The following is a 114,396-nucleotide window of genomic DNA, read 5'->3' on the forward strand; positions in this document are numbered from 1 at the left end:
TTTGTTACGAAGCATCAGTTTTACCCGGAACGGATGACGATCGCGGTCATGATTTTTCTGATCGGCTTCGTGACCAAGGAAGGGATCATCCGCAACGCGCTGGTCAGTCTGGTCGGAGCCGGCCTCATTTATTGGGGCTGGAATACTCAAATGAGATGGCTGATCGGACTCGGCGCTTTTGTCGTCTGGGCTCCCTGGTTGAAGCATCGCGGGATGACGCACACGGTATGGGCGTTGGCACTGTGGGGCGCTATCGGCATGGAGCTGGAGAAACAGCTCCAGTTGGAAGGCATTATGATGGTCGCCGTCGCGGGCTACTTCTCCCATCTGTTCGCCGATACCTTGACGCCAAGCGGCGTGAAATGGCTGTATCCGCTGTACAAAAAGTCTTTCAAAATCCCGTTTCTGTAGGTTTTGATGTTTTGAAGGGAACCGCCCTCCACCGTCGTCTTATTAGTCAGATCACATAAGGACGGTGGAAGACATTGAATAAATCACCAGATTTGACAGCGTCGTTTTTTTATTTGCTTGCTCTGCTTCCCATGGGACTGTTCGGCTTTGTGTATGCAGTCGTAGGAATAGCATTGTCAATCGGGCTTATGCCCATCTTTATCGGATTCCCGCTTCTTCTGTTTGTATTGCGGACTAATCGGAACTTGACCGAACTGGACGCCCGGCTCGCCTCCCGGCTGCTTGGCCTGGAACCGCAGACCGAAGCGGCAGCGTCCGGCGGCACTCTTCGCGGAGAACGGAAGTCCTTCTGGGCCATGCTCGGCGCGGAGCTGGTCGACGCAAGATCGTTCAGCGCGCTGCTTTGGCAGTTCATCCGCCTGCCCCTTGGCATTCTGGCATTTGCGTTCACGGTCTCGATTGCTTCTGTCATCCTGGCTTTGCTGGTTTCTCCCGTTGTGTACTGGATTCTTCTTCAGACTCTCCACATCGATATTTTTCACGATCAGTTGAACTTCTTCCTGATGAACGAACGGATCGATTCCATGCAGCTTTCCCTGATCTATACGGGACTCGGGATCCTGGCCGCTCCTGTCGGCATGATCGCTATCCGCAAACTGGCCCAGTTTATGGGCTCTATCGCCGTAGAGATGACCCGCATCGGGGCGCCGGCGTATCAGCCCGCTCCGCAGTACCGATAGGATAAAGAGCTGTCTCCCTCAGGGGAAGACAGCTCTTTATTTAATACATCTTTTTGCGCTCCGGCTCCTTTGGGATTCTATCCCAAACGACAATGAGCAGAGTAGCCAGCGGCCCGATCAGCAGCGAAATGAAAAACCAGTTTAATCCGCTCCTGTTTTTCCCTTGGGCCAGACCCGCATTGATGAGCGCTAGTGTCAGCCAGCCGATCCCGTTCTCCCCGTTTACCTCCAAAGTCGCGTCTTTCCATTCTCCGCATGCTTGACCCTCAGGAAATAATCGAAGAAATAAGCGTTTCATTTCCCGGGCAACCGCATAAAACGCTAAGATAAGCGCTCAGATGACAGCCTTCTCCAAACCCTGTCCTTCCGCCGCAAAAATAAAAGCTTCATGCCGAAAAATCAGTAGTCCTCCGTAAGAGGAAAATAGTCCGACACCCGGGATTCCAGGAGTTCGATGAGTTCCTCGTCCATAAATTCGTAATCGTCCGGAATCTCCAGGCAAATCACCCGCTTCTGCCTTACGACGGAGCCGAATTTGTCCTCAATTCTTCTTTTATGCTTCTTCTCCATGACGAAAATAACGTCCGCCCAGCCGATGTGGCCTTCGGTCACCTTAATTCGCGCGTTCTGTTCCGTTCCGGCGGAACGGACCTGCCAACTTTTTACTTCGTTAAACACTTTCTCTGCCGTTAAGCTCCGCCATCTGTTTCTGCTGCAAAGAAATAATAGTTTAATTGTCCGTCTCTCTCCCCTGTACCGCGAAATTCAGCAGGAGCCGATCTTCGCAGATGCTGCCTACCAGATTCAATGCCGAAATGCGGACAAACGCCAGTCCTCCGTATTCAAACAACTCGGCCCCTTTGTATAACGATAGCGTACGATGAAAGCTGACGGGCTCCCGTCCCGGAAAACGGAACGTATACTCGTTCTCCACCCGGGTCATCACGTTTTTAAAAACCTGTACGGACAAATATAATTCGCCTTCCAGATGAATGAGCGCATATTCCTTATGACTTTCCGGATAAACGTTAAAATCCGCAGACTCCACCGCATATTCCGGCGAATATTTCATAATCAGTTGGAACTGGTCGCCCGTTATCGGCACTCCAAGCGCTTTCAGATACGCCCCCTGTTGAAGATCCACAAGCTTAGACAAGGACATAAGAATAAAACCGCCAACCAGACTTATAAACGCTGCCGGCAGATTGCCTGTCGAAAAAGAGATAAACGTTCCGAACACGATCAGAAACAAGCCCACAATACTTTGAATGGTCGTCACGGCGACTTCCTTTCTAGAATCGAATTTGTTTGAGCTGGGTCAGCAGGCGGTCGGCCTTCTTCCGGATTGCGCTCCTGTTGTCGGGGAGAAGCTGAATGCCGGCAATGGCGGCGATCCCCTCGCTTACTTCGCCGATAGTCAGAAAATCCGTATCCACGTGATGTTGGAAAACCTCCTGCGAGAGTCCCCCCCTGCAGCGGTCAATCTGTCGGGCCGCCCACGAATTCGGACCTTCCCCTCTCGATCTTAATCGTTTGAGCAGCGTTTCCTTGGACGCGCAGAGGGCGAAATGGTGAACCGTCCTGTTATCCCGGCGCAGCCTCCCCACGATCTCGTCGAAGTAAACCGGGTTGACGATAGTCATGGGAACGAGGATAACGCCGTCAAATTTGCCGCTTATGTAGTTCAGCATGCCGTAATTGCTTTCCCGCCACATCGGATAATCCTGAAAATCATCCAGCGCCGTGGAAGGAGGCACATTTTTGCGTATAAAATATCCCGCGTTTTCGGGATCGTATAAAAACGAGCCGGGTATCCGCCGGTGCAGCTCGTGCGTCGTTTGGGACTTGCCGGAGCCAAAAGCGCCGTTCACCCATATAATCACGGAAATCACCCGCTTTCTTAAAATGTGCGGAGGCCGATCTAGCTTTCCAGCGTCAACACGGCCACCGAGTATTTATGCGGAATAAGCAAAACCGCGTTAAAATCGGACAGATTCCGCAGCAGTTCGCCGCTCACTTTCATGCGCTGTAAAAATCATCCTTTTAATCAGCGGAATAACAAAAAGTTTTCTCCCTGCTCGTACTCGGCCATCCCTGCGAATACAAGACGATTCGCTCCGGGCGCTGCGCTTTTACCCGTTTCTTTAAGGGGCAGCCGAAATTGTTAAGAAGCATACGCAAATTATGATGAGTCTCAATACATCCTCTTCTCATAGCTTTCCTTCAACCCTTCGGAAACCACATCCGCCGTAATATCCGGACGGCCCGCGTGAGCGGCGATCATTTCCGGGACGGAGGGCAGCGCCCCGGGCCATGTTTTCGTATCCCACAGTTCGGACCGTTTAAACGCTTTCGCACAGTGGAGAAAAACTTCTTCCACCTCGACTCCGATCGCCAGCTTCGGAATTTTGCCGTGCGCCTCAAGCGGAGCGAGCAGACCGGGATTTTTCGTCAGGCAGGCTTTTCCGTTGATCCGCAAAGTTTCTTCCAAGCCCGGTATAATGAAAATAAGTCCGATATGCGGATTCTCCAGGATATTCCGGTATGTGTTCATGCGCCGGTTGCCTGGCCTTTCGGGGATAATCAGATGATGATCGTCCAGCACCTTTACGAAACCGGGCGCGTCGCCTCTCGGCGAAACGTCGCAATTTCCCAGGAGATCGGCCGTGGACGCAAACAGGATAGGCGACAGACCGATAAACTCCCGGCAGTGCCGCTCCATATACGTGATTTTCATCGCTTCCACGATTTTGTTGGGGTACCCCAGCATCTCCCGCAGCTCCGCTTCGGCTTCGATCCGGTCCTCAAAATAGTTCACAAGCCCACCCCTTACTGGAACATTTTTACTATGTTTTTTATTATAGCGGAATTTCTCGTCAGCTTGCATCTTTTCGGAGTGAACGAAAAAAGCCGGTAATCTGCCCGAGCAGATTCCGGCCGTGCATTTTGGGAGGGCAGCGCTACTGCGAGCCCGGTTTACCGCGCATATAAGACGGCGCATGGACCGTATCAATAAGCAGCAGCCCGTCAAATTGGTCGCGTGGAATGAAGCTTTCCTGCATCAATCCCCAATCGAGTGAAAGACGGGGCTCGAACATCCAGGAAGTTCCCGGTTTGTCTTTGCGGTATTTGATGTCTACAAACGTATACGGGTGCCCGTGCTGCTTCAAAATGTCTTCGAGAGAGCCCCGTTCCGGCTTAACGATAGGATAGCTCTGCCCCATATTGTTGGCGGCTTCGCCTTGATACGTATACAGGCCGATCACATAGCTCTGTCTCTTTAAACGGGCCGGCATGCTCTCGCCCATAAGGCTCAGACCCGTGTAGCCCGAATTTAAAACCGCCGAGTTTTTCTTCCGGATATGTACGTTGTGTCCCCAGACAATGATTTTCTTGTCCGGATAAATTTGTTCGGCAAGCCAGGTAAGATTGTTCGCCATCATCTCGTCACGCATTCTGACGGTTTCCCGGAAGGGAGAGATATCGTTCTTTTTGAGCGCAATGTTGCTGCGGATATTCGCTTCGGTATACGTACGAATCACCTCAATGCGGTCATCCAGAACGCGCTGCGTCATCTCGATCAAGTGCGGGTTGCGGGGATAGTCCGCTTTCAGCTTGTCGGCGTTCTCTTTCACAAACGTTTTCATGCTCTCATACGTTTCCAGCAGGCGCGGTTTCACCTTGGCGTATCCCGCTTCGTCTTCACTGAAGCTCCAATCGCCCAGCTCCTGCTCCGCATCCGCGAACGTTCCGGCCAGTTTGGCGTCTCTGGACCCGATCCAGTCACGGACGAACTCCGAGTACGGAGACTGAATCTGCATATCGAATCCGCTCAGGATTAAGGGCTTGTCCGTTGCGAGAGTCTGCTTGATATAGTCGAATAGAGGCAGCGTCTCCTTGGACCACCACACTCCGAAAATGGCTTCTTTCATCATTTGTTCCGGGGTCGAATCGGCGCTTTTGGCAAGGGCAGCTGACGCATTTCCTAGTCCCGATTCGAAAGCGATAACATCGTAACCGAGCTCCTGGTGCAGATATTGAATGAGACGGACTTTCGAAGAACTGTATTCCGCCGCCCCATGCGTGTTTTCACCGAGGTAGACCAATTTTTTGTCGATCAGCAGCGGTTTCAGAAATTCCAGATCTTTAAACCGGTCTTTCTCTATGACGCCTTTCACGCTTGTTTCAGGCTGAATGCGGTCCAGGGCGTAAGCATGGCTTTGAATCCAGTTCGCCCAGTTGCGGCCGTATTGCTCCGTTGTGCTGACTGCAGGCGGCTTGCTGTCCCCAGCGGTATCGGCGGCTGCCATACCCGCAGCGGGAAAAGCGCAGACGGCGGCGATCGTCAAGGCGATGGTCGTTTTGACGGTTTTTAGCTTGAGATGATGTGAATACAAAAAAATTCCCCCTAGTAAGCCGGTAAGTAAAAACGTCATCACGAGGATGACCACTTTTATGCTAAACCTTGCCATTTAAAAGGAGGAAGGATTTTATTTAAATTTGGTTTAAATTTCGGAAAGAATCAGACGGATTTTTCCCGCGGGGCGCTGCCGCTTACGAGCGCTTCTCCCCCGCCGCGCTTTACCGCAGCGAATACGACGATACACTCAGCCAGCGTTCCGACTGACTGGGCGAACGCGCCGATAGCCCCGTTCCAGCCCGGCGTGATCACAATCAGCAGAACAAGCGAGACGAGCATCACGGTAACGTTGGCCGATTGCGAATACACCATCGTCCTCGTTTCCCGGCGCAGCATAAGAATCCCGTTGCCGTAATCGAGCCAGGGAAACACAAGCGTGAGAATCATAAACACGCGCAGCGTTCGGATCACTTCCTCCATCAACCGGTCGCCGACACCGATGACTTCGTTCAGAAACCAGGGCCCGGCATCCGTATAAGCGAGCAGCCCGATCAGAACGGACGGGATAAAGCTGATGACCAGCACGAAACGCTTGACGCGTCCCGGATGAATCCGGTAGAAATTCAGGACAATCTGATGAATATACGAAAAAAAGCTTTGAACGAGCTGCGTCAAATTGGAAGCGATAGCGAACGCCGCGATAGCGATAACCGCATCCCCTGCCTTGCCGAGTAAAGCGTTTAGCGAAGGACCGATCACGACTGCAATAAACGACGAGAAGAGGAGCGGCTTGTAAAAACGGAAAACATCACCCGTTTTTTCAACGGTATGCTCCGGATTCTTCTCCGGTATTTTATGCTTAAGCAGCGCACTGCCCTCCCACACCGCAACGGCGCTCTCGATCACCATGCCGACGAGGAAAATGATCGCGCCCACGCTGCTTCCGGTAACTCCGTGTACCCGTATGTAATACTGTGCGACGAGATACATGCCGACAAGACGGACGACCATCCCGATCGTGAGCCAGAACGTTCTTTTGTTATAAATAATCAAGCCGTGATACAGGCATCTCAGCCCGGAAAACAGGCTGACGAACATGAGAATCCGGTACACGTTCAGAACATTTTCGAGCTGTGCGCCCCCGATTCCGAAAACGGCGCCCATCAGCCATTTTCCGGGCGGCAAATAAGACAAGATCAGTCCGGCCGCCATAATGGACGCGAATACGTAAAAAGCGACCCGCCGCATGGCGCGAAACGAGACCCGGTCGCGGACAAGCGCGGAACACGTCTGCCTGAGCAGCACGGCCGGCTTCTCCGTTATTCCCAGAAGGCTCATCGCAATGGCATATCCCGCGATAACATGTTCGGGATCGGGCGCCCGTGCAAGCGTACTGTTAATGATCGAATGGGACATCGTGACCAGACTGGCCGCTATGCCGAGCGGTACGAAGAAGACAAGCAGCTTCCAGAAGGTAACCGCTTCATGAGCCGGAGGCGCTTGTTCCTCTCCAGGGTCTGAGCCGGCGGAAATTCCGTCCGGTTCGGCCTTCTTAAGACTTCCGGTTTCCTGTAAATCATCGGGTTCATCATCTGACATAGCGTTGCTCCTCACTCACGAAGTTTGGACTAGAGATCAAGCGTAAGGCACAAAGTTATTTCGATTGTAGCACAAATATACGCCCATCCCCCCGATATAGTTATAACTTCGTAAAAAGTGACAAGTAATTCTTATTGAAAAACAACCTCAATCCCTTATAAACACACAAAAAAACCGCAGAAACTGCGGTTTCCGTAATTTTTAGTTGTAAGGCGACCACCAGTTCCACCGGCCCAGAAGTTTCATCAAGGCAGGCACCAGAATCATGCGGATCAGGGTCGCATCCAGAAAAATGGCCCCCGCAATACCGGTTCCCAGCTGCTTGACCCCCGCTACGTCCGCTCCCGCAAACGGAAGCGTGACGGCGATCATGATAGCCGCCGCCGACGTAATGATCCGGCCTGTGGAGGCCAGTCCGGCCGCAACCGCGTAATCGTTGTCCTGCGTCTGCCGGTAAACCTCGGCAATTCGGGCAACCAGGAACACCCCGTAGTCCATGCTGATGCCGAATACAAGGCCGAAGATGAATACGGGAATCATGATCGCGATAGAGCCGCCGCCGTCGACTGCCCCTTCCTGAAAAATCCAGGTCAATAAACCGAATGAAGCGGTAATGCTGAGAACATTCATCACCAGCGTTTTGAGAGGAATAAATACGGACCCGAACGCCTTGTACAGCAGAAAAAAATTCGTAACGAGGACAAACAGCAGTACCTTATACAGGTTCGTAAAAATGGCGTCGTACACTTCCTGACGATACTTGCTCTCTCCGCCCAGCCGAAAAGGAATCCGCTCTTGATTTCCCGCCGCCTCCCATTTGCGCAGCCACTGTCTCGTTTCTTCCGAATCGGGATCGGTGCGAAGGTAAACGTCCATGACCAGTTGATTTTGATGAAAATAAAAAGATGCCGCGCCGGCGTTATTCCCGGCACCCGGCTTTTCGCCGTAAAGAATACGGAGCTGCTCGCCATTCATGCCCAGTCTGGAGAAAATCGAATCCACCCGGACCACTTGCGGGTCCCGCTGAAGCTGCTGAAACAACCGGTAAGCATGCTGCCAGTCAAAAGGTTGTCCGCTGTGCGGACCGGCATCTTTCGCACCCAGAAGAAGGGTGACTTCCGGTGAAGAAAAACGGGCGGCCAGCCGTTCGGCAGCCTCACGCGATTCCGTGCCTGCGGGAAGCGAAGCCGCATCCGGAACCGCAATCTTCATCCGGCCCACCGGCAGGACGCAGATGAAAACGATCAGGATGGCGAGCAGCGCCATCCGCAGGGGTCTTTTCATAACGCCCACAGACAAGCGATGCCAGAACCGTCCGCCGTTTCCGTGAAACCGGGCAGCGTTCTCCGCTTCGATCCTTGTCCGCAGCAAAGACAACACCGCAGGCAGCAGCGTAAAGGACAAGAAAACGGAGACAATCAGGACGGTAAAGGCAGCCCAGGCGACCGAGGCGAACATCGGAAGAGGGATGAACAGGATACCGAGCAGGCCAAGCGCTACACAACCGGCCGAATACAATACCGCTCTTCCCGAAGTCCGCATAGTCAACCGAAGCGCCGGTTCGGCCCTGCCGCAGATCAATTCTTCCCGGAACCGGCTCACGAGCATCAGGGAAAAATCAATACTCAGTGCCAGCCCAACCATCGGAATGACGTTGAGAACGAAATTGGATAAATCCGTCACCATCCCGATCCAGTAAACGATCCCCATCGAGACGACGGCGGAAACCAATCCGAGCACGACCGGGATCAAAGCGGTCGCGGCTCCGCCGAAGGCTATCCACAGGATCAGAAACGCAGCCGGAAGCCCGATCAGCTCCGCTTTTCTCATGTCTTTTTCGCTCGCCGTATTCACATCCGCCTGAACGACCGGCTTCCCGGTTAGCTTCCACGCGAAGCCGGGATGAACGGGCAGGCGTCCGCGCAGCTCGCTCAGCACCGCCTGTTCATCCCGACCGGTAAAGCGGATATCCAGCAGCGCATAGGCCATGCCGGAACGCAGCATTTCCCCCTGATCCAGGGGTGAAACGATCCTCTCCAGTCCAGGCAAGCCCTCTGCACTGCGCAGGACGGAGCGGATATAAGCTTTAAATTCCTCCTTCGGACCGGGTGCGTTCTGTTCAAACCAAAGAACGACCGGCTCGGCAGGCCGGTTAAAGCCCGCGTCCAGCCGCTGACGGACCGCGCCGAACGAGCCTTCGGGGTCGAGACCGTGCCCCTTGAGCACGGAAGATAGACTGTGGGCGTAGCCTCCGAAGAAAACGAGGCAGGCCGCCCAACAGACGAGAATAATCTTCGGATAGCGGAAAGAGAGGACAGCCAGTCTTTGCAAGCCCATGCCCTCCTCTCTTTCCGAATAGGTCCCGAAGATTAGGATTCTCTTTCGGGCTTCAGCCGGGTGGCCTCCAATAATCCGGAGGCCATGCCCGGCGAAAGCTGCGCAAGACGCAGCAGCAAGCGCACTGCGGCCGGACTGTTGAGGGAGGACTGCAGCAGCCGTCCCCACCTCAGCGGCCTCCCGAACGTCCGCTTAACGGCTCGGACGTACTGCTCTTCCCACTCGGCAATGCTGAGCTTCCCCCGCAGATAGTCGTTTGCCAAGGGAGCGCACAGCCGCGCCGAGCGGAGGGCCATGGACATGCCGTCTCCGCACAGCGGGGGAATCATCGCCGATGAATCCCCCAGACGCGGCATCATGTCCCAGGGGTTCAAGCGCCGGTCCAGCTTCACCGGCGCGACCGCTGCCTGTGCATCCGGCACAGGCAGCCCCCGCTTCAGCTTCGAATGAAGCGGGGGACACCGCCGCGCGGCGGCTTCCAGCAGCGCGAGCACGCTCTTGCCCGCGCCGCGGAACGATTCCCGCGACAGCAGCGCGGAGACGTTGACGAGGCCGTCTTCTATGGGGCACAGCCCCAGGTAGCCGCCGGGAAAGAGATACAGCTCGACGATCGGCTCCATCTCGATTCCCGTGTAATGAGATTTGACGCCCATATAGTCGGGGGCGCTGCGTTTCCACGGGTTCAGAGTCCGGCGGGTACGCCCCGCTTTGGCGATGCGGGCCTGCCCGTTCGCTCCCCAGGCGGCAATAACCGTACGGGCCCGGATGACTTCCATACCGGCCTCTCTCCTCACTCTTACCTCGCAGCTCTCATCGGCGAGCCTCGTAACCGAGAGAACCGCCGCTGAGGTCAGGACCCGGGCTCCCGCCGCTGCGGCCGCTTCATGCAGGGCTTCGTCGAGCCGGAAGCGGCTCAGTCCCATAGCGGTCCCCGGCAGCGGGATGTCGACATAGCCGCCGTCCGCGGAAATCAGCCGCGCCCGCTCTACCCGGGCGGGGCGAAGGGCCGTCACGCGGTCCAGCAGACCGGCGGCATCCAGCGTCTGCCGGACCTCCGGCGACAAAAACTCCCCGCACACCTTATGGCGGGGAAAACGGTGCCTGTCCACCAGCAGCGTCCGCCATCCTTTCTCCGCCAGGCTTTTGGCCATGAGGGCGCCGGCTAAGCCCGCACCCAGAACGGCAACGTCCGTCTCGGTTACGTTCATGGTTTACGCTCCGATCCCGCATCCGGCTGGGGTTGCCGGGGAATCACGACCGCATAGCGGAACAGCGGTCTCCAGGAGACGCGATATCCGGGCGTCTCCAGCGCTTTCCCGAGAATGGACCAATCTTCCGGCGAAAAGCCTTTGGCGACGGATAGCGGTCCGTCATGGCGGATATAGCGGTTTCCCGATAAGACGCGGGAAGCCAGCCAGACGGCGGACCAAGCCAGCCAGTGACGGTGAATATCGTTAACGGCGATGCCGAGGCGGGATGCCCGGAGCATCGCGCGAACGGCACCGGGGAGTTCGTCCGAGGAGAAGTGATGGAGAAACTGGGTGCCAGTCACAATATCGGCGCTGCCTTCGGGAAGTTCGAACAAACCGGTCCGCCGGACCTTCACTCTCGGTTCGTCATGGAACAAACGCCGTGCCTCTTCGCAGGCTTCCTCCGTAATATCGCATAAGGTGACGGTCATGCGTATCTGGCGGTCGTCCGCCCACCGGAGCACGCGACGGTTCACGTCGCCGGAGCCGGAACCGACATCAAGCACGGTCAGTTCTGCCGGCTTTCCGGCTGCCGTCCACAATTTTTCGATCCCGTACAAGGTTGGACCGGACGCCGCAAACAGGCGGTTGAGCCTGCGGAGATGCCGTAAAGCCTCCGTGAGCTCGGCTCCTCCGCAGGTGAGATCATCCATGTACTCCGCTTCCGGCGAACGGCTTCTCAAGCGGTCAAACGGCGGCATGCGCTGTTTTCTCCTGCGCAGCGCCTACCGGTATGTAGGTGAACCGGATAAGCTCCGCCGTAAGTCCGGGGCCGAAGGCCAGAGCGATTCCGTCGGCGGCGTCCGCTCCCGCCGTTCGGAGCTGCATCCTCATCTGCTGCAGGACGAAAAGAATCGTTGCGGAAGAGAGGTTCCCGAAGTCCCGCAGCACTTGTCTGCTGGGCGCAGTCTGCTCTTCCGTGAGGCCGTATACCTGCTCGATCGCATCCACGATCCCTTTGCCCCCGGGATGAATCGCCCACAGCCCGGGAAGGCGTTCCCCGTCCAGCAGTTTACCGATCTCCTGCGGTATCCGGTTCGTAATAAGCTTGGGGATAGCCGGTGACAAATATAAATCGAAACCGAAATTGCCGACTTCCCAGGTCATCTCCTCCGCCGCTTCCGGAATGAGCACGGACCGGTGATTCCCCAGCCCGAATATCCCCTGCCGCGATTTTCCCGTGCGCCCGATTACGCAGGCGGACGCACCGTCCCCGAAAAATGACGCTCCGAAAAGAGCTTCTTTATCCCCCGACGGCTGTATATGCAGCGTGCACAATTCGACGCTTACGATCAGCACGTTCGCCTGCGGCGCGGAATCCGCTATTTCGCGGGCCAGGCATACGGCACGCAGTCCCGCCGCGCATCCGATGAATTGAAGCGAAATCCTGGAGATTTCCCTGGACAAGCCCAGTTCTTTTACAAGCGAGGCGTCCAGTCCCGGCAGGAACTGCCCTGTGCAGCTGACGGTGATCAGATGGGTGATGTCCGAGACGGAAAGACCGCTGTCCGCCAGTGCCTGTCCGGCCGCTTGACGCGCCAGCGGCACCGATTCTCTTTTATAAAGCGCCATCCGTTCGGCTGTCGTCGGGATAAGGCCCGGCTCCGTATCGGGCAGATAGCGGCATGAAGAGACCGGTCCCAAAAGACCGGGTTCGCAGGTGTACCGGGTTTCAACGCCGCACTGTTTGAACAGCCGTTTGGCCCAGCGGGCGGAATCGGGATAACGTTCCAAAGCCTGTGTCAACCGGAGGACTACTTCCGATTGTTTTAGCGGGTAGGCCGGAACTGCCGTGCCTATGCCCAGAATTGCGGTTGCAGGAGTCGTCTGGTTCATCTACCGGTTCATCTCCTCGTCTATAAATAGGCCGGATCGGCCGGAAACAGCGAAAACGGCAGGCCGGTTCTCATGTTCAATCCGCCCTTCTATTCATCTGTATTCATAGCGGGCGAAGCTTAGTACAGGCTCTCCATTTCGCGCGGAATTAGTGCCGTGCCGCTCCATAGGCAAGGAACATCCGGTTGACCGCCTTTATGTGACGCCGAGCATCGAGCGCCGGGTGCCTTGCGCTGCGCGAATCCGGATTCTTTTTTTGCGCAGCAGCATATTCGGAAGGACATCTATCCGGGACACCCGGCACATGCCGTTCCCGCCAAATAAAAAAAGCCGCAGAAAGCGCGGCTTGCGAACTTATGAATTTTTGCCGAAAAAATAGCCGGTTAACTTCAAATATTCCGTGAAAGTAACCATCAGGCTCTTGTTATTGCCCCACCATTTCCGGGGAGTAAAGTTTTTGTCGGGGGCGGCCACGTAATGGAGCTGAATGCCGGAATCTTTGAACGCCCGGTCGAAAAGAAGCTTAACCCTTCTCATATGATAATCCGAAGAAACGACGGTCACGGATTTGAACGCATGTTTTTCGATGATTGTTTTGGAAAACACGGCATTTTCGTAGGTGCTATCCGCCCGGTCCTCCAGGACGATAGCTTGCTCGGGAACGCCAAGCTCCATGGCATGTTCTTTCATGAGATCGGCCATTCTGTTATTCCGGTACACTTCTCCCCCCGAAAACATGAGATAAGGGGCAGCTCCGTTTTTGTACAGCTCGGCTCCTTTCTCCGTCCTTTCCCCCCTGTCTCCCGAGAGAACGAGGATCACATCGGATTTAACCGGTTCTTCCGTATAGACGAGGAAAGAGCCCGCGTTTTTCACCGCGATCATCAGCACAATAAACAGGCCGAAGGCAAGTATGAGTTTGATTTGTTTTTTCGTCAAAAAGCCTCACTCCATTTACCGGGTTCATTCCCCCCCTATCTTACCATAGACAAACGCCGTGTTTCTTTCGGATCTCGTAAACGCGTAAAGAGCCAAATCCTCATGCGGCTCCGCGTTCTTCTCCGACGAACCGGTTGGCGGCGGCACCCTGGCCGACTATGAAGAGCAGGACGGCGATTACGGCGAGCAGGAGAAGCGGAGTCGTCCACCCGCCAGTCGCGTCATGCAGGAACCCGAACAGAATCGGGCCTGCGGCTGCCAACAGGTAACCGAACGACTGCGCCATACCGGACAGTTCGGCGGACTGCTGGGCGCTTCGCGTACGCAGGCTGAAGAACATCATCGCCAGACTGAATGCGCAGCCCCCGCCTATGCCGGCCAGGATGATCCACAGCGGCACGAGAGCCGTGCTTCCCAGCAGCAGTCCGAGAATCCCCGCGAGGAACAGCACGCACGTGAGCGTAACGAGGAAGCGCTGATTGGCCATTCTGGCCGCCAGAATGGGCACGACGAACGTGATGGGCAGAAGCGCAAGCTGCATCAGGGAAAGCATCCATCCGGCGTATTCGGCGGAAAGTCCTCTGGTGTTCAGGACAGCCGGCAGCCAGGCGACAAACGCATAGAAGAACGTCGACTGGAGTCCCATGTACAGGGTGACTTTCCAAGCCAACGGCGATTTCCAGACGGAAACAGATTTTTCACCGGAGGAATTCGCCGAAACGGTGGATACCCGCGCCACTTGACGGGCTTTGCGGCTGCTGGTAACCAGCGGCAGCCAGAAGAACAGGGCGAGAAGGCTCAGCGCGGCCCAGGCCCCCAGAGCGCCTTTCCAGCCGAGACCCAGGCTGCTTGCCGCCGGTACGCTGACGCCCGATGCCGCCGCGCCGCTCAAGTTCATCGACACGGAGTACACGCCGGTCATCAGGCCGATCCGGGCGGGAAAATCCCGCTTGATCAGACTGGGAAGCAGCACGTTGCACAGGGCGATGGCGACTCCCAGCAGGGCGGTTCCCAGAAAGAGCGTACCTGCTCCCGATGCCGAACGGAGTAAGATGCCGACCGTCAGGATTGCAGCCGCGGCGAGCAGGACCGTCTCGATCCCGTACTTGCGCGCCCATTTGGGCGCAAACGGGGAAATAACGGCAAACATCAGCAGAGGCAGCGTCGTCAAAGTGCCTGCCAGCGTATTGGAGATGCCGAGCTCTCCCTTAATGGTGCCGATCAAAGGACCGACGGATGTGAGCGGAGCTCTCAGTACGGCTCCGATAAATAGAATGCCGACGATCAGCAGCCAGCCGGCGGTTCGCGCCGTATCTTGATCCTGCCGCACCAGCGGCAGTTCTTCGGGTGGTGTCATTTCTCTGGTGTTCATGATTGTTCCTCCAAGCGTTTCAGATCGTTTCTCGAGTGCGAGATATATTCGTGGACCGCCTCTACGGCTTCTTCCACATCCTGACGGATAATGGCGTCGATCATTTTGGCGTGACTGCGGCGATAAAGTCCGATTTCCGGGATAAGCCCCGACAGACTCCGTACGGAATGATCCAGCGCTTCAGTCATATGCGCGTAAAGCTCGCTGAACAGCTCGTTGTGCGCGGCTGTGACGACTGCCTGGTGAAGCCGGATATCCGCGCCCGAGTAGGCTTCCATGTCCCCGGATTCCTCCGCCGCCGCGCACGCATCCAGATGAAGCTTTAAGGAGTCGATGTCTTCATCCGTTCTGCGCTTCGCCGCAAGTCTTGCCGCTTCGCGTTCCAGCGCCTGCCGCACTTCCAGCGTCTCTGCCAGGGTGGATTGCCTGACCCGCTTCTGCAGAACGACGCCAAGGACACTGGACGAGCACACATACGTGCCGTCCCCCTGCTTCGTCTGGAGAAGCCCCGCATGAACCATGGCCCGCACGGCTTCGCGGATCGTATTGCGGCTGACGCCGAGCGTCTCCGACAGCTCGGGTTCCGGAGGAATACGCGTTCCGATGGGCCACTGGCCCGATTCGATTAAAGTTTGCAGCTGATCCGCAACCTGCTCGACCAGCGTTAATTTTTTCGGTTTTTCCAGCATATTTCTTAAACCTCCAAACATAGGATGATTGGTCTTTATCTAAAATAGCACAACGAGAACGAACTGTAAACCGTCTTCCTCTTAAAGTTTCCGATGCGTGCTGCATTATTCCTTCACGGCACTCGCCCGCATGACCTTTCTTCGGGACGCTCTTGGTTTTAGACAAGCCGGCCACATCTGCTGCCCTGAAACTTCTTCCGCCAATAAAAAAAGATTGTCCCTGATGAGACAATCTTTTGATTAATTCCCGCCCCGGCGCAAATGTCCGGTATCCTCCGGCCGTTCGGCGAGATATGCATTTTTTTACAAGCGCCGCACGTTTCGGTATTCGTTGCCACAATTCCGCGCCCGCCTCCGGTCAGGAAGAAAGCTCCTTGCCCTTGGTCTCGTCCCCCCAGAACAGCACGGCCAGTGCGCCGATAAGGATCATGACGAAAAAGAGGATGAAAATCGCCTGAATGCCGATTCCCCAGCCGACGAGTACACCGACCAGCAGCGGGGCGACGATGCCTCCAATCCGTCCGAACGAAGCGGCAAGTCCCGCACCCGTCGAGCGGATCGCCGTCGGATACAGCTCCGGCGTATAGGCGTACAGCCCGCCCCAGGCTCCGAGGTTGAAGAAAGACAAGCACATGCCCGCGGCAATCAGCATGCCTTCGGTGGAAGCACCGCCAAACCAGATGGCGCTGAAAGCGGTCAGTACAAGATAGGTGACCAGAACGAACTTCCGGCCGAATTTCTCGATGAAATAAGCGGCCGTAAAGTAACCCGGAAGCTGGGCGAGAGTCATGATGAGCACATATTGAAAGCTTTTGACGAGCGTAAAGCCTTTAAGCACCATCACCGTCGGAAGCCACAGGAACATGCCGTAATACGAAAACACAACCGTAAACCACAACACCCACAGCATTACGGTCGACCGGCGGTAATCGCGGGACCAGACGGATTTCACTTTCGCCCCAAACGAAGATTCGCCCGACCGTTCTTTACGGAACCGCGGAGGATCTTCAATCGCCCGCCTCAAATACAGTGCGTAGAGCGCAGGCACGGCTCCGATGACGAAGGCGGACTGCCAGCCGTACTTCGGGATGACGAAATAAGCGATGAGCGCCGCCAGAATCCAGCCTCCCGCCCAGAAGCTTTCGAGCAGCACGACGGCTCTTCCCCTGTCCTGCACGGGCATGCTCTCCGATACGAGCGTGGATGCGACGGGAAGCTCTCCGCCCAGTCCGACACCCGCGATAAACCGCAGGATGCAGAGGACGGTAAAACTCGCGGCCAGAGCGGACAAGCCGCTGGCGGCCGAAAAAATAAGCAGCGTCCAGACCAGGACGGACTTGCGTCCGTAACGGTCGGCCAAATAGCCGGCGATCGCCGCCCCGAACGCCATCCCGACCGAGTTAAGGCTGGTCAGTACGCCGACCTGCCCCGCACTGAGCTTCCAGTGGACCGTCAGTGCGGCCACGATAAATGAAATAATGCCTACGTCCATGGCATCGAACAGCCAGCTTAAACCGGCGCTGAACAGCAGTTTTCTCTGTTTAGGATTTTGAAGCATCGCGATAGCGCGCATTGGGCTTCTCCCTTGTCTTGTAGTAGATATGGTCCGCTTATTCTGCCCTGTCCGAGGGGGAACATTCCGGAGTGCTCCTATTCTTTTCCAGTTAAAAGGATAAGCGGACCGGGTAATTCACTATTTTACCCCCATTCACTTAAATTGGCTAACTTTTCTGAAAAAAATTAAAGGATGTTAAGAAACCTGGAGGAAACAGACACCATGAGTTCTAAAAGCGAAACGGAGAGAACTTCCGAAGAACGGCTGTTGAAGGAGCTCGAGAAATACCCGCGACAGAAACTGCACAAAGAGGACGTCGAGCGCGTCACCGAAATGGTCCGGGATTATCAGGGAAAAATCAAGGCGCATCTGCACGAGCAGCAGGAGAAAAAGACGAACCACTGGGACCGGATGGCCGATCACGTTGCCGTTCTGGCGGGAAGCTGGTGGTTTGTTACGTCCTCCGCCGTCATTATTACGGTATGGATGCTCGTCAACAGCGAAAGAAACTCGTTGTTTATTCTCAGCTTCTCCCTGTCCATCCTTTCCCTGTTTCAATCGACACTGATTCAGAAAAGCCAGAACCGCCAGGCCGCCAAAGATAAACAAGAGCAAATGCTCGACATCGCCATCAATTATAAAGCCGAGCAGGAGAACTTGGAAATTCAGCAAAACTTAAAGGAGCTCGAAGTAAAGCTCCAGTGGATCGAGCTCCGGCTGTCCGCACGTTCACGCGCCAAAAGCCGCCCCGGGCGGACCAAAACCCCGCGCACAAGGCGGAAATAAGCAGGTTTAAAACAAGCTCCAGTCAAAGCGCCCCGACAGCTTCTCAAGCAGATCGACGCCCGCAACGCTGTTGCCTTTGCGATTAAGCGCCGGCCCGATAACACCGATTCCGTACCGGCCGGGCACGAGAGTCAGAATGCCGCCGGAAACGCCGCTTTTGGCCGGCAGTCCGACGCTGATGGCGAACTCGCCGGAGGCGTTGTACATTCCGCAAGTGGTCATGAACGTTTTGGCGATCTGTACGAAGCGCCGCGGAATAAGCGTTTTTCCCGTGAGCGTATCTTGTCCGTCAAAGGCGAGAACCAAGGCCATCCGCGAAAGGTCGCCGCACGTGACCCGGATCGAGCAGTGGCGGAAATACACCTGGAGTACTTCTTCGACACAGCCGTCCAGAACCTCGTTCTCCTTCAGAAAATACGCCAGCGAACGGTTCATATGCCCGGTTTCATTTTCCGACCGGTATACCGCCTCGTCATAATCCAGCTTGTCGTTTGCGGCGAGCTCCCGGAAAAACGACAGCACTCTCGCCGACTTCTCCTCGGGTCCGTCGCCTTTGATTAAGGAGGACACGGCGATCGCTCCCGCATTGATCAAGGGATTAAACGGGATGCCCGGTTCGACCAGCTCCAGCTTCAGCATGGAGTTGAAATCGTCGCCCGTCGGCTCTTTGCCGACCTTGGAGAAGACGGTTGCTTCGCCGTGATCCATTAGCGCCAGTATCAGCGTAAACACTTTGGAAATACTCTGCATCGTAAAAGGCAGCCCGCACTCTCCCGCGGTCAAATGCTCCCCCTGCCCGTTCAGCAGGTGAATGCCAAGTGCGGACGCCGGTGATTTGGCAAGCTCCGGAATGTACGACGCCACATTTCCCCGGGAAGTCAGCTTGCGGCTTTCTTCGACCCACTGCGGAAGCGCCGCCCGGACGGCACTGAATTCATGACCGGCATTCATGGACTTCCCTCCACTATCTTCATTTTGTTTACTTATTTGTCGCGTTCTTTCCGTGTTCCTTCCCGATAAAACAAGTATGACCGCCAAATGAAAAAAAGATGACAGAAACGCTAAGCGCTTCAGTCATCTTTTATTTAAAATCATTCAATTCCGCGGCTTCGGCCGTTTCGGCATACTTGTTCAGCATAAGAGTGAAGATCAAATCCGTTTCCTTCTGCCTGTCGCTCTCCGTCCAGATCCGGCCTTCCATGAGTTCCACCAGCTTTTTGCTGATCGCCAGATCCAGGCTCGTTTCGTAGACGGGAACGGACGATTCGCCACCTTTGCCGTCAACCGTTTCCAGCAGGAACTCCAGCTTATCGGGTGTAATGAGCGGCGCTTTGACGGCAAAACGGATAGGATGAGCATCGGGATGGTCCGTATCCGGCAGATTGACCGCCGCGAGGGTAAGTTCGCCGGATCGGGCGTTCTTGGAGGCGTGATCAAGCAATTTGACCAGCGTATCCCGGATCTTCACCGGATCGCCGACTACGACGGAAGGAAGTCCGGGCTCCGCGTCGAGCCGGACTTTCCGTGCCCCCGTATTTCGATTTTCATACAGATTCACGACTTCTTCCAGAACCGGAAGCAGTTCGAAAGGCTCCGCCTCCACCGTCACTCCGCCGGATTCCATTTTGCTGTAGTCAAGAATGTCCGTAACCAGGTTAAGCAGCGAGGCGTTGCTCGTTTCAATGATGTTCATGTAGCTCTTCTGTTCTTCGCTGAGCTCCGTATCCTGCATCAGATCCGTCATCCCCATAATGCCGGTCATCGGAGTCTTGATCTCCTGCCCGATCATGGCAAGAAGCCGGCTCTTGATCTTGGAAGACTGCTCGGACGCGGCATGGGATTCCCGCAGAATCTGCTGGGCATCCCTAAGCTCCGCGACCGCATGTTCAAGCTCCACCACGTGGGCAAGAAAAACGGCCATCGCGCTCAGCGTTTTGAGATCGGTCTCCGAAACGGGATAAGACGGATGATCGAGAATACAGATCGTGCCGTAAAAATGGCCGTTCTTCAAAATAATCGGCAGTCCGATAAAAGAGCGGCTTCCGAGCGCCCGCGTTACTCCCATATCCGCGGTAAGCGGACTGGAAGCCGTGTCGGAAATAACGAGAGGCTCGCCCGCGCGGCGTCCCACGAGACTGCAATAGCTGATGTCGAAAGGAAGCTCATCCCCTTCCTCCACCAGCTGTTCCCGCCTGTTGAACGCCTTCAGAATCGTATTCGTCCGTCCGTCGTTCGTCGCGACAAAAATCGTATTCACTTGAAGCAGCCCGCTGACGACTTCAATGATATGAGCGGCGGCTTCTTCTATATTGTTATAAAAACCGGATGGGTCCTGGTGCCTGTTTGTCATAGCTATCACACAGCTTTCTATACTTTCAGATAACGATCTTTCTAAGTGTACTATATTTCCGGCTCTTTCAGGCCATAAAGGGTTCGAAAAAACAAAATACCTTTAGAATTCCTATCTAAATTCACGGAAATAACAACTTTTACCGGAAAATCGTAAGATTTTGAAAGAAATCATTGGATAAATAGCCTTATACAAACAATTGGACCTTCTTCTCATGAGGGGTGTCATATACCTTTCCCTTCATAAGCTGCTCCAGATACGGGCGGATCAGGTCCGCCTGCGTGGAATGAAAGCTTTCGCCGCCCCACCGTTCGATCGTTCGCTGCTGGGTTTCTACGATAGTGATGTCCTGATTCAGTGCTTTTTTTAGAAAAGGGGTCAGCACCCGCTTCTTCAGCCCGTTCGTGAACCGGCCGCGCTTCATCGTGATAACCGCGTAAATGTCCTGGTAAGCGAACGAAGTCGGTCTCATTACGGCCGTAATAAGCAGCGTCAAGCCTTTGGCGGAAGAGTATTCGATCTGGGCGACGCCGGGCATGTAAAACCGGCCGAAGCTCCGCTGCCTGTCCCGCTCGAATAAACGCGAAATCAGACCGGCCTGCCCGGATTCGCCGGTATATTCGATTTCGACGGAGGCGCCCTCCGCCCGGATGCGGGCGTTCACGGTCTGGCGGCCACCGTCCGTACGGATGAGGCCCGCGTGGACATAGTGCGTGTGCGTGGCGTCCAGCAAATTTTCCGCCGCGTTAAGCAGCGAACCCCGGACGGCCGTTTTCCAGACGAAGGAGTAATACTCCGGGTTGTTCATAAACGGCAGGGCCAGAGGCTCCGGAACGGATGCTTCCTGCGGTTCCCCCGACCGCGCCTCTCCGCCGAGCCGGACCCATAGAAAGCCGTCCCGCTCCCGCAAGGCCGCCGGCGACGCGTCGTGGTGGGGACCCGGTTTGAACGTGCACAGCCCCGGTACCCGGGTGCAGGCTCCTGTCCCGTCGAACTCCCACCCGTGGTAAGGGCAGACCAGCTTCCCCGCTGTCAGCCTGCCTCCCGAAAGCGGCACGTTCCGGTGCGGGCAGCGGTCCAGCAGCGCGTGCGCGCCCTCTTCCGTGCGGAACAGGACGAGCGGCACGTCAAGCACCGTCAGCCCGAGCGGCTTCCGCTTAAGCTCCCGCGACGGACAGAGCGGGAGCCAGTGTTTTTCCAGCTCGGCATAGAGCGCTTCCTTCCCGTCGCCCGATTGACAAACATCGTTCTTCGTCAGATTCATAACCGGTACTTCCTCATCACGGGTACCCCAACTCCATTCAAAAGATGACTCAATCCGAGCCATACGGCTCGCCGCCTCAGAGGCAGATGCCGGATGTAGACGGCACTGTATTCGATGGCCGGGCGGCCTCCCCGGATCCGCTTGAAATGCGCGGCGCCGGAGCTTAAATGCAGCAGCTTCCCTTCTTCGGCGGCCCGGGTCAGCACCAGGCTCATCAGCATCCGGTACAGCCCTTCCTTTTGCGGAAGAGCGGTGTTGTATCCGACCAGCGGCGCCGTAATGACACCCGCTTTATCGAAACAGCCGATGACGCCCTGCAGCACCCCCGAGCTGTCCCTCAAACCGCGGATCCGCAGCAGCCCGTGCAGATGGCAATTGGCGATGTAAGCCTCCGTGAAACGCGGATTCAGCCGGGAATATTTACGGATGTACAGGTCCTCGTAAAGCTCCACGATGCGCGGATAGTCGGACGGTTCAATCTCTTCGTGCTCCACAATCCGAAGCGGCGAGCGCCGGAGCAACTTTTGGTCCCATACATTGTTCGGTTTGTGCAGGTAATCCGGCTCGCGCCCCTCGAAAAAATACACCTGCCTGCTCGGAACTAGAATCCACCCCAGTCCGGTCAGGTCTTTCATCAACTGGGGATTCGTCACCTCATTCAGCGACCTGAATATGACCGCGTGCGACGGAAAACGTTCCTGCAGATCGGCGGTCAGCACACGGACATCCTCTTTAGGCAGCTCTTCATATAAATTCGTCGAGAGGAGCCAGTTATTGACGTGTACGTTCCGGTTGATCCGGGCTCTTTTCAGCAGCGGCGAAAGAATGCCGATCACTCCCCTCAGCACGCCTTTCAGCAGCTCGCTTTTGAAGAGAACCAGCTCTTCCAGCGCGTAGGACACATAGGTCGAGTAAGGCGAACAAACATAGGAGTTGTCATACTCCGTTTCGTTCACCGTCACGGGCAGCAGCTGCTCCCCGGCCCGGACCAGCTCCACCTTCGTCCGGACATTCCGGATGTAAGCATCGGCGCCTTTGCCGATCAGCGGCTTGGTGTAGGCCACCGTCATTTTGTTAGCCGGATGATTTTTACACTGGCCTGTTTCATTCGAGGGGGAACCCTCCGCTCCAGCTCCGCTTCGCGGCGTTTGTCCTGCCTGCCGTTCTATAGATTCAGCCGGCTGTGTCATTCGCTACCTCCCCGGCCGTTTACGTGTAACGGCTGTCTAATTCTTCGTCCAGTGAGCGTTTTCCCCGGCAAAGCGCTTCGAAGGAATCCGCCACCCGGACGCATTCGTCGTATCCGAGATTTCCCGAATGAGCGGCAAGGATAGGATATTCGCCTTCCACCGGCGCTTCTCTCATATCGAAAAGATAATGATTGCCGCAGCCGTCCATCGCAAAAGAAACGGATAACGGCATGTATTCGGGCAGCTCATACGCCAGGTTCATCTCACGGAAATCGGAAGTGGAGAAAAACTGGAAGTATCGTTCCCCCGTCCGAAATTCCCCTCCGTCCGAGTAACGCAGAAATTCCGCATACGCGCCCGGCAGTTCCCCCTCCGGCATACGCCATTTTGTCGGATCGATCGGGATATATTGATTGTAATAGGGCGAATTTGTTGGAAAAGGGTTTTTCTGTCTCGCGATGATTTCCTGAATTTCTTCTTCCGTCAAAGGCTGCTTCCATGTTTGATGGAAGCTCTCCAGAATTCCCTCCGCCGCCCCCGCGTCTTTAACGAACACTTCGTCGAAAAAATAGTCCTGCAACGGCAGGCACCTCCTGTTCTGTCTTTGATTTTAGCCTGAAAGATAGGCCGCCGCAGCGCGGCACGCCCTCAGTTCAAAGCTTCTCCGTCCCATTCGATGTCGGCGGTTGCCGCATCTTTAAACGGAATCCGCCTGCACAGCGAGTCGAGAGCCGTTTCGGCCAGACTGCGCGTATGCAGCAGAGGCACCCACGGGTCTTGCCTGCTGAAAAGCACATCACGCCCGTGCCGGAAATCGTTGAACCACCGCCCCATTCCCGAGAGGCTAAAGCCGTGGTAAAAAGGATTCGCCAGCATCGCGTACCCGATCATCGGGGGAGCTTCCGCAGGCACGGGGTTTCCGGGGTTTCTCGCGTTTCCCTGGGGTCCGGAGCTTCCGGGGTTTCCGGGGTCTCCAGAGCTTCTGGAGCTTCCGCGGCTAATCCGGATTGCCGCCGGATTTTCCAAGGGAGTACGGCCGCCGGCTGAAAGCTTCCCCCCGGTCACTTCGGGAAGCCGTTCCCCACCGGCGCCGAACGGCTTCATCAGCCCGGCGGTGCCTGCGAGATGCAGCCCGCTCGTCGCCCTCGGGTTGCATTCCAGCACATGCAGAGTGCCGTCCTTTTCTTCTATGTAGTCGAATGCCACATGCCCTGTAAAATCGAGCTTGCGGACCAGTTCGGCCGCAAAGCGGTCGATTTTCTCGCGATGTACCGGCTTAAAGTAATAGCCGGAAGCCTGGCCGAGCCGGTAAGAGGGCTCGTAGGAACCGTACGCCGCGATTTCGCCGTCCACGGCCAAATGATAGCTGCACAGCTCCAGGCCGCGGATGTACCGCTGCGCGATCCAGGGCCGGTCCGGGGACGGCGCAAAGCCCTCCGGCAGCCTGGAGGGAGCCAGCAGCGCCTCCGAAGCGAAGCGGCTGTACACCGGTTTGAACGCGAAGGCGGACGGATCGCCGAGTTCTTTCAATTGAGCGGCGGATGTGAGCAGCTTCGTCTCCGGAGTCCGGGCGGACATTCCTTCCGTCAGTCCGGAGAATGCCCATTTGTTGTGCAGCGAGTTCAGGACCTCGAAATCGTCGCAGAACACGCGGCAGCAACGGGACAGCTCTTCCCGCCCATGCGCGATATAAAAGATTTCCTCGCTCGTAGGCAGGAGCAGATCGATTCCGGCAGACCGGATAATGGCCGCCAGCGCCGCAATGAATTCCCGGCACCCCTCTCTCGGAGAAGGAACATGGAAAAATTCTTTTACCGCCCGCGAGCCGCGGCACACCGGAAATTTGACGCTGTCCGCGGCAAATACGTTCCATCCGGAATCCCGGAACCGCCTCGCCAGATCCAGCGCCGTGTAGGAGCGGCAGCCTGTGAGGAGCACATTCATGTGCGGCCGATCCACCCGTCTCTTGCCGTCAAGTCCGGCTCTACGGCATAGGCGCGCTCAATTCTGCGCAATTTCGTCAAGCCCGGCCGGAACGAGTAAGGCGTAAACATGATTTCCGGAGCCCGGCAGCCATGCTGAGCGAAAATCCCGGCCAGCTCCCGCCGGAGCGGTCCGATGACGTCCGGCACTCCTTCTTTCGTGCGGACCGATACTTCCAGACGTTCCCGGTCACGCTGAATGACTTTGTATTCGGCGATTCCGTCCGAAGCCATCATCACCGCCCGCCGGATAAAATCCGGAAAGACCGGAACGTCCCGTCCTCCGTCCATACTCCGGCCGAAGAACAAGTCGTCCGTGCGTCCGCTGACGGATTCGACCGCCGTGAACACCGAACCGCAGGGACAAGGTTCATCCCGGAGCGTGAGCAGGTCGTTCAGCCGGTAGCGGATGATGGGCTGGGATGCACGGGAAAAATCCGTAATCACCGGCATAAACGTCCGCCGCTCCGCATCAACGTACTCCCGCTGGATTACGGCGATATCTTCATTGAGATGCAGCGTCCCATGTTTGCAGGTTGCGCCAAGAAATCCTTCGGTGCATTGATAAATCTGGTGCACCCGGGTCCGGAAAGCAAGCTCGATCACCTGCCGGTCGACCGGTTCCAGCACTTCCGCCACGGAAATGATTTTGTCCGGCGCAATCGCCAATTCTCCCCTCTGCTTCGCTTCCGCCAGCAGCCGGAGCATGGACGGCGGGGCGATCAGAAGGGTTGGCTGCAGCCACCCGAGCTGCTCGATATGCTCCGGGACCGGGCGGATCATGTCGAAGAAGCTGAACCGGATTCTCCGGGACCGCACCGTCTGATACAGGTTGCTGTCCGCCCGGAGAAAGAAGGCGATCCGGTGCTTCCGCAGCAGGGAACCCGGCAGAGCTTTCGCCAGGGCGGCGCCCGCCCACGCCGCTCTCTCCTCGGCGCTGACGATGAACAGCCCGCGGTTGCCCGACGTACCCGAGGAAAGCCCGACGGTAACCCCGTTCAGCTCGGGGCTGAAGTCGCGCTCCCGCTCGGCTTGAAGGGCCGCTTGGAGCGCTTCGTCCTTCGTGATGCCCGCGGTGTTCAGCTCGTCGAAGGCGTCCATCATAGCCGTCTTGTCTATGGTCGGCCATTCGCGCCAGTTATCCAGCGGGAGGCCTTCAAACAGGCGGGCGTAGAAAGGCGACCTGCGCCGGGTTTCTTCCAGAAAAGCCCGGACCCGCGCGTTTTGCCAAGCCTCAAGGTCTTCCCGGCTTTTCCATCTTTGCCCGTTCCATTTGGTCAGGGCGTATTGTTTGAGCAGCAGGATGAGTTTCACAGGAGTTCAATGCCCTCCTTTCCGCAAAGTTCCCAAGCTTCCGCACAGTGGGTAAAAAGAAGGCGCATCTCCGGCTGCCTGCGGTGCAGTTCCACGAGATTGCCGAAAGTACGTTTGTAGTCCTGCCTGCCGTCGAACAAAATAAAAGCGGGCGGACTGGGCAGCCGGTTTTCCCGCACGGCCTGCGCCGACCAGCTTGCGTCCGCGCCGAGCAGTACGGGATTTCCGTCCGCTCCCCTCAGGAAGACGCCGATCTGGTGAGCGGCATGTCCGGAAAGATCCACGGCGGTCACACTCCCGTCGCCAAAGAGGTCCCAGCCCCGCTCGAACGGACGGCACGCGGCGGGCAGCGCCGCTTCCGGGCACTGCTCCACCCAGAATGCCCGGGCCTTGAAATCCGGAGGAATCAGGTCCGGGAGCACCGCTCTTTTTACCGCAGCCAGCCCTTTTAAAGAAGCGACCGAATCATAGCCCGCTTGCGAGCAGATGAACTTCGCATTCGGAAAGTCCGCCAGCCCGCAGATGTGATCCGCATGAAAATGCGAAATCACGACCGCAGTCACATCCTCCGGAGCGTATCCGGCCGCCCTTACATGCTCCGCGGCCGTTAGATGCACCCCCGTCTCCACCGGAGTCGTCCAGCGGTACAGCGCATAGGGCAGCCGGCGTGTCGCTTCCGCAAAACGCGGAGAATATCCCGTATCAAACAAAATTAACCCTTTGGACGGATGTTCAAGCATGGCAAAGAGACCCGGAAACGCGACGGTCCGCCATTTCCCCCCGCGTAGCGACAGGATCTCCAGCTGCTTGCAGGCACCCGTGCAGTGCATCGTCAGCTTCATGCGCGTCCCTCCTGTTCCCGCCACCATAGGCTGAACCGCCGGATGCCGTCCGCGACGGAAACCCGGGGCTTGTAGCCGAGCTCCCGCTCCGCTTTGGAAATATCCAGCGTCTGGCTGAAAGCCAACAGCGCCACCGTGTATCTCGTGAGCATCGGTTCTTTGCGCGCGAAAGGAAGTGCGGCGAACGCTTCCATCGCCGCTGCCGCGCCGTAGGCGGCCGGATACGGAACCTTCCGGGCGCGGAAGGGCATCTCCAGCAGCCGGAATAGCTCCGCCAGCAGCTCGTAAACGTAAACGGGCTCGCCGTTGGTGATGTTATACTTCTGCCCGTCACAGGCCTTATCGGCATGGGCGCAGTACAGAAGCGCTTCCGTCACGTTGTCCACGTAGGTGACATCCATGAAGGCTCGTCCTCCGCCGAAAACGGGCACGAACTTCTCCTCGTTGGCCCGCAGCAGACGCGGGAAAATCGCCGTGTCGCCGGGACCGAAAAGCCCTCTCGGCCGGATCGTAATCACCGGAAGACCGGCCTTGCGGGCGGCGTCCAATTCGCTTTCGGCCTGACGTTTCGTCTGCGCGTAGGCATTGACGCCTCGCTCCGGCAGCGGTTCTTCTTCGGAAATCCCGAGGCGGTCCCGGTAGTCGAAATAGATCGACGGGGTGGACACATTAACGAGCCGCCGTACGCCGTGCTTCATGCAGCCCCGGATGATCTGCCGCGTGCCGACCACATTGGACGTGTAGAAATCCCGGTAAGCCCCCCACGGAGAGGACATCGCACCGCAGTGAAAAACAAATTCGTGGCCGCGGACAACCTCTGGCATATCATCCGACGCCAGGTCCATCCGCACAAAACCGGCCCCTTCTTGCGTCAGCCTTTTTCCGGCTTCCGGGTTGCGTCCGACCGCCGTCACCTCATAACCTTCCTCCAGCAGGCGGCGGATCAGATTTCCTCCGAGAAAACCTGTCGCCCCCGTCACTAACGCTTTCATAGTAACCATTCCATTCGATGTCGTAAGTGGTAATCTCTTTAAGAGGCACGCGTTTCGCCCGCGCTTCTCTCCATAAGTCCAGCAAAATCTTGCCTTGGGCCAGAGCAGGTCCCCAGTCCTTCCGGCTGAAAATCACATCCCTGCCCCGCGCAAGGCCGGCGATCCACTGGCGCAGCCCGGCAGGCGTTCCGCACGCGGCCGCCCCGTACATCAGCATCGCGGCGGTAATCATCGCGGGACGGCCGCCGGGCGACGGGATTATCACCGTGTCCGTGCAGTCCAGCAAGGCCCGGTCTATTCCCTCTTCGGGCGCAAACAGATGAAGCCCGCTCGTTGCCCGCGGATTGCACTCCAGCGGATAAATAACGCCGGATTCATGGACGATAAAGTCAAACGCAATCTGTCCCGTAAACCGGATTTCGCGGACAAAATACTCCACCCATCCGAAGAGATCCCGCCGTCCGCAGGATTTGAAGTAAATAGTAGCGCCCCGTCCCGCCGTAAAATCCGCAGCATAATCCGCATACGCGGTCAGCCGGCCCTTGTGGGCAACGGCATAGACGCAGTATTCCCGCCCTTCGACAAAATGCTGGGCAACCCACGGATTGTCCGGCGAAACGTTGATCCGGGGCAGTGCCTCACCCGGACCGTACAGGCGCGTATGGTTAGCGAATCTGGAGAAAACCGGCTTCAGCACCCATTTCCGCGTGCCCTCCCGTTCCAGAAACGCGTGCATGTCCCTTTCCGTTTCCAGAAGGACCGTATGGGGTGCAGGCAGTTCCATCTCCTCTACCAGCCGGATAAAGGACGCTTTATCATGAAGGGCGATCAGCTTGCCGAAATCATCGGTCAGCACCGTGCAGCCCTGAAGCTTGCTCTTTATTTGAGCGACATAAAAAATCTCTTCGCACGTCGGGATCAGCAGGTCGATGCTCCGCTCCCGGACGATTGCCTGCAGCGCTTCCGCAAAAGCGGACGCATTATCCCGCGGTCCCGGAATGCGGATAAACTTCTCTATGCAGCGCGAAAAGCGCAGCAGAGGGCTCGCCAGACTATCGGCCGCATAAATCGTATGGCCGAGTGCCGATAACTGGCGGGCCAAATCCAGTGCGGCTGGCGCCCGGCCGCCCGTAATAAGGATGCGGCGGCTGCCGAGCTTCTTCCTAGTACTCAAGAAGTAGACCGCCCAGGGACAGCCCGGCCGAGATGCCGATAACGGCCGTCAAGTCTCCGCGTTTCAGCCGGCCCAGCCGGATCGCTTCGTGCAGCCCCATCGGCAGCGAGGCGGCAATCATATTGCCGTGCTGTTCGATGATGTTCATCAATTTGTCGTCCGGAATCCGCAGCTTCCGCTGAAGCAGCCTCATCGCCATGGCGCTTCCCTGATGGGGAATGACGAGGGCGACGTCTTCCAGCGTGACGCCTCCTTCTCCGAACAACTTTTTCAGAAAATCGGGCAGCAGCTTGGACGTTTTCTTAAACAGGGCTTCCCCCTGCATATCGAACAGAAAATCCGCTATACGCTCCGGTTCGTAAGCGATCGAGGGCAGCTTAGAGCCGCCCCCTCTCACCTCGGAGAGCGCCGCGCCGGAGCCGTAGGTTTCTATACGGGAAGCTACGATCCCCGAGCTTTCGCCCGCAGGGGTTCTCCCGACTACTACGGCGGCCGCTCCGTCCCCGAACAGGATCGCGCTTTCCGACTGGCTGTAATTCAGACCGACCGAGGCGATTTCCGGAGCCACCAGCAGGACACGATCATACCGGCCCGCGTCGATCAGATAGGAAATCAGATCCAGTCCGGCAAGAAACGACAGGCAGGTTGAGTTGACGTCCAGACACGGGATGCCCGAGTCGCCCAGCTTCATTTCGCTTTGGATCAGCGCCGCCGTACACGGAATGGGCTGCTCCGGTACCGCATTCGTACAAATGATGCAGTCGAGCCGCTCCGCTTCCAGACCGGCGTCCGCCAGTGCCGCGAAGGCGGCCTTCGCCCCCATCTGCGAAACACTTTCGTTTTCCGCGTAATGCCTGACCTTCACCCCGGATTTTTTGTACACCCAGCCCTCGGGTTTGCCGAGCCTTCTATCCATATCTTCCGCGGTTACCCGCTTTTCCGGCAGATAGGCCCCGGTTCCCAAGACCTTCACTTGTCTAGTTTTCATGCTGTTTCCGTCGCTTTCCGTTTATTTTACAAGCTTCCCGCAGCCTCCGGCAGCTCCGCCTCCGGCGGAAACATGAAAAGGACCCGGTGCAGGCAGCGAGTCGAATTGACCTAGGTCTTAAGAATCCCATTCGACATTTCGTCCTGGTTTTCCTGCTTTGGTTAAGGCCGTTAAGGATTCTCTTATGCGGCCTCCGCCCTCTTTTTTCTATGGAAGAAGGAAGTAGACAGGGACACAAACGGGTTTGACCGCCCTCGCATATCATATTGCATGACTTTCGATAGATTTTGATAAATGGAGATGAAGCGAGAATGAGCGAAGTTTCCGGAACAGGCAGAACCCCCATTGATGTGCTGATCCCGGCTATCGACAAAGATTTGGAAACTCTTCCTTTCGTCATTGACGGCCTTCGCCGGCATGTCCAACATCCGATCGGCAGCATTTATATCGTTTCGCCCGACAGTCCCCGGATCAAGAAACTTTGTAAGGATAAAAAATGCAAGTTTGTGCATGAAAATTCCGTTCTTCCGCTGACGAAAAAAGATATCCGTTACCGTTCTAACCGGTGGGACCGCTCGGGCTGGCTGTACCAGCAGCTGCTTAAGCTGAACGGCGATAAAATTTGCGGCAACCGCTACTTTCTCGTCACCGACGCGGATACCGTGCTTATACGCCCTCACCGGTTTCTCGAAAACGGCAAACAGGTTTTTTTCACCCGGAATTGGAGCCACCAGGAATATTTCCGCATTCATGCCAAGCTTCTGGGACAGAAAGCCGTTTCCCGCCCTTCCTATGTCAACCACTATATGCTCTACGACAAAGTCAAGCTGTCCCGCCTGAAAAAAGCGATCACGGCCCGTCACAAAATGCCGTGGTACAGAGCCATTCTCAAAAACCTGAACACGACCAAACAGTTCGGATTTTCCGAGTTCGAAACGTACGGCAACTTCGTTCGTGCCCAGTATCCCGGTACTTCCCTGTTAAAACGTTCCCTCAACAAGGAATTCAAAAAAAGCATCCGGTTCGTCCCTCACAGCGAAAGAGAGAAATGGGCCGGTAAATTCCGGTCGCTGTCTTTCCATAAACGCGGAGGCTACTATTTCAAAGCCAAAAAAGCCAAATAGCAGCCGGTCGCCCGGCGAATTTTTCTGACCGGCACTTTTCAGAGAAGGAGGAAGGGTCGTGAAAATCATTTTGCTGTCGGGGGGATCCGGCAAGAGGCTTTGGCCGCTGTCCAACGAAATCCGCTCCAAAACGTTTCTGAAGCTGTTACCGGCGCCTGACGGCGGCAGAGAGTCCATGCTTCAGCGCGTGTGCAGACAGCTCGATGCCGCCGGGCTGCTCAGCTCGACATCTATCGTTACCCACTTCAGCCAGTTTGAAATCGTCCGAAGCCAGGTCGGCGAAAAAATTCCGGTTTTGGCGGAGCCGCACAAAAGAGGGACGTTCACGGCGATCGGTCTCGCCAGCCGGTACCTGCACACCCAAGGCATAAGCCCGGACGAGATCGTCTGCTTTATGCCTGCCGATCCGTTCGTGGACGCCGCTTTCTTCGAGAAAGTCGCCTCCCTCCCCTCAGTCCTCGCACAGTCCGGCGCCCGCATGGCTCTGATCGGCACGAAGCCGTCCTTCCCGTCCACCCAGTACGGATATATCGTACCGGCGTCTGCGCAGGACCGGGAGGCAGCGCCGTATCTTTCCGTCGCGGAATTCGCGGAAAAACCGGACGAACAGGGCGCTTCGGCGCTCTTGTCTCGGGGAGCTCTTTGGAACAGCGGCGTGTTTGCTTTTGCGAATTCATTCATGCTGGAGGTTCTGGCATCGCGCGGTTTGCCGGACGATTACGGACAACTGCTCGGCTTGTACGACAAACTGCCGGAACTGAGTTTTGACGAGGAAGTCGTCGAGAAGACGAAGCCGATCGTCGTCCTCCCGTACGATGGCAGATGGGACGACTTGGGGAACTGGCAGGCGCTGGCTCCGCATTTGGAAGGCCGGGCCGTCGGTCCCGGCGAAGTATCCGACGATTCGGCGGATACGCACATCGTCAACGAGCTTTCCTCCCCCGTCCATGTCATCGGCGTGTCCGGGATTATCGTGGCGGCAAGTCCCGACGGAATTCTCGTAGCCAGCAAGGCAGGCAGCAGCCGGATCAAGCAAATCAATCCGGGTAAACGCAGAGCTCCCATGTACGAGGAGTACAGGTGGGGTACCGTCACCGTACTTGACCGTGTTCCGCCCACTGGAGACGCGAATGCGGGAACGGAGGTCGTCATCCGACGGATCACTCTGCTGCCCGGCAAATCTTTTCCCTACCGGGCCCACGGCAGCGCGAAAAAAAGCTGGACGCTGCTGTCCGGTTCCGGCCAAATGATTCTGGACGGGCGAATAACCCGCGTGAAAACCGGTGACGTCCTCCATCTGGAGCCGGCCGCAGGGTATGCGCTGCTCGCGGATACGACGGGACCGGTCGAGCTGATCGAGATCGAGTTCGGTCCTGAAAGCGCAAAGCCCGCGCCCGCAGCGCCTTCTCTATCATGGGAAGAAGCGGTGCTGCTGTGCAGGAACGACCGGGAACCCGATCCCGGGAAGGGATGAGGCCATCTTCGGATGGCCTTTTTTTAATGGCGGGTCGGAATACTGGCTTTAACCGGCCATTAAACCGTGAAAAAAGGAAGAAAGGCATGCCGTTCGCCCTTCTTCCTTTTCCCCTTTTAGTCATTCCCTCTCACATTCTCATTCCCGATCTTGCTTTCGCTCAGTCCGTCGAGAAATTTTTTTACAACGGCATAAAACCCGTCGGGATCGTCGGAATGAACTCCGTGGCCGCAATTTTCAAAAATTTCGAGGGAAGTATTCGGCCGCCGGGACTGCATCAATTTCGCCTGTTCGGCGTTCATGACAAAGCTTTTTTTGCCGTGAATCAGCAGAATAGGACATGTCGACGACAGCCAGTCTTCCCACCACTGTCCGTTGATGTTTTCCTGGGAAGACCTCATCCCCGTTAAATCGGTCCGGAATCCCCAGCCTTTCTCATCCTCAAACACGCTTTCGGAAAAATAATCGATCGCTTTAAGTCCCAGCCGTGCCAGCGAGTCTCTCAGATCTTGCAAGGTCGTGGAACGCTCGGGAAGCTTCTCGGCAAAAGAAAGGTCGGCGTGAATTTCCGCCCCGATGTCTTCCACGATCACGGCCCGGACATATTCGGGATAACGCGCCGCGAGCTGGTAGGCATTGACGCCGCCGAGCGAGTGACCCAGGATGACAACGGGCTGACCGCCCAGCTCCTGACGGACCAGGTTCAGAATATCGGTGATGTAGCTCTCTCTGGAATAATCCCCGTCGGCCGGATGCCCGCTCCAGCCGTGTCCCCGCTGGTCGAGACCGATGACCCTCCAGTCTTTTCTCAACCGGGAGGCCAGAAACGCAAACGTGCCCGCATCGTTCATATGTCCGTGCAGCAGCAGAAGTACCGGTCTATCGTCACCGCCGTAATCCACGTAAGAAAGCTCGTTGGCTCCCGATCTGAAATAGTTGCGTTTTGCGGAAGAATGTTCCTTGCCATGTTCCATCTTCTAATCTCCTCTTCCTCGTTAAATTTTGCTTTCCGGATTCCTCTTTCGGGAATCTCTCCTGGACTTTGCAATCAGTATAACGCATAATAGTGACAACTATTGTCATAATTAAAAAATGGAGTTTATCCGATGTCCAAATCAAAACGCCTGATGGAACTGATGCTGACGGTAAACCGGATGCGCAAGTTTACGGTGGGAGAGCTCGCGCGTGAATTCGGCGTTTCGCAGAGAACGATTTTGAGGGATTTGCAGGAGCTGGGCGAATTAGGGGTTCCGCTTTATTCGGAAGTCGGTCCGCACGGCGGGTATCAAGTGTTGAGGGAAAGACTGCTGCCTCCTATCGCTTTTACCGAAGAAGAAGCCGTGTCAATCTTTTTCGCCGTTCATGCCCTCCGGCATTATTCCTCCCTCCCGTTTGAAACGGGAACGGATTGATCAGATGAAAAACCGGGTGGATTTTATCACACCCGCGCGGAAGGCTGTCTCTCCTTATTTATCCATTCTGCTCGATGCGGCCGTTCAGCAGAAGGTGCTGCTCATCCGGTATCAATCCCGGGAAAAAAATTCCGACCGCGAAATCCAGCCCATCGGCATTTTTACGGGAAACGGCCTCTGGTACTGCTCCGCCTACTGTTATCGGTCGAAAGGGATGCGTGTGTTCCGGTGCGACCGCATTCATTCGGCTGTCCCTTCGGCAGCGGAACCGCTGGATCTCCGCCATATTCATCTTGAAAACAAGGCGTCTGCGGGACGCAAGGAGCTGGGCGAGATAGGTGTATTTGCGGAATTGACCCTCGAAGGGGTCGAGGCGTGCGAGGCGGAACCTTGGTCGGAATCGATGCTTACCCTGCGTGAAGATGGCACCGGCTGGCTTCAAGGAACCATTTCCAGAAAAGATCTTCCCTATTTCGCGAAATTTTTTATCGGCTTGGGCCGTGAAGCAACCGTGAAAGACTCGCCTGAGCTTCTGGCGGAAATGAAAGCCATGCTTGCCGAACTGCTCGGCAAATACAGCTGAGAAGCGGACGCACGGCTCGCGGACGCAAATAAACCGGATCGTAAACTTCACGATCCGGTTTATTTGACGTTTGTATCGCTGAGCGGGAACGGTTATCCCTTCAAGCCCGGGAAACGCTTTTCCGCCGCCGCGACTATGTCCGCATACACGTCCCTAAGCTCGCGTATCGTCAGCAGCTCGGGAGCGGCTGCGATTTCTTCCGCGGTATGGTTGGCCAGCACGCTGTTCAACCCGTCCAGATTAAATTTCAGTTCTTGATGAGACTGGCTCAATTTCTCCAGAACCACCCCGATTAGCGTCTGATAGTGCTCCATGACAATCTCCCATCTTGTTAAGCTTCCGTCGCCGCCTGCCGGAAAACCGGAGCAAGCGCCGGATACAATTCCAAATAGCGTGCATATTTGGATTCGTAATGCGCCTTTTTCTCCGCATCCGGACTAAACGTCTCGCATTTTCGTCTAATTTTAAAGAGCTCACATAACCGGTCATAGCTGCTTGCCCAGCCCAAGCCGGGAAATCCGAGCGCCGCTGCACCCAGACACGGCAGAAACTGCGATTCCGAAGGCACGGATACTTCCGTACCGAACACATCGGCCAGGACCCGGCACCACTGGCGGCTTCTCGCCCCTCCCCCGATTAAGGTCAGGGATGCAGCCCCTTCGGGCGCTCCGCGCAGCTCCATGACCTGCTTCATCGCGAAGGCGACGCCTTCCAGCACGGCGGCCGCCATATCGGCTTTCGTCGTGGAAGGACGCAGGCCGATGAAGCAGCCCGACGCCTCCTCATCCTGAACGGGGCATCGTTCCCCGTTCAGATAGGGCAGGAACAGGATCTTGTTCCTGCCCCGGTCGGACGCTTCCACGAGGCGTTCAACCGCCTCGTACATCCCGCGGCCGTCCGTTCCGGCCGCTTCCGGCGCGAACACTTCGGCGGCCCAATGATGGGCGTTGCCGGCGTTCGTCAGCGGAGCGACATTGATGTAGCGGCCGGGCTCCGCGTAAGCGAGGTTGAACAGGCCCGACGCCGGGTCCGCCACCCCGCCGGATACGCCCGCGATCCATCCGGTCGTTCCGATGTAGGCGTACACCTCGCCGGGCTCGTAGACACCGGCGCCGAGCGTAGCGGCTCCCGCGTCGCCGATGCCGCACAGAACGGGCGTGCCCTCGGCCAGGCCCGTAAGCCGGCTGCCTTCCGCGTGCACCCGTCCGGCCGTCTCCCCGGAAGGGAGAATGTCCGGCAGCTTGCCTGCGGGAAGCCCCATCCGTACGAGCCAGTCCTCTCTCCACTCCCGCCGCCTGATATCCATGCATCCTGTGGTCGCCGCGGAGGTCGGGTCCGTAACGAAAGCCCCGGTCAGGCGAGCGATGACGTAATCCTTCGAAGAAATGAGATAGCGGCTTGTACGTGCGCAGCTGTCCGCTTCATGCGTTTTCAGCCAGAGCAGCTTAGGGAACGTCAACGTTCCGTCCATCCGGTTGGCCGCGCTTCGGAAAATTTCTTCTTCCCCGATTTCATCGCGGATCATCCGGGCCTCTGCTCCCGCGCGGCTGTCTGAGTACAGGATGGCCGGACGGACAGCGCGACCCTGCTCGTCTACCGGGATACAGTCCTGCATTTGCCCGCTGAACGAGACGAGGCTGATTAGCCCGGCACCGATTCCGTCCCGGAACCACTCATTCACAATCGTGCCTACCGCTTTAAACCATTGCTCGGGCTCCTGCTCGATGAAGGGCGGCTCCTGGCGGCAGGTCAAGGAAACGTTCTGTTCGTGAAACAATTCCCCGTCCCTGTTGACGAGAATTCCTTTTACATGGGTCGTGCCGATATCAAAGGAGGCTATGTATGTCATGATTCTGGTTCCCCCGGCTCCTGAAATCTTTTCACCCATTATACCAATATCGGGACTCCGCCTACAAAGAAAAAAGAGACGTGCCGCCCCGTCCGGACGGCATCGCCTCTTTACTTCGGTTTTTGTGCCGCTTGTTTACGCTCTAGGCGGCTTGTTGTACCCTTTGTCGCCGTATGGCTGAAGACGGTCCAGCCACTTCCGCTCCATCTTTTTCAACGCGTCCTTCAAGTCGAAATAGCCGGTTTTTTTCTTCTCGACGATTTCCAGGATTTCAAAGACAAACTTCTCTTCACCCAGCTCCGTCCAATCTTTCTGAAGCTCCTTGTTCAAATGGGAGCCTATGTTGAGTTCAAAAGTCCGCCCGTTTATATTTTTGAAATTAGGGGAACTTTCCACAAAAATCTTGTCGTTCGTCGTATTGCGGATTTGATATACCCCCGCTTCCGTCTCCATCTCTTTAAACTGCCGAACCAGCTCTGCCCTTCTGTCCATCGCTCTCTCCTCTTTCATTTAACTAAACAATATTTATTTTCGTTTGTATTATATTAGATATTGTAAACTAACGTTTGATCTTAAGTCAATGAGCAATTCTTCTGATTTTGCCCATCCCTGTATCCTGTCCGTCCCCTCTAAACAAGCTGTCCGAAGATGTCGATATAAATAAGGTTGTTCCCGATTGCAATTTTTGGGTCAGGGAACCGGATTTGCATGAACAAGGAGACCGCTTGAATGTCGCTCAGTTTACGCACTACGTTTGCCCTCGTATCCGCCTTGGTTATCTGTCTTCTGACAGGGGTGCTGAGTACGGTGATCGGCAAAAAAACGACCCGTCAGGTCGAAGAATCCATCGGCATCTCGCTCTCTCAAGTCGCTTATCAAATGGCGGACAAGCTGGACCATTTCATGTGGTCGCGCGCCGGTGAAATCGACGTCCTGAGCGAACTGATTTCTAACCGGGAAGCCCCTGGCCCCGGCGACGCCAATGAGCTTCGCAGTTTGCTCGAACAATTGAAAAAAAGCTTTCCTTCCTACACCTGGGTCGCCTTTATCGATCCCGAAGGAAAAGTGACCGCATCGACGGACGGCATTTTGACGGGAACCAACATCGCCTCCCGGCCCGTTTTCACCGAAGGGAAGAAAGGGCGGTTTATCGGGGACGTCCACGAGGCTCTCCTGCTCGCCAAACTTCTGCCCAATCCGTCGGGCGAGCCGCTTCAGTTCGTTGACATCAGCACGCCGGTCTACAACAAGCAGGGTCAGCTTACCGGTGTACTCGCCGCCCATCTCAGTTGGGAGTGGTCCCGGGAAGTCGAAGCCACGCTTTTGCAGCCGCTTAAAGACAAAATGAAACAGCTCGAAGTGCTCATTGTGAGTAAAAAAGAAAATACGGTCCTTCTCGGACCGAAAGAATCGCTGTATCGTCCGCTGGACACAGCAGGCATCCGCCAGGCTCAGGCAGGAGGGAACGGCTGGCTGACGGAAACTTATCCGGACGGGCATACCTATTTGAGCGGCTACGCGTACGGGAACGGCTATCTGGACTATCCCGGGCTGGGCTGGTCCGTTCTCGTAAGGGAACCTGCCGACGTCGCGTTTACGTCCGTTCGCGAACTGAAAACGTACATAACCACAGCCGGTATTATCCTGTCCCTCGTATTTGCGGTGCTTGCCGCATTTCTCGCCGGTTGGGTCGTCCGCCCTCTGCAGAAAATTACCCGCTCCGCGGACCGGCTCCGGAAAGGCGAGTCTGCCTCATTCCCCGCTTTCACGTTTATCCGGGAGATCCGCATCTTATCGGATTCGCTGCGCAATCTCGTGGACAACTTGACGAAAACCGAGCATGCTCTGGACCAGATGTCCGATCTCGCTCTTCACGACAAGCTGACGGGGCTGCCGAACCGGATCGCCTTGGACGCTTATCTGGAGCAGGCGATGCGACAGGCGAAAGAGAACGGGACGACACTGACGTTTCTTTATCTGGATCTGGACGGGTTCAAAAAAGTAAACGATTCGCTGGGACATCTATTCGGAGACAAGCTTCTCCAGCAGACCGCCCTCAGACTCACACAAGGAATGAGTACGGACAGCATCATTACACGGGTGGGCGGAGACGAGTTTGTCATCGTCCTTCCGACGGGCGCTTCCGCTCCCGATCCCGCCGCCATTCGTCTTGCGGGCAGTATTTTGGAGAGAATGAACGAGCCGTTTCTCGTGGATCATCAAGCGTTAAGAATCGGCTGCAGTATAGGCGCAGCGGTATGGCCGCTTCATCATGAAGACCCGATCGAAACGATGCGTCTTGCCGACCAGGCTCTGTATATGTCCAAGCGCAGCGGGAAAAACCGTATGACGTTCAGCCCCGATTCCCGGGAGAACGCGTAACTGCATACCAAAAGGCGGTTTTCCGGGGTATCGTCCCCGTAAAACCGCCTTTTTCACCGTTAAGGGCCCGAACGGGCCGTCTTCGTGCCGCGCTGAAGCTCGGCGATGCTTAAACCGTAGCTGAGCTGGAGATGGGGATAGTCGGGGAAATTGGTCCAATCCCCGCCCCATTCGAAACCGAGCTCCTTGGCAATCGTGACGACCTGCATCCAGTCTTTACGGCCGTCGCCGTTCAAATCGGCATTCATATCCCAAATGATTTTACCGGATTTCGTTTTCAGGGCAAAGTCGATCGCCAGGCCGTAGTTGTGATAAGACTCGCCCGCCTTGGCGTGCGTCACGATTTTTCCTTCGCTTGTACGCCCCTGACTGTACAGCTTGTCCTGTTCTTCCATGCTGCGGAAATCGTCCGTAATGACGATCCTTATGCCGATAGCCGCCGTTTTGGCCAGCAGCTCGTCCATTTTCCGGGCGACTCCCGGGTCCAGTCCGCTCAACAACCGGGCGCTGTCCAATCCGAGCTTCTCGAGATTTTTCTCATCCGATTTGGTCATCACGAGCTGAATCAGCATGATTGCGGACAATACGGCGGCCATAACGGCGAATGCGGCTCTGAACAGCCGCTTTTTCGCGGACATTCCCCGTTTTTGTCTATATTTCAAAACTCCGTCATTTCTCACTTCACTGCGTCGATCCGCTGCCAATCGCTATCCGTAAACTGGCCCATATACCATAGGGAAACCCCTTTTAAGCCGTAATAGCGCGCCAGCCAGATTTTGCGGTCCAAACTGTCGGAATCCTCGTAAAACAATTCGTGCGCGCCTCCATCCGTGTACCGGATATGCCCGAGCAGATAAGGAACGGATAAGGTCGATTTGACTCCGGGTTTCTTGAGACGCTCTTCCACGGCCGAACTCGCCGGCGAGGCGTAGGTAGTCGTTCCGCCCTGATCGATAAACTGGTCCGTTTTCTTGCTCATGCCGAGAACCAGCTTCTCCGCCGGAACGCCCGCTTTAATCGTATCCCTCACGGCTTCGGCCACCAGCGGAAGCGGTGCGGACGGGAGCCGGTCCGGCTTGTACAGAAAATCGTACGCCATGAGAATGACCGTGTCCGCCGTCTTACCTATGGACGGAAGATCGTAGCCTTCGAAATAGTAGGTCGGAGGCACCGTTACGGTGAGTGTTTTGCCTTTCGCCGCTTCCTTGACCTCGCTCAGGAACGCGGCAAATTCGGCTTTCTTGCCCGCCCCGTACAAATCCTCAAAGTCGATGCAAACCCCGGTGAAGCCGTACTTCGGATCTGAAAGAGTTTCCGCAAGCGCTGCCGTAAACGCCTTGCGTGCTGCGGCATCCCCCAGAAACTCTTCCACGCGGTGCGATTTGTTGGCAAAAACCATCAAATCCTTGGAAACGTGACTGGAACTTGCGGAAGCCGTCACTTCTTCCCAGCCGTCCGGCCGGTTGAACTTGAACGGGTCGCCTGCCGAACCGAGCTTCGCGGAGCCGGCACCTTCGTAATTCAGGTGCCACCAGCCAAGGGCAACGCGGTCCAGAAGAGGCATTTTGCCAAGGCTGTTGTACGACTGCACGGCATAAAACCCCGTCACCTCCAGGGGCTTGTTCCCGGCTTCCTTATGCAGCAGCCGGTTGATGACCGCTGCCGCTTCCTGGCGGCTGAGCTGCTTGTCCGGCTCAAGGCCGTTCTCGCTGCCTTCCAGCATTCCGCGGTTCACCGCGTAATAGACGTAAGGCTTCAGCGCCTCGTCGACTCCCGCCGCGTCCGCGAAAGCCCGGCTGCTCTGTTCCCGCTTCCAGCCGCTCGCCAGCCAGCTTGCGCGTTCCGCTTCGCTCAGCTTGTCCAGGAGCAGGCTTCCCATCGCGTAAGCCACCTCTTCCCTGCGGATCGGTGCTGCCGGATGGAAGGCTCCTCCGCTGTCCACCATCGCTTTGATCCAGCCGCGCTGAAGAGCGGCGCCGATCATCGGATAGGACCAGCGGTCCCGGCCGACGTCCGTAAGGGTGACGGGATGACCCGCATCATACCCGGTTTTCGCCGCCGTGACGAGCAGCTTGATAAATTCCTCGCGAGACATGGCCGCAAGCGGATGAAACCCGCCGTCCTGATAGCCGTCCAGCGCCTGTACGGCCGCCAGCGTATAAATATGTTCGGCGGACCAAGCGCTCTCTGGCACGTCCCCGAACGGTTTCAATCTCGATTCATAGGCGTTCGCCGTGGCTGAACCTGTAAGCATACAGCCTAAAACGGCTGCCGCCACCCATTTTTTATTGTTCATTTTGTGCCCTCCCCATGTTTACGTTGTATTGGACGCAGAAAATGACGAAAAGTTACGGTCTCCGTTCCCGGATGCCACATGAAAAAAGCCATCCTTCCGGATGGCCGTCCCTAAAACCTTTCCTTAAAACACTTCGCTCGTAAGCCGCTGCTTCAAAATAGACGCGAGTTCTTCCGCCGTCTCCCAGACAAAAGGCCGGATTTTCTCGGAAGGAGACGCGGTCGTCTCATCCCCGGCCCGTCTGGCTGTCCAGATAACCGGGATATTGCGCCCGAGCGCGTATCCGCCCGCCAGAAACACTTCCGGCCCTTGGGCGCCCAAGTCCGCGATGAGAAGCTTGCTGTCCGCGATCATTCGGATGTTGTAGTCCGCTTCCTTTTCCCTCGGGATTTTCTCCGACGTACGCGGCGCGTAGCCGCACTGCTCAATGACCGGCAGCACTTTCTCCGTCCACTTGAGCCGGGTCTCCACGTCTTCGGGAAGCAGGACGAAGCAAGGCTTAAGCCGTTTGCCGCCCAGACTTTCTTCGGCCGTTTTCCAGCCTTGCGCCGTCAGCTTGAAACTGGACCCCATGCGTTCGAGAAGGCGCTCTTCCTTCAACTTCTCGATGATATAGATCAGCTCCTGCAGGTTGGGCGAATACGTTAAGTTGTAGCTCTTCGGAAGCTGCTGCAGCACGACCGCTTCGTCCGGGCCCCCGCTGTGCCGGTAAAAAAATTGCAGAAGCCGGATGCCTTTGTCTTCTATCGTAACCGGGACACGGGGCGAGTTCCGGATTCCTTCCAGATCGTCAATGGTAAGGCGAACCGTCTCCCCGCAGTCCGTAATCTCCCGGATGTAGGCGGATATGACGGGAAACATGAGATGTTTGGTCTGATAAGACAAAACACTGTAAGGGTCGTAGCTGTCCCGGTGAAGTCCGTAGGAGCCGTCCGGCGAGCAATAGCATCCTGTATATAAATCGTACCCGTCCTCACGGCCGATCGGCACGATTTGATCGCAGAATAAACACCGTTTTTTTTCCATCCTTCCAATCCCCCTTCTCCTTTACCTTTCGTAGCGCGTTGAAGATATGGGGGTGGCGGGCGGCAACTTCCAGCAATCTACCAGCGCCCGGCGATACCCTTTTACCGGTAAAGACCTGACTCCTTCCGGCATGTATGGTAACATAGAGCGGGTAAAGACCTATAACCAAGAACGCGCTTAAAGATCAAGGAGAGCTGCCCATGGCCCAGAACCGCCGTTTAACGACCGACCAGGATTTTAAAGAAGCAATGGACCGCCAATCGCCGGTCCGCGTGTTCAAGAACGATCATATTATAGACACCGGAGCCGTCATTACCCGTTTCGACGATTCCATGGTTGTGGTGCAGACCCGGGTTAGCGAGCTGACTTACCACGACCGTCTCGGCTGCGAGTTTTTCGAAATGAGAAAAAGATAAAGACATAAAACAAGACTGTCTCCCGGGAGACAGTCTTTATCGTTAACCGACCGCAACCAGCATGGCGGGTTCTTGGACGGCCGGTTTCCAGGACGTTTTCTCATCCAGTACACATGCGAATGCCGGACCGCAGTTTGTCGGAATGACCCATACCGTGTGATCGTGGATGACCGAGCGCGGAAGGTGATAACCGGACAAGCCTGCTCGAATTACGGACGCGTAATTTTCCGGGCTGCCTGCTCGCAGCTTCAGCCTGATCGTGCCGTACACTTTGAAACGGCCTCCTTCGCGGATATCCTCGACTCGCGTCCACTCGACCGCATCTACGGATTCCATCCTGAATTCGGCTTTCTCCCCCTGCCCGTTAACCATCTGGACGGGGCTGAGATCAATGCTCTCCCTGTTTAACAGGAAAGCGGCCGTTTCGGCAGCCTGCGATTTATTGGCTGCGGACACCACCAAAGACAGTGAAGCCTGGAACAAAATCACGGGTTCTTCTCTTCTCTCCATAAACAATTAATCTTCTCCTTCTGTGCATGTCAATTAGCGTTTGCCTGTCATAGAGGACCTACTCTTTGAAATCACTCTACAAGATACCTATGACGGAACCCGCTTGGATATGTGCGATTACGCGCATGAATGTGATTATAGATCTTGTGGGCCGAGATGTTTGTCAAACCTTCGGCGATTATTTTCCAATTTTTTGTTGAAAAATGGAAAAGATAAGCCGGAAGTTTTCCGTATCCGGAGCTGCCCGCCCCGTCCCTCTCAATCTACCGGTTCGGATCCGGAAACTCCGGATTTCTCTGCGGGCTGATCTCGGGAGGAACCGTCGGCTTGATTTCCGGTGGAGCTGCCGGCGGTGTTTCGGGTACCTTACGCGGAGCCACTTCCGGCACATCGTTCGGTTTGATTTCCGGCGGTGTCTTAGGTGTTATCTCAGGAGTCTCATTGGAAAAATCGGCCTTGCGGGCTTCTTCATTATTACTCATCATCTAATGAACACCTCCTCTCTTCTTACTTAACCAATCCCGGATAGTTTGAAAGAGAGATAGCGCAAAAAAACCTTCGACACACAGGTAAATATGTTAATATAATGAAAAAATAAGTTTTTTAAGGGGGAGTCTTAAGAAATGGAGCGCTTTTTCGGCGCAAACGAAGCGGAGGGGTTTACCGCTTTTTCGGGAGCGCACTGGGCGGCTTTAACGGTTTTTGCGGCTCTCGTTCTTGCGCTCTATGGTTCGAGGAACTGGTTCACTCGGGGGAATCGGGCTCTGCGGGGACGAATCGCCATCGCCCTCATTCTGGTGCTGTGCGAAACGGGCCTGAACGTGTGGTACGCGGCGGAGGGTATCTACGATGTCCGGTACACCCTTCCGCTTGAACTTTGCAGCATTTCCCTTTATCTCAGTGTGTTTATGCTGCTTTTCAAAAGCAGGCTCCTGTTTCAGGTCGTTTATTTCACCGGAATCGGCGGGGCGCTTATGGCGCTTGCTACGCCGGTACTCTGGTACGCGTTCCCGCATTTCCGTTTTTTTGAATTTTTTGCCGCTCATATCGCCATTATTCTCGGGGTTCTTTATCTGATCTGGGTAGAAGGCTTCCGCCCGACCTTCAAATCCGTGTTCCTGGCCATGGGTTACCTCAATGTGCTGCTGGTCGCAGTCGGGACCGCTAACTTCCTGACCGGGGGCAACTACATGTTCCTGGCGCACAAGCCCGAAACGGCTTCCCTGCTCGACTATCTCGGCCCGTATCCTTGGTACCTTCTGTCTCTGGAAGCCGCGGCTCTCGTCATTTTCCTGCTCATGTATCTTCCGTTCGCTCTCGGCTCCGCCCGGCCAAAAAATCCCCGTCTGCCACATGTCCGGTAGTTTACCTGCCGTTATCTACCCACGTCCGCTTCCGTGTCCGGACAACAAAAAAACGCAGATTCCGTTCCGGACGGAACGGGTCTGCGGGTTCGAAAAACCGGAAACCTCCGGTTTTTTTATTTGTAGGAAACCAACCATGCTTAGCGCGCCTCCACGCTTCTTCATACGCGCACCAGATAGCTTTTATTAAGCTCCGATCGGCTGGAGTTCAAGCTCCAGCTCGTCAATCGCTTCGTGATAAGCCTGCAGCGACTCCCGGACGATCTCGTCGAGCATAGGACCGCTCGTTTCCGGCAGCAGCGCGCGGGCGTAAGCCCAGGCGTTTTCTTCGATGCGCAGCGCGATTCGTCTGCGCTCCAGCTCGCTGTCCGACGTATCCATCAGGGACGCCAGGCGGTCCAGATCCCCGTCTTCGGCATGACCGATTTCGTGGGCAAGGACGATGTCGACGTACGCCTCCAGCAGGTCGTGCGATCCGTAAAGCTGCATGCACTGCGCTTTGATTTCTTCTATATATAAGGTGATGAGATGACGGCCCATATTGTACTTTCCGCCGGCCATCCGTCCTCCGGGAAAATGCGACTCCAGCGTGACTTGAACCTGACTGTTCGATTCGTGCAAAAGCCGAGCGACACGATCTTCAATCAACCGATTTTTCAATCCCTTCCTCGATAGTCTTCGTTAGTCCTACCAGCTATTATATCGAATCCCGGAAAGGAAATAAACCCTTTATTTACCCGCGGTCAGTCCGGCTGAAACAAAAAAACTCCGGTTAATTGCCGCCGAAGTTTTTTTGCCGGAGCTTCCGGCCTGCCTTGCGTTTATTCCCAAGGATATTTGGTCAAGAGGAAGTCTGCAAACGTTTTGCTCGCTTCTCTTCTTACCTTGCGGATTTCCGCCCGGTGTTCGGCGGTTTCGTAAAGCTTGTTCTCTTCTTCCGTTTCGGGGATGACTCTCGGAACCGGAACCGCCTTGTTGTTCTCGTCCAGGCCGACAAAGGTCAGAAAAGAGGTCGCCGCGATTTTTCTTTCGCCGGTCACCAGGTCTTCCGTGATGACTTTGACGAACACCTCCATGGACGTTCTGCCTGTCCAGGTGACGAAGGACTCGAGGGAAACCGAATCGGAAGGACGGATCGGATATAGAAAATCGACGGAGTCCGTGGATGCCGTAACAGCCGTTACCCGGCAGAGCTTGGATGCCGAGATGGAGGCAATATCGTCGATATAAGACATCAGCTTACCGCCGAACATCGTGTTGTGGTTGTTAACATCGGGAGGGAATACCCGGGCTACTTTCATACATCTTGTTTCTTTGACAAATTTGCTTTCCATTATGCAGACGCTTCTTTCGTAGTTAGAATTTGGTAAAGTGTTCTATTCCGCGGGGATAACCCTGAATTTTGACGGACTCCCAGTGTAACAATTTCTTTAACGGTTTGTCAAAGCACCTTTTAAGTTTTTCCACTAATCTCCCGTTTCATCCTGCAATCTCCTGCAAATCACCCGTCCCGCCAGCCGGCAGGGTCTTGCACACAAAAAAAGCTGATTTTCGCCAACCGAAAACCAGCTTCTTCTCTTAATTTTTGTACTCTTTGATATAACCGATCCATTTCATCAGCACGTCCTCGATTTCCGCGATCCGGAAAGGCTTGCTGACATAATCCTGCATCCCGCTCGCCAGGCACTTCATCCGGTCTTCTTTGCGGGCGTAGGCCGTCACGGCCACGATTACGGGACTGTTGTCACCGGGGGCCGCCTCCCGGATTCGTCTTGCCGCCTCAAGGCCGTCCATGTTGGGCATCGCGATATCCATAAAGATAAGATCGTATGCTTTACGCGCAAAAGCTTCCACCGCCTCGGCCCCGTCCTCCGCGATGTCGGGTTCGAACCCCCGCTTTCTCAGAATCGTCTGCAGGAGCTTCCGGTTCATCGGATTGTCTTCCGCAATCAGAATGGATAAGTCCTCGCCATTCCGGGAATCGCTCCGCGAAGAAGCCGAAGGCAGCAGAGACAGGGCCGGATAAACGGGTCCCGCTGAATCCGAGAAGCGGAACAACAGATAGGCACCGGTCAGGTCCAGTTCCTTCGAAACGGCTATTTTCTCCGGAAGCCTGATTTTTCGTTCCGACGTGAACGTATATCCTCGTGGTTTAGACTTTACGGACCTGGGTCCCGCGGAACTTCCGTCCGCTCCGCCGGACGACCTGCCGCCCTCTGCTTGATTATACGGCATTTGCTTTCCCATTCCATGTAAGTGTATCAAGAGTTCCGGATTCCTCCTTTGGCGATTGGATTCAATAAAAAGCAAGAGCCAAGAAACGCGCTTCCGCGCGATCTTGGCTCATGACCAGCGTATGTAGGATATCTGGGCATTCAGTCCGTATGATTTTATTTAAATGTATAGACCAGAACGCTTCTGTCTCTCTCGAAATCCCAGTCCAGATACAAACCCGTCACCGTTCTTCCAATCGCTTGTTCCATATCTACATCGTGCAGTAAGAGCTTCTTTTCAAGGGACGTTTTGGCGACCCTCAGGGCGTTCTCGTACCCCGTATTAATCAGCTCTTTTTCCAGCATGATGAGCAAGCCTTCCCTGACGATAATAAGTGTTCGCGGATTCGTCCAGAACGAATAAATATGGTCGGGAATTTTTTGTACGTGTGCCGTTACTTCGCTCACCTGCTGATGAACTTTCTCGTATCCGGCGTATTTCTCCTGTATATCCGCATCGAGGGATTTATTCGTCAGGCCGATCATGATGCCCGAGTGGTCTTCCAAATCCCAGTCATAATAGATTTCCTCGATCGCAATACCTACGGTCTGAGTAATGAATTCCTTCAAGTCCGGCAGCAGCACATCCATGACCATTTGGCGGGTTTCGCGGACGGCTTCGCCTTTCTGCTTATCCAGCAGAATCATTTCCACTGCACTTACGAAATTCCGGAAATGTAGAGTAATGCCGTGTTCATTATACGAGATAAAAATGGACTCAGGTCCTTTGCCAAAACGTTCCCTGAGCATCTTTCCCGTCTGGCTTGATAATTGGCTCAGTGCAGTCTTCTTTTCCAAAAGTAACCTTCCTTTAAACCGTTGGCGTCTATGTCCAAGGATCCTAAATTTGTCTGCCCAAAAATCAATGGCGTTCATGTCCAGTGATCCATTAGAAATTATAATACAATTTGCGCGTTTTATAAAGGAATTCTTATCCTGCCCGGTTTCGGATTTTTTATGAAAAAGGGAAATGCCCCCGGCCTGCATGGCGGTTCCGCGCCCTCTTCAAATGCTTAAAAACGTTCTTCTTTTAATACACGCGGCTCAGCGGCCATTTATTCATCTTTATAGGCTACGCGCAAGCCAAGGGCAAAAAAATAGCCCCCGAATGGGGGCTGCCGATCGTACGCATGCGGTTGGCGTGCGGCTGTTTACTGGAGCGTCAGCGAATAAACGGCGCGTTCCGTTTTCAGCACGACGCTGTCTTCGTTTAAATCCGCCACGGAGAGGCCTTTGAGCGGGATAACAAAAGTTCCTTGGGGGAGGGCTTCTTCGCTGCCGTTATTAAGGACCGTTCCTTCCCCGTAAAGAAGCAAAGCGCTGCCGTTCGTATAGTCGTCCGGAGCATCGGGCTGATACTCCCGGTATTCAACCCGGCTCAATTGAAGGTCGACCCGGTCGATATCTTCCTGTTCTTCTTTGGCGATCCGGATTGCCTTGTTTGCGTTGGAATTTAACCAGTCCGTGACGGGCTGGATCTCGTTAGCCATGGGTAACCCTCCTTCTCGTAATGAGGCTCTCTCTTCTTTTACCCCGATTCTGTATAAGTTGAACGGAATCTTTCGTTTTCATTCTCCGGATCGCCGAAGCAGGGAGCCGTCAGCCGATATACCGGGATAAAACCGATTGGTATACGGATTTGGGCCGCAGGCCGACAAGCTTCTCCACCGGCTCGCCCCGATGCAGGACAAGCACGGTAGGCATCGACATGACACCGAAAGCCGAAGCCGCTTCCGGCGAGTCGTCGCAATCGACTTTCAGGATGTTCACTTTGCCGGCATATTCGGTACTGAGTTCTTCCAGAATCGGAAGAAGCGTTTTGCATGGCGGGCACCACACGGCGGTAAAATCGATGACGGTCACGCCTCCATCGGAAATATGGTCCAGATACGTTGCATCGTTGACGGTTGTCAGGCTCATTGAAATTTCTCCTCCTTGGTTCCGTTATTTAAAATATAATGGATTCTTTCCTCCAGATTCGATTTGATGCTCTGCAGCACCCCGATCTGCTCTTCGATTTCCGAAAGCTTTTGCTTATAAACCGGAAGCACTTCGGAACAGAAGGCCTCATTGTTCATCAGCACGCAGTGAAGAAACCCGGAAATTTGCTCGGTATTGAGGCCGAGCCCGAGGTACAACTGGATTGTCCGCACCTGTTCTACGGCGAAGGAAGTATATTCCCGGTATCCGTTATCCCCGCGGACCGGCGCAAGCAGCCCTTGTTCCTCATAGTAGCGGAGGGAGCGGATACTGACTCCGGTACGGGCGGAAAGTTCTCCGATTTTCATTCCGGCAAACTCCTTTCTGCCTTTATTTGCTCCTGAGGCTATTATAAACCCTCACATAAATGTCAGTGTCAACAGCAAAAAAAGCCCGGATTATATTCCGGGCCGCGCTATTAATGAGACGAAGCGTGACAGATCGATGCCCCCGCTGCCGCTTGCGAAGGCAAGACTTTTGCAGGCTCAGCCGCAGCGTCCGCTTCCGTCCGTGTTTTCTTCCAATTCAGCGATTTTGTGGCTCATCGAAGGGACTTGGCGGAGCAGCTCCAGAGTCAGGTCCTTGTGGTCGGCCGCCAGTGAATAATAGATCCACTGTCCCTTTCTCCTCTCGCTCACCAGTCCCGCATCCTTCATCTTTCGCAGATGCTGCGAAATGCTCGGCTGGGACATGCCCGTCACGTCCACCAGGTCGCAGACGCAGAGCTCCCGTTCCCGCAGAAGGGCAAGAATCGTCAGCCGGGTTTTGTCCCCCATGAGCTTAAACGTATCGGCCAAGCTTTGCAGTTGTTCCACCTTTTAAGCTCCTTCCGTATTTGCATATGCTTACATAATAATATAATGGAATCCGCTTGAGGAGCAACTGCGCCTCTTCCCGCATGAAGCCGGAGCGATAAGCCGGTAAAAACCAAAACAGCCTGCCGGGGCAGACTGCTTGGGGGTGCTTGCTTATTTGTATTTGCGCCAATCCATCTCGCTGTTGGCCAGCAAATGTTCGAAATTGTTGTCGAGCCTTTTCTGCTCGGCCTTGCGGGCCTCCGCCGCCTTCCGCTGCTCTTCCTCGCGGCGCTTCGCTTCGTCCGCCTTCATCTGATCGGATTGGGCCTTCAACTTCTCGATGACCTGCGGGTTAAGCAGGTCCTTAAGCGTTGCGGGCTTATCCGTATCGGCGGCACGCGGCGCAGGGGCGGGTCTGTTCTTTTTCCCCATCACTCATCACCTCGGTTCCCACATTATAGCAGGTTCGCAGGCTGTATTCCAGCCTTTCCGGGCCTGCTTACGTGCCCGATAAGGCCGGGCGTCAAGCATCGGCCGCACACCGGAACCCGATATTCCCGGCGGAGCTGTCCGGCGTGCTTTTATTCCTTGCGGCTGCCCGGTACCGGTTGCAGTAGATTTGTGGCAGAGATAGGAGCCTCCGCGCATAACGCGGCTATCCCCGGAAGCCGGCCCTTACGGGTTGTCGGAGGGGCCCGATGAGAGCTTATCCTCCCGCAAAACGATCTCCCTATGCCTATTTTCCTGTCTTCCCGGTAAATGTAAGTAAAGAGAGCCGCTTCCGGTCATACTAAGGGGACCAAGCCCTCGAGGGAGGACGTGTCGGACTAATGCCTGATTTTACCATCCGCAGCTTTAATGATTTCAAAACCTATTGTTCCCAGGGGACTAATCAGATCCAAAGCAAAATCATCGGGATACCCGGAGAGTCTTACGAGCTGTTTTATCTCCACCAGATGACTAACAAAGATATTCTGCACCGCGACATTCTCCATCCGCTGCTGGAGCTCGGCGGGGGTTTCGGTCCGGATGAGCTTCTGTCGTACCTGCCCGTGGGCGCGGGCAAAAAAATCTGCGAATGGGGTGAACTCCCTTCCCTGCTTCTCGCGGGCTGGGTTTACGTTCATCCGACGGGTTTCGAAAGAGGAGTGATCCTCCAGGCCGACCAGATCCCAGCGCGGAGCTTGACATCTGCCGAGAATGAGAGCCAGATTTTCGGACCCCAGGTCAGTTTCGCGGAATCGATCGATCAGAACATGGCTCTGATCCGCAGCATCATAAACGATCCGCTGCTCAAAACCGAACTGTTCACGATCGGTACTCAGACCAAAACCCGGACGATCATGTGCTACATGGAGGGACTCAACAATAACGCATATGCCGAAATGGTCCGCAAACGCCTGTCTAATCTCAAGACGGACGGCATTCTGGACAGCGGCATGCTCGCCAAGCTGCTCGAAGACAATCCCGACAGCATTTTCCCCATGTATTTCCTGACGGAAAGGCCCGACCGGACCGTCGGTTCGCTGCTCGAAGGCAAAGTGATCGTACTCGTCGGAGGCAGCCCCCGCGTCCTGATCGGTCCTTCCACGTTCATCGACTTTTTCAAAGCCGAAGAAGACCGTTACGTACACTGGCAGATGTCCGCTTTCGTGTTCACGTTGAGGATGCTCGCCGTCTTCTTCTCTATGCTGCTGACTCCCCTTTATGTGGCCGCGCTCACCTTTCATTACGAAATGATCCCGTCGGCCCTGCTCGACCCTCTTTCCAGCTCCAGGGCGAAGGTTCCTTTCCCGCCTTTATTCGAGGCTCTGCTGCTTGAATTCATCATTGAGCTTCTGCGGGAAGCGGGAGCGAGACTGCCGACCAAAGTCGGACAGACGATGGGCATCGTAGGTGGTATCGTCATCGGGCAAGCCGCCGTTCAGGCCGGGTTCACAAGCAACCTGCTTATCATGATCGTCGCGCTCGGCGCGCTGGCCTCCTTCACTTCCCCGGGATATATGATGGGAACGGCCGTCCGGATTCTCCGCTTCCCCATGATCATGATCGCCGGATTCTGGGGCGGGGTCGGCATCGTCACCGCCGCGTCTTTTCTGCTTATCCATCTCTTGAGGCTCACGTCGCTCGGCACACCGTACCTGAAGCCGTTTTATCCGTTTGATAACTCCGAATTTACCGAGTTGTTTATCAGACGGCCTTACGGCAAATTCATGGACAAACTTGTCAAAACCTTCTCTTTCCAAGCCCGGAAAAAGAAAGGGGTCAACTCCGAAACTCCGGACAACAGGCAAAATATAGATTTGTTCGAACAATTCCAAGAAGAAAACTAGGTGACTGACATGAACAGCTATCCGGAATCTCCCCATATTTCACTGCGCGCCTATCTGCTTTTCTTTATCATTACGACTGCCCAGGTAGGTGTGGGAGGGGCCAGCTTTCAACGCAAAATTTACAAAATGGCCGGCCAGGATTCATGGGTTACCGTCCTGATCGCCGGACTATTCTGCCATCTTGTTATCGTCGCCATGTTCTCCTTTCTCAAAAAATACCCGGGCAAGGATCTCTACGGTATTCAGAAAGAAGCTTTCGGAAAATGGCTGGGCGGCGTAATGAGTTTTATTTATGCGGCTTACCTGATCCTTATCGCTTTGACGATTCTCCGGAATTATGCGGAAATTGTGCAGACGTGGATTTTTCCGGACATTTCTCCCTGGTTCCTGGCCCTTATGGTTCTTGCCCTCGCGTTGTACGGTGTGCTCGGAGGCATCAGAGTGATTACCGGGATCGGATTAGTAAGCGTTCTGATTATAACCTTAGAGATGCTGCTGTTCTACTATCCCCTGCAATACGCGAATTGGGGATATCTGCTCCCCGTCATGAATCATTCTCCGTTGGAACTTCTGAAAGGAACGGAAGAGATCTCCTTCTCGGTTGTCGGTTTTGAACTGCTGATGTTTGTTTTTCCTTTTATACGGGATACAAACAAAGCGCCGAAATACGCACATTTCGCCATTCTGTTTACTACGGGTACTTATCTCATTTACATGTTTACGGCGCTTGTCTATTTCAGCGGAGGACAGCTTATCCACACCATTTGGCCGACTTTGACTCTGCTGAAAATCGTGGAATTTCCCTTTATCGAGCGCGTCGAATATATTACGGTTTCGCTCTATCTCATCGGAATTCTGCCGAACGTGATGCTGTATATATGGTCGGCCTCCCGCGGTATTCCGAAGATGAGCCCGCTGAAGGAAAAAGCGGCCCTTTACCTCGTCGTCGGTTTTTTGTTTGTGATTTGCACGTTTTTCAGCAGCAGACTTGAAATTAAGCGGCTGAACGAAATAGCCGGTCAAATAAGCATATACATGGCTTTTGTGTATCCGCTCCTGCTGAGCATGCTCTTGTTCTTCAAAAGACGGGTCTCACAGCCCAGGAACGGAGGTGATTCCCGTTGAAAATTCGCCGGCTTTGCCTGCTGGCCCTTGTGACGGTTCTGGCTGCGACGGGATGTGTGGAGCGGCGGATTTTCGAAAGACTCGGTCTCGTGGTGGCGCTGGGTTACGACAAAGGCCAAGGCAGCATCCTCAGCGGCACATCCGTCATGTATACCCTGGATAAAGAATCCGGTCACCGGGCTACGATTCTGGCCAACCAGGCTAATACGACCAAAAAACTGCGGGAGGACCAAAACCGCAAATCATCCAAAAAGCTGATGCTGGGCCAACTGCGCGTCGTATTATACGAGGAAGCGATCGCCCGCGACGGGCTGATCGATCTCATCGATTCCCTGATCCGCGATCCTTCCATCGGCACAAAAATATATTTGGGCGTCAGCACCGAGAAAAGTGCCGATCTTCTCCAGTATCCGTACCGGGACATCCGTAATATCGGAACGTATCTTTACGATACGATCAAGCAGAATGTGCTGGAAGGACAGATTATTTCACCTACGCTTCATGAATTTCTGCGAGATTATTATTCCGCCGGCAAAGATCCCGTTCTTCCCGTTTTTGTCCGCAAGGGGGAAACGATCGCGACCGCAAAGACGGCCCTGTTCCAATCCGACAAAATGGTCGGGATGCTGTCCAGCAGCGACGCCGCTTATCTGAAGCTGATCCGCAACCGGTTCAAGGCCGGCACCTTCGAACTTAAGCTCGACAAGAAGAAGCTGGAGCCTTATTTGAACGAAAATAACGCGGACCGGCGGGAGCATATTCATGTGGTCGTCCGGATTGTCGGTAACAAGCAGAAAATCCGCCTGACGGACCGGGAAAAACCCGCTTTCGACCTGAACATGAAGCTGAAGTTTGCTCTCGAGGAGATTTCCGCCGAAATAAATTTAACCGAGCCCCAGGTGACGCGCACGATAGAGAAGCTCGTAACCGACGAATTCACGAAGAAAATGGAAAGCGTGCTCGCCAAAATGACGGATTTAAAAACAGATCCCGTCGGCTTCGGGGAGATTTACCGCCAGTCGCTTCGCGGAGGCAGTTTGACGAAAAGCGATTGGTACGACAAAATGTCCTCCATGTCCGTCGATGTCCATTTGAACATGGAGCTGCTCCGCACAGGCGTTGTGGAATAGTACAGCCGCCGGATGCGCTTACCTGTCAGATCGCGCCTTGTAATTTCGCTGCTAAAACAAAGAGAACGCCGGTTGGCGTTCTCTTTGTCGTTTAATGCGGACGGACGGTTTCCGTTAATGGCCTGCATGAGACATGCCTGACATGTCGGTCTTACCGGGACCGGAAGCGGAACCGGAGCCCGTTCCGGCTGTGCCGCCGGTGCCGGAATTTTTGCCGGCATCGCCGCCGGCCGTCCCTGACTGGTCACCGGCCGCCGGCATACCGGACATGCCGCCGTGGCCCCCGTGTCCTCCGCCTGTCTTGGAGACGATTTCGAGCATCGAGTCGATCTCGCCCTGGCCCGAAGCCGAAATCGAACGCTCGTCTCCCGTAAGCCACGCGTGGTTGAACGGGCCCTCCACGGGAGACTTGTCATACTTCGGCTGCACGGCCATCAGGTACGCCATGACGGAATCCGGCAGCTTGTCCTTCTCCGTCCAGATGAGGGGCGCGTGCTTGCCGAGATGCGAGAACGGGGCGGAAGCCAGGGCCAGATCCGGATTCTCCTTGCTGATCAGCGAGAAGTTATGGCCCGGCGTCGTGATTCCCCAGCCGAATCCCGTTGCGGGGTCCTTGTACTTGGCGAACGCGATGCTGTTCTCGACGGGGTCTTTACCCGCTATCCGTACGACTTTGCCGTATTCGCCGAGCTGTTTCTCGACGGCTGCGGAAATGACGGAGTCCGGGCCGAGCAGGTAGATGTTCGCCTTGCCGTCCCGCGTTTTTAACGCGTCAATCGTCTCTTGGGGAACCTTATCCTTGCTCACGTAGAGCAGAGGCTCGGGCATATGGGAGATCCAGTTGACGGCCGGCATCGTGTATTCCTTGCTCTCGCTGGAACCTACGATAACGGAAGGCGGATTCTCCTTCGCTACCTTCGCGTAATAGGCATCTATCGCTTTTGCCGCCGCGGCGGGATTGTCCGCCGGGATCTTGTCCGTTTTCAGGCCCAATTCCTTGGCCTGTTTTTCCACTTTAGGGTCCAGATTCCCGACGAGAATGGCCTGCACGCCCTGGTTGGATTCGACTCCGGCCGGTTGCAGACGTTTCAGTTCCCGCACGGTTACATCCGGAATACCGTCCTTGTTAACGAAAAGAACCGGTCCGTTATTCGGATGATGAATCAGATCGGCGCTCGCGAGGGCGGTCTGCCATTCCTCGGGATTGACGAGCACGACGCCTCCCGGGCGGTTGTCGTCGCTTGTGGCCATCCACAGCGTATGCGAGGTGAGTACCGCCGCCTCGTAAGGATCGCTCGAATTGATGCGCGTCGTGTTCTTGGACGCGATCCAGGGTGCCTTCGAATCTGCTTCCCCGCTGCCCGCCGCCGTTGCAGGCTGAGTCGCCGCCGCTCCACCGGCTGTATTTTTGGACGGATCGTTCAAGCAGCCCGTAAGAGCCAGCGATGCGGTCAAGGTGATCAACCCGACTCCTATCCATTTTTTCATTTGACGGATGCCTCCTTCACAAAAGTTCTCAATTGGTTCTATTGATCAGTGTACCCATCTATTATGTAGAACCTGTGTAGGTGGAGCTCCGTCAAACATTTATTTTTTTAATCCGTTACTCGTCTCCGGAATCCGTCTCCCGCAAAATCTGCGTCTTTATTGCCGCGGGCGGCGGCTGCGCTGCGGAAAGGACGATCAGGAAAACCGCGCCCCCTTCATTGGCCGCCGAAATCCGGCCTCCGTGCGCCTGCACCAGCTTGCTGACGATGGCAAGCCCGAGCCCGCTGCCCCCGGACCTGCGGTTGCGCGACTTGTCGCCGCGGTAAAAGCGCTCGAAAATATACGGCAGATCGTTTTCCCTTATACCCGGGCCGGTATCTTTGACGGTAATGAGCACCTTATCTCCCGCACGCCTGCCTTTTAGCGCCACTTCCCCGTCAGGAGACGTATAGGTCAAGGCGTTGCCGAGCAAATTGACCAGAATTTGCGTGAGTCGGTCGGGGTCGGCATCGAGGTATACGTTTCGGGGAGCGTCGACCGTGAAACGGATCCGTTTTTCCAGGAAAGCGGCAGACATGAATGCCTTGACCTTCTCCATCACGGTGTCCAGCGGCACCTTCGTCCGGGTGAGCCGGAATACCGGCGAGTCCAGCTCATTGAGCTCTTCCAGCTCGTTAATGAGATCGGCCAGACGGACGATCTCTTCGTAACATGAATGGATGCGCTCCGGTGTCGGCTCCCAGATGCCGTCCTCCAGCGCCCTCATGTGGCTTTTCAGAGTCGCCAGAGGCGTGCGGAGCTCATGGGCGATATCCTCGGTCATCGTCACGCGGATCTTCTCCAGCCTTTGCAATTGCTCCGCCAGCTCGTTTATGGACCGCCCAAGCTCCGCCAGCTCGTCGTCTCCGCCCACGGCGGTCCGGCTGTCCAGCTGGCCTCCGGTCATTTTCTCGGCCACGGCCTTCATTTCCACGAGAGGAGCCGAAACCCGCCTCGCTACGAAGTAACCCATGCAGGCGGCCAGCATGATCGAACCGAGGAACGTCCAGAGCACCGACTGCATGATGGCCTGTTCCAGGTGCGTATTAAGCCGAGGCATATCGTGCATCGCACCATCGGCCTGATTCATGTACATCGTGATATGATAATGCGTGCTTATCAGAATGGTCGCCGTCGAGATGATCAGAATTCCCGTAGCCATCGCAACGATCATGACAGCAAGCCGGACATGCAGCTTTTTCTTCATTTAAGCTCACCGGAGAAACGGTATCCCGCTCCGTAAACCGTCTGGATATAGACGGGATTTTTCGGATCCTTTTCGATTTTCTGACGGATGTTCTTCACATGCTGATCAATGGTCCGGACGTCCCCGTCGTAGGCGAAACCCATAATTTTATCGACAAGTTCGTCCCGCGTAAAGCTTCTTTTGGGATAACGCGCAAGCGCTATCAGAAGTTTGTACTCGATAGGCGTCAGACTAGCCCGTTCCCCTTGGCAAAAAACAACCTGCCTCAATGAGTCGATCTCCAGATGCCCGTTCCGAAAAGAAACGCGGTCCGCCAGCAGTTGGCTGTCGTCCGAACGCCGCAGAACGGCTCTCACACGTGCCACAAGCTCCCTCGGATCGAACGGCTTCGTCAAGTAATCGTCGGCTCCGAGCGACAGACCGTGAATCTGATTCGTCTTGGAAACTTTGGCCGTGAGCATCAGAACCGGTACCGCATCGGACCGCCGGATTTCCCTGCATACCTGTTCCCCGTCCATATCCGGCAGCATCAAATCCAGAACGAGCAGGTCGACGCCTCCCTGCCGGACCGTTCGCAGCGCTTCTTGGCCGCTGCCCGCTTCGGCGGTACGAAAGCCTTCTTTTTGCAGATAAGACACGATAACTTCCCTGATTTTGTCTTCGTCATCCACGACCAGAATATTTTTCAGGGCAGATTCCCCCCTTTACTTGGCATTGCCGGATTAGGGTCCGGTCGAACCCTATTTTACTTTACCCGAACAATATGTAGAAACGATGTAGATGGTCCATGAAAAATAGCGGATAGGCCTGCATCAAGCAGTCCCTATACGATTATAAACCCGTGTTTAAAGAGTTGCGAATCTAAGAAACGGCCGGGCGGACTCTTTGTGAAGACTTCAACAAGCAAGCCGATCGGATGAATACAAAATGACTCTTCGACAACCGGTCTATGACCCGCCGCTGAACAAGAAAAATAGGAGATAATAATTTTCTTTTTATAGTAATAAAAAGATATATTCTACCAATTACTCGATAACTATGATAGACTATATTTACCAACTTTGGAGGTGTTATTATGATAAAGAAGTTTTCTGCCATTCTTTTGACCGGAGTTTTAGCCATGTCTCTTGCAACCTCTGCTTATGCCGCCAATGAAAGTTTACAAGTTATTTCAGAGCCGGGGGAAGACAATACGGCTGGATCCATATCCGGTCAAGATAAAGAGGGTAAATTTACTTTTTTCACCACTCAAAGCGGAGGCCTAAATTACGCGAAAGCGGCCGTTTTATCCAGCTGCGGAGGCGCTCCTATCGATCTGGAAATAAAAGGCGTCGGAAGTATTACAAAAGCAATTAAACTGTCTAGCTCTTGCACCTACAAAGTGCGTTTATGGAATGAAACAGGCGGAACAGCCAAAGCATTTTTGCGAAATTGGGAGTAGTTTAGGACCATTCAGTAAAAAGCACGTTTGAACGTTTGCAAAAGTCACAACGATAGATTAATTATCCCCCATGGATCTTTATCCCATAGGGGATTTTGTCGTAAATCCCTCAAAAGACAAAAAAGCCGCAAAGTACGCGGCTCTTCATCTTGAAGTTATTTATTGACCTTCCTGCCGCTGATAAGCTTTGGCCGCTTCGTTCGAAGCAGAACGCCTCCGTCTGTCAGTGCGGTTGTATCTTTACTTAGCGGTTTTCACATCCGGAAATGCGGCGGCGATACGGGCGTCAAGTCCCTTCCAGAAAGCGTCGATGCCGGGTTTGGGGTCTCCGATGATGCTTTCGCCTTTTTTTCCGGGGCTATAAATAACATCCCGGTTCGCGTTGATAACCGTCAGATACTCTTTCACGATGCCGGCCGTCTTCGTATCCGGGTTGTTTTTGACTAGTTTCTCATAGCTCCGCTTCACGAGCGGTATGAGCTTCATGCCCGGTTCTTCGATCGCCTCGTAGCGGTAGCCGTGAATATATTCATGCAGATATTCGCTGTAGAGAGCCATGATTTCTTCCGCTTTCAGCCCCTTCGGGTAGGCGGTCAAAGCCTTCTCCGCGGCCAAGATACGCTCTCCAAGCTCGTCGCGCGAGATTTTCAGGCTGGCGTCGGAACGGAAAGGCGTCTTGTTTTCAAGCGACTGGATGGCCAGATACGCCTTCAGATCGTCCGACACATACGGTGCATACGACTTGTTCAGCGCGTCATAGTCGACTTTCCAGAAATAACTGCCCTCTTTATCGGACAGCTGGAGCTTGGCGGCCGCCTGATTTTTCAGCCACTGCTTCAGCGTATCGTCGTTCACGATCTTGTTGAAATCCGCGGGATAGCCGATTTCACGCATTTTGTCCGCCGTTCCGGGCTGGCCCATCATTTCGGTAAAGCCGGCGTTCAATCCGGGCAGATGCGTATCGTAAAACTTCTGAAGCTCGATAAACATCTGATCGGCCGTCGCTTTATCCGCTTTGGGCATGTTCTCGTCGAGGAAGGCCGTGACCTCCCTGGCTTCTTTGGCCTGAGCGATTTTCAGCTGGAGCTTGGCGAGGACATTGTCGCTGGCAGCCGCTCCCGGGCTCGGTGAAGCCGTCCGGGCGGAGTCCGGTTGTACCGGCTCTTTGACTTGAACATTCTGCTCCCGGGCTCCGCAGCCGGCGAGCAGAGATACGGCCAGCAAGGTGCAGATCGCCGCTTGTTTGACTAGGTATTCTTTCAATCTCTCTTCACTCTTTCTGTGTCTGATCACTTATTTCGTCTTATTTCAACTGATAGATGGTCGTGAACATGTTATCCGTGATGTCGCCGGACAGGACTTCACTGACCATGAAGGAAGTACCCGCAGGGCTCCAGTCAATGACGCTTTTTAAATTAGGCTTATACGAGACGGGGATCATCCGGCCCGAGTCCGCGTTCATCACGTAAAGTCCCGTCATCCCCTGATCGGGGCTGAATACGGAGAAGGCGACCCGGCTTCCGTCCGGTGACCACGACAACTGCCCCAGGAGACGTCCCCTCGCTGCCGTCTTCTCACTGCCGCCTCGCACGGCATCCGCCAATACGAGCACGCTTTGGTCGGGCTCGGTCCCGCTGACCAGGGCGATCTGCCTTCCGTCCGGAGACAGCGCGAAGTCGGACACGCCGCTCCGGGTCCAGGCCCGGGCGCCGCCTCCACCCGTTTCGGTGACGGTCAGCTCCCGTTCGCCGCTCAGGACATACAGCCGGCCGGCTTTGAACACGGCTTTAACGATACCGGACTCCACGTTCTCGTGTTCCACGGGTGTCATTTCGCCGTCGATGCCGAATCGGACAAGCCGGCTTTTCTGCTCCGCGAGAACAGCCAGATAGGACTTGTCATCCACCCACGCTCCCGAAAGCTCCCGGCTCTGGGGCCCGGTCCGGGTAATCCGGCCGCTCTCAAGATTATAAAAATCCGCGGTTCCCTCATACCGGTGATAAACCCAGGCATTCTTCCCGTCCGGCGCCATCTGCAACCCTGTCGCTCCCTTTATCCCCGTATCGCGTATTTTGTCTCCCGCAAGATTCCGGAACTCCAGAGGAGCGCCAGCCAGGGAAGCACCCGAGATGCCGATAAGTTCGCCCTCCGGGCTCCAGCCCATCCCATAGAACTGATCCAGGCGCTGAATTCCCGCCAGCACGGTGTTCACGCCGGTCCCGGCGGCCGGCGGGTCCACAACAGTTACCGACGGCGAAGGCGAACGGTCGCATCCCGGGGCGGCTGCAAACAGGAACATCATTCCCGCCCATACGGCCAGCCACTTACCGATTCTGCTGAGCTTCAGAACGATGTCCTCCTTTCAAGCTCTACCTGAACTATACCCCTCAAAGTTTTCCGCAAGATTTCAACTTGTTTCGAACTTGTAAATGTTTCAGCAAAACTTTTCATTCATCCCCTGCCGGAAAAGTCACGATAAAAGAAGCACCGCCTTTAACGGGATGCTCGACCCGGATTTGGCCATGCTGCTTGTCTACAAGCTGCCTGACAAGCGACAGCCCGAGGCCGCTGCCTCCCGATTTTCTGGCCCGGTCCTTGTTCACCGTATAAAAAGGCTCAAAAATCCGTTCTCTGCGGTCCTCCGGAATCCCGAGTCCGGTATCGGTGAACTCGACCTCGACTCCGCCCTCCTCCATGATCCGGCTGCGGATCAGAACGGTGCCGTTCTCGACGTTGTACTTAATCGCATTGTCCAGCAAATTAAGAAAAATCTGAATCAGGCTTTCCCTGTCCGCCCACAGTTCCGCGGGAACCAGTGCATGGGAAATGGTCACGCCGAACTTCTCCGCCTTACCTCTCATGCGGGAAGTAAGATCCTCCAGAAGGGAGTCGATCCGGATTTTCTCCAGCTGCTGTTCGAATTCATACTTTTCCAGCGCCGCCAGCTTCAGCACTTTCTCGACGAGTTCATACAGCCGCTCCGCTTCCTTATCAATGACGTCCCGCGCCTCCCCGACCAATCCGGGATCGTCCTCGTACATATGAAGCAGATCCGTGTAAGCCCGAATGGAAGTCAGGGGCGTTTTCAGCTCATGGCTGATGTTGTTTATAAAATGCTGCTGAGTCCGCAAACTGCCCTGTATGGCGCGGCTCATTTCATAAATACCGTCGCTGAGCGAGCCCAGCTCGTCTTGGCGCCGGAAGGGCGGGGCGTCGATAAAAGCCCCGACCCGAATATCGTCGGCCGCTTCTTTCAGCCGCCGGATCGCCTTGGCCTGACGGTTCATATACAGGAGACCGAGGACAAAACTGAACAACAGGACGCCGCTGCCCGCTATCAGAAAGGAATTTTGCAAATTCCGGTAAAACGCGTTCGAGGCTGCCAGCGACACTTGAAAATGCAGGACGCCGATCTGTCCGTCGGGACCTTGCGCCGGCGCCAAATAATCCTCCGTGTCCCCCAGGACCCTGTAGACGATCTTATTGTTCAGGGCATGGGAAAGAACGCCGCTTACGTCCGGAGACTCCGCCAACGGGAGCGAGTCTCCCGTTCTGGCGCCCGTCATATCGTAGAGCAGGAACCTCATGCCGCTCGCAGCTCCGATTTCGACGGCCAGATTTTGCCCCTGCAGCCCCATAAAGGTTTGAGGATCGAACCGCGTCCCCGTCACAACTTGCTGTCCGATCCAGTTATTTGCGATTTCGGCCTGCCGGTCCAGCGTCTTCTCCATCTCTTCTTTCTGATACCTGTGTACGCCGTTCAAAACAAGCACGCTGAGCACGCTAACGGCAAAGAGAAGCAGCGCGGCGATAAACAGCGCAAACTTCCATTTTAGGCTTATCCGCATGGCACTTCCCCGATGGCTTTATACCCGATCCCATAGACGGTCTGAAGCACATGCTGGTACGGTTCGCCGAGCTTGGTTCTCAGCCTTTGCACGTGGATATCGACGGTCCGCGTTCCGCCGGCGTATTCCATTCCCCATACGAGATCCAGCAATTCTTCACGGGAAAAAGCCCTTTTTAAATTCGAAAGCAGCAGGGCAAGCAGATCGAATTCCTTGGGAGTGAGATTCAGCGCTGTCCCTCGCAAACTGACAAGACGCTGCTCCGGATGCAGGCTCAGCTCTCCGATCGTCAGAACGGCGGATTCTTCGCCGTTTCCGGTTTTATCCAGCCGTCTGCACAAAGCTCTTACGCGGGCAATCAGCTCCCTTAAATCGAACGGCTTCGTCATATAATCGTCCGCGCCCATTTCAAGTCCGACAATTTTATCCACGATATCGTTCTTTACCGTAAGAAGCAGAATACCGAGGTTTTTGCGGTCTTCCAGCTTTCTGCACACTTCAAAACCCGTCAGCCGGGGCATCATGACGTCCATGACCAGCACATGAGGCCGGAACGATTCCGTTTTGCGCAATGCCTCTTCCCCGTCCGCCGCCGTTTCCACGACAAACCCTTCCCGTTTGAGGCCGTATGCGATTGCACGCGTAATCGTCTGCTCATCATCTGCAACAAGAATTTTATAGTCCATGCCGTTCCTCCGATTTCGCTCCGAACTTTTCTCTATTATACACGAGCAAGCTGACCCGGCACGTCAAGAAGATGTAACCTTGTGAGGCCGCCCTTGAAATCGGTGTGAAGGAGACGACCCGAGTCCCGCCGGATCAGATGCCGTCCATTGCCGAAAGACGTCTTATGGCTGTACATGCTTACCTTTGCACAAAAAAAGAAAACCATGACCGCATGCGGCCAAGGTTCTTAGTGTCAAAGCTTCTTGGACAGGAGAGGAAGCGGATTATTTCTCTTGTCCTTCAGGCGGATTTATAATTCCGCAGGACCCCGGATACCCGTCGTTTTCTCTCCATTCGTCCAAATGTTCGCGCATTTCGGGATCGCCGGGAAGATCGGCCGTCAATTTAACCGGCGGCTGCCTGAATTCCACGCGGCCTTTAGGATGCTTGTCACTCATCTTTTTATTCTCCCTTCGCGTGTAAAAGCTTTCTTTATAGTTTTCCTGGCCCCGATAAAACTATGCGGAAAAAGAATCCCGGCATGGAGTCTTCTCGGCACACCGTGCGGCACTTCCAGCTTGCGGCGCAGCATCACAACATGGCGTTGGTCGGCGGCAGAGGGGTCCCCGGCTCCCAACCGCGGCCGTCTGCCCGGCTACGTTCCCGGACACATCGGCCGACTGGACGGGAGGTCAATATAACCCCCGGTTGACATCTTCGTCGTCCCCGCCTATGCTTGAATCATTGAGAATATTTATCAATGGAAAAGGAAGGTGGCAGCCATGCCTACGGATATGAACCTGACCGAAGCTATCAGCGGCCGGAGATCCATCGGAAGAGTGAAAGACGAGCCGATTCCGCGCGAAATCATCGAGGAGCTGCTGGAAGCGGCCAACTGGGCGCCGAGCCACCGCTGCACGGAGCCGTGGCGCTTCTTCGTCATGACGGGAGCCGGACGCGGCGTCCTGGCCGAAGCCTACGCCGATGTCGCGGCCGAAGGCTCCGGCGCTTCCGGCGAAGCGCTGGAGGAGCTGCGGGCGAAGCAGGGCAGCAAGGCGTACCGCGCTCCGGTCATCATCGGCGTAGCCGTCTCCCCTTCCGAGGACCCGGCCGTGAACCGGATGGAGGAGTTCGCCGCCGCCCATTCCGCGGTGCAGAACATGCTGCTGGCGGCGCACGGGCTGGGGCTCGCCGCCATCTGGCGGTCCGGGGATCCCATGTACCATCCCCGGATGAAAGCGGCTTTCGGCTTGCGGGAGAACGACGAGATGGTCGCCCTCGTATACGTGGGATACCCGCAGATTGCGCCGCAAGCCGGCAAAAGAACCCCCGTGCAGGAGAAAACCGTCTGGATCACGGAAGGTTCCGGGCCCTCGGCCGAGTAACGGCCGTCCCCCGTGCGAGCTTGAAGCTTCGCACCTGTGAACATCCGCCTAGCGGCGGGGTTCAAAAGTCGACGCGGCGCCGGGCATCGCCCGGCTGGGCGTGGACATGCGATTTGGACCAGCGTGGCGTTATGCCCGGACGTGCTGCTTTTAACATGCTTTCTTTTCGTGCGGTAACCGATGCCGGCATCGGCGCAAATAAATAGCCTCCAGTTCCCTCTATCAGGGGGACGGAGGCTATTTATTTGCCGTTAGCGGAACATACGGACATCAAGCAGCGCTTTACCGGTGCTCTGTCTACTTATATGCCGACGACCGGGCAAGCTGCAACTGGTGATATCATACATGGTAACCTCTAAGGAGATATAAAAACAATACAAAGCGGTGGATTCCCATCATGGATATCTCACTGCTTTTTGTATGTTGTATATTATGTCACGTCGTGATATAGTCGAGGCACGACATATATACCTGTGACATAGTCAAGCGGGTACAGAGACAAGGAGATGGATATTCTGGACACTGAAAAAGTGCTGAAAAAGTATGTACCCATGACAGAAACGGCGTTTTATATTCTCCTATCTTTAGCTGAACCGCGTCACGGATATGGAATCGTTAAACATGTAGAAGAAATTTCCAATTCACGAATTCGATTAGGTTCGGGCACCGTATACGGAACTTTAACAAAAATGCAAAAAGACGGGATTATAACCGTATTTTCCGACGAGGAAAGAAAAACGGTATACGAAGTGACTGAGATTGGACATAAATTAATCACTGCTGAGATCGATAGACTTAAAGAGCTGTACCAGAATGCATTGAAATACGGGGAGGGTTTTTATGATAACAAAAGTATTTAGGCCATTCTGGAGCTACGATGTGCAGAAAACCGAAAAGTGGCTCTCCTCTATGGCAGAAAAGGGGCATGAATTAGTAAAAATAAATCGAGGAACACGGCATTTTTTCTTTCAGCAAGGCGAGCCGAGAAAAAGAACGTATAGGATCGGGTTCAATAAAATTCAAACCAATTCGCTGTCTAGAGTTTTATTAGATGATGGATGGGTGAAGGTTTTGCAGAGTGGAAACTGGTATGTAACGGCGAATGAACAGCCTCTGGAACAAATTAAGACCTTCCCAGTACGCGAAGATATAGTCAAACATAATAAGACAATACTGTACATTTTCGCGAGTGTTTTAATCTATTTAACGGTCATTTCTATATTTAATTTGATCCTCGGTTCGGTAATTTTTTTCCAAAGTGTACCTGGTCATTTTGTCGAAAGTCCTCTTTGGATTTTAACATATTTTTTAATAGGCATTGGAATTGCCCTATGGGTACTTACACTTTATTCTGTTATTAAAATTAATAAGACAAATAAGAAATTGATTGGAGAAAACATACAACGAAAGGAACTGCAGGGAAGGGAGCAAGATGAAAGAAGGCTGAGCAAGGATGAAGAGAAGCGGTTAAGACGTTCAGGTCAACTAATTGTTAAGAGAAGATTTGGATGGTTCTATGCTCCGGATAAGCTTGAAAAGTGGCTCGAAGCAATGGAAGAACAAGGGTTTAATCTTTATCGCGTTGGTAAAACAGGAACCGTTTTTTATTTCACAATGGGAAGTCCTCGAAAAGTAAGTTATTGCGCGGATTATCAAAATATTGCAGATGAAGGCTATTTCGACATTCACAGAGATGCTGGCTGGAAGAGTGCTTTTATTTCCGCCTCATCTATTCAAAAATGGACCCTATGGAGCCGTGAATATTCAATGGGCGAAGAACCGCCTCAAATATACAGTGATAAATCACATCAGTTAAAACATGCTAGGCGCATAGCCATCACCTATTCTTGTATGTTTCTTCCATTAGTCATTTTTTATATTTATATCATAGGGGCCAATATTCACCTGATGTCCAATCACAATCTGGATAAAATGCAGATTATAAACATGACTTTGTTTATCCTATTAATTCTAAATTTTGGTTCATTCTCAATCAGAACTTGGCTGTATTACAGGCGACTAAGTAAGCGTTATAAGTAAAAAGTCACAGAGTAACGGGAACCCCGTTTTTTATGCAACCAATTGCTTAGCGTACGTTTTCCGTTTTGGTGCGGTGCCCCAGCTCTGATAGCCAAAGAAAATAAAAATTATAGCAAAAATTTTCTGAGGTCCTAATATGATGTACTTCCATCTATTGTACGAGATGCCCCCCAAGCGCTCCCATCTTTTCCAAGCCTCTCGGAGGGAACCCCGTTAAGGCAAAAAAGAGACCCGGAACCCCACAGGGACCGGATCTCTTTGATTTTTAACGATTGGCGGTGTCTTCCCCCGCCCCCTCCAGCCGGTCGCAATAAATATGCATCGCTTCTTTCAGGAAAGCGGCGAGCCCGGCCCCGTGCCGGTCAATGTTGGCCGTAAAGCGCTCGTCGGTGACATACAAGTCGCCGAGTCCCCGGAAAATTTCCGGCGTACAGTCGTAAAAATGACCCGTAATCCACTGCCGGAGTTCGGCTGCCGCTTCTTGGGCCATACGGCTTGACGGGCCTGCCTCCATTGCGGCGGCCGCTTTGGCATAAATCCGCTCGGACTGCCCCATAATATCCGCCCACTGTTCCTTGGTATAGGAACCTGCGCGTTTCTCCACGGCGTCCATCGTTTCGCTTCCGTACTTTTCGCGCGCTTCGGCGGCATACTTTTTCTTATGCTCTTCCAGCGGGGTGCGGTCGAAGCTTTCGAATAATTGTTCTTTTCTCATCGGAATGCCTCCCTCGACAGAAGCAATCGTTCTGTCCACAGTTTCGATGATGTCCTCCAGCCGCTTCTTCTTGCGGAGAAGCAGCTCCTTGTGTCCGATCAACGCACGTTTACGGTCAAAATCGGGACTCTCCAGCATCGCCTTGATCTCTTGCAGGGCAAAACCGATTTCTTTAAAAAACAAAATCTGCTGAAGTCGTTCCAGATTCCGGTCCGTATACAGCCGGTAGCCGGCGGCGTTGACCGAGTCGGGTACAAGCAGGCCGATTTCGTCGTAATGATGAAGCGTGCGTACGCTCACGCCCACCAGATCCGTCACTTCCTTCACCTTATACGCCACAACATCACCTCGTAATGAACTTTACAGGATCACGTTACGTGAGGGTCAATCCCCGATTTCGCCTATTTCCATCTTTTCATCCAGCATCAAAATGTCGCGAATCTCCTGTTCCGTCATCGTGGACACCGACTCTTCCCCGGGACGGATCACATCCTCGATCAGCGTGCGCTTTTTCTGCTGAAGCTGAAACATTTTCTCCTCGACCGTACCCTGGCTGACCAGGCGGATCACCTGCACGACTTTCTTCTGGCCCATCCGGTAAGCCCGGTCCGCAGCCTGCTGCTCGACAGCCGGATTCCACCACAAATCGTACAGGATGACCGTGTCCGCTCCCGTCAGATTAAGTCCGGTTCCCCCCGCTTTCAGCGATATAAGGAAGACTTCCTTCTCCCCTTCGTTAAAACGGCTGCAAAGCTCTACCCGCTCGCTTCCTTTCGTTTTGCCGTCCAGGTAAAAATGCGGCACCCCTTCGTAGCCGAGTTCCCGGGAGATAATGCCGAGCATTTCGGTGAACTGCGAAAAAATCAACATCCGCTTGCCCGCGCTGCGGCATTCCTCTACGATCTCCAGCAGCTGCTCGAACTTGGCCGAGCTTCCCTCGTAACCATCGACGAACAAAGCCGGATGGCAGCAAATCTGACGGAGCCGGGTCAAGCCGGCGAGAATACGGATGCGGTTCTGCTGGAAGCTTTCTTCATGGAGATGCTTGAGCGTCTCATGCCGGAGCTTCGCCAGAAAAGCGGTATACAGCTTCTTCTGCTCCGGCAGAAGCTCCGACGCCTGCACGGTTTCGATTTTATCCGGCAGCTCCTTGAGCACATCGGTTTTGAGCCTGCGCAGCAGAAACGGTCTGGCTCTCCGGGCCACCGCCTCCCGGGACAGTTCGTTAAATGCCTGCCGGGCGGGAAACAGCCCGGGAAAGACCGCGTCGAAGATCGACCACAGTTCTTCGAGCTTGTTTTCTACCGGCGTGCCGGTCAGAGCGAAGCGGTAGGCCGCCTTTATTTGTTTGACGGACTGGGCGGTCTGGGTCGTATAGTTTTTGAACATCTGCGCCTCGTCGAGAATCAGCGTATGAAACGATTCTTTCGCGTAAAGATCCTTGTCCCGCCTCAGCAGCGGGTACGAAGTAAGAACGACATCCGCCTTCGATCCTTTGCGCAGAGCGCGGCTGCGCTGTGTTTTCGTCCCGTCGGCGATGACCACGCGGATTTCCGGCGCGAACTTTTTCAGCTCATGAAGCCAGTTGTATACCAGGGAAGCCGGTGAAACGATCAGCGCGGGCAGCTTCTTCTTCCGGATATCCGGCAGAACGGACACGAGAAAGGCGATGCTCTGAATCGTTTTGCCGAGTCCCATATCGTCCGCCAAAATTCCGCCGAAATGGTAATGAGCCAGCGTTTTCATCCATTGGTAACCGAATTTCTGGTAATCCCTCAGAATGGGTGAGAGCCGCTCCGGCACGGGGAAATCCAGGTTGTCCGGATTTCGCATATTTTCAAGAAGGCGGCGGAACGACTTGCCGAGTTTTACGGAGCTGCCTCTTTCCCGCGCGTCCGTCAAATGCAATCCGCGGTTAACCGACAGGCGGAATCCCGTATCCGTCATGTCGCCTTTTCCCGCTCCGGCTTCGTTCATCAGTGCGATGATCTCCTGGAACTCGGCGCTTTCCAGAGGTACGAGGGAGCCGTTCGGCAGCCGGTGATACTTTCTTTTGATCTGCATGGACCGGATCAGATTCCGGATTTCCGCTTCCGGCAGACCGAGCAGCTCGAATTTGAACTCGAGCCAGTCGGTACGCTCGTCCACTTCGACCGTAATCTGGGGAGGAAAACCGGTATACAGCCTTTCTTTTACGGCGGACGTCGCATAAATATCCAGCATCCGCTCGAGCAGGGGAACCGTATGATACAGGAAATCATACTCCGCTTCCTCGTCATCCCAGAAATAGCCGCCTTCCGTCTTGGCGAACGAGTTCTGCTCCATAAGGCGGATGATGGTTTCCTCTTTCTCGGTGTCCCGCATCACAATATGATCGGTCCCTCGCTGGCGGCCGCCTTCCTCTAGAGGATTCAGGACGACGCTGCCGTAATGGAACTCCAGCCCGGCCAGCAGACGGTCCCTGACCCGGTCCAGGTACAGCTTCGCCTTGAGCGGCGTCTGGTAAATCCGGTCCGACACGGAGGGAGCGATCCGGACTTTCCCGAGCTTCATCAGACCGGGGACCACTTTCTCCATGAACGGCTCCATCTGGCCCGGCGTGATGGTCAACCGGTTCCGGTGCGCCGTCTCCATCAGCCGCTTCAGCTCCGACAGCCGCTTGCAGTGGTGAGCAGGAAGCTCCAGCAATTCGCCATTGTGCAGGACGATTCCGTACGTTTCCATCACCGTAATGCGGTCTAGGCCCTGCACGTCCATCCGGTAGCCGTCCGTTTCCGACCGGTCAAAATCGAACTGGAGAGGCAGCGGTTCGCCCGACACCCGTATGCCGTCGTAGACTCCATCCGCCAGCTCCAGCTTAACGCCCGGGGCATGAGCGAGCAGCGGCTGCAGCGCCGTCCACGAAAACGGCGGAATCGGCAGCATCCGCTCCCCTCCCGGAAATGCCTTCGCGGAAGATGCGGACGAATATCCGGTTTCCCTGTACAAGTTCTCGTTCTGGTAAATCTTGACAAACTGGCGCAGCACTTCATCATGCTCCCGGCGGAAACCGTGAACATTCGGCTCGTACGTGAACACCCGGGAAAATTCATACGCTTCCCCGCGGTCGAGCCGTTCCAGAAAGTCTCTTATTTTTTGAACGATATAGACTCTTTTCGGCCCGATTTTCAATTCGGCGGCGAACATAACTTTACGAAACCCGTAGGCGAAAGGCCGGATCAAGATTTCCAGCTCCAGCGTCTCCCTCTCATCCCGCGTAAAACGGGTGCTCCCGGGCCGCGTGCTTCCTCCGAAAAGCCCCAGCATGCTGCTGGTCAATTCGGTGTCATAAGGGGAAGCTTCCTCCGCTTGCCTGGCTTCCGGTAATCCGGAAGGTGCGGCCGTGCTTTCGCTCCGGCCTTCGGACGAACGTTCAAGCAGAGCCGCGCCCGGAAAATCCTTGTCGATCCGGCTTGAATCCAGCAGCTTGAGCAGCACGGCCGCCGTATGCTTGCAGGATTGTCTGAAAGAAGGAAGCGACGGACAGGTGCATTCCGCGTTGATGCCCCCTCCGGACAGCACGCTCACTTTTACGAGGTAGCTCTCACGGTCGTCCACGGTCGCCTCCACACTCTGCAGGACGGGATCATGGTAGGTAAAAACAACTTTCCCGGAGCGGTTCAGCGCCTCTCCTTTATCGTAAGCGGTCCGGCCGCATAACAGTTGGATCGCTTTGCGTGTCAATGCAGAACTCATCCGGTACTCCTTTCCGGCAAAAAAATTTTCTTTTTTGTCCGTCCTGGTTCGGACGTCGTGTCCTCTTATGATACCAGAATGGACGGGAAAGAAAAGAAAGAGCCTTCCCGAAGCCGCGTAGGCTTCAGGAAAGCTCTTTCCAAGTGTTTTGTTCCGGCTCCCGTAGGAGAGCGGATTCGACCGGCCGCCGCACAGGGCCGCAACGAGGACCTGCGCGTTGGAAAGGCTCGTGCCATCCCGCGGATGGGCAGACAATGCTCTCACGCGAGCTGGATTGCGCCCGGACCGGGGACCGCGAGAATTACAGCTTAACCCGCTGCAGCCTCAGCGCATTCAGCACGACGGATACCGAGCTGAGCGCCATGGCGGCTCCGGCGATCCACGGGGCGAGCAGGCCGAGTGCCGCGACCGGAATGCCGAGCGTGTTGTAGCCGAGCGCCCAGAACAGGTTCTGACGGATGTTGCTCATCGTTCTGCGGCTCATATAGATCGCGTCCGGGATCGAATTGAGATCGCCGCGCATCAGGGTGACGTCAGCCGCCTCCATCGCGACATCCGTGCCGGTGCCGATCGCCATTCCGATATCGGCCTGCGCCAGCGCCGGAGCGTCGTTGATGCCGTCGCCGACCATCGCCACTTTCTTGCCCTGGGCTTGAAGCTTCTTCACTTCCTCGGCTTTGCCTTCGGGAAGCACCTCCGCCCTTACCTGGTCGATTCCGACCTGGCGGGCGATCGCCTGAGCGGTGCGCTCGTTGTCGCCGGTAATCATGATGACTTCGATGCCCATTCCCTTCAGACGGGCAACGGCCTCTTTCGACGTTTCCTTGACGGTATCGGCGACTGCAACGAGTCCGGCATAGCTGCGGTTGACCGCCACGAGCATGGCCGTTTTGCCTTCCTTCTCCAGCCGCGCCATCGTTTCGCCCGCATGCCCCGCATCCACCTCGTAGCGGCTTATCAGCTTGCGCGTTCCCGCCAGAACTTCCTGTCCGTCCACAACCGCGCGGATTCCGAAGCCGGGAATGGCTTCAAATTCGGACGAAGCCGGAACAGAGACGCCTCTTGCCGCAATTCCGCTGACGATCGCTTCCGCCAGAGGATGCTCCGAATTTTTCTCCGCGGCGCCCAGAAGCTCCAGGAACCGTTTCTCGTCCATCGAAGCGGTCAACACGTCCGTAAGCTCGGGTTTGCCTTTCGTGACGGTTCCCGTTTTGTCCAGAATAATCGCGTCAATTCCGTGCGTCGATTCCAGATGTTCTCCGCCTTTGAACAAAATCCCCAGCTCCGCCGCCCGTCCGGAACCCGCCATAATCGACGTCGGCGTCGCCAATCCGAGCGCGCAAGGGCAGGCAATCACGAGGATGGCGATCGCTTTTTCCAGCGCTCCCGCAAAATTCCCCGGCGTTACCCAGAAATACCAGATCACAAACGCCGCGAGCGCAATACCGACGACAATCGGTACGAAAATGCCGGATATGACGTCCGCCACGCGCTGGATCGGCGCTTTGGAGCCCTGAGCTTCCTCGACCACTTTAATAATTTGGGCCAATGCGGTATCCTTGCCGACTTTGGTCGCCCGGATTCTCAGAGAACCGTTTTTGTTGAGCGTCGCCCCGATGACCGGATCTCCGGCCTTTTTGCCGACGGGCAGGCTTTCACCCGTAAGCATCGACTCATCCACCGAAGAGCTGCCTTCCAACACTTCTCCGTCCACCGGTATTTTCTCGCCGGGTTTGACCAGTACGATATCGCCCGCGATCACTTCTTCGACCGGTACCGCGGTTTCTTCCCCGTCTCTAATGACAAGCGCGGTTTTAGCCTGCAGGCCCATCAGCGATTTGATCGCTTCCGAGGTGCGGCCTTTGGCCAGCGACTCGAATAATTTGCCGAGCAGAACGAGCGTGATCAGGACCGCACTCGTTTCGTAATACATCTCCGGCCCGTGGTGTACGCTGCCGCCGTGCCGCGCCCATTCCACGGTCAGATAGAGGCTGTAGAAATAAGCCGCGGAAGTTCCGAGCGACACAAGCACATCCATGTTGGCGCTTTTGTTGCGCAGGGCCTTGTAAGCGCCCGTATAGAACTGGCGTCCGATATAAAACTGCACCGGGGTGGCCAGCGCGAGCTGGAACCACGGGTTCATGAACAAGTCGGGAAGCCAGACCCACGACGACATAAAGGAGAAGTGGCTGACCATCGACCAGAGCAGCGGCAGGGACAGAATCGCCGAGAGAATCAGCTTGCGCTTGTGCCGCTTAAGCTCCTCCTGCCTGTGTACCGCGGGGTCTCCCTGCTCCTGCTTGAGAAGAGCCTTGTAGCCCAGCTTCTCCACTTTGCCCTGCATATCGGCAGGCGTAACCTCGCCCGGCTGGTACTCGACATGCGCGGTTTCAAGCGCGAAGTTGACGGTTGCGGACGTGACGCCCGGCATTTTGGCAAGCCCTTTCTCAATCCGGTTGGCGCACGCAGCGCACGTCATTCCCTCCAACTGAAAATCCACAAAATCCTTCACGGTGCTGTAACCCAGCTTGCCGATTTTCTCTTCCAATTGAGCCGTGTTCACCCGGGAAGGATCGTAGGTGACGGTCGCCCGTTCCAGAGCGAAGTTAACATTAGCCGCCTGAACGCCCTCTACTTTGTTCAGCCCCTTCTCGATCCGGTTGGCGCAGGCCGCGCACGTCATCCCCGCTATTTGCAAGTTTGCCTGTTTCGTCGCCTCTTCTCCGGCTGCCTTCACGTTTGCTGCCATTCGAAACACCTCTTTCCGTCTCTGAAAATCTTCGTTTTTATAAGATGAGAAAAGTCCCTCTTCTTCATTCGGTTAATTATAGTATACCCCCCTACCCTATATTTAGCAAGAGGACTTTTCAATTTATTTCAAAAAAGTAACAATCCTTCGAAATGTGCTCCTTAAGCCGCACAAAAGGGTAATAATGAAAAGAAGGCGAAAGACGAACCAGACTACGGCATGTTGGAACAGCATGTATCGAAACGGAGTGATCGCTATGAACACGACGAACTTTTCCGTCAAAAAAACCGCCCTCCTTGCGGTTCTCACGGCGGTATCCCTTACCTCCTGCAGCTCTATCGGTCCAGCGGCGACGGAGGACGCAGCCGGCAGTGCAGCGGCATCGGCTGCCGCAAGCCCGGGCCCCGCTTCCGGAACGGCTGCCCCGGCAAGCACAGCTCCCGTACCTTCGGTTAAGCCGGATCAGATCCAGACCCGGTTGACCGATTTTCAGCTCATCTCGGATGCGGCGGGTTTCGCCTGGGGAGAGACGAACGGCTCCCTGCGCTTATACCGCACGGATGATGGCGGGCGGAACTGGACCCTCCTGAGTCCCTGGGACGACACGTTCAAAAGCGGAGCGCCTACCGCGGGCGGCTCCCTGCACTTCCTCGACGCGCAGCACGGATGGACGGCCGCGGCGGATGACGGACGAAAGACCGTGACCGCTTTTACGACGGACGGCGGGCGGAGCTGGACCCGTGGTACGCTGGATAAAGCCACTTACGCCGCCGGCCTCTCCTTTGCCGATCCCCTGCACGGCTGGATGCTGACTTCGTCCGATGCGGCGATGGGCAAATCGGAGAAAACACTGTACGCCACGGACAACGGCGGCAAAGCCTGGAAACCGCTGACGAGCGTTTCCTTGGATAAGCCCGTGCCGGGAGCGCTCCCCCTGTCGGGACATGCGTCCGGCATGACCTTTAAGGACACCGGAAACGGCTGGATCGCCCTCGCTGGCCATGAAGAAAAGCCGGTCTTGTACCGCACGCGGGACGGCGGCAAAACGTGGAACAACGTTCCGATGAAGCTCCCGCAGGCGTTGAGCGGTTCTTCGGTCACACTGGACGGGGCACCCGTATTTTTCAAGGATGAGCCGGGCAAAGGCTGGATTCCCGTACGGACGGTCAGCGCCAATACGAACAGCCGCGACGCTTACGTGACGGAGGACGGCGGGCAGACATGGTCCTTTAAGCAAACCGGTATGCAAAACGCGCTTACTTTCGCGGACAGCCTGCACGGCTGGGGATTCAAGGATAAAGTTCTCCATGCGACTTCGGATGGAGGCGCAACCTGGAACCCGGTTCCATCCGATCCCGTTTTGACGGATACGCTCAAAAATAATCCAAACGTCATCCGGTTCGAATTCGCCGGCCCGCAGACCGGCTGGCTGCTGCTCGGCTCGGAGGACGGCAAGAAGTCGAAGCTGCTTAAGACGACCGATGCAGGCAAGCATTGGATATTGTTATAGCTTTCCCTATGGTCCGCAGCCAAATCGCATAATCCCAAAAAGCAATCCTTCCTTCCGGACGGGATTGCTTTTTGGGGTTTGAACTCGCCGATCAATCCAGCAGTTCATGGAGATAAAAAGAACGATTTTCCAGAAAGCGGCGGGTGATCCGGTAATGGTCGGTTTCCTCATACGTAGTGAGGCGGACCGGCGATTCGTTGAAATTGTAGATATCCGCATGGGGATAGCCCAGCAAAATCGGCGAATGAGTGGCGATTATAAGCTGCGACGTGCGGGCCAGTTCATGAATAATGCTCAGAAAAGCGAGCTGGCGGGCCGGAGATAACGCGGCCTCCGGCTCATCGAGCAGATAGATGCCGCTTCTTCCGAAACGGTTCTTGAACAGGGACAGAAAAGATTCGCCGTGCGACTGCTCATGAAGCGACCTGCCGCCGTAACTGTCATAAACCCTGCGGTCTTCCCGCGCCAGCTCGTCGATATGACTGGCGAAATTATAGAACGACTCCGCCCGCAGAAAAAAGCCCTGATTCATCTTCGGCATCCAGGAGAGGCGCAAATAATCGCCCAGCTTTGCCTCCGATGAATCCAGCTCATACAGATTGTTCCGGCTGCCTCCCGCCGTATTGAACCCGCATTGGTAAGCGATCGCTTCCATCAGAGTCGATTTGCCGGAGCCGTTCTCACCGACGAAAAACGTAACGTTTTTATGGAATCTAAGCCGGTCGAGCTTGTCGATCGCCGGAATATGAAACGGGTACTCGTGTGGATTCCGAATGTTCTCTTTTAGTTTGATTACTTCGTGCAGGTACATCTTAACGCTCCGTTCTTTTGCGGATGAATCCGAACCCGGTGCGGAAGTAATGCAGAAATCATCCGCTGCTTTTTTTAACCTGCAGACTACTTCCCCTTCCGGCACCCAATCCCCTGCATCCCGCCCGTCAAAAAAAACGAAAAAACCGGACTCTGACGAGCAGAACCGGTCTTTAAGTATTCCCTGGCGCGAAGAGCAGCGACGAGAGCGTTAGCGGTGACGTCCTTTCTGCGGAAAGCCCGGAGAATTTCTTGCCATGCCGGACGGCTCTCTATGTCCGCCTGCCTGCGGTTGGTGCTGCTTTCAAATCGCTTCACTGAATTCCCTGCCCGCCTACTTCGTCTGCGCTTCTTTCCGCTTCGTCTTGCTCTGGCCTTCTTTCGTATCCGGCCTGGCCGCAAGTTCGTCTTCATAGGTATAGCTGATGTGTTCTTCCACTGGGCTTCCGCCGACCAGATGCTCACGGACAATGCGCCTCCCGATTTCAGGGGTCACCTCTTTGTACCATACCCCCTCCGGGTACACGGTAATGACGCAGGCATCCTCGCATCTGCCCTGACAGCGCGTCCGGGTCGTATGGATGCGAACATCCGCTTCCTGAAGCTTGATCTCATCGCGCATCGCCTCGACGACTTCTTCCGCTCCTTTTTTGGTACAACTGCCCCCGTTGCAAAAGAAAAGATGATGTTTCATGCCGTTCAGATTCCAAGTTGTCATCATGGTCTCCTTTTATAAAATAGGAATTGGAAAATAATTTATTATTCGTAACTATTACGATAAAACGTATCGTACACAGATTTCCCGGATCTGTCAACGGACTCGTGAAAAAAAACCGCCTTCCCGCAAGGAGAAGACGGCCGTATGATTCGATATCCGATTCAGTAACGCCGCTCATCCTCAGGCTCATTACCTATACGCTCCCGATCCGGATTCATCTTCGCGTTCTGCGGCTGCATGTCCAGCAAACGATCCAGTTTCTCTTCGATTCTTTGCAGCTTGGTCAGCGTAAACAGTCTGCGGTTGACTCTGGTCCGGATAAACATCGATAAGCTGATAACAAAAATAACGGCAAATCCGATGATAACAAGCAAGTAAACAACGCTGGCCCAAGAAATGAACCCGATCGTGTCCATTTTGTTCAACCTCGTTTCGTTAAATCGGCCTTACGGTCTAGCATCGTTCAGCCGATTTCTCTCGATAACACTTCAATCTCGTGTTTGTTGCGCTCTCCGTGCCCGATACGGAGCCGATGCCCGTCCAAATCGCGGATCACGAACTCTCTCATTCCCCATGACTTGGACTGGATATCTTCTATGAAATCCACCTGCTGCGTTTTCAAAAATTGATAGACTTGATCCGCGTTCCGGACAAAAAAATAAAGCGTCTGGACTTCGACCTTGTCCGATTTCGTAAAATGAACTTCGATATTCCCATTGTAGACCGATCCGTATGTATCCTCCAGAACCCAAGCCAGGTCAAACTTTAGCACATCGCGGTAGAATTCAAGCGCCTTGAATACATTTATAACGGGCAGTACCGGTGCTTGATGCTGAATATATTTCTTCATGTTCTTCTCCTTATTATAGTGAGCGCAGATGCCTGTCTGTGCGTCTTTCCCGGATGATTCCCACGATCCACACCAATAAATTCAATCCAACGAGATTTGAAACCAGATACATCCACCAGGTGTATAAGCCGAAACCTTCGGGATGCGTGAAGCAGGAAAGCAGCGATAGCAGACAACTGAACACAAAATAAGTACCTTTCTTCATAAGACTCGCTCCCGAAGAAAAAACAACCTCTTCCAGTATATGGTTTATCGTCGGCTGTTACAACTATTTAACCCGCCGCCCTTTTACGGGACGTTCCGCCGCGAAGCCGCCACACCATCCAGGCGCTTGCCGCATACAAGAGCGCGCTCAAATAAAACAACACGTCGATCGTAAGCCAATCGATGAGATACCCTCCGGCCAGAACCGCGAATCCGGAAGAGACCGACGTCCAGAAATGATAGTTCCCGAGAGCCGGCCCCCTTGCTCCGCAGTCCGTATAATCGGCCAGCAGCAGCCTCTCGCTCATTCTCTGCATGGCGCTGCATATGCCCATCCCCGCCTGAAGCACGAGCACCCACACGTAAGAACCGACCCAGGGAAAAGCCAGCATGGACGCCATCATCCCGAGCGAGCTGAGAGCCAGAATCTCTCTGCCGAAGCGGTCCAGCCGCGGTCCCAAATAGCGGGACACCGCCGCGGAGCTGACGGTAAAAACCGCGAATGCAAGCCCATACTTGGAATAGCTGTTGCCCAAATTTTTCAGGAAAAGCAGGTAATACGGATAAATCATGCCGGATGCCAGCGTGATAACGCTTTGGAAGCGGATAAGCCACCGGATATTCATCTATTTATCCCCTTTATATGTCTCATAAAATTCGTTCATAAACAGATGACCGGGGTCCACCTCGTCTTTTTTACGGAAAAATTGCTCGTACCGCGATAAACCGTGCGGAACTGTTCAACACTCGGATAAGCGGCGTAAGGCAAGTAATAGGTCCCTCCGCTCCGGATCACCTCGTCGATAATCCGCCGGATACCCGCTTTTAAACGCGTCTGCGCTTCTTCCGAAAGCGAAGTGTTAAACAGGCACACCAGAGCCAGCATATCGTCTTGCGCGTAGGACAGCACGGCTTCTTCGTCGCGGTTCACATACCGGACCGTAATGTTCAGCAGATTGAGGTCTTCTTCGAGCAGCACACTGCGCAGGCGATCCACAAAACCGGCAAATTCGCCCACCGGGATAAAATATTCCTGAAGCAGGTCGTTCTTCCCCGCCTCCCGGTATTCCATGAAAGCGGACTCCGAACGCATCGCGTTATTTCTGGAGACGATCTCGTCCTGACGGTTGGAAAAATAGTTCTTTTGCAGCGCCCAGAACAAATTTTTGCCCCAATCCGAGCTGCGGTTCAAGTGAAACAGCACCTTGCTCGGTAAAACCCCGTACTCCCGCGTAACAAGCCGGTTGTATTCGGATAGCTTCAGCGACGGATCGGCCGTGTACAAAGTCGCATACATATCCGTCAGGAAATGCTCCGGAGCTACCGAAATCCTCGCGATGCTCATGCGGACGTCCGGGCTGCCTTTTACCCGTTCCTTGAAATAGGTGCTGAACGCCTCCACCCGGGTCGCTTCCGTGGTCATCCGGTAAACTTCATCTTCCGCGAGAGTCAGCGTGACATCCAGGATCACGCCGAACAAGCCGTATCCGCCGAGCACGTAGGGAAACAAATCCGCGTTTTCCGTCCGGCTGACTTCTTTGATGACGCCGTCCGCGGTCAGGAGCCGGAACGACTCGACGCTGCTGATCATTGAGCCGTTGCGGATATCCCGGCCGTGGGCGTTAATGGAAACGGAGCCGCCGACGGTAAAAATATTTTGGGACTGCATCGTTTTGACGGCCAGTCCGTAAGGATGGACGAAATCCTGTACGTCTTTCCAGGTGGCCCCGGCCTGGACGCGGATTGTTCGGGCCCCCGGATCGAAGGAAAGGACACGGTTGAACGGTGTCATGTCCAAAACGATCCCATCCTTGTAGAAGGTATGGCCGCCCTGGCTGTGACGCTGCCCCGCTACGCTTACGCTCAGCTTCTTCGCTCTGGCTTCCTCCAGCAGCTTGACGAGCTGTTCCTCCTCGCGGCCCTCCACGACCCGCTCCACTTTAACCGGGTGCAGGCGGCTGTAGTCCGTAATGAGGAATGGGTCCTGGTCCGGCGTCCCGGTTCTGATATACGCCAGTATACAGAGGACAGTCAGCAGGACAAAAGCCGCCGCTCTAACCGCAGAGCCGCTGACAAAGCCTTTGCCCGGGGAGGCCGGATCGTTTGACGGAGCCCGCGCATCCGGATCCGGTAAGCCGCTTTTAAAATTTTCGTTTCGGGTCTTCTTCTCCTCCGGCATTATCCCCTCCAGCCTTCACGTCTGTTGTTCCTTAGCCATGTATTCGACAGACTTCCATCTGATTCCTTTTCCTTAAATGTAAGACTATGTAAGATTTTATCTTTTTATATGATAAAAAAGACAGCTCATGCGAGCTGTCTCTAAATGCCGGATCTCTCTCCGTGTTCCCTCTTGACCCTCACGTTACGTGATCGTCTAAACTGACGGCAGGAGGTGGCCGATCTTATATGAAACTTGCCATAGCGGTCGGCTATACCGCCGTCCAGGCTTTTCTCGGAGTGAACGATGTGACCATCGGTGAAGCGACTCTGCTGAGTACCGAAGAAATTCTCGGAAGCTGCGGGTTGTTCTGAAATGACTCCGCAGGCAGCACACGACCATGGCCGTGGTCCGGCTACTCCCTGTATTTGCGCAGCACGATGACCGCATTGTGCCCGCCGAATCCGAACGAGTTCGAGAGACCGATTTCGAGTTCCGCTTTTCTTGCCGTACCGGGAACATAATCCAGATCGCAGTCGGGGTCCCTTTGCTCCAGATTAATCGTCGGAGGGATGATGCCTTCCTGCAAAGTTTTGACGAGCGCGATTGCTTCCGCCCCGCCGGCGGCTCCGAACATATGCCCTGTCATCGACTTGTTGGCTGTCACGGGTATGCGGTAGGCGTCTTCTCCGAAGAGATTTTTGATCGCGATCGTCTCGGACTTGTCCCCTACCCCCGTACTCGTCGCATGCGCGCTGATGACATCCACCTCGCTAGGGGCAATTCCCGCGCTCGCGAGGGCCGATTTCATGGCCTGCTGCGCCCCTCTCCCCTCGGGATGAGTCGCCACCATGTGGTAGGCGTCCGAGCTTGCGCCGTATCCGGTCACTTCGGCGTAGATGCGGGCATTCCGGCGCCGTGCATGGCTCAGCGACTCCAGAATCAGGATGCCGGCCCCTTCGGCCATCACGAAGCCGTCTCTTCCCGCATCGAACGGGCGGCTCGCTTTCGCGGGCTCCTCGTTGCACGTGGAGAGCGCCGTGGCGTTGCCGAAGCTCGCCAGCGAAATTTCGCCGGCGGCCGCTTCCGAGCCCCCGGCGATAATGACATCCGCATCGCCTGTGCGGATCGTGCGGAACGCTTCGCCGATGGCGGAGTTGCCGATGGAGCAGGCCGTAACCGGCGACATCGTCGGCCCGAGCGTCTGATGCCGGATCGAGATCATGGCCGCCGCCATGTTCGAGATCATCATCGGCACAAGCGTGGGGCTGACCCGCTCCGGCCCGCGCTCCAGCAGCACCCGGTTCTGCTCCAGCAGGGTGCCGATTCCGCCGATGCCGGAGCCCACGTACACCCCGACGCGTTCGCGGTCCGTCATGTCCAGATTCAGCTCCGCATCCAGCAGCGCCTGATCGGCGGCGGCCAGAGCGAATTGGCAGAAGCGGTCCATTTTTCTCGCTTCCTTGCGTCCGAATAACGCTTCTCCGTCAAAATCGCGCACAAGCCCGGCAATTTTCGCTTTGTAGCGGGTCGTATCGAAGGTGTCGATCCGGGAGATCCCCGACTGCCCCTGCACCAGACGTTCCCAAAACGGGGCCACCCCGTTGCCGAGCGGCGAAATAATACCCATTCCTGTAATAACGACTCTTTCCATCCTACGTCCTCCTCTATTAAAGCTGTCCATATCCTCATCTTGTCACTCGATGTATCCTATTACAAGTTGTAGTTTATTCTAGTATAATTACTACTACGATAAGGATTCGAGGAGATGAGCGGATGAACAAGGACGAAAGACTGGAAGCTCTGTCGGCTTTTCTGAAAAGCCAGCGGGCCAAGCTGCTCCCGCAAAACATGGGGCTCCCCGCCGGAACCAGGCGAAGAACCCCCGGGCTTCGCAGAGAGGAAGTGGCCCAGCTCGCGGGGGTCAGCACGACCTGGTATACGTGGCTGGAGCAGGGACGGGATATTAAAGTGTCGGCCTCGGTGCTGGATAATATCGCTTCCGCGCTGCAGCTGACGGTAGACGAGCGGAGGTACCTCACTTCCCTGGCGCTGGAAACCAGCTCGGGCATTCACCTGCTCCAGGAGGAGCTGCCGCAAATATCGCCCTCCCTGCAGAAAATCCTGCAGGAGCTGAAAAACTGCCCGACCATCATCTCCGACCGCAGGTGTACGATTGTCGGCTGGAACGAGGCGGCCACGCGCGTTTTCCTCGATTTCGAGAAGATTCCGCCCGAACAGCGCAACATGATCTCCCTCCTGTTTGCGCGCAAGGAATTCCGCAGGCTTGCTGTAAACTGGGAAGATTTCGTCAGCGGCTTTCTCGCTATTTTCCGCGCGTATTACGGCCAGTATTTCGAAGACGAGTGGTACAACGGGTTCCTGGCCGAAATGAAGCTCACCTATCCCGAATTCAACCGGCTCTGGGAACAAAGCAAGGTGAGCTCCGCACCGGAAGTTCTGATCGAGTTCCGGCATGCCAAAGCGGGGAAAATGCTGTTCGACCTGACGTCCCTGCAGGTGCGCGGCAGCACGGATTTGCGCTGCAGCATTTATACTCCCGCGCAGGAATCGTCGACGGAAATGAAGCTGATGCAGCTCATGGACCGGAGCTGACAGCCCCGATGCGCCGAGCGTCCGCACGCGGCGATGCCGGATAGCGCAGCATCCAAACTTGATTTGCGGGCAGCGACACCCCGGCCGATGCGGTTGACCACCTTCATGCTTGAGCCTGTCCACATCGCCCGGGGAATTGGGTGCTGTGCGAAGCGGGTCGATAGGGGCGGGGGACTCCGGCAAAATCGGACAGAATCCGGACGCGTGTGATGAGACGATTCATCGGGTTTTCCGCACGTTCCCGCAGGGTCCCGTCTCAGCCGGTCTCAGGCTCCGAAAAAGCCGGTGTCCGTTTCGTTAAGCGGACACCGGCTTTCTTGTGAGGTCGGGATTGCCGGAATCATCCGGAATCCGACTTTAGAAGCCCGAATGATACTTGTCCGGGCTGGAAGAATCGGACTTCGTGGCGGTCTTGTCTTTTTCTTCCTTCTGCTCCATATTTAAATCTTCCAACGGAATCGGATCGACGTTTTTTTCGCTTTCGTGAAGATCGAACAAACTTTCATTTTCGGTCGGAAACTGCTCCGGATGGTCGCGGTTCCCCTTTTGCTGCGTCTGGCGTTCCAATTCATGGCTCGGTTTTTTCGGTTCCGTCATGAGACTCACCTTCCTTCGGTAGATATACCATAAGTACCTCAAACCGAAAATTCTCAAACAAAACGCGCATGAAAACGGCCGTAGAGTTCCGAAATTCCCCGTGAAAAATAAAGGGAGTCAAACGAAAGATCGAAGGGAAAGCAGCTCTTCCAGAATGTCTTGCTTGTCCTTTCCGTTCTTCACGATGAAGACACGGACATTGTCTCCGCAGTTCTCCAGCTGTTCCAGGAGCTGCGGTCTTTTGTGCCTCCGGAAGTTCCACACCCATTTGACGAAATCCCAATCGAGCTGTTCCGGACAGCCTTCGTTAAGATCCGGCCGCGTCCGGTTGTGATACATGATCCGGCGTTTAATCACCCGGTAGACGGCCAGCCAGGAAGGCAGATCGAAAAAAATGACGACATCCGCAGCCTTCAGACGCATTTCCAGCGTCCTTCCGTAATTTCCGTCCATAATCCAAGCGGGCTCCCGGATCAGCTTGCCGATAAATTCGTCCCATTCTTCATTCGGGGTCGGCACCCATCCCGGTTTCCAATAGTACGCGTCCAAGTGATAAAGAGGCAGCTCCAGCTTCTCGCCGAGTTCCCGGGCAAAGGTGGATTTTCCCGAACCTCCGGGTCCGATCAGTAATAATTTCATTCCGTTCTCCTGTTCTCCCCACTTCAGGCGGTTATTTCCGTATTTTTTAAGTCAGCCGAAAAATTTTATCAGGTCCGATCATAGCGTGCAATAAAAAGTTGGAGTCCCGACAAAGTAAATTCCTTTCCATTTACAAAACTAACGTCATTAGTTATTATAAAACTAATAACATTAGTTTTAGGAGGAGTGTCTGTATGGCTGCCGTTTTAGCTGCTAACCTGGGAATTCGTTTTATTCTGGAATGTTGTCTTCTCGTCGCGGTCGGCAATTGGGGAATAACGAAAGGAGACGGCTGGATGATGAAGACGCTGCTGGGTGCCGGGGCACCGCTATTGACCGCTGTCGTTTGGGGGCTGTTCATGTCTCCTAAAGCAAGTTATCCCCTTCCTCAGCCGTGGCACTTGCTTATGGAAGCGGCTATCTTCGGCCTGGGAACGGCCTCTCTGTTTGCGGCGGGTCATACGCGCCTTGGTTTCCTTTTCCTGTCCTCAGCGGTTGTAAACCGCCTCCTGATGGCTGTCTGGTCGCAGTAACCGGCGGACTTCCCCTTTATCCGATTCCCCCCTCTCCGGCTGCTCCCTATTCCTTCTCATTCCTTCGCATCCAGAATAAAGAAAACGCTTGAAGACAAACTAAGATGACTACACGAGTAAAGGCAGAGGATACGCCATGGCATTCTTTCTTCGGGGTTTCACCAAAATAGCAAACCGTCCTCCGAAACAGCCGCGGCAGCAGCCGTCTCCGGGTTCTTCGAACGCAGGTTCCCCGGAAGCGGCCTGCCCCGCGGAAGAACCGTGCGACGCTTCGCTGGCGGAAAGGACGGGATGGCTGAAAACGCAGCTCGCCCATTGTTCCGATGTCGTTTATCACACCTTTACGGCGGGGACAAATACCCCCTGCCTCCTTGTCTACATCCAAGGGTCCGTGGACAGAAACGATTTGCAGCAGAGCGTACTGAAAGTGATTCTAGGCGACTCGTTCGTTCAAGGAGCAGAACATCTCGCCGGGAATCTCTTCGACCGCAAAATGATTCCCGCCGACCGGCAGAAAACGCTCCTGACGATGACGGATGCGCTTCAGGATATTTTGGAAGGCAGCGCTGTGCTTCTGCTCGATCAGGAGCCCCGCATGATGTCGTTCGGGCTGAGCTCCTACATCAAAAGGCAAATCGACGAGCCGAACAGCGAAACCGTTATCCGCGGGCCCCGGGAGGCGTTTGTCGAGAGTATCCAGGACAACTTGTCCCTGCTCCGGAAACGGCTCCGGACGCACAATTTCAAATGCGTGGAACAAATCATCGGCACGAAGACCCGCACACGGGTCATTACGGTCTACATGGAAGACGTCTGCAGTCCGGCGCTGGTCGATGAAGTTGCCAGGCGGCTGGCCGATATCGAGATCGATTCGGTTATGGGCTCCAGCTATCTGGAGGAATTTATCGAAGACAATCCGTACTCTCCCTTTCCCCAGCTGCAATATACGGAACGCCCCGATGTCGTCGCCGCCGCCCTTCTCGAAGGTAGAATCACCATTATTGTGGAAGGCACGCCCATTGCCATTATAGCGCCCACAACCTTGTTCATGATGATGCAGTCTGCCGAAGATTATTATCAGCGTTTCTGGGCGGGATCATGGATCCGCTGGATCCGGTACGTGTTCCTGTTCGTTTCTTTGCTGCTGCCGTCCTTTTATATCGCCATTACGACCTTTCATCCGGAAACGATCCCGGAAAGAATGCTGATTACGATCGCTTCATCCAGAGAGGTCGTCCCTTTCTCGGCGTTTGTCGAGGCGCTGATCATGGAAGTTTTCTTCGAAGCTCTGAGGGAGGCGGCCACGCGTATCCCGAAATCGGTCGGGCAGGCCGTCTCCATCATCGGCGCGCTCATTATCGGGACGGCAGCCGTACAGGCGGGCATCGCCTCGGCGGCGATGGTCATTATCGTCTCGCTGACGGGCATCGCCTCTTTTATTATCCCGCACTACGATCTCGGTCTCTCGTTCCGGCTGCTGCGCTTTCCCATCATGATCCTGGCGGGCGGATTCGGGCTGGTGGGCATCGCCTGCGCCATGATCCTGATCTATATCCATCTCACGGAGCTGAAGTCGTTCGGCATCCCTTACCTGTCCCCGGTCGTGCCAATGGTTCCCAAAGATATGAAAGACATTTTCGTGAGGGCTCCGTGGTGGACCATGATCACACGGCCCAAGTTCACTTCGTCCCGCAATCTTAACAGGCAGAAGCCGAACGGCCGCAAGTGGGAAAATCCCGCCGAGGAAGGAGATTGAACGAGCATGCGAATGACGGCAAGATTAGCGGGTATTCTTCTCTCTCTCTTTCTGCTGGCAGGGTGCTGGTCCTCTGTCGAGCTGAATGACCGTGCATTCGTGCGAATCGTAATGGTAGACAAAACCGATGACGGATACGAGCTCGTGCTGGGCATGCCGCTGGCGAACCGGTTGATTCCCGGCGAAGTGGGCGGGGGCTCCCAATCAGGGCGTGAGCCGTTTACGTACTTTTCCAAAATCGAAACGAACCTGAGCGACGCCTTCCGTAAAATCCAGAACGATCTCTCGCGGAAAATCACATTCGGACAGACTCACGTCGTCATTATCGGAAATCGCTACGCCGAGGAAGGGATCGGATCGCTGCTGGATCTGATAGCCCGGGAACCGAGAGTGCATATCAATGCAAACTTGTTCGTGACGCACGGCAGCGTCGATCAGATTATCCACCTCCCTCTGACCATGGAACGTTTCCCGTCCGACATTTTCTACGCCTACGGCAAACGCAAAATAGCGACGGCCATCAATTTCAAAGATATCTTGAGAGCCCATTACATGGGGGGAGATTTTCTGGTTACCCGTCTCGTTTTCGGTAAAGCGGGCATTATGAACGAATCCAAAGAAGAGAATTGGATGGGTCCCGACGGGGCGGCTGTTTTCAAAGCAGACAAGATGGTCGGCTCACTGCCGGGAAAAAAAGCCGCAGGGGCTTTGTGGATACAAGGCCAGCCCGAAACACGGGAAATCACGGTGCCTTCCCCGACGGACGGCAAAGCCGTCAGCCTGCTCGTCGAACGGAATTCGACCCGGATCCGGCCCGAGCTGACGGGAGATACCTTTACGTACAAGATTCATGTCAATACGGATCTGGATATCGTCGCTTCATACTCCAACATTAATTTAAAAGATCACAAGCAGCTTAAAGAAATGGAGAAAAGTGTGGAAAACAAAATCAAGGAGGATGTCGAGCACTCGATCCGGTTGACTCAGCAGATGGGAACGGACGCGTTTCAACTGAACCGCTTTCTAGAATGGAAATACCCGAAGGAATGGAACCGCATCCGTAAAGAATGGGATGAAATATTCAGCAAAAAAGTCAACATCCAGTGTACGTCCGACGCCACCATCCGTAGAATCGGAGTGGTCAAGAAAACGTTCACCCTAGATCCCCAAAAGGACAAGGAGGTTTCAAAATGATTACGGTCCTGCTGACGTACGCGATTGTCATGATCATCCAATGGAGATACCTGGTGCGCTGCGGAAAAAAGAAACGGACCTTCTCCGTTTCTTTAAGCGTAACCGGCGTCCTTTGCGCCTGCGTGCTGCTTCTCCGTCATTCGAATAACGGTGAATCATTGATCGAATGGCTCGAAATCGTATTCGGTTCCTTGCATGTGACGTCTTAAACCCGCTGAAGGAGGCTATCATGGACAAAATAACGCCATTGCAGACTTATATGCTGTTCACCCAATACCTTCTGTCTACGCTGGTCAGCTTTCTCGCGGCGCCTCTCATCCAAAATGCGGGATATTCGGTCTGGATTCCCGTTATTGCCGGCTGCCTTCTGGGAGGAACGCTCACCTACCTGGCCTACAAATTAAGCTGCCGCAGACCCGGGGGCTACATGGCGGAGTACGGCGGGGAAATTGTCGGACGGCCTCTGCATTATTTGTTCATCCTGTTAATGGCGTTTATTTATTTGTTTTCGGCGGCGCTTGTGCTCAGGCAATTGACCGATTTTATCGTCGAAATTTACCTTCCGGGCACTCCCCTCTGGGCCGTGGCCGGCCTGCTCGGCCTATGCACGACGAGGCTTGTCCACTCGGGTATAACGAACATATTCCGTTCAACCCAGGGTGTTTTTTTCGTGACACTGGCTCTGGTCGTACTTATCGCCGTTGCTTCCTGCCAGGATATCGTCCCCTATTCGGTCGTTTCCCTGTTCACCAACTTTGACGGACGCGGCATTCTTAGTGCAACCGCTATGATTACGGGACTTTTCGGAGAAATGACGTTTATCGTGCTGTTTTTCCCCAAGTTCAAAGAAACGGGCCGGACGATGAAGGCGCTGGCATGGGCTATCGTCACCGCCGGAATTCTGACGCTGGGGATTATGATTCCGATGGTGCTGCTTTTCGGACCTTCCCTGGCAGCCAATCTGACCTACGCCAATCTGGAAATGACGCGATACATTCAGCTCGGAAATTTTATCCAGAACATGGACCCGATCCTCATTCTCATGTGGTTGTTTACGCTGCTCGTCAAAATCAGCCTCTTTCTGTATATCTCGGTGATCACCGTCACCCAGACCCTGAAAATGAAAGATACCCGGCTGCTCACCCTGCCCTTCGGCGTTACGGTCATTTTCCTCTGCCTCTGGATGGTAAATTCCTCCGAAACCCTGGACCGGTTCGCCGGCACAACCGCGGTGCCCATGACGCTGCTGGCGGAGCTGATTCCCGTTGTATATCTGCTGATCGACGCGCTCCGTTCCCGCTTCAAAAAGCGGCAGCCCGTCCGGGAACCTTCCACTTAATTGCCGTCAGACGGCCCTGGCCGGAAAGATCCCTTTACCCCGCCCGCACAATAAAAAAAGCCGCGTCCGTTTACCGGATCGGCCTGTTAGTCGCCTCTATTCACACGGTGTTAATCCGTCCCGTCTCCGCTGAGAAGATCATACAAACGCTTCAAAATAACGGCCTCCGCCCACAAAGGAAGCGGCTCGTCAAGTTTGTCTTTCCACGCCGGATCGGTCAGAAGTCCTTTCTCGTAAAGCCAATCCACGCCTTCCGTTTTCCAAGCCGGTATTACCGGCTGAATTTCCGGATTCAGTCCCATCGCTTTGGCCACCCCGTCTCCTATAACGTTCGCCAGATTTGTAAGCACGCCGGAATCGCCGAGCAGACTGACGTCGGCAGCGTTATCAATGAACAGATTTTCAAGCAGCACCGCGGACATGCCGGTTTCCCGCAATACCGCAAAATCCGCTTCCTTCTTGCCCCGGTCCACGACTTTCAGCGCGCTCAGATACTTCACAATCGTATCGTGAACGATCGTGCGCTTCTGTCCCGTCACTCCGCCGGAAGTGCCCGGATAAACATACGATTCGAATCCTTCTCCGCCGCCGGCATTAATATGAATGGAGACGAAATAAGCCGCTCCCCAGCCGTTTGCCAGGTTTGCGCGATCGGACAGGGCGACGAAGACGTCGGTGCTCCGTGTCAGTTTGACATTGGCCGCATACCCGTTTACGAGCCGGTCCCGGACCAGGAGCGCCAGCGTGAGCGTCAAGTTCTTCTCCAGCAGGCCGCTGCCCGAAGCGCCGGAATCCGTGCCGCCGTGACCGGCGTCGATCACGATAAGCGGTTTAACGGTCGGCACCGGAGCCGTGGCCGTCATGCCGTCGTACAGCTTCAAGATGGAGTGCCCGTAGGTTTCCCCCGCTTCCAGGGCGGCTTGCAGGCTGGCGTATTTGCTGCGGTCATAGCCGGGAACGGCCCAGCGGCCCGCAAGATCCTCCCAGTTCGGCGCGATGCCGCGCGCAACGAGAGCAAACCGGGGATCAACGAGAGCTTCTCCGGCCGGAAGCGGATTTGGGGACGCATAGGCGAAAAGATGCTGAATCTGCGCCGTTACGCCGTCCTTGATCGTCGGAAAGCTGTTGCCGGGAACTCCCCCGGTCGCTCCGATACCGGCAAAGTTGTTCTGCTCGGGTTTGACGTCACCCCCAAACCTGAACCAGTCCGTTTCATGAATGGACTGGGCGACGGCGACATCGCCGCGGACGCCGTACTTGGCTCCCACGGTTAGAAATTGTCTGGCTATTTCCGGGTTGAAGGACGGATTAACCTTGCGAATGAATGCTGTGATGACATCAAGCGAAGCTAGTGAATTGCCTATGATCGGATGCTGGGATACAGCCATTGTCCTCACCTCTTCAACGTCATGTAGGATAGGACAGGATATGCCGGTTTCGCCATTACGGTAAGTGTGGATGTCCCATCTGGTTCCAATATAGCTCATACGCCCTTGTACACGCGAGATAAATCCCCGAAGAAGTCAATATAACCCGGCAGACAGACAAAAAGACCTTCTCCCGGAAGAGAAGGTCTTTCTTTCGAAGCCGAAAGGCTTATTTAAACACTTTCACGCGGTCTTCAACCGGCTGGAACTGTTTCTCGCCGGCTTCTGCGGCAGGCTTGCCGAAAGGCATTTGAGCCACGAGTTTCCAGGTTGCAGGCACGTTCCATTCGGTGCGTACCGCTTCGTCGACGAGCGGGTTGTAGTGCTGCAGGGTAGCTCCGAAACCTTCGGCTTCCAGACTCGTCCATACGACGAATTGAAGCATGCCGGAAGAATGGTGGGACCAGATCGGGAAGTTGTCGGCATAGGCCGCGAATTGCTGCTGCAGACCTTCCACGACAGCCTGGTCTTCGAAGAACAGCACCGTTCCGTAGCCGTTTTTGAAGAGACCCATTTTCTGGGCGGTTGCTTCGAATTTCTCGCCGTCACCGACGATGCCGCGCAGAATCTCCGTTGTAAGATCCCAGAACTTGTCATGCTGTTCGTTCAGCAGAACGACCACTCTCGCGCTTTGAGAGTTAAAAGAAGAAGGCGTATGTTTAACAGCTTCGTTTACCAGTTCCACAATTTTCTCGTCCGATACGACGGCTTCTTTGCTGATCGCATAGATCGAACGTCTGTTTTTTACAGCAGTATTAAAATCCATGATTTCTTAGCCACCTCTTTTTTGTAAGTTACCTACTTTTATAGTGTAGCCTATTTCGAATAAAAAAGCATCTTTTTTTTAGCGAGTGGCAATATGGGTTGATTTGGGCACAAAAAAAGGCTGAACCCTCCCGCTTCAACTGCTTGAAGCAAGAGTATTCAACCGTTTGTAAATCATCAGCGCGTGCCCGCCGCCGATTCGGCGGACTGTCCGGTGCGTGAGATATGACGCTTGACCATGAAATAATAACAGAGGATGGCGCCAACGTCCGTCGCCGCGATAACGATTCCCATCGGAACGGCCGTCCCGCTTCCCGCTATCCCCACCAGCGGGGCGACAAGCCCGCCGAAAATAAACGACAGCAGGCCGAGCAGAGCCGATGCGCTGCCTGCGGAATGCCCGTAGTTTTGCATCGCCAGGGAAAATCCCGCCGTGTTCACGATCCCGACGCTCGACACCACAAAGAATAGCGGGATCAGGATGGCCGTTAGTCCGGCTCCGGCAAGAATCATCGCAAGGAGCGTGACGCCTCCGAGACCGGCAATGATCAGGCCGCTGATCAGCAGCTTCGTCTCGCTCACCCTTCCGGCCAGCCGCCCGGCAATCTGACCCGCCAGAATGATGCCCAAGCCGTTGATGGCAAAGAACAGGCTGAACATCTGGGGCGAGGCGCCGAATATATTCTGGATCACGAACGGCGATCCCGAAATATAAGCGAACATAGCCGCGGCCACCAGGCCCTGCGACAGCGCGTAGCCCATGAAGATCCGGTCGCGCAGCAGCGTTTTGAACGTGGCGACCGTCTGCTTGACGCCGCCCTTCGTCCGCCTATCGGCGGGCAGCGTTTCGGGAAGGCCCTTCCAGGATGCGAGCAGCATGATCACGCCGATCAGAGCCAGTACGATAAACACGCCCTGCCAGGAGGTAAACTGAAGCAGCTGCCCGCCCGCAATGGGCGCAAGGATCGGCGCCACTCCGTTAATAAGCATCAAGAGCGAGAAGAAGCGCGTCAATTCCGGTCCGCTGTACATATCCCGTACAACCGCCCGCGACAGCACGATGCCCGCAGACCCGGCCATCCCCTGTATGAAGCGGAGAACGATAAGCCCCCAGACGGAAGGCACGATCGCGCACAGCAAAGATGCGGCCGTATAAACGGCGAGGCCAATCATAAGCGGCCCCCGGCGGCCTTTGATATCGCTGATGGAGCCTGCAAACACCTGCCCGATGGCGAGGCCGAGCAGACAGGAAGTCAAGCTCAATTGAGCCAGCGAAGCCGTCGTATTCAGATCGTCCGCCAGTTTGGGAAGCGCCGGCAGGTACATATCCAGCGACAGCGGTCCGAAAGCCGACAGAGACCCGAGAATGACGGCAAGCGTAAATTTCCGCGAACGGCCGGCTCCTTCCGCTGCGGCGAGACTGTTGTTACTCATCCGATTCAACCCTATCTTGTAAATTTTGATTGCTTTGTCCGATTCCTACTATAAACGAAAGCTCCCGTAAAAAGAACAACGTTTACTGTAACTTATAAAGTTACAAGCTGTCAACACCCTTCCGGGAATCCCGCAAAAAAAGCGGAACGTCCGCATGCAGACGTTCCGCTTTTCCTTTTCTTTCCGGGCCGGTAACGGCGCCTCTTATAGATAAGCCGGCCGCACGCAGACCGGCTTCGACACCGCGGCCGACTGTCCGGTATACTGGATTCTGCCGCTGGAGCGGTCCACACGGAACGTCGCGATGTTGTCCGTGTCGCGGTTTGCCGCGATCAGGAACGCGCCGCCCGGCGTCAAGGCAAAGTTGCGCGGATGCTTGCCTTCCACGGACACATGTTCCACAACCGTGAGCTTCCCGCTCGCCTCGTCCACCGAGTAGACGACGATACTTTCGTGACCCCGGTTGGAGCCGTACACGTATGCGCCGTCTTCCGACACCAGGATCTCTGCGCAGTAGCTCTCGCCCGTGAACCCTTCGGGCAGCGTCGTCACCGTTTCGATCGGCTCCAGAACGCCTGTCTCTTCGTCGTAGCGGAGAGACGTTACCGTGGAGCTCATCTCGTTGATGACGAACGCCAGCTTGCCGCCGGGATGGAACGCCATATGACGCGGGCCCGCTTCCGGAGGCACGGCGGTTTCGCCGTGCGGCTTCAGCACGTTGTTCTCCGTATCCAGGACATAGGATACGATGCGGTCCAGCCCCAGGTCCGGTACGAACACGAACCGGTTGTCCCTGCTGAAGAACGCCGAGTGCGGATGAGGCTGCTCCTGGCGCTCGGGGTTAGGCCCGTGGCCTTCGTGCTGCTTCACGTCGAGCAGTCTGCCGACCGTGCCGTCCGCGCGCACCTCGACAAGCCCGACGAGGCCGCCGTGATAGCTCGCCACGACGAGGTAGCGTCCGCTCGCATCCCTCTGGATATGGCAGGTCGGGGCGTCTACGGTGACGGCATGGTTCATTTCGGTCAAGCTCCCCTGCCCGGAATCAATGGTATACGCGTAGGCGGACCCGGTCCGGGCGCCCTCGCTTGTCGTTCCCTCGGAAATGGCGTACAGCTTGCGTCCCTCGACATCCAGGTTCAGAAACGTGGGGTTTTTAAGGCCGGATACCTCATCCAGCTTCGTAAGCGCGCCCGTTTCTTCATTTAATTCCATCACATACACACCCGGGCCTTCCGGTTCCGCATAAGAACCGACAAAGACCAGCAAACGTTCTCCTTGACCGGACATTACACATTCCTCCTCCTTATAAATACGTGAAACAACCTGTTATGTAAGTGCTGCGGGTTTCTCCTCTAAATGTACACGCTTCTTGCCATAAAAATCAAACTTGTTCCCCAAAATAAAAACACCCGTACAGGGAAACTCAACCCCCGTGGGTGCCCGGATACTTTCCGCCTGCGTTCCATTGCTAGCGGGACAAAAGCGGCTTGATTTCCGAAATCATCTCCTCCATGGACCTGGAGCACTCCTCAAACATCCGTTTGGCTTCCGGATCGTTCGTGGAAAGGCCGAACATCTCGATGTCCGCCTCGCATTTCTTAATCTGGGCGAGCAGGACCGCTTTTTTCTGAGGCTGGGGAACCTGCAGCTTGTCGTCGAACAAATCGACGTAAAGCTCTCCGTAAGAGTCCACCTGACCCAGAAAAACGTTGTCGATGGTCGCGTCCATCGTTTCCAGCTCCGTCTGGAGCCAGCCCCGGTTGAGACCGATGGCGGCCAAAGGCTCGTCGAGCGCCTTGCCATCCATAATTACGGCCTGCGGCTCTTCCGCCGGGCCGACTTTAATGCCGAGGTGCTTCGGGGTCAGAGGCTGGTTTTCCTTTTTCAGAAGCACGTTGATTTCCCCGCTCGCTTCCATCACCGCAAATTCGACGTCGGCCGCCTGGAACACGTTTTTCCTGCGCAGGCTTTGCAGCAGATCGTCCGTAGTCAGCCGTTCTTTCTTCAGGTTTTCTTCCATGATTTTTCCTTTTTTGATGAGAATCGTTTCCCGGTTATCAATGAAATCCCGGGCCGCTTTGCTTTTCATCTGGAGAAATCCGATTCCGACGGCGGCCAAAATCCACACGAACAGAGCTATAATTCCCAAATACCAATCGGCTGTGCGGCTCAGCGTTATATAGACGGCCAGGACGGCTGCGGCGACCCCCGTTGTCACTTCAAAGAACGTCAACCGGCTGTTCTGCCTCTTCCCGAGCAGCTTGGCTGCGGCCAGTACGATCACGATGACCATCAGGGTCCGTAAAACAACCACGATCCAATCCGGCATAATCCGGTCCCTCCTTCTGTCGTATCTCCTTAAATTTATCTTTCCCGTTCCTAAAAAAGTTGTCCTTTTCCGAGTCGTTTTATTCTTCCCCGGGGCCATTTAGAGCCGGTCGCTTTTTAAACCCGCGCATGAATGAAACCGAGGCTGTCCGGTTAGATTACTTTTTGTCCAATCAAAGGATTTCACGGAAAAGGAGGTGTATACAATGACAGTCGGCTCCCAAGTAAAAACTTGTCTGGCTTCCCTGAAAAGCGCCCAAGCGAGCCTTGAATCGTTTGCCCTGAGCACACAAAACCAGGACGCGAAGACGCTGTTCGAAAATGCCGCCAAAACCACCCAGGATGTCGTCACCCAGGTACAAGGGCGCGTTCAGCAGCTGGAAAACGAAGAACCGCAATATCAAGGCTTCTGACCCTGATCGTAAAAGCTTTGCCGGCTCGGGCCGGCAGAGCTTTTTTTGCGTCATTCCCGTTTACGGGAACGTAAGCCGGGTGGCAGGACTTAGCTCCTGGACTGCCGTGTATTATCGCGGAAGTCTGCAAACAATGAAACCAACTATCATTGTGCGAAAAGGATGTGTTTCCATTGGCGATCCCTTATGCCGATTGCGATTTTTCACCGATGAAACAAAATTTGAAAGACGATCTGGAGAAGCTGGTTCTCCGTCTTCAGCGCAGCATTCAAACTTTGGACGAAGAAAATCACTGCATGCTGGGCGAAATTGAAGGCATCAAAGAAAATTTCCTGAATATCGAGTCCCGGGCGTCCAGCTTTTACTTGAACTGCTACCTCTCCCCTTTTACCGATAAATATACGGAACTGTCCGTCAGTGCACAAAATTTGTCCAAGCGGCGTCACGGCGCCTTGATCGTCGTTCAGCGCAACGACTCGCTCGACGGGCTGATCCAGCCCGGAGTCGCCATCGGGGCGTCGGTCACGCAGTCCCTCCTGGAATCGCTGTTTTATCCCGGAACGCCGCTTCACGACGGGGCCGTCCTGATCAAGTTCAACGAGATCGTCTCCGCCAAAAACATTCTTCCCCTCTCCCATATCGTCCAGGCGGAGCCTAAACTCGGCACGCGGCACCGGGCGGCCATCGGCATCACGGAGCTGAGCGACGCCATCGTCCTCGTCGTGTCGGAGGAAACGGGACGCGTCTCTTTCGCTTCCAAGGGATACTTGTACCCGATCGTTCCCCGGTAAGGGCCGCTTTCGCACAGCATAGCACAGCATAGCACAGCAAAAAAACTCAGCATCGCATGGATGCTGAGTGATGGATGATCCGGGCGCGAGAAACCCGGAAAGACCGGAAAGACCGCTTGAGCCCGGACCGCTGTGCTGGCCGGGACTCGGCTCTTTTAGCCTAGGCCGGCCGAGTTCGAGCTGCGCTCAGGCCCGGCTACGCGGCGGGAACGGTTCGCCGCCGCTTTGCATCAGCTTTCTGTCTGCCGGGAGCGCCCAAACAAACTGTCTACCGCCAAATAGCGGCTGCCGGTCAATACGAGCAGCAAGGAGAGAGCGAAAAGCGCCAGATCCAGCTCGAAGCCCGCGGATTGGCCGTTGCCGGTAAACCCGGCGGAGAACTTGACGCTGAACATCGCTCCGATCATCAGCACGCCGAACAGGGCGGCAGCGATCCGGGTTCCGAGGCCGAGAATGATTGCGGCACCCCCCACGGTTTCGATAACAGCCGTTACATACGCCAGAAAGCCGGGAAGGCCGATGCTCTCAAACCAGCCGGCGATATTCCCCAGTCCGCTTTGAAATTTGTCCAGCCCGTGGACCAGAAACGTTACCCCTAATACCAGTCTGACAATCAGCAGACCGATTTCTGTTTTTCCGTTCATCATCAACATCCTCCCATTAATGGTTGTAATTGGTTTCCGGATTATTCATATGGACTCCGCCCGGAAATCAGAATCAAAATTGCAAACACAAGTAACTCAATGTTCCGAATTCATAACCGCGGTAAATGACCCGTGGCGTCCGCTCTTCGCTTCCGCTTCCGAGCGCAAGAAAAAACGGGACGAAATGCTCCGCTCTAGGCACGGCCATACGGCTGTGAGGAGCAAGCGCTTCATAGCGGTACAGGGCGGCCGTATCCCGCTCCAGCGTATGCCGGATAAGCCAGTCGTCGAATTCGACGGCCCACGGTTCCGGTTCCTCCTGTCCCCAGTTGACCATCCGCAGATTGTGAACCGTTACTCCGCTGCCGATGACCAGGATATCCTCTTCCCCCAGCCCGCGCAGAGCTTCACCGATAGCGGTCTGTTTATCCGGCGGAAGATGGGGATTGACGGAGAGCTGGATCACGGGGATGTCCGCCTCGGGAAACATTTTGTAGAGCAGCGTCCACGAACCATGGTCGAGTCCCCTTGCGGAGTCGGTATCGACTTCGATCCCCCGTTCCCGGAAAAGACCTTCCAGCCGCAAAGCCAGCTTGACGGACCCTTTGGCCGGATAGGCAACCCTGTAGAGTTCGTCCGGAAAACCGTAAAAATCGTAAATCGTCTCGTACGTCTCGTCGGTCGAAGTTAAGGTCAGAACCTCGCTCTCCCAATGAGCCGTAAAAATAACGATCGCTTTCGGTTTCCACTGCTGTCCCAATTCCCGTAAAAAGGCCGTATACTCCGTATCTTGAATAGCCAGCGCAGGTGAACCGTGGGCTAAAAACAACGAAGGAATCATGGTGCTAGCCTCCTTTAAAGTTTATTAAGTTACTTTTCGTAACCTAGTGTATAATTGTAACTTTATAATGTCAAGCAATTTATTTATTTGCTGTTACTATATTTTTATTAGTCAAATGAGCGTATACTGGAGTTAGGAGGGATGCCTGATGAAAGAATCTAACTTATGTCCCCGCTTTGAAAAAGGAATGCAGCTCATCAGCAAACGCTGGGCCGGCCTCATCGTCTATCAGCTTTTATCGGGACCGCAGCGTTTTTGTACGATAGAATCGAATCTGCCTTTAAGCGGGAAAATCTTGTCCGAAAGATTGAAAGAGCTTGAGCAGGAAGGCATTATCCGGCGGAATGTTTATCCCGAGATGCCGGTAAGAATCGAGTATTCGCTCACGGAGAAAGGACTCGCCCTGGAGCCGATAATCCGCGGAGTGGAACAATGGTCTTCCGCCTGGCTTCAGCCCGAATGACACGCGAGGATTGACAGTGGGAATGCGCGTACCTATACTATTTAGAAGTTCGCATATGCGCGTAAATAATTATCGTCCGCATCTGTTTGACGGAGGTGAGACCCATAACCATCAGCAGCCGCTTTGCCGTAGCCGTTCACATTTTATCGCTGCTGGAGCTGAATAAAGAAGGACGCAACACGTCCGAATATATAGCCGGAAGCGTCAGTACGAATCCGGTCGTCATCCGCCGGATTACCGGCATGCTGAATAAAGCGGGCTTGACCCGGACGAGCCCCGGAGTCGCCGGAGCCGCTCTGGGCCGGACTCCTGCCGAAATCACTCTGCTCGATATTTACCGGGCGGTTCAAGCGGATATGCAGGACGAGCTGTTCGCGATGCATGAGAATCCGAATCCGGACTGCCCGGTCGGCAAGAACATCCAGAGCACGCTCGAGACTCAGTTCAACCGGGCTCAGCTTGCGATGGAGCGGGAGCTTGACGGCGTTACCCTGGCCGATATCGTAGCGGATCTTGCCCGCTGCGAATAGTCCGCCCGCGGATCGTTCGTTCAGGCGGGCGGATAACCCCTGTGGATTCGGCGAAAGCGGATTCAGCCAACAAAAAAAGACATCCGGACCGGCCAAACAGGCGGGACTTGATGTCTTTTTTTGTGCGTCTTAGAAGAATAATCGGAATGCGGCCAGGGACAGCACCCCCGCGATCACGGTTCCGAACAGGCTGCGCGTATATACCGCAACGGCCAGAGCGGGCAGGGCGGCCAGCAGCTTGTACGCATTATCCGCCACGGACAACCGGCCGTCTGTCAAGAGCAGCTCCTGGGCCAGCAGCGCAGCCATAACCGCGACCGGCACGTGCTGCAGCCAGCGGATTCCCCATTCCGGGAGCTTCATGCGGCTGAGGACGAGCAGCGGCAGCACACGGGGAATCCAGGTGACGGCGGCGCTGCCGGCGATGATCCACAGGACGAGTTCGCTCACTTCCATTTCTCGATCACCATCCCTGCCGTCGCCGCGACCAGTATGGCGGCAATAACCGTGAGTCCGCTGTCCAGGAAGCGGCTTCCTCCAACCACCACGGCGGTCGCCGTGACCACCACCGCTAAGTCGGTGCGGATTTTACGCCGTGCGGCCATTTGGAGGATAAGCAGGCCGATGAACATCCCCGGAAGGGCGAACTCCAGTCCGAGCTTTTCCGGATGGGCGATCCGCTCCCCCATCAGGCCGCCGGCCATATTCGCCGCGAACCAGTTCAGGTAAGCTGTCACATTCAAGCCCAGCATCCATTTGTAGGGGATTTCCCCGTTTTGCGCCGCCCGGCTTGAGGCAACACCGAACGTTTCGTCCGTCAGCAGAGTGCCGGTCGCGATATTTTTCCACCACGTATACTTGGAGAAATAAGGGGCCAGCGCCGCACTCAGCAGCAGATGGCGCAGGTTGACGAAGAACAGGGTCACGATAACGGAAACGGCCGGGGTCCCCGCGGCAATCATCCCGGCGGCAATAAATTGGGCGGACCCCGCATAGAGAAGCAAAGAGATCAACCCGATCTCGGCGACACTCATCCCCGCGGTTTTCTCCACGACGCCCGCCGCGAACCCGATGCTCAAATAACCCAGAAGTGTAGGTACGCAGTCATTTACGCCCTGAAGAAAGCTGTCGCCGTCCGAACGGTTCTCCGTTTCCGGTACCGGCCTATTCGTATTCATGTCTCTCGGACCGGCCGTTCTTACAGCACCCGTCATCCGGTTTCGGCCCGCTCACGGCGCTATTCGCCTGTTCGAATACGCCGACCATTCGCGAGAGGAACGTATTGATGAGATCCAGTTGCTCCGGTGTATAAGCCTCGCAAACTTCCCGGGTCATCGTTCCCAGCGGCTTATAAAGCGCCCCGATCGTTTTTTGCTTCTCTTTGACCGGAACGATGATAACGCGGCGGCCGTCGTGAGGGTCCTTTTCCCTGCGCACGAATCCCGCCTGCTCCAGCCGGTCGATCAGAGCCGTGACGGTTCCCGTAGTCAGCCCGGTCAGCTTGGCAAGCTCCCCTGCCGTGATCGGTCCTTTTTCGTTCAAGATGTCCGCCGTTTTCAAATCGGTATGTATGACCCCTAGGGAATGTGCCGCATTTTGCTGAAAAAGTACGATTCGCGTAGACATTTTACGCATATGACCGATCAGTTCCAGCACTTTCTCTTCAGATTCGGGCAAAACGCTTGACAAGTAAAATTCCTCCTCATAAACTAGAAATTATCTTGAAAATCAAGATAATGGGGTTGGCGAGATTGTTTATTTAATTTTAACGAATAAACTTTTTTTTGCAAAGGAGATGTCTTCCAGACGCCGGAAAAGGACCGCTACATTTGGAATCGCAACTTATTCAGAGGAGGATTTCCCCTTGATTCAGAAAGACAACAATCTTAACCGGGTCGTTGCCGGGCTGCTGCTGGCTATCCTGATGTCCGCCATGGATAACACGATTGTCGCCACAGCCATGGGCACCATCGTCTCGGATCTGGGCGGCTTCGACAAGTTCGTCTGGGTCACGTCCGCCTACATGGTGACGACGATGGCCGGAATGCCGATCTTCGGCAAGCTGTCCGATATGTACGGGCGCAAACGTTTTTTTATCTTCGGTCTAATCGTGTTCCTGCTGGGTTCCGCCCTTTGCGGAATTGCCCAAAGCATCGTCCAGCTCAGTATTTACCGGGCGATCCAAGGAATCGGAGGCGGCGCGCTGCTGCCGATCGCGTTCACGATCGTCTTCGATATTTTCCCGCCCGAGAAGCGGGGTAAAATGACCGGTCTGCTGGGTGCGGTGTTCGGCTCGGCGAGTGTGCTCGGTCCCCTTCTCGGAGCTTACATCACGGAATACATAAGCTGGCACTGGGTGTTCTACGTCAACCTGCCGATCGGTCTGGTATCGCTGCTGCTTATTATGCGCGCCTACAAGGAATCTCCCGGGCATGTCGAACAGCGCATCGACTGGTGGGGAGCGATTACGCTTGTCGTCGCGGTCGTGAGTCTCATGTTCGCCCTAGAACTCGGGGGCAAGGAATACGCTTGGGACTCCGTTCCGATCGTAAGCCTGTTTGCAAGCTTTGTCGTGTTCTTCATTCTGTTCTTCATCATCGAACGGAAAGCGAAGGACCCGATCATCTCGTTCTGGCTGTTCAAACGCCGCCTGTTCGCAACCTCCCAGCTTCTTGCGCTGCTTTACGGAGCGACATTCATCATTCTGACGGTGTATATCCCCATTTACGTGCAGGCCGTCTTCGGCGGTTCCGCAACGAACGCGGGCCTTATCCTGACGCCGATGATGCTGGGCAGCGTGGCGGGCAGCGCGATGGGAGGTATTTTCCAGACGAAAACAAGCTTCCGGAACCTGATGATTATTTCCGTCTTCTCGTTCCTCGCCGGCATGTACCTGCTCGGGGGACTGACGCCAGAGACGAACAGGGCTCTCCTGACCGTGTTTATGATCATCGCCGGTTTCGGTGTCGGCTTCTCGTTCTCCCTGCTGCCTACCGCTTCCACCTACGACCTGGAACCCCGGTACCGCGGCACGGCGACCTCCACGAACTCGTTTCTGAGATCGTTCGGGATGACGATCGGCATTACGATTTTCGGCAGCATTCAAGCGAACGTCTTCACCGACAAAATCAAAACCGCCTTCCAGGGAATGAACGGCGGCGGGATGGCCGGAATCGATATGAGCAATCCGCAGCAGATTTTCCAAGCGGACAAACGTGCCTTGATTCCGCCGGATATTTTAAACAAAATTATTCACGCCTTGTCCGAATCGATCGCCTTTACGTTCATGGCCGCCCTCATTCCGATCGTTCTGGCTGTGATCATTGTGTTCCTCATGGGGAACGCCCGGGTCGTACCCGCCAAACAAAAGACCGGCCAGCCTTCCTGACCCCATAAGAAAAACCGAGATGAACAGCCGGAATGCTGTTCGTCTTTTTTTTGTTGAAATTTGACTGTTTCATTCGTTAAAATTCGGGTATATAACCCCAATAGATGAATTTTGAATCTTTATTATTCGGTCTCAAGGAGATGGTAACTTACATGACCAGCCTGCAAATTAATCCTCAGTCCCTGGCGGACCACTTGTTTGCCAGTACGGCGGACGGCCTTGCCTTGTATTCTCCGAACGGCGTTTGGATGCAGGTAAACGAAGCTTGGTACCGCCTGTGCGGCTATTCTCCGGAGGAACTCGCCCGCCTTACTTTAAAAGACCTTGTGCATCCGGACGATTGGAAGGATGCACGGCCGGAAGCGCCCCTGCCGGACAGTTACGTACAAAAAGTACGCTTCTTTCATAAATCCAAGCGCGAAATCCCCGTTCTGCTTACAATAAGCCGTCTGACCGGGAATTCGCCCGAAACATCCCAGTGTTACGTCCTGCAAGCGTCCGAGCTCTCGCCCGTCCAAGATGACGTACAGACCTGGAACAGAATCAAGCGGCAGTACCGGCTGATGTCGGAGCATTCGCGGGATATCCTCTACCATACGGCCCCGGACGGGACGATTCTGGACTGCGCGCCTACCATCCGTCGGATACTGGGATATTCTCCGGACGAGCTCATCGGGAACACCGAGGATGTGCTTTACTGCTTCCCCTCCGGTTTACAAACAGAGCAGTCCGATTCCGCCGTAAATGAAGAATATGCGCGGCAGGTCAAATTGCTTCACAAAGACGGCCGCCACATCTGGTTCGACTTAACCGTGAAGACAATAATCGGCGACAACGGCGAGGAGCTTATTCTGAAAATCGGCCAAGAAATCTCGGACCGCAAAAAGAACGAACAATTCATAGCGGAAGCCCAGCGCATCGCTCTGATGGGAAGCTGGGAATGGGACATTTCAAGCAACGAGATTCTTTTCTCGGACCAATTCTTCCGGGTGTCGGGAATTGATCCGGCAAGCGCTGCTGTCCACGGCATCCTGAGCCTGGTCAGCGAAGATTTCCACCCTGTTTTTAAAGAAGAACTGGATAAAGCCTTGGTGAACAAGGAGCTCAGTTTCGAGTACCGGAGACGGAAGGAAACCGGAGAAGACATCTACCTGCATATCCGCGGCCTTGTTACGTACTCGGACCAGGGAATTCCTCTTAAAATCAACGGCACGATTCAAGATATTACGGACCGCAAGCTCGTTGAACGCAAGCTTCAGGAAACGGTCGAACGCTATACATCGCTGAAAAAATATAACCACGACGCCGTTTTTTCGCTGGATTTGGAAGGAAAAATTCTGAACACCAATCTGATGGCCCAGGAAATGACGGGTTATGCGGTTCACGAAATGATCGGCGTCTGCTTCACGAAGCTGTTCGGCACGGAAGATATTACGGAGATCCTTGAGGCTTCCTTAAAGGACACCTCCGCCGATAAACACATCGACAAAATTACGGACAAGTACGGCAATTCCGTGGAAGTGCTGACAACGATCGCCCCCATCATCATCAGTGAAGCGAACGTCGGGTATTACATTATCGCCAAAGATATCCGGGAACAGAAGAAGCTGATGATCGAGAAGGAAAGCGCGGAAGCCACAAACAAAGCCAAAGGCGAGTTTCTGGCCATGATGAGTCACGAAATCCGCACACCTATGAATGCGGTGATCGGCATGACGGATCTTCTGCTTGAAACGACGTCCTTCAACTCGGAGCAGAGAGAATACTTGAATATCATCCGCAAAAGCGGCGACACGCTGCTCGGCATCATCAACGATATTCTGGACTTCTCCAAAATCGAATCGGGCGTAACCGAATTGGTCGAAGAGCCGTTCGATCTCCGCACCTGCATCCTGGAGTCCGTCGATCTTCTGACGCCCAAAGCGATAGAAAAAAATCTCGAGATGATCTGCGCCATGAGCCAGAATATGCCGTCCACCCTGCTGGGCGACGCCAAACGGTTAAAGCAGGTGCTCATTAACCTGATCGGGAACGCCGTGAAATTCACGAGTACGGGAAACATCACGGTTTCCGTCAAAAAACAAGCCCAGTCGCAGGGAACCGTAGACCTGTTGTTCCAGATTAAAGATACGGGAATCGGAATTCCGAAGGAAAAAGCCGACAAGCTGTTCCAGCCTTTCTATCAGCTGGATAATTTCATGACACGCGAAACGGAGGGAACCGGGCTCGGACTCGCCATCTGCAAGAAGCTGGTCCAGCTCATGGGAGGCGATATCTGGATAGAGCAGTCGGATGAACCCGGCGCTCATTTCCTCTTCAACGTCGTTCTGAAAGAAGCGGCGCAGGAGGCGGTTCCGTTTCCTAAAGACAAGACGGCGGCGGAGAAAGCTTCCGGCCACTCTCTCAAAATCCTCGTTGCGGAAGACAATCGGATCAATCAGCTCGTGCTCGTCAAAATGCTCACCAACCAGGGCCATACCGTCCGCGTGGTGGACAACGGCAGCGAGGTCGTCGAAGCGGCACTGACCGAACGGTACGATATCGTGTTTATGGATGTGCACATGCCGGAAATAAACGGCCTGGATGCGGCGCGGATGATTAAGGAAGCGCTTAGGCCCGAAGAATATCCGATCATCGTGGCCGTTACGGCCAACGCGCTCAAAGGCGACCGGGAAAAATGCCTTGCGGCCGGCATGGACGACTATATCAGCAAGCCGATATTCAGCCGGACCGTCAACGAAACGATCCAGAAATTTTTCTCGTTCCAGCAGGCGTAACACCGGCATGCGGCGATATACACACAAAAGCTCCGTACAGGCTGCTGGCAGCAGCTTGTACGGAGCTTTTTGGCGTATTTTTTCGCTAAATCAAATCATCCAGTACGTATTCTTCTTTGCGGACCGGATTCTTCTCGCCGCGCAGCCAGACGAGTCCGAAGCTTTCATAAGGAAAATCTTTGCTCTCTTGGAGCGTTTCGCTTCCGCCGAACGCTTTCTCCACGGAAAACCGCTGGGACCGGTGCGCCAGAAGCGCCTGGGCTTTGATCTTCCAGTAGGGCGCCGTTTCGAGCCGGACCACAGAAGGCGCATCCGCCATATCGCGATAAGAAGGCAGGTTGTAATAGTACTTCTGAACATGAGGACAACGTCCGCCGAGAACGGCTTCGTTTACCGCATGATGGATGGCGATGTGATCCGGGTGGCCGCTGATTCCGTCTTCCGGGAATGTGACGACGACGGACGCTCCCGTTTCGTTCAGGAATTCGGCCACCGCATCCGCCAGCGCCGGCCTGTCCATCCCGGCCAGCTTGCCGTCCGGCAGCCCGAGGTGCATCACGTCCGATACGCCCAGCAGATCGCAGGCGGTCTGCAGCTCGACTTCCCGCGCGTCGGCTAACTGCTCCGGGGTCATGGGACCGAGCGGTCCCGGTCTCCCCGCATCTCCGCGCGTAGCGCAGAGCAGTACGCTGCGTATTCCCCGATCCGCCAGAGAGCGGATCAGACAGGCGCTCCCGAACGATTCGTCGTCGGGATGCGCGTATATAAAAGCAACGACAGGGGCCATAGGTACCCGTCTCCTTCCGGTTATTAACTCAAAGCCGTTTTCACAGCCGGTTTAGCACGATTTCTTCGGCGATGCCGTCTACGCGGAGATCTTTGCCGTCCAGATACCAGACGTCTTTTTCTTCCATAAAAAAGGTGATGCCGCCGGCTTCTGCCGTCACGGCCGGATAATGCGGAGTATCTTTAATGATCCCGAATGAAAAGGCATCCTCGCCCCCGCCGCTGTAACGCACAAAAATGCGCACATGATCTCCGTCGCCAAACCCCCAGTCTTTCCTGAAAAGATCCGACGCGGCTTCCGTGACCTTGATTTGCATACTCAAGCCCCTCCTTCTGATGACTATCTGAATCCCGTGTTCACGATGAGTCCGGCTATGTAAATGTTTCCGTTCCGGACCCGGTTTCGATCCGCCTTCCTCCTTATTATAAACCGTACAAGGCCGTGCCGCGCAAGTGCCGTTTGTTTTCTCCGGCCTTAGGACGGGTATGTATAGGTAACCCACACATATAGGAGGGAATGGACATGGAACAGCCCAAAGGACAAGAAGTGCGCAACGAGAAAAATCCCGATCACAATTCTCCCGAGCAGGAGCGTAAGGTGGACCGCAAGCAGGACATCGAGCCTCAGGCGGAGGAATGGAATACACGCAACAAGATCAGCGGCACTCATCAGGACGAGAACAGCCGCAATTTGTAAGGACGCAAGCCCTGCATGGCAGAAAAAGAAAAAAAGCGCCGGGATTGAAAAATCCCCGGCGCTTTTTGCTTGGAATAACTCCTTAGACCCAGTTGCCTTTGCGGAAGATCGGCTCGATAGTCCCGTCCGCGAGTTCCCCGTCGATGTCGAGATCGGCGGAGCCGACCATAAAGTCGACGTGCGTCAGGCTCACGTTGGCTCCTCTCGCCAGAAGTTCCTCCTGGCTCATCTTGGTCCCGTTCTCCAGGGTGAACGGGTAGGCGCTTCCGACGGCAAAGTGGCAGGACGCATTCTCGTCGATACCGGTGTTGTAGAAAATCCGGTTCAGGTTCGAAATCGGCGAATCGTGCGGCACCAGCGCCACTTCCCCGAGACGTTTCGCCCCCTCGTCGGTATCGAACAGGGATTTGAGATGCTCCTGTCCGACTTCGGCGGAATAATCCACCACGATTCCATCCTTGAACGTAAGCTTGAACTTATCGACCAGACGGCCGCCCAGATTCAGCGGCATCGTGCTTGATACGGTGCCGTTGACTCCGTCGCGCTTCGGCATGGTGAACACTTCTTCGGTCGGCATGTTGGCGACGAAATAATCGCCCTGCTCGTTTTCTCCCCCGCCGCCGAGCCACAAATGGCCTTCGGGCAGCTCCACCGACAGGTCCGTTCCCGGCGCTTTATAGTGCAGACGGCGGTACTTCTTGCCGGTCAGCCGCTCATGCGTCTCGGACAACTGCGCAATGTGCTCTTTCCAGGCGGCGACCGGATCGTCTTTATCGACACGGTTCATTTTAAAAAGCGTTTCCCACATGACGGAAACGCGTTCGTCCTCGGGCAGGTCGGCGAAAACTTTATCCGCCCACGCTTTAGTCGGCGCTTTGACGAGACACCAGCTAAACTTATGGTTGCGGACATAACCCTGGAAGCGTTGTCTTGCGATCGAGGCCGCTTTGCCTGCACGTGAAATCTTGCCTGTATCAATGCCTTTGAACAGCTCCGGATCGGGTACCTTGATGTTCAGCAGGGCTCCGTTGCCTTCGGCAAGCTGTTCCATCATTCTCGCCGTCCACTCCGGGTAGAAATCAAACGATTCGTCAGGTGCGGATTCGTACCGGATGCGTGTCGTCTGCTCGTCGCTCCAGTTCACCTCGACGAATTTGGCTCCCGCTTCGTAAGCTTTTCTTACGACATGACGCGTAAACTCCACACTTTCGATCGGCGATTCAATGTACAGAATCTGTCCCGGTTGAATGTTAACGCCAACTTTTACGACCAGTTCGGCATACTTCTCCAGTTGTTTCTGGAATGATGTCATAAATGACAACCCCCTATGTAAATGATTACTGATGCACCCTTTTACTCTACTCCTCTGTCTCCAAAAAAGAAAGTTCCGCTCCATTTTCGTAAAGTCTTTTTGAATTTCTCCACTTTCCGCTGCTCTCATACAAGTCTCTTATAAGAAGTCCTTATTTTTAAGAAAAAGAGAGGAAACCGTAGAAAAACGATTATTAAAGCGCTATCATCGTCTTCTAATGAAATGAAACGCTCCCCTCTCTTCGTTATAATGTCTTTTAGTGATCATCGGCCCCGGCTTTCCTGAGAGTGGAAAGTCACCTTTTTAACCAACTGACCCCATACCTGAGGAGGATTTTCAACTTGCTTAGACAACTGAATAGAACGTGGTTTTCCAATCCGCGCAGCGATATATTATCCGGGATTACGGTAGCGCTGGCGCTTATTCCGGAAGCGATCGCATTCTCGATTATCGCCGGAGTCGATCCCATGGTCGGGCTTTACGCCTCGTTTACGATGGCGTTCGTCATTTCAATCTTTGGCGGCAGACCCGGCATGATTTCAGCGGCTACGGGCGCAATGGCGCTGGTCATGGCTCCGCTTGTCAAACAATACGGCCTGGAGTATTTGTTCGCCGCAACGGTTCTGACCGGAACCCTTCAATATATTCTCGGCCTGCTTAAGCTCGGCAAACTTGTCCGCTTCGTGCCCCAACCGGTTATGACCGGTTTCGTAAACGCCTTGGCGATCCTTATTTTCATGGCACAGCTCACTCATTTTGTCGGTCAAGGCTGGGTCATGTATGCCCTCGTCGGCGTAACCCTTGCCATCATTTACATTCTGCCGAGATTTACGAAGGCGATGCCATCCGCACTTGCGGCCATTATCCTTGTTTCGATTGTCACCATTTCTTTCGGTATAGGGGTCAATACGGTCGGCGACATGGGCCGGATCACGAGCTCGCTGCCTTTGTTCCATGTGCCGCAAGTCCTGTTTACGTGGGATACCTTGAAAATTATTTTCCCGTATTCCCTGTCTCTCGCATTCGTCGGGATTCTCGAATCGCTGCTCACGGCTACGATCTTAGATGAAATGACCGACACGCCAAGCGATAAAAACCGGGAAGTCCGCGGTCAAGGCGCGGCCAATATCGTGACCGGCTTCTTCGGCGGAATGGCGGGCTGCGCCATGATCGGCCAATCCGTCATCAATATCAAATCCGGCGGGCGGACCCGGTTGTCCACGCTGGTTGCGGGTCTGTTCCTGCTGTTCCTGATCCTGGTACTCGGTCCCGTCGTCGAAAAAATTCCGATGGCGGCTCTCGTCGGTGTGATGATGATGGTCTCCATCGGAACGTTCGACTGGAAGTCCATCCCCCGCTTGACGAAAATTCCGCTGTCCGACGCGTTTGTTATGATCGTCACGGTCGCCATCGTTGTAGCGACTCACGACCTGTCCAAGGGAGTGTTCGCTGGCGTTCTGATCAGCGCCGTCGTTTTCGCCTGGAAAATGGCCAAGATCCGCGCAACGGCCAAGGTAAGTCCGGACGGAACCAAGACGTACACGGTATCCGGCCAGATGTTTTTCGGCACGATGACGCATTTCGTCGAGCAGTTCGACTACATGAACGATCCCGAGCGGATCACGATCGATTTTTCCCATTCCCACATTTGGGATCATTCGGCCGTCACGGCTATTTCCAAAGTGATGCTGAAATACGATCTTCTTCATAAAAAGGTGTCTATCACGGGGCTCAACGAAGAGAGCCGACGGCTCGTAGAGCGGGTCGGTCTTGCGGCCTCCGGCGGACACGGCTAAAGAAGCGCATTCCGGTTTTAACCGGGATGCGCTTTTTGTTGTACGCACGGGAGGCGTAACCTCCGGTTGCTGGCATCTACCGGTTCTCACTTACGTACGGAAGAGGAAGCCCGGTTATAGATACGCCAACCCGGCAGGTTGTTTTTTTATCTCCGATTGCGTTACTATGGAATAAAAACCGTCGCTGCTTACTGTCAGACGCAAGTAGGAATATTTACGCCTGTCTTCATCCGTGACGGAAGGAGGCCACCATCTTATGGAAGAAGTCATCATTGTCGGAGCCGGCCCTTGCGGAATCTCGGCTGCCGTCGAATTGAAGAAAGCGGGCATCCCCGCGCTCGTGATCGAGAAGCACTGCATCGTGAATTCCATTTATTTGTACCCGACCCATCTCCAGTTTTTCAGCACGCCGGACCTGCTGGAAATCGGCGATATCCCGTTTACGACGCCGAGCGACAAGCCCAGCCGTCAGGAAGCTCTTTTTTATTACCGGAACGTTGCCCGGCATTTCGATTTGAACATCCGGAGCTACGAAGAAGTCACTTCCATCCGTAAGAAGGACGGCCATTTTGTCGTCACGTCCGTGAATCGCGGCGGTCGGCAAATCGAAACCGAGGCGAAGCATGTGGTGATTTCAACCGGCTATTTCGATACGCCGAACCTGCTCGGAATCCCTGGGGAGGAGCTGCCGAAAGTAACCCATTATTACCGGGAGGCCCACCCTTATACGAATATGAAGGTCGCCATTATCGGCGGCAACAACTCGGCTATCGATGCGGCCCTTGATCTGATGCGCGTCGGCGCGGAAGTTACGGTCGTATATCGGCAGGAGCAGATGTCCCCATCCATCAAGCCTTGGGTGAGACCGATTTTCGAGAGTATGGTTGCCAAGGGCCATATCCGCATGCTGTACGCCTCCCGTGTCGTCCGGATCGACGATCTGACGGTAACCGTCGACACGAACGGGTCGCAAACCGTGCTCGATAACGATTTCGTCCTGGCGCTCACCGGCTTCCGGCCCGACCGGACCTTGATGATCGAATCGGGCGTGGAGCTGCAGGGCGAACATCTGAAGCCGCTCTATGATCCGGAGACGATGGAATCTAATGTGCCGGGTCTGTATGTCGCCGGCGTTATCGCCTCGGGCCACAACGCCAACGAGATTTTCATCGAGACGGGCCGCAAACATGGCGTGGCGATCGCGCGGCATATCGCCTCGAAGGGGCACACCGATTTATCCAGCTAAATTCTACCCGGCTGCCGCTGCCGCTGCCCGGTGGCAAGCGCCGCCGCGATAAGGAGGAATCCGCTTGTTCGAACGGAAGGATTACTTATTGACGATGATCACGCAAATGGCCGAAGCGATTGCAACCCGTATCTCCAAGCTTCGCAAAGAGAAGAAGCATGCGGAAGCTCTGGCCGAGCTCGGCGAGCTGTACGGCAGGATGCAGCTTCCGCCGTCCAAGCTGCTCGGCTCCGTCCCGGAGGAGGACGCCCTCCGCATGATGATGACGGGAGCCTCGCTGAGCGGCGAGAAGCTTCTGGCGGCCGGCAAGCTGCTCCGCGAGGAAGCGGACATTTACGAAGAAATGTCCGGGGAGCGCGAGGCTTATCAGCGCAGGGTCAATGCGCTGTATTTTTATTTGACGGCGGATGAGCTGGGCGCGAAATCGGACGACGTGTCCCTTCACGCGGAGATCGCCTACTTGAACCACCGGCTGAAAGCGTACCGCCAGCCCGCCGCTGTCCTGTACAAGCTCATGGAGTACTGCTGCGCTGCGGGAAGCTATGACAAAGCGGAAAATCTCCTCTATGAGCTGAAAGGCAGAGATTCTTCGGGAGACGGAGAGCTTCCCGAGCGGGGCCTTGCCTTCTACAGGCGGCTGCTCGCTTGCAGCGACGAGAAGCTGCAAGCGGGCAAGCTTCCCCGCGACGAAGTCGAAGCGGGCCTCCGCGAGTGGCAGACCGCCTGGCCCCGGCTGTCGGCCGGAGGGACAGGCATCGCCCCTTCGGGGGCGGAGAGCGCGGGCTGACGGTCAGCCTGCTTCGTTCGCTCTGCTCCCCCCAACGGCAGCAGAGCGCTTCGCCTGCAAAAAAAAGGACCGTTCCGTACAGCCTCTGCAGGCTGACACGAAACGGTCCTTTTTTTGTTGCCGCAATTTCTTCCGGATGCTTTGCAAATCCGTCGAATCCGTCAAATCTGTTAAACCCCGCCTTACTGGAGTCCGCGCACCTCAAATTCGTAAATCCGGGCCGCCGTATCCCCGCCTTGGCTCGCTTTGACGATATTCAGCTTCACATAGCGAGCCTTCACCAGCGCAACTGCGTCGTTCGTCTCGCCCGCCCGGTTTCCTTTTACCTCCAGAACGTCCGTCCACGTAACGCCGTCCGCACTCACCTGCACGGTATAGTCGCTCGTGTTGAAGCCTGCCCATTCGCCGCCGGCTTCGGCATGCTTCAGCACGAATCCGCTTATCGTCTTCTCCGCTCCCAGATCCACGGTGAGCCAGTGAGGCAGATTGCCCAGCGCGCACCATTTGCTGTTGCCGGTGACTTTGCCGTCTACCGCGTTAGCCGCTCCTTCGGCAGGACCGCAGGCGTTGTCCGCTTTAGCGGTTTTGCCGAGCGCCAGGTTTACGGCCGCACCCGCGTCTTTACGGACGGTAATAAGCGCTTGCTTGGTCACGGAATCTTGACCGGCGCTGTTTTTGGCCGTGAGTGTCACGCTGTAAACGCCCTCTTCGGCAAATGTGACAACCGGCTGTTTGTCCGTACTTGTGGAAGGGCTCGCGCCATCTATCGTCCACAGCCATTCCTCGGTGACTTCCGTCGACTGGTCGATCAGCGTCACCTGCTCGCCTGGGGCGACAAGCGTTTTGTCCGTTTTAAAACGGGCCGCCGGTTTTGGATAAGCCGGCCACTTGATCGCCGCCGCTGCCGCCTGCCCTGCCCGGTACTGTCCGTTGACCGCAACCACCTTAAGCACGGTCGTGTCCTCTTTATTGCTTCTTTTCATTTCAGGGACATAGTAAACGTTGTTGGGAGTAGCTCCTAGGAACTCCTCTTTACCGTCCGGAAGCACACGATAAATTTCGTACTGCTTCACCTCTTGGTCCAGGGCCGTCCACTCCAGGCGGGCATCGCCGTAGATGCCGTCGCGGAAGTCGGAACCGGTAACCTTGAGATCCTTAACGGCCGGCAGAGACGACGATTGTTCTTGCTTCACGCTGCTGACCGAAAGCTTGCCGATGTTGATCGCGTAGGCCGGGATCGTTTCTTTCGAATCGAACACAAGCGAAATCGACGAAATGCGCTTTCCTTTATAAGGCGTCAAATTAAACGTTTCGGTCGTCCAGCCCGGCTGAACTTTATCCTTCACGTCCAGATAAACGACCTCATCCTTCGGATCGGCAAAAGTCAGGGCCACTTTCATGCCCGGTTTTTGCGAAGTTTTATACGTAACCGACAGTTTAGTGGCCGGTTCGATAGCCAGGTCCGTCCGGTACAGCTTAAGCGTCGTGGCATTGACCGGACTCAGCGTCCCTTCCACCTTAAGAGAGCTGCCGCCGTAATAGGCGTCCGACCAGTCGAGGCTCGGTTTAAGCGCGGTTCCTTTACTCTCCGCCATCCAGCGCCAGGTCGGCAAAATATCCTGCAGGCTGCGGTTGTTCCAGCCTTTGTCGCGCACGAGTTTGCCGTCTACGTAGTACTGCTGCCCGCTTCCCGTGTTGAAATGCGTCACGAACGGCAGCCGGTTGACCGGGGATTGTTCGGCCACATAATGAGCCATGCCTTTCCAGGCTTGATTCGTATCCGTGCGGGAAGGATCGCCGTTCTGGCCAACCCAGAATTTATTCTCCCTGGCGAAAAAATCCTTCATGTTCTCGGCGCTGTTAAACGCCCAGTCGGGCCGGTAAATGCCCAGCGAAGTCGCCGCCGGCTTGCCTTGCGGGAACAGCATATCCCACTGGATGCCGGTGTCGTAGCCTTTGGCCTCGACGTCAATGCCCGCGAACAGCTCGTACGGGCTCCGGCCCAGGCTTTTCGCTTTGGCGGCCGAACCCGCCAGATCTCTCCACCAGAAGTTAAGGAACATGCTGTCTGAGACCTTCTGCTGTTTGTCCTGCAGGAACATCTCGTTCTTGTCGTTCAGCGCGTTCTGCCAACTGATCGCACCGTCTTTGGTCATGGAATCGTACCACATGATCTGCATGGACGGGGATTTGCGGGCCTCCAGATATTTCAGGAATTCCTTCATTTTCTGGGCATCCGCCGGGGTGCCGCCCTCGGTTTCCTGGTTGATGAACCAGCCGTCGAAGCCGTATGTTTTCGCCACCTCGATCAGCTTGTCGGCTACCGGGAACGAGCCGTCCGGTTTCTGCTGAAGCGTCTGCTTCACCCAGTCGTATTTGCCCCCGTACACGCTCGGCGGGAAAAAGACGGTGCCCATGATCGGCACGCCATTCTTATGGGCGGCGTCTATCGCGTCGGCACTTGGAGGCACGATGATGCCTTCACCGGCCGAGCCTCCCCAATAGACCAGCTTGTCGACATACTGCCAATAACCGAACGTGTTGGCCGCGAATTTGTCCGAGCCCTGCGAAGGAACGCCGCTCGTTCCCGCGTTGAGGGCGGAAAGCGCCACGATTTTGGGGTCCTTGGATGCGTTAGCATTCACCTTGTCGCCCGTAAAACGTTCCTGCAGCGGAATCGAACCGCGGTTGAATTTCGCGTCGGGATCGGCCCCGGGGCTCCATTTCAGCAGCTGCTCCGGATACCAGTACGAGGAATGGGGCTGCGCTGCGGACGCGGATAAACCCAATGCCGCGCATGCGGCGAAGGATACTGCCAGACTAACGCCAATCTTTTTCATGGGTGACCTCCTATGTAAGTTAAGACTTTTACGTGCAGCGGGGCGGCAATCGCGCCTAAAGCATGATGCGCCGGACCGGCTCTCCCTGCCGGATGAGAATTCCGAATAATTTCCCTCCTGTTTGTCGTCTGCTTGGTAATGATTACGCTTTCATTATAACAATGGGATTATTTCCGTTCCTAGTGGAGTAATTAAAGGTTGCATGTACATATTAAATACGTTTGGCGGAAATTTCCTTCATGTCATCGCCGTATCCCGGAACCCATGCAAAGAAGCGGCCGCACGTCCGCGGCCGCTTCTTTATATAAGGAGAGGGTGCCTTTACTTCTTCTCCGCTTTCCATTTGTCGAACTGGTTTTGAGCTTCGGCTATGACTTTATCAAGGCCGGCTGCTTTCATTTTTTCCATCGCTTTCGGCAAGTACTCGTTCGGGTCTACGGACCCTGTCATAATAGCCGGGTAAAACTCGCGGGCGATGGCGGAAATGGACGCCACTTCGGTTTTGACCGGGTCCACGTCGAAGTTGAAGCCGAACGTCGGCGCGACTTTGGCGGAGTCGTTAAACTTCTTGAACGCCTCCCACTTGTCGGCCGGTTCTTCTTTGTGCAGGTACGTCAGGTACATGTTGCCGAGCGCAAAGCCCGGCATCTGAAAGCCGTCCTTCATCGCAGGCAGGTCTTCAATGACATTTTCGGACACTTTCTTGTAGTGCGTGCCTTCGATTCCGAAGCTGAACAGGTTGCGCAGATACTTATCCGTGTTGAGCAGGTTCAGGAACATCATGGCCCGCTCCGGATTTTTGGAGTTCGCCGAAATCGCGTGCATCGAGCCGGAAGCCGAGCCGGTGAAC

At 55.1% G+C, this 114,396-nt stretch carries 112 protein-coding genes and 3 pseudogenes (2 of these 115 only partly in view); 34 read left to right on the plus strand and 81 right to left on the minus strand.

All coding sequences use genetic code 11. The features are described from left to right. Nucleotides 1–411 carry the 3' portion of a metal-dependent hydrolase gene (locus PCH01S_RS04550; RefSeq protein ID WP_042227139.1) on the plus strand. Its footprint begins 237 nt before the window's first position, so the window shows 411 of its 648 coding nt (coding positions 238–648); the start codon falls outside the window, past its left edge; its stop codon occupies nt 409–411. A 74-nt stretch (nt 412–485) separates the two neighbouring features. Next, on the plus strand, nt 486–1,151 hold the full coding sequence (locus tag PCH01S_RS04555; RefSeq protein ID WP_042227140.1) for a sensor domain-containing protein: 666 nt from the start codon (nt 486–488) through the stop codon (nt 1,149–1,151). A 40-nt stretch (nt 1,152–1,191) separates the two neighbouring features. Here PCH01S_RS04555 and PCH01S_RS04560 read toward each other — a convergent pair whose 3' ends face one another. The 15 genes from PCH01S_RS04560 to PCH01S_RS04630 form a co-directional block, all read right to left on the minus strand. After that, nucleotides 1,192–1,383, minus strand: coding sequence for a hypothetical protein (locus PCH01S_RS04560; protein WP_042227142.1), 192 nt, complete (start codon nt 1,381–1,383; stop codon nt 1,192–1,194). A gap of 167 nt (nt 1,384–1,550) precedes the next feature. After that, the gene (locus tag PCH01S_RS04565) at nt 1,551–1,829 is read right to left on the minus strand and encodes a protein-tyrosine-phosphatase (RefSeq protein WP_042227144.1); all 279 of its coding nucleotides are present in this window, start codon (nt 1,827–1,829) and stop codon (nt 1,551–1,553) included. Between the two features lie 52 nt (nt 1,830–1,881). Next, nucleotides 1,882–2,430 (minus strand): hypothetical protein, encoded by a 549-nt coding sequence (locus PCH01S_RS04570; protein ID WP_042227147.1) that lies wholly within the window; start codon nt 2,428–2,430, stop codon nt 1,882–1,884. Nucleotides 2,431–2,443: 13 nt separating this feature from the next. Then, nucleotides 2,444–3,034 (minus strand): AAA family ATPase, encoded by a 591-nt coding sequence (locus PCH01S_RS04575; protein WP_174446779.1) that lies wholly within the window; start codon nt 3,032–3,034, stop codon nt 2,444–2,446. A gap of 311 nt (nt 3,035–3,345) precedes the next feature. Further along, the gene (locus PCH01S_RS04580; RefSeq protein WP_042227150.1) at nt 3,346–3,969 is read right to left on the minus strand and encodes an MSMEG_1061 family FMN-dependent PPOX-type flavoprotein; all 624 of its coding nucleotides are present in this window, start codon (nt 3,967–3,969) and stop codon (nt 3,346–3,348) included. A 142-nt stretch (nt 3,970–4,111) separates the two neighbouring features. Next, nucleotides 4,112–5,548: an erythromycin esterase family protein gene (locus PCH01S_RS04585; protein WP_042227152.1), complete on the minus strand. Its 1,437-nt coding sequence runs from the start codon at nt 5,546–5,548 to the stop codon at nt 4,112–4,114. A 125-nt stretch (nt 5,549–5,673) separates the two neighbouring features. Beyond that, nucleotides 5,674–7,110: a hypothetical protein gene (locus PCH01S_RS04590; protein ID WP_042227154.1), complete on the minus strand. Its 1,437-nt coding sequence runs from the start codon at nt 7,108–7,110 to the stop codon at nt 5,674–5,676. 201 nt (nt 7,111–7,311) lie between these two features. After that, nucleotides 7,312–9,447: an MMPL family transporter gene (locus PCH01S_RS04595; RefSeq protein WP_241688705.1), complete on the minus strand. Its 2,136-nt coding sequence runs from the start codon at nt 9,445–9,447 to the stop codon at nt 7,312–7,314. A 32-nt stretch (nt 9,448–9,479) separates the two neighbouring features. After that, nucleotides 9,480–10,655: an NAD(P)/FAD-dependent oxidoreductase gene (locus tag PCH01S_RS04600; RefSeq protein WP_042227158.1), complete on the minus strand. Its 1,176-nt coding sequence runs from the start codon at nt 10,653–10,655 to the stop codon at nt 9,480–9,482. Further along, nucleotides 10,652–11,398: a methyltransferase domain-containing protein gene (locus tag PCH01S_RS04605; protein WP_042227159.1), complete on the minus strand. Its 747-nt coding sequence runs from the start codon at nt 11,396–11,398 to the stop codon at nt 10,652–10,654. The genes PCH01S_RS04600 and PCH01S_RS04605 overlap by 4 nt, the downstream gene beginning before the upstream one ends. Continuing rightward, the gene (locus PCH01S_RS04610; protein WP_042227161.1) at nt 11,385–12,533 is read right to left on the minus strand and encodes a type III polyketide synthase; all 1,149 of its coding nucleotides are present in this window, start codon (nt 12,531–12,533) and stop codon (nt 11,385–11,387) included. The genes PCH01S_RS04605 and PCH01S_RS04610 overlap by 14 nt, the downstream gene beginning before the upstream one ends. A 354-nt stretch (nt 12,534–12,887) precedes the next feature. After that, on the minus strand, nt 12,888–13,472 hold the full coding sequence (locus PCH01S_RS04615) for a YdcF family protein (RefSeq protein ID WP_042227162.1): 585 nt from the start codon (nt 13,470–13,472) through the stop codon (nt 12,888–12,890). A 100-nt stretch (nt 13,473–13,572) separates the two neighbouring features. Continuing rightward, nucleotides 13,573–14,844: a CynX/NimT family MFS transporter gene (locus PCH01S_RS04620; protein ID WP_042227163.1), complete on the minus strand. Its 1,272-nt coding sequence runs from the start codon at nt 14,842–14,844 to the stop codon at nt 13,573–13,575. Next, nucleotides 14,841–15,533, minus strand: a complete 693-nt coding sequence (locus tag PCH01S_RS04625; protein WP_042227165.1) for a FadR/GntR family transcriptional regulator — start codon at nt 15,531–15,533, stop codon at nt 14,841–14,843. The genes PCH01S_RS04620 and PCH01S_RS04625 overlap by 4 nt, the downstream gene beginning before the upstream one ends. Nucleotides 15,534–15,891: 358 nt before the next feature. Beyond that, complete coding sequence (locus tag PCH01S_RS04630; protein ID WP_042227166.1) at nt 15,892–17,106, minus strand: MFS transporter; 1,215 nt, start codon at nt 17,104–17,106, stop codon at nt 15,892–15,894. A 204-nt stretch (nt 17,107–17,310) separates the two neighbouring features. Here PCH01S_RS04630 and PCH01S_RS04635 point away from each other — a divergent pair, with 204 nt between their 5' ends. Next, on the plus strand, nt 17,311–17,874 hold the full coding sequence (locus tag PCH01S_RS04635) for a DUF1003 domain-containing protein (protein WP_042227168.1): 564 nt from the start codon (nt 17,311–17,313) through the stop codon (nt 17,872–17,874). A gap of 6 nt (nt 17,875–17,880) precedes the next feature. Here PCH01S_RS04635 and glsA read toward each other — a convergent pair whose 3' ends face one another. The 11 genes from glsA to PCH01S_RS04690 form a co-directional block, all read right to left on the minus strand. Next, a complete protein-coding gene (gene glsA, locus PCH01S_RS04640) occupies nt 17,881–18,825 on the minus strand; it encodes a glutaminase A (RefSeq protein ID WP_042227170.1) in 945 nt (314 codons plus the stop codon). A 130-nt stretch (nt 18,826–18,955) separates the two neighbouring features. Beyond that, nucleotides 18,956–20,224 carry a GAF domain-containing sensor histidine kinase gene (locus PCH01S_RS04645; RefSeq protein ID WP_042227172.1) on the minus strand — a complete coding sequence of 423 codons (1,269 nt, stop codon included), beginning with the start codon at nt 20,222–20,224 and terminating at the stop codon, nt 18,956–18,958. Between the two features lie 187 nt (nt 20,225–20,411). Continuing rightward, entirely contained in the window at nt 20,412–21,488 is a 1,077-nt protein-coding gene (locus PCH01S_RS04650) for an aromatic ring-hydroxylating oxygenase subunit alpha (protein WP_042227173.1), read from the minus strand. Beyond that, a complete protein-coding gene (locus PCH01S_RS04655; protein ID WP_042227174.1) occupies nt 21,485–22,678 on the minus strand; it encodes a GNAT family N-acetyltransferase in 1,194 nt (397 codons plus the stop codon). Before PCH01S_RS04655 ends, PCH01S_RS04650 begins: the two co-directional genes overlap by 4 nt. A gap of 19 nt (nt 22,679–22,697) precedes the next feature. Next, a complete protein-coding gene (locus tag PCH01S_RS04660; protein WP_042227176.1) occupies nt 22,698–23,258 on the minus strand; it encodes an SMI1/KNR4 family protein in 561 nt (186 codons plus the stop codon). Nucleotides 23,259–23,326: 68 nt separating this feature from the next. Next, a complete protein-coding gene (locus PCH01S_RS30785; RefSeq protein WP_042227177.1) occupies nt 23,327–24,622 on the minus strand; it encodes an ATP-grasp domain-containing protein in 1,296 nt (431 codons plus the stop codon). Next, nucleotides 24,619–25,974: a F390 synthetase-related protein gene (locus tag PCH01S_RS04670; protein WP_042227179.1), complete on the minus strand. Its 1,356-nt coding sequence runs from the start codon at nt 25,972–25,974 to the stop codon at nt 24,619–24,621. Before PCH01S_RS04670 ends, PCH01S_RS30785 begins: the two co-directional genes overlap by 4 nt. Continuing rightward, nucleotides 25,971–26,816 (minus strand): MBL fold metallo-hydrolase, encoded by an 846-nt coding sequence (locus PCH01S_RS04675; RefSeq protein WP_042227180.1) that lies wholly within the window; start codon nt 26,814–26,816, stop codon nt 25,971–25,973. The genes PCH01S_RS04670 and PCH01S_RS04675 overlap by 4 nt, the downstream gene beginning before the upstream one ends. Next, nucleotides 26,813–27,808: an NAD-dependent epimerase/dehydratase family protein gene (locus PCH01S_RS04680; protein ID WP_084706522.1), complete on the minus strand. Its 996-nt coding sequence runs from the start codon at nt 27,806–27,808 to the stop codon at nt 26,813–26,815. Before PCH01S_RS04680 ends, PCH01S_RS04675 begins: the two co-directional genes overlap by 4 nt. Then, a complete protein-coding gene (locus tag PCH01S_RS04685) occupies nt 27,732–28,982 on the minus strand; it encodes an ATP-grasp domain-containing protein (RefSeq protein ID WP_042227184.1) in 1,251 nt (416 codons plus the stop codon). Before PCH01S_RS04685 ends, PCH01S_RS04680 begins: the two co-directional genes overlap by 77 nt. Then, the gene (locus PCH01S_RS04690) at nt 28,972–29,970 is read right to left on the minus strand and encodes a beta-ketoacyl-ACP synthase III (protein WP_042227185.1); all 999 of its coding nucleotides are present in this window, start codon (nt 29,968–29,970) and stop codon (nt 28,972–28,974) included. Before PCH01S_RS04690 ends, PCH01S_RS04685 begins: the two co-directional genes overlap by 11 nt. A 311-nt stretch (nt 29,971–30,281) precedes the next feature. Here PCH01S_RS04690 and PCH01S_RS04695 point away from each other — a divergent pair, with 311 nt between their 5' ends. Together PCH01S_RS04695 and PCH01S_RS04700 are read left to right on the plus strand one after the other, a co-directional pair. Further along, entirely contained in the window at nt 30,282–31,094 is an 813-nt protein-coding gene (locus tag PCH01S_RS04695) for a DUF6492 family protein (protein WP_042227186.1), read from the plus strand. A gap of 58 nt (nt 31,095–31,152) precedes the next feature. Continuing rightward, entirely contained in the window at nt 31,153–32,568 is a 1,416-nt protein-coding gene (locus tag PCH01S_RS04700; RefSeq protein ID WP_042227188.1) for a sugar phosphate nucleotidyltransferase, read from the plus strand. A gap of 116 nt (nt 32,569–32,684) precedes the next feature. Here PCH01S_RS04700 and PCH01S_RS04705 read toward each other — a convergent pair whose 3' ends face one another. Next, a complete protein-coding gene (locus tag PCH01S_RS04705) occupies nt 32,685–33,542 on the minus strand; it encodes an alpha/beta fold hydrolase (protein WP_042227190.1) in 858 nt (285 codons plus the stop codon). A 132-nt stretch (nt 33,543–33,674) separates the two neighbouring features. Here PCH01S_RS04705 and PCH01S_RS04710 point away from each other — a divergent pair. Next, a pseudogene (locus PCH01S_RS04710) lies at nt 33,675–34,563 on the plus strand (helix-turn-helix transcriptional regulator). Between the two features lie 92 nt (nt 34,564–34,655). On the opposite strand, the gene PCH01S_RS04715 reads toward PCH01S_RS04710, so the two are convergent. The 3 genes from PCH01S_RS04715 to PCH01S_RS04725 all read right to left on the minus strand — a co-directional run bounded on the left by PCH01S_RS04715 (nt 34,656) and on the right by PCH01S_RS04725 (nt 36,904). After that, a complete protein-coding gene (locus tag PCH01S_RS04715) occupies nt 34,656–34,877 on the minus strand; it encodes a hypothetical protein (RefSeq protein ID WP_009672673.1) in 222 nt (73 codons plus the stop codon). A 17-nt stretch (nt 34,878–34,894) separates the two neighbouring features. Next, nucleotides 34,895–36,412: a xylulokinase gene (locus PCH01S_RS04720; RefSeq protein ID WP_042227193.1), complete on the minus strand. Its 1,518-nt coding sequence runs from the start codon at nt 36,410–36,412 to the stop codon at nt 34,895–34,897. Nucleotides 36,413–36,547: 135 nt separating this feature from the next. After that, on the minus strand, nt 36,548–36,904 hold the full coding sequence (locus PCH01S_RS04725) for a GIY-YIG nuclease family protein (RefSeq protein ID WP_042227195.1): 357 nt from the start codon (nt 36,902–36,904) through the stop codon (nt 36,548–36,550). Nucleotides 36,905–37,141: 237 nt separating this feature from the next. Between PCH01S_RS04725 and PCH01S_RS04730 the strand changes: the two genes are divergently transcribed. Continuing rightward, nucleotides 37,142–38,794 carry a sensor domain-containing diguanylate cyclase gene (locus tag PCH01S_RS04730; protein WP_042227198.1) on the plus strand — a complete coding sequence of 551 codons (1,653 nt, stop codon included), beginning with the start codon at nt 37,142–37,144 and terminating at the stop codon, nt 38,792–38,794. 59 nt (nt 38,795–38,853) lie between these two features. Here PCH01S_RS04730 and PCH01S_RS04735 read toward each other — a convergent pair whose 3' ends face one another. The 3 genes from PCH01S_RS04735 to PCH01S_RS04745 form a co-directional block, all read right to left on the minus strand. Next, complete coding sequence (locus PCH01S_RS04735; RefSeq protein ID WP_084706524.1) at nt 38,854–39,432, minus strand: M15 family metallopeptidase; 579 nt, start codon at nt 39,430–39,432, stop codon at nt 38,854–38,856. A 38-nt stretch (nt 39,433–39,470) separates the two neighbouring features. Then, nucleotides 39,471–41,090 (minus strand): glycosyl hydrolase family 18 protein, encoded by a 1,620-nt coding sequence (locus PCH01S_RS04740; RefSeq protein ID WP_042227199.1) that lies wholly within the window; start codon nt 41,088–41,090, stop codon nt 39,471–39,473. A 123-nt stretch (nt 41,091–41,213) separates the two neighbouring features. After that, nucleotides 41,214–42,116 carry a hypothetical protein gene (locus PCH01S_RS04745; RefSeq protein ID WP_042227201.1) on the minus strand — a complete coding sequence of 301 codons (903 nt, stop codon included), beginning with the start codon at nt 42,114–42,116 and terminating at the stop codon, nt 41,214–41,216. A 200-nt stretch (nt 42,117–42,316) separates the two neighbouring features. Between PCH01S_RS04745 and PCH01S_RS04750 the strand changes: the two genes are divergently transcribed. Next, complete coding sequence (locus tag PCH01S_RS04750) at nt 42,317–42,532, plus strand: hypothetical protein (RefSeq protein WP_042227202.1); 216 nt, start codon at nt 42,317–42,319, stop codon at nt 42,530–42,532. Nucleotides 42,533–42,574: 42 nt separating this feature from the next. Here PCH01S_RS04750 and PCH01S_RS04755 read toward each other — a convergent pair whose 3' ends face one another. Beyond that, nucleotides 42,575–43,042, minus strand: coding sequence for a hypothetical protein (locus PCH01S_RS04755; RefSeq protein WP_241688706.1), 468 nt, complete (start codon nt 43,040–43,042; stop codon nt 42,575–42,577). A gap of 263 nt (nt 43,043–43,305) precedes the next feature. Then, nucleotides 43,306–43,527: a hypothetical protein gene (locus PCH01S_RS04760; RefSeq protein WP_042227206.1), complete on the minus strand. Its 222-nt coding sequence runs from the start codon at nt 43,525–43,527 to the stop codon at nt 43,306–43,308. Between the two features lie 138 nt (nt 43,528–43,665). Between PCH01S_RS04760 and PCH01S_RS04765 the strand changes: the two genes are divergently transcribed. Beyond that, the gene (locus PCH01S_RS04765; protein ID WP_042227208.1) at nt 43,666–44,406 is read left to right on the plus strand and encodes a YwaF family protein; all 741 of its coding nucleotides are present in this window, start codon (nt 43,666–43,668) and stop codon (nt 44,404–44,406) included. A gap of 186 nt (nt 44,407–44,592) precedes the next feature. Here PCH01S_RS04765 and PCH01S_RS04770 read toward each other — a convergent pair whose 3' ends face one another. The 10 genes and pseudogenes from PCH01S_RS04770 to PCH01S_RS29620 all read right to left on the minus strand — a co-directional run. After that, nucleotides 44,593–45,066: a hypothetical protein gene (locus tag PCH01S_RS04770; protein WP_042227210.1), complete on the minus strand. Its 474-nt coding sequence runs from the start codon at nt 45,064–45,066 to the stop codon at nt 44,593–44,595. Between the two features lie 161 nt (nt 45,067–45,227). Next, nucleotides 45,228–45,740: an acyl-CoA thioesterase gene (locus tag PCH01S_RS04775; protein ID WP_042227212.1), complete on the minus strand. Its 513-nt coding sequence runs from the start codon at nt 45,738–45,740 to the stop codon at nt 45,228–45,230. Between the two features lie 244 nt (nt 45,741–45,984). Continuing rightward, complete coding sequence (locus tag PCH01S_RS04780; RefSeq protein WP_241688707.1) at nt 45,985–46,671, minus strand: response regulator; 687 nt, start codon at nt 46,669–46,671, stop codon at nt 45,985–45,987. Between the two features lie 125 nt (nt 46,672–46,796). Continuing rightward, nucleotides 46,797–47,477: a Na-translocating system protein MpsC family protein gene (locus PCH01S_RS04785; protein WP_042227214.1), complete on the minus strand. Its 681-nt coding sequence runs from the start codon at nt 47,475–47,477 to the stop codon at nt 46,797–46,799. A gap of 353 nt (nt 47,478–47,830) precedes the next feature. After that, nucleotides 47,831–48,169 (minus strand): hypothetical protein, encoded by a 339-nt coding sequence (locus PCH01S_RS04790; RefSeq protein WP_042227216.1) that lies wholly within the window; start codon nt 48,167–48,169, stop codon nt 47,831–47,833. A 109-nt stretch (nt 48,170–48,278) separates the two neighbouring features. Continuing rightward, nucleotides 48,279–48,599: a thioredoxin family protein gene (locus PCH01S_RS04795; protein ID WP_042227217.1), complete on the minus strand. Its 321-nt coding sequence runs from the start codon at nt 48,597–48,599 to the stop codon at nt 48,279–48,281. Further along, nucleotides 48,596–48,967 carry a MerR family transcriptional regulator gene (locus tag PCH01S_RS04800; RefSeq protein ID WP_042227218.1) on the minus strand — a complete coding sequence of 124 codons (372 nt, stop codon included), beginning with the start codon at nt 48,965–48,967 and terminating at the stop codon, nt 48,596–48,598. The genes PCH01S_RS04795 and PCH01S_RS04800 overlap by 4 nt, the downstream gene beginning before the upstream one ends. Nucleotides 48,968–49,144: 177 nt before the next feature. Further along, entirely contained in the window at nt 49,145–49,474 is a 330-nt protein-coding gene (locus PCH01S_RS04805) for an ArsR/SmtB family transcription factor (RefSeq protein ID WP_042227219.1), read from the minus strand. A 153-nt stretch (nt 49,475–49,627) separates the two neighbouring features. Then, the gene (locus tag PCH01S_RS04810; RefSeq protein WP_009672917.1) at nt 49,628–49,888 is read right to left on the minus strand and encodes a YqkE family protein; all 261 of its coding nucleotides are present in this window, start codon (nt 49,886–49,888) and stop codon (nt 49,628–49,630) included. 91 nt (nt 49,889–49,979) lie between these two features. After that, nucleotides 49,980–50,113 (minus strand): annotated as a pseudogene (locus PCH01S_RS29620) (SUMF1/EgtB/PvdO family nonheme iron enzyme); the annotation flags it as partial. Nucleotides 50,114–50,286: 173 nt separating this feature from the next. On the opposite strand from PCH01S_RS29620, the gene PCH01S_RS04815 reads away from it, so the two are divergent. From PCH01S_RS04815 to PCH01S_RS04825, 3 genes are read left to right on the plus strand one after another with little or no spacing between them, the layout of a single operon-like run. Then, nucleotides 50,287–51,789, plus strand: a complete 1,503-nt coding sequence (locus PCH01S_RS04815) for a spore germination protein (RefSeq protein WP_042227221.1) — start codon at nt 50,287–50,289, stop codon at nt 51,787–51,789. A gap of 9 nt (nt 51,790–51,798) precedes the next feature. Continuing rightward, nucleotides 51,799–52,914 (plus strand): GerAB/ArcD/ProY family transporter, encoded by a 1,116-nt coding sequence (locus PCH01S_RS04820; protein ID WP_042227222.1) that lies wholly within the window; start codon nt 51,799–51,801, stop codon nt 52,912–52,914. After that, complete coding sequence (locus tag PCH01S_RS04825) at nt 52,911–54,044, plus strand: Ger(x)C family spore germination protein (RefSeq protein WP_042227223.1); 1,134 nt, start codon at nt 52,911–52,913, stop codon at nt 54,042–54,044. The genes PCH01S_RS04820 and PCH01S_RS04825 overlap by 4 nt, the downstream gene beginning before the upstream one ends. Nucleotides 54,045–54,158: 114 nt before the next feature. On the opposite strand, the gene PCH01S_RS04830 is transcribed toward PCH01S_RS04825, so the two are convergent. From PCH01S_RS04830 to PCH01S_RS04840, 3 genes are all read right to left on the minus strand, one after another. After that, entirely contained in the window at nt 54,159–55,532 is a 1,374-nt protein-coding gene (locus PCH01S_RS04830; protein ID WP_042227224.1) for a cell wall-binding repeat-containing protein, read from the minus strand. Nucleotides 55,533–55,647: 115 nt separating this feature from the next. Continuing rightward, nucleotides 55,648–56,778 (minus strand): sensor histidine kinase, encoded by a 1,131-nt coding sequence (locus PCH01S_RS04835; RefSeq protein ID WP_042227225.1) that lies wholly within the window; start codon nt 56,776–56,778, stop codon nt 55,648–55,650. Next, complete coding sequence (locus tag PCH01S_RS04840; protein WP_042227227.1) at nt 56,775–57,467, minus strand: response regulator transcription factor; 693 nt, start codon at nt 57,465–57,467, stop codon at nt 56,775–56,777. The genes PCH01S_RS04835 and PCH01S_RS04840 overlap by 4 nt, the downstream gene beginning before the upstream one ends. A 386-nt stretch (nt 57,468–57,853) precedes the next feature. Between PCH01S_RS04840 and PCH01S_RS04845 the strand changes: the two genes are divergently transcribed. After that, nucleotides 57,854–58,219: a hypothetical protein gene (locus tag PCH01S_RS04845; RefSeq protein WP_042227228.1), complete on the plus strand. Its 366-nt coding sequence runs from the start codon at nt 57,854–57,856 to the stop codon at nt 58,217–58,219. 240 nt (nt 58,220–58,459) lie between these two features. Here the strand turns inward: PCH01S_RS04845 and PCH01S_RS04850 are convergent, their stop codons facing one another. From PCH01S_RS04850 to PCH01S_RS30790, 5 genes are all read right to left on the minus strand, one after another. Further along, nucleotides 58,460–59,482, minus strand: a complete 1,023-nt coding sequence (locus PCH01S_RS04850; RefSeq protein ID WP_042227229.1) for a hypothetical protein — start codon at nt 59,480–59,482, stop codon at nt 58,460–58,462. A gap of 40 nt (nt 59,483–59,522) precedes the next feature. Next, nucleotides 59,523–60,518: a PD40 domain-containing protein gene (locus PCH01S_RS04855; protein WP_042227231.1), complete on the minus strand. Its 996-nt coding sequence runs from the start codon at nt 60,516–60,518 to the stop codon at nt 59,523–59,525. A 148-nt stretch (nt 60,519–60,666) separates the two neighbouring features. Further along, entirely contained in the window at nt 60,667–62,067 is a 1,401-nt protein-coding gene (locus PCH01S_RS04860) for a sensor histidine kinase (protein ID WP_042227233.1), read from the minus strand. After that, nucleotides 62,058–62,753, minus strand: a complete 696-nt coding sequence (locus PCH01S_RS04865) for a response regulator transcription factor (protein ID WP_042227234.1) — start codon at nt 62,751–62,753, stop codon at nt 62,058–62,060. Before PCH01S_RS04865 ends, PCH01S_RS04860 begins: the two co-directional genes overlap by 10 nt. A gap of 264 nt (nt 62,754–63,017) precedes the next feature. After that, on the minus strand, nt 63,018–63,191 hold the full coding sequence (locus PCH01S_RS30790) for a hypothetical protein (RefSeq protein WP_164977146.1): 174 nt from the start codon (nt 63,189–63,191) through the stop codon (nt 63,018–63,020). A 324-nt stretch (nt 63,192–63,515) separates the two neighbouring features. Here PCH01S_RS30790 and PCH01S_RS04870 point away from each other — a divergent pair, with 324 nt between their 5' ends. From PCH01S_RS04870 to PCH01S_RS04880, 3 genes are all read left to right on the plus strand, one after another. After that, nucleotides 63,516–64,118 carry a nitroreductase family protein gene (locus tag PCH01S_RS04870; RefSeq protein WP_042227236.1) on the plus strand — a complete coding sequence of 201 codons (603 nt, stop codon included), beginning with the start codon at nt 63,516–63,518 and terminating at the stop codon, nt 64,116–64,118. Between the two features lie 506 nt (nt 64,119–64,624). After that, complete coding sequence (locus PCH01S_RS04875; RefSeq protein WP_042227237.1) at nt 64,625–64,978, plus strand: PadR family transcriptional regulator; 354 nt, start codon at nt 64,625–64,627, stop codon at nt 64,976–64,978. Beyond that, nucleotides 64,959–66,158: a DUF2812 domain-containing protein gene (locus PCH01S_RS04880; protein WP_042227238.1), complete on the plus strand. Its 1,200-nt coding sequence runs from the start codon at nt 64,959–64,961 to the stop codon at nt 66,156–66,158. Before PCH01S_RS04875 ends, PCH01S_RS04880 begins: the two co-directional genes overlap by 20 nt. A 265-nt stretch (nt 66,159–66,423) precedes the next feature. On the opposite strand, the gene PCH01S_RS04885 is transcribed toward PCH01S_RS04880, so the two are convergent. The 3 genes from PCH01S_RS04885 to PCH01S_RS04895 all read right to left on the minus strand — a co-directional run bounded on the left by PCH01S_RS04885 (nt 66,424) and on the right by PCH01S_RS04895 (nt 73,357). Further along, the gene (locus PCH01S_RS04885; RefSeq protein ID WP_042227239.1) at nt 66,424–67,212 is read right to left on the minus strand and encodes a MerR family transcriptional regulator; all 789 of its coding nucleotides are present in this window, start codon (nt 67,210–67,212) and stop codon (nt 66,424–66,426) included. Nucleotides 67,213–67,257: 45 nt separating this feature from the next. Continuing rightward, a complete protein-coding gene (locus tag PCH01S_RS04890) occupies nt 67,258–70,608 on the minus strand; it encodes a DEAD/DEAH box helicase (RefSeq protein ID WP_042227474.1) in 3,351 nt (1,116 codons plus the stop codon). A gap of 301 nt (nt 70,609–70,909) precedes the next feature. Further along, nucleotides 70,910–73,357, minus strand: coding sequence for a heavy metal translocating P-type ATPase (locus PCH01S_RS04895; protein ID WP_042227240.1), 2,448 nt, complete (start codon nt 73,355–73,357; stop codon nt 70,910–70,912). A gap of 256 nt (nt 73,358–73,613) precedes the next feature. Between PCH01S_RS04895 and PCH01S_RS04900 the strand changes: the two genes are divergently transcribed. Then, nucleotides 73,614–74,867: a WD40/YVTN/BNR-like repeat-containing protein gene (locus tag PCH01S_RS04900; RefSeq protein ID WP_042227242.1), complete on the plus strand. Its 1,254-nt coding sequence runs from the start codon at nt 73,614–73,616 to the stop codon at nt 74,865–74,867. Nucleotides 74,868–74,958: 91 nt separating this feature from the next. Here the strand turns inward: PCH01S_RS04900 and PCH01S_RS04905 are convergent, their stop codons facing one another. The 7 genes and pseudogenes from PCH01S_RS04905 to PCH01S_RS04935 form a co-directional block, all read right to left on the minus strand. Beyond that, on the minus strand, nt 74,959–75,678 hold the full coding sequence (locus PCH01S_RS04905) for an AAA family ATPase (RefSeq protein WP_042227475.1): 720 nt from the start codon (nt 75,676–75,678) through the stop codon (nt 74,959–74,961). A 333-nt stretch (nt 75,679–76,011) separates the two neighbouring features. Beyond that, nucleotides 76,012–76,395, minus strand: a complete 384-nt coding sequence (locus PCH01S_RS04915) for a (2Fe-2S) ferredoxin domain-containing protein (RefSeq protein ID WP_042227247.1) — start codon at nt 76,393–76,395, stop codon at nt 76,012–76,014. 161 nt (nt 76,396–76,556) lie between these two features. After that, a complete protein-coding gene (locus PCH01S_RS04920; RefSeq protein WP_042227248.1) occupies nt 76,557–76,811 on the minus strand; it encodes a DUF4083 family protein in 255 nt (84 codons plus the stop codon). A gap of 47 nt (nt 76,812–76,858) precedes the next feature. Beyond that, nucleotides 76,859–77,245, minus strand: coding sequence for a VOC family protein (locus PCH01S_RS04925; RefSeq protein WP_042227250.1), 387 nt, complete (start codon nt 77,243–77,245; stop codon nt 76,859–76,861). A gap of 13 nt (nt 77,246–77,258) precedes the next feature. Beyond that, nucleotides 77,259–77,450, minus strand: coding sequence for a hypothetical protein (locus PCH01S_RS29625; RefSeq protein ID WP_129112517.1), 192 nt, complete (start codon nt 77,448–77,450; stop codon nt 77,259–77,261). Between the two features lie 67 nt (nt 77,451–77,517). Beyond that, nucleotides 77,518–78,075 (minus strand): MFS transporter, encoded by a 558-nt coding sequence (locus PCH01S_RS04930; RefSeq protein ID WP_042227251.1) that lies wholly within the window; start codon nt 78,073–78,075, stop codon nt 77,518–77,520. After that, a pseudogene (locus PCH01S_RS04935) lies at nt 78,076–79,487 on the minus strand (FAD-binding oxidoreductase). A 368-nt stretch (nt 79,488–79,855) separates the two neighbouring features. Here PCH01S_RS04935 and PCH01S_RS31085 point away from each other — a divergent pair. Beyond that, entirely contained in the window at nt 79,856–79,981 is a 126-nt protein-coding gene (locus PCH01S_RS31085; RefSeq protein WP_268630170.1) for a hypothetical protein, read from the plus strand. Nucleotides 79,982–80,022: 41 nt separating this feature from the next. On the opposite strand, the gene fabF is transcribed toward PCH01S_RS31085, so the two are convergent. Then, nucleotides 80,023–81,261, minus strand: coding sequence for a beta-ketoacyl-ACP synthase II (gene fabF / locus PCH01S_RS04940; protein WP_042227253.1), 1,239 nt, complete (start codon nt 81,259–81,261; stop codon nt 80,023–80,025). Nucleotides 81,262–81,383: 122 nt separating this feature from the next. Between fabF and PCH01S_RS04945 the strand changes: the two genes are divergently transcribed. Next, a complete protein-coding gene (locus tag PCH01S_RS04945; protein WP_042227255.1) occupies nt 81,384–82,223 on the plus strand; it encodes a helix-turn-helix transcriptional regulator in 840 nt (279 codons plus the stop codon). A 357-nt stretch (nt 82,224–82,580) separates the two neighbouring features. On the opposite strand, the gene PCH01S_RS04950 is transcribed toward PCH01S_RS04945, so the two are convergent. After that, nucleotides 82,581–82,820, minus strand: a complete 240-nt coding sequence (locus PCH01S_RS04950; protein WP_042227257.1) for a hypothetical protein — start codon at nt 82,818–82,820, stop codon at nt 82,581–82,583. 117 nt (nt 82,821–82,937) lie between these two features. Beyond that, nucleotides 82,938–83,459 (minus strand): DNA topology modulation protein, encoded by a 522-nt coding sequence (locus PCH01S_RS04955; protein WP_042227259.1) that lies wholly within the window; start codon nt 83,457–83,459, stop codon nt 82,938–82,940. Between the two features lie 194 nt (nt 83,460–83,653). On the opposite strand from PCH01S_RS04955, the gene PCH01S_RS04960 reads away from it, so the two are divergent. The 5 genes from PCH01S_RS04960 (at nt 83,654) to PCH01S_RS04980 (ending at nt 88,281) form a co-directional block, all read left to right on the plus strand. Continuing rightward, complete coding sequence (locus tag PCH01S_RS04960; RefSeq protein WP_042227260.1) at nt 83,654–83,992, plus strand: YrdB family protein; 339 nt, start codon at nt 83,654–83,656, stop codon at nt 83,990–83,992. Nucleotides 83,993–84,128: 136 nt separating this feature from the next. Next, nucleotides 84,129–85,748: a spore germination protein gene (locus PCH01S_RS04965; RefSeq protein WP_042227261.1), complete on the plus strand. Its 1,620-nt coding sequence runs from the start codon at nt 84,129–84,131 to the stop codon at nt 85,746–85,748. A 6-nt stretch (nt 85,749–85,754) separates the two neighbouring features. Beyond that, on the plus strand, nt 85,755–86,942 hold the full coding sequence (locus tag PCH01S_RS04970) for a Ger(x)C family spore germination protein (RefSeq protein WP_042227262.1): 1,188 nt from the start codon (nt 85,755–85,757) through the stop codon (nt 86,940–86,942). Further along, nucleotides 86,939–87,151, plus strand: a complete 213-nt coding sequence (locus PCH01S_RS04975; RefSeq protein WP_042227263.1) for a hypothetical protein — start codon at nt 86,939–86,941, stop codon at nt 87,149–87,151. Before PCH01S_RS04970 ends, PCH01S_RS04975 begins: the two co-directional genes overlap by 4 nt. Nucleotides 87,152–87,171: 20 nt before the next feature. Further along, nucleotides 87,172–88,281 carry a GerAB/ArcD/ProY family transporter gene (locus PCH01S_RS04980; protein ID WP_042227264.1) on the plus strand — a complete coding sequence of 370 codons (1,110 nt, stop codon included), beginning with the start codon at nt 87,172–87,174 and terminating at the stop codon, nt 88,279–88,281. 110 nt (nt 88,282–88,391) lie between these two features. Here the strand turns inward: PCH01S_RS04980 and PCH01S_RS04985 are convergent, their stop codons facing one another. The 5 genes from PCH01S_RS04985 to PCH01S_RS05005 all read right to left on the minus strand — a co-directional run bounded on the left by PCH01S_RS04985 (nt 88,392) and on the right by PCH01S_RS05005 (nt 94,236). Beyond that, nucleotides 88,392–89,669, minus strand: a complete 1,278-nt coding sequence (locus PCH01S_RS04985) for an N-acetylmuramoyl-L-alanine amidase (RefSeq protein WP_042227265.1) — start codon at nt 89,667–89,669, stop codon at nt 88,392–88,394. Nucleotides 89,670–89,877: 208 nt separating this feature from the next. Further along, complete coding sequence (locus PCH01S_RS04990) at nt 89,878–90,474, minus strand: nitroreductase family protein (protein ID WP_042227267.1); 597 nt, start codon at nt 90,472–90,474, stop codon at nt 89,878–89,880. Nucleotides 90,475–90,650: 176 nt separating this feature from the next. After that, entirely contained in the window at nt 90,651–91,907 is a 1,257-nt protein-coding gene (locus PCH01S_RS04995) for a multidrug effflux MFS transporter (protein WP_042227268.1), read from the minus strand. A 204-nt stretch (nt 91,908–92,111) separates the two neighbouring features. Then, complete coding sequence (locus PCH01S_RS05000) at nt 92,112–93,194, minus strand: lactonase family protein (protein WP_042227270.1); 1,083 nt, start codon at nt 93,192–93,194, stop codon at nt 92,112–92,114. A gap of 181 nt (nt 93,195–93,375) precedes the next feature. Next, nucleotides 93,376–94,236 carry a DUF421 domain-containing protein gene (locus tag PCH01S_RS05005; protein WP_042227271.1) on the minus strand — a complete coding sequence of 287 codons (861 nt, stop codon included), beginning with the start codon at nt 94,234–94,236 and terminating at the stop codon, nt 93,376–93,378. Nucleotides 94,237–94,441: 205 nt separating this feature from the next. On the opposite strand from PCH01S_RS05005, the gene PCH01S_RS05010 reads away from it, so the two are divergent. Next, complete coding sequence (locus tag PCH01S_RS05010) at nt 94,442–94,648, plus strand: DUF1657 domain-containing protein (protein WP_042227273.1); 207 nt, start codon at nt 94,442–94,444, stop codon at nt 94,646–94,648. Nucleotides 94,649–94,821: 173 nt separating this feature from the next. Beyond that, the gene (cdaS, locus tag PCH01S_RS05015; RefSeq protein ID WP_042227275.1) at nt 94,822–95,439 is read left to right on the plus strand and encodes a sporulation-specific diadenylate cyclase CdaS; all 618 of its coding nucleotides are present in this window, start codon (nt 94,822–94,824) and stop codon (nt 95,437–95,439) included. Between the two features lie 230 nt (nt 95,440–95,669). Here cdaS and PCH01S_RS05020 read toward each other — a convergent pair whose 3' ends face one another. Then, the gene (locus tag PCH01S_RS05020; protein ID WP_042227277.1) at nt 95,670–96,086 is read right to left on the minus strand and encodes a DoxX family protein; all 417 of its coding nucleotides are present in this window, start codon (nt 96,084–96,086) and stop codon (nt 95,670–95,672) included. A 70-nt stretch (nt 96,087–96,156) separates the two neighbouring features. Continuing rightward, on the minus strand, nt 96,157–96,924 hold the full coding sequence (locus tag PCH01S_RS05025; RefSeq protein WP_042227279.1) for a DODA-type extradiol aromatic ring-opening family dioxygenase: 768 nt from the start codon (nt 96,922–96,924) through the stop codon (nt 96,157–96,159). A gap of 148 nt (nt 96,925–97,072) precedes the next feature. Between PCH01S_RS05025 and PCH01S_RS05030 the strand changes: the two genes are divergently transcribed. Both PCH01S_RS05030 and PCH01S_RS05035 read left to right on the plus strand, forming a co-directional pair. Continuing rightward, nucleotides 97,073–97,387, plus strand: coding sequence for a winged helix-turn-helix transcriptional regulator (locus PCH01S_RS05030; RefSeq protein WP_042227281.1), 315 nt, complete (start codon nt 97,073–97,075; stop codon nt 97,385–97,387). 104 nt (nt 97,388–97,491) lie between these two features. Further along, entirely contained in the window at nt 97,492–97,917 is a 426-nt protein-coding gene (locus tag PCH01S_RS05035) for an Rrf2 family transcriptional regulator (protein WP_042227476.1), read from the plus strand. A 129-nt stretch (nt 97,918–98,046) separates the two neighbouring features. On the opposite strand, the gene PCH01S_RS05040 is transcribed toward PCH01S_RS05035, so the two are convergent. From PCH01S_RS05040 to PCH01S_RS05050, 3 genes are read right to left on the minus strand one after another with little or no spacing between them, the layout of a single operon-like run. Then, nucleotides 98,047–98,373, minus strand: coding sequence for an AzlD domain-containing protein (locus tag PCH01S_RS05040; RefSeq protein WP_042227283.1), 327 nt, complete (start codon nt 98,371–98,373; stop codon nt 98,047–98,049). Further along, on the minus strand, nt 98,364–99,095 hold the full coding sequence (locus PCH01S_RS05045) for an AzlC family ABC transporter permease (RefSeq protein ID WP_042227285.1): 732 nt from the start codon (nt 99,093–99,095) through the stop codon (nt 98,364–98,366). Before PCH01S_RS05045 ends, PCH01S_RS05040 begins: the two co-directional genes overlap by 10 nt. After that, nucleotides 99,082–99,552: a MarR family transcriptional regulator gene (locus tag PCH01S_RS05050; protein ID WP_241688911.1), complete on the minus strand. Its 471-nt coding sequence runs from the start codon at nt 99,550–99,552 to the stop codon at nt 99,082–99,084. Before PCH01S_RS05050 ends, PCH01S_RS05045 begins: the two co-directional genes overlap by 14 nt. 229 nt (nt 99,553–99,781) lie before the next feature. On the opposite strand from PCH01S_RS05050, the gene PCH01S_RS05055 reads away from it, so the two are divergent. Continuing rightward, nucleotides 99,782–101,305 (plus strand): MDR family MFS transporter, encoded by a 1,524-nt coding sequence (locus tag PCH01S_RS05055; protein ID WP_042227289.1) that lies wholly within the window; start codon nt 99,782–99,784, stop codon nt 101,303–101,305. 152 nt (nt 101,306–101,457) lie between these two features. Next, a complete protein-coding gene (locus PCH01S_RS05060) occupies nt 101,458–104,082 on the plus strand; it encodes a PAS domain S-box protein (RefSeq protein ID WP_042227292.1) in 2,625 nt (874 codons plus the stop codon). A gap of 85 nt (nt 104,083–104,167) precedes the next feature. On the opposite strand, the gene PCH01S_RS05065 is transcribed toward PCH01S_RS05060, so the two are convergent. Together PCH01S_RS05065 and PCH01S_RS05070 are read right to left on the minus strand one after the other, a co-directional pair. Beyond that, complete coding sequence (locus PCH01S_RS05065; RefSeq protein ID WP_042227294.1) at nt 104,168–104,869, minus strand: PIG-L deacetylase family protein; 702 nt, start codon at nt 104,867–104,869, stop codon at nt 104,168–104,170. 40 nt (nt 104,870–104,909) lie between these two features. Beyond that, on the minus strand, nt 104,910–105,185 hold the full coding sequence (locus PCH01S_RS05070) for a HesB/YadR/YfhF family protein (RefSeq protein ID WP_042227297.1): 276 nt from the start codon (nt 105,183–105,185) through the stop codon (nt 104,910–104,912). 206 nt (nt 105,186–105,391) lie between these two features. On the opposite strand from PCH01S_RS05070, the gene PCH01S_RS30795 reads away from it, so the two are divergent. Beyond that, complete coding sequence (locus PCH01S_RS30795) at nt 105,392–105,565, plus strand: hypothetical protein (protein WP_164977147.1); 174 nt, start codon at nt 105,392–105,394, stop codon at nt 105,563–105,565. 82 nt (nt 105,566–105,647) lie between these two features. On the opposite strand, the gene PCH01S_RS05075 is transcribed toward PCH01S_RS30795, so the two are convergent. Then, the gene (locus PCH01S_RS05075) at nt 105,648–106,877 is read right to left on the minus strand and encodes an aminopeptidase (protein WP_042227299.1); all 1,230 of its coding nucleotides are present in this window, start codon (nt 106,875–106,877) and stop codon (nt 105,648–105,650) included. Between the two features lie 341 nt (nt 106,878–107,218). Here PCH01S_RS05075 and PCH01S_RS05080 point away from each other — a divergent pair, with 341 nt between their 5' ends. From PCH01S_RS05080 to PCH01S_RS05090, 3 genes are all read left to right on the plus strand, one after another. Continuing rightward, nucleotides 107,219–108,673, plus strand: coding sequence for a SulP family inorganic anion transporter (locus tag PCH01S_RS05080; protein ID WP_042227301.1), 1,455 nt, complete (start codon nt 107,219–107,221; stop codon nt 108,671–108,673). A 256-nt stretch (nt 108,674–108,929) separates the two neighbouring features. Further along, on the plus strand, nt 108,930–109,919 hold the full coding sequence (locus PCH01S_RS05085) for a YpdA family putative bacillithiol disulfide reductase (RefSeq protein ID WP_042227302.1): 990 nt from the start codon (nt 108,930–108,932) through the stop codon (nt 109,917–109,919). Nucleotides 109,920–109,983: 64 nt separating this feature from the next. After that, on the plus strand, nt 109,984–110,706 hold the full coding sequence (locus PCH01S_RS05090; protein ID WP_042227303.1) for a DUF6483 family protein: 723 nt from the start codon (nt 109,984–109,986) through the stop codon (nt 110,704–110,706). A gap of 182 nt (nt 110,707–110,888) precedes the next feature. Here the strand turns inward: PCH01S_RS05090 and PCH01S_RS05095 are convergent, their stop codons facing one another. Beyond that, complete coding sequence (locus PCH01S_RS05095) at nt 110,889–113,546, minus strand: endo-beta-N-acetylglucosaminidase (RefSeq protein ID WP_042227304.1); 2,658 nt, start codon at nt 113,544–113,546, stop codon at nt 110,889–110,891. A 321-nt stretch (nt 113,547–113,867) separates the two neighbouring features. Next, nucleotides 113,868–114,396 carry the 3' portion of an ABC transporter substrate-binding protein gene (locus tag PCH01S_RS05100; protein WP_042227306.1) on the minus strand. Its footprint extends 965 nt past the window's final position, so the window shows 529 of its 1,494 coding nt (coding positions 966–1,494); the start codon falls outside the window, past its right edge — the gene reads right to left on this strand; it ends in the stop codon at nt 113,868–113,870.

The organism is Paenibacillus chitinolyticus NBRC 15660 (assembly GCF_000739915.1).
GTDB lineage: Bacteria > Bacillota > Bacilli > Paenibacillales > NBRC-103111 > Paenibacillus_F > Paenibacillus_F chitinolyticus.

Bases quoted from the DNA above. Each gene is read 5' to 3' on its own strand.
- PCH01S_RS04590 (WP_042227154.1), bottom strand. From the start codon at position 7,110: ATGTCAGATGATGAACCCGATGATTTACAGGAAACCGGAAGTCTTAAG.
- PCH01S_RS04595 (WP_241688705.1), bottom strand. From the start codon at position 9,447: ATGGGCTTGCAAAGACTGGCTGTCCTCTCTTTCCGCTATCCGAAGATT.
- PCH01S_RS04600 (WP_042227158.1), bottom strand. From the start codon at position 10,655: ATGAACGTAACCGAGACGGACGTTGCCGTTCTGGGTGCGGGCTTAGCC.
- PCH01S_RS04605 (WP_042227159.1), bottom strand. From the start codon at position 11,398: ATGCCGCCGTTTGACCGCTTGAGAAGCCGTTCGCCGGAAGCGGAGTAC.
- PCH01S_RS04610 (WP_042227161.1), bottom strand. From the start codon at position 12,533: ATGAACCAGACGACTCCTGCAACCGCAATTCTGGGCATAGGCACGGCA.
- PCH01S_RS04620 (WP_042227163.1), bottom strand. From the start codon at position 14,844: ATGAACACCAGAGAAATGACACCACCCGAAGAACTGCCGCTGGTGCGG.
- PCH01S_RS04625 (WP_042227165.1), bottom strand. From the start codon at position 15,533: ATGCTGGAAAAACCGAAAAAATTAACGCTGGTCGAGCAGGTTGCGGAT.
- PCH01S_RS04630 (WP_042227166.1), bottom strand. From the start codon at position 17,106: ATGCGCGCTATCGCGATGCTTCAAAATCCTAAACAGAGAAAACTGCTG.
- PCH01S_RS04635 (WP_042227168.1), top strand. From the start codon at position 17,311: ATGAGTTCTAAAAGCGAAACGGAGAGAACTTCCGAAGAACGGCTGTTG.
- glsA (WP_042227170.1), bottom strand. From the start codon at position 18,825: ATGAATGCCGGTCATGAATTCAGTGCCGTCCGGGCGGCGCTTCCGCAG.
- PCH01S_RS04645 (WP_042227172.1), bottom strand. From the start codon at position 20,224: ATGACAAACAGGCACCAGGACCCATCCGGTTTTTATAACAATATAGAA.
- PCH01S_RS04650 (WP_042227173.1), bottom strand. From the start codon at position 21,488: ATGAATCTGACGAAGAACGATGTTTGTCAATCGGGCGACGGGAAGGAA.
- PCH01S_RS04655 (WP_042227174.1), bottom strand. From the start codon at position 22,678: ATGACACAGCCGGCTGAATCTATAGAACGGCAGGCAGGACAAACGCCG.
- PCH01S_RS30785 (WP_042227177.1), bottom strand. From the start codon at position 24,622: ATGAATGTGCTCCTCACAGGCTGCCGCTCCTACACGGCGCTGGATCTG.
- PCH01S_RS04675 (WP_042227180.1), bottom strand. From the start codon at position 26,816: ATGAAGCTGACGATGCACTGCACGGGTGCCTGCAAGCAGCTGGAGATC.
- PCH01S_RS04680 (WP_084706522.1), bottom strand. From the start codon at position 27,808: ATGAAAGCGTTAGTGACGGGGGCGACAGGTTTTCTCGGAGGAAATCTG.
- PCH01S_RS04690 (WP_042227185.1), bottom strand. From the start codon at position 29,970: ATGAAAACTAGACAAGTGAAGGTCTTGGGAACCGGGGCCTATCTGCCG.
- PCH01S_RS04695 (WP_042227186.1), top strand. From the start codon at position 30,282: ATGAGCGAAGTTTCCGGAACAGGCAGAACCCCCATTGATGTGCTGATC.
- PCH01S_RS04705 (WP_042227190.1), bottom strand. From the start codon at position 33,542: ATGGAACATGGCAAGGAACATTCTTCCGCAAAACGCAACTATTTCAGA.
- PCH01S_RS04715 (WP_009672673.1), bottom strand. From the start codon at position 34,877: ATGGAGCACTATCAGACGCTAATCGGGGTGGTTCTGGAGAAATTGAGC.
- PCH01S_RS04720 (WP_042227193.1), bottom strand. From the start codon at position 36,412: ATGACATACATAGCCTCCTTTGATATCGGCACGACCCATGTAAAAGGA.
- PCH01S_RS04725 (WP_042227195.1), bottom strand. From the start codon at position 36,904: ATGGACAGAAGGGCAGAGCTGGTTCGGCAGTTTAAAGAGATGGAGACG.
- PCH01S_RS04730 (WP_042227198.1), top strand. From the start codon at position 37,142: ATGTCGCTCAGTTTACGCACTACGTTTGCCCTCGTATCCGCCTTGGTT.
- PCH01S_RS04735 (WP_084706524.1), bottom strand. From the start codon at position 39,432: ATGTCCGCGAAAAAGCGGCTGTTCAGAGCCGCATTCGCCGTTATGGCC.
- PCH01S_RS04740 (WP_042227199.1), bottom strand. From the start codon at position 41,090: ATGAACAATAAAAAATGGGTGGCGGCAGCCGTTTTAGGCTGTATGCTT.
- PCH01S_RS04745 (WP_042227201.1), bottom strand. From the start codon at position 42,116: ATGGAAAAAAAACGGTGTTTATTCTGCGATCAAATCGTGCCGATCGGC.
- PCH01S_RS04750 (WP_042227202.1), top strand. From the start codon at position 42,317: ATGGCCCAGAACCGCCGTTTAACGACCGACCAGGATTTTAAAGAAGCA.
- PCH01S_RS04755 (WP_241688706.1), bottom strand. From the start codon at position 43,042: ATGGAGAGAAGAGAAGAACCCGTGATTTTGTTCCAGGCTTCACTGTCT.
- PCH01S_RS04760 (WP_042227206.1), bottom strand. From the start codon at position 43,527: ATGATGAGTAATAATGAAGAAGCCCGCAAGGCCGATTTTTCCAATGAG.
- PCH01S_RS04765 (WP_042227208.1), top strand. From the start codon at position 43,666: ATGGAGCGCTTTTTCGGCGCAAACGAAGCGGAGGGGTTTACCGCTTTT.
- PCH01S_RS04775 (WP_042227212.1), bottom strand. From the start codon at position 45,740: ATGGAAAGCAAATTTGTCAAAGAAACAAGATGTATGAAAGTAGCCCGG.
- PCH01S_RS04790 (WP_042227216.1), bottom strand. From the start codon at position 48,169: ATGGCTAACGAGATCCAGCCCGTCACGGACTGGTTAAATTCCAACGCA.
- PCH01S_RS04795 (WP_042227217.1), bottom strand. From the start codon at position 48,599: ATGAGCCTGACAACCGTCAACGATGCAACGTATCTGGACCATATTTCC.
- PCH01S_RS04800 (WP_042227218.1), bottom strand. From the start codon at position 48,967: ATGAAAATCGGAGAACTTTCCGCCCGTACCGGAGTCAGTATCCGCTCC.
- PCH01S_RS04810 (WP_009672917.1), bottom strand. From the start codon at position 49,888: ATGGGGAAAAAGAACAGACCCGCCCCTGCGCCGCGTGCCGCCGATACG.
- PCH01S_RS04815 (WP_042227221.1), top strand. From the start codon at position 50,287: ATGCCTGATTTTACCATCCGCAGCTTTAATGATTTCAAAACCTATTGT.
- PCH01S_RS04820 (WP_042227222.1), top strand. From the start codon at position 51,799: ATGAACAGCTATCCGGAATCTCCCCATATTTCACTGCGCGCCTATCTG.
- PCH01S_RS04830 (WP_042227224.1), bottom strand. From the start codon at position 55,532: ATGAAAAAATGGATAGGAGTCGGGTTGATCACCTTGACCGCATCGCTG.
- PCH01S_RS04835 (WP_042227225.1), bottom strand. From the start codon at position 56,778: ATGAAGAAAAAGCTGCATGTCCGGCTTGCTGTCATGATCGTTGCGATG.
- PCH01S_RS04845 (WP_042227228.1), top strand. From the start codon at position 57,854: ATGATAAAGAAGTTTTCTGCCATTCTTTTGACCGGAGTTTTAGCCATG.
- PCH01S_RS04855 (WP_042227231.1), bottom strand. From the start codon at position 60,518: ATGTTCCTGTTTGCAGCCGCCCCGGGATGCGACCGTTCGCCTTCGCCG.
- PCH01S_RS04860 (WP_042227233.1), bottom strand. From the start codon at position 62,067: ATGCGGATAAGCCTAAAATGGAAGTTTGCGCTGTTTATCGCCGCGCTG.
- PCH01S_RS04865 (WP_042227234.1), bottom strand. From the start codon at position 62,753: ATGGACTATAAAATTCTTGTTGCAGATGATGAGCAGACGATTACGCGT.
- PCH01S_RS30790 (WP_164977146.1), bottom strand. From the start codon at position 63,191: ATGAGTGACAAGCATCCTAAAGGCCGCGTGGAATTCAGGCAGCCGCCG.
- PCH01S_RS04870 (WP_042227236.1), top strand. From the start codon at position 63,516: ATGCCTACGGATATGAACCTGACCGAAGCTATCAGCGGCCGGAGATCC.
- PCH01S_RS04875 (WP_042227237.1), top strand. From the start codon at position 64,625: ATGGATATTCTGGACACTGAAAAAGTGCTGAAAAAGTATGTACCCATG.
- PCH01S_RS04880 (WP_042227238.1), top strand. From the start codon at position 64,959: ATGATAACAAAAGTATTTAGGCCATTCTGGAGCTACGATGTGCAGAAA.
- PCH01S_RS04890 (WP_042227474.1), bottom strand. From the start codon at position 70,608: ATGAGTTCTGCATTGACACGCAAAGCGATCCAACTGTTATGCGGCCGG.
- PCH01S_RS04895 (WP_042227240.1), bottom strand. From the start codon at position 73,357: ATGGCAGCAAACGTGAAGGCAGCCGGAGAAGAGGCGACGAAACAGGCA.
- PCH01S_RS04900 (WP_042227242.1), top strand. From the start codon at position 73,614: ATGAACACGACGAACTTTTCCGTCAAAAAAACCGCCCTCCTTGCGGTT.
- PCH01S_RS04905 (WP_042227475.1), bottom strand. From the start codon at position 75,678: ATGTACCTGCACGAAGTAATCAAACTAAAAGAGAACATTCGGAATCCA.
- PCH01S_RS04915 (WP_042227247.1), bottom strand. From the start codon at position 76,395: ATGACAACTTGGAATCTGAACGGCATGAAACATCATCTTTTCTTTTGC.
- PCH01S_RS04920 (WP_042227248.1), bottom strand. From the start codon at position 76,811: ATGGACACGATCGGGTTCATTTCTTGGGCCAGCGTTGTTTACTTGCTT.
- PCH01S_RS04925 (WP_042227250.1), bottom strand. From the start codon at position 77,245: ATGAAGAAATATATTCAGCATCAAGCACCGGTACTGCCCGTTATAAAT.
- PCH01S_RS29625 (WP_129112517.1), bottom strand. From the start codon at position 77,450: ATGAAGAAAGGTACTTATTTTGTGTTCAGTTGTCTGCTATCGCTGCTT.
- PCH01S_RS04930 (WP_042227251.1), bottom strand. From the start codon at position 78,075: ATGAATATCCGGTGGCTTATCCGCTTCCAAAGCGTTATCACGCTGGCA.
- PCH01S_RS31085 (WP_268630170.1), top strand. From the start codon at position 79,856: ATGAAACTTGCCATAGCGGTCGGCTATACCGCCGTCCAGGCTTTTCTC.
- fabF (WP_042227253.1), bottom strand. From the start codon at position 81,261: ATGGAAAGAGTCGTTATTACAGGAATGGGTATTATTTCGCCGCTCGGC.
- PCH01S_RS04945 (WP_042227255.1), top strand. From the start codon at position 81,384: ATGAACAAGGACGAAAGACTGGAAGCTCTGTCGGCTTTTCTGAAAAGC.
- PCH01S_RS04950 (WP_042227257.1), bottom strand. From the start codon at position 82,820: ATGACGGAACCGAAAAAACCGAGCCATGAATTGGAACGCCAGACGCAG.
- PCH01S_RS04955 (WP_042227259.1), bottom strand. From the start codon at position 83,459: ATGAAATTATTACTGATCGGACCCGGAGGTTCGGGAAAATCCACCTTT.
- PCH01S_RS04960 (WP_042227260.1), top strand. From the start codon at position 83,654: ATGGCTGCCGTTTTAGCTGCTAACCTGGGAATTCGTTTTATTCTGGAA.
- PCH01S_RS04965 (WP_042227261.1), top strand. From the start codon at position 84,129: ATGGCATTCTTTCTTCGGGGTTTCACCAAAATAGCAAACCGTCCTCCG.
- PCH01S_RS04970 (WP_042227262.1), top strand. From the start codon at position 85,755: ATGCGAATGACGGCAAGATTAGCGGGTATTCTTCTCTCTCTCTTTCTG.
- PCH01S_RS04975 (WP_042227263.1), top strand. From the start codon at position 86,939: ATGATTACGGTCCTGCTGACGTACGCGATTGTCATGATCATCCAATGG.
- PCH01S_RS04980 (WP_042227264.1), top strand. From the start codon at position 87,172: ATGGACAAAATAACGCCATTGCAGACTTATATGCTGTTCACCCAATAC.
- PCH01S_RS04985 (WP_042227265.1), bottom strand. From the start codon at position 89,669: ATGGCTGTATCCCAGCATCCGATCATAGGCAATTCACTAGCTTCGCTT.
- PCH01S_RS04990 (WP_042227267.1), bottom strand. From the start codon at position 90,474: ATGGATTTTAATACTGCTGTAAAAAACAGACGTTCGATCTATGCGATC.
- PCH01S_RS04995 (WP_042227268.1), bottom strand. From the start codon at position 91,907: ATGAGTAACAACAGTCTCGCCGCAGCGGAAGGAGCCGGCCGTTCGCGG.
- PCH01S_RS05000 (WP_042227270.1), bottom strand. From the start codon at position 93,194: ATGTCCGGTCAAGGAGAACGTTTGCTGGTCTTTGTCGGTTCTTATGCG.
- PCH01S_RS05005 (WP_042227271.1), bottom strand. From the start codon at position 94,236: ATGCCGGATTGGATCGTGGTTGTTTTACGGACCCTGATGGTCATCGTG.
- PCH01S_RS05010 (WP_042227273.1), top strand. From the start codon at position 94,442: ATGACAGTCGGCTCCCAAGTAAAAACTTGTCTGGCTTCCCTGAAAAGC.
- PCH01S_RS05020 (WP_042227277.1), bottom strand. From the start codon at position 96,086: ATGATGAACGGAAAAACAGAAATCGGTCTGCTGATTGTCAGACTGGTA.
- PCH01S_RS05025 (WP_042227279.1), bottom strand. From the start codon at position 96,924: ATGATTCCTTCGTTGTTTTTAGCCCACGGTTCACCTGCGCTGGCTATT.
- PCH01S_RS05030 (WP_042227281.1), top strand. From the start codon at position 97,073: ATGAAAGAATCTAACTTATGTCCCCGCTTTGAAAAAGGAATGCAGCTC.
- PCH01S_RS05040 (WP_042227283.1), bottom strand. From the start codon at position 98,373: ATGGAAGTGAGCGAACTCGTCCTGTGGATCATCGCCGGCAGCGCCGCC.
- PCH01S_RS05045 (WP_042227285.1), bottom strand. From the start codon at position 99,095: ATGAATACGAATAGGCCGGTACCGGAAACGGAGAACCGTTCGGACGGC.
- PCH01S_RS05050 (WP_241688911.1), bottom strand. From the start codon at position 99,552: ATGCGTAAAATGTCTACGCGAATCGTACTTTTTCAGCAAAATGCGGCA.
- PCH01S_RS05060 (WP_042227292.1), top strand. From the start codon at position 101,458: ATGACCAGCCTGCAAATTAATCCTCAGTCCCTGGCGGACCACTTGTTT.
- PCH01S_RS05065 (WP_042227294.1), bottom strand. From the start codon at position 104,869: ATGGCCCCTGTCGTTGCTTTTATATACGCGCATCCCGACGACGAATCG.
- PCH01S_RS05070 (WP_042227297.1), bottom strand. From the start codon at position 105,185: ATGCAAATCAAGGTCACGGAAGCCGCGTCGGATCTTTTCAGGAAAGAC.
- PCH01S_RS30795 (WP_164977147.1), top strand. From the start codon at position 105,392: ATGGAACAGCCCAAAGGACAAGAAGTGCGCAACGAGAAAAATCCCGAT.
- PCH01S_RS05075 (WP_042227299.1), bottom strand. From the start codon at position 106,877: ATGACATCATTCCAGAAACAACTGGAGAAGTATGCCGAACTGGTCGTA.
- PCH01S_RS05085 (WP_042227302.1), top strand. From the start codon at position 108,930: ATGGAAGAAGTCATCATTGTCGGAGCCGGCCCTTGCGGAATCTCGGCT.
- PCH01S_RS05095 (WP_042227304.1), bottom strand. From the start codon at position 113,546: ATGAAAAAGATTGGCGTTAGTCTGGCAGTATCCTTCGCCGCATGCGCG.